The organism is uncultured Caulobacter sp. (assembly GCF_947036865.1).
Lineage (GTDB): Bacteria > Pseudomonadota > Alphaproteobacteria > Caulobacterales > Caulobacteraceae > Caulobacter.
Genome location: NZ_CAMQSF010000004.1, coordinates 57,672 through 169,251 on the forward strand (window position 1 = coordinate 57,672; position 111,580 = coordinate 169,251).

Annotated in this window: 99 protein-coding genes, 2 tRNA genes and 4 pseudogenes (2 of these 105 only partly in view); 63 read left to right on the top strand and 42 right to left on the bottom strand. The window is 69.1% G+C overall.

The genetic code is table 11. From position 1 onward, the window contains the following. Positions 1-94: the start of a glycerol-3-phosphate dehydrogenase gene (locus tag Q0V34_RS04725; RefSeq protein ID WP_297508518.1), read on the bottom strand. 1,424 nt of this gene lie to the left of the window's left edge; the window shows 94 of its 1,518 coding nt (coding positions 1-94); it begins with the start codon at positions 92-94; the stop codon falls past the left edge of the window. A 175-nt stretch (positions 95-269) separates the two neighbouring features. Here Q0V34_RS04725 and Q0V34_RS04730 point away from each other — a divergent pair, with 175 nt between their 5' ends. Further along, positions 270-1,046, top strand: a complete 777-nt coding sequence (locus Q0V34_RS04730; protein WP_297508521.1) for a DeoR/GlpR family DNA-binding transcription regulator — start codon at positions 270-272, stop codon at positions 1,044-1,046. 10 nt (positions 1,047-1,056) lie between these two features. Here the strand turns inward: Q0V34_RS04730 and Q0V34_RS04735 are convergent, their stop codons facing one another. Further along, positions 1,057-1,947, bottom strand: a complete 891-nt coding sequence (locus Q0V34_RS04735; protein ID WP_297508524.1) for a LysR substrate-binding domain-containing protein — start codon at positions 1,945-1,947, stop codon at positions 1,057-1,059. Between the two features lie 184 nt (positions 1,948-2,131). Between Q0V34_RS04735 and Q0V34_RS04740 the strand changes: the two genes are divergently transcribed. From Q0V34_RS04740 to Q0V34_RS04765, 6 genes are all read left to right on the top strand, one after another. Further along, the gene (locus Q0V34_RS04740) at positions 2,132-3,268 is read left to right on the top strand and encodes a TIGR03364 family FAD-dependent oxidoreductase (protein ID WP_297508526.1); all 1,137 of its coding nucleotides are present in this window, start codon (positions 2,132-2,134) and stop codon (positions 3,266-3,268) included. Then, on the top strand, positions 3,265-4,074 hold the full coding sequence (gene phnX, locus Q0V34_RS04745; RefSeq protein WP_297508528.1) for a phosphonoacetaldehyde hydrolase: 810 nt from the start codon (positions 3,265-3,267) through the stop codon (positions 4,072-4,074). The genes Q0V34_RS04740 and phnX overlap by 4 nt, the downstream gene beginning before the upstream one ends. 98 nt (positions 4,075-4,172) lie before the next feature. Continuing rightward, positions 4,173-4,865, top strand: coding sequence for a TetR/AcrR family transcriptional regulator (locus tag Q0V34_RS04750; RefSeq protein WP_297508531.1), 693 nt, complete (start codon positions 4,173-4,175; stop codon positions 4,863-4,865). A 69-nt stretch (positions 4,866-4,934) separates the two neighbouring features. Next, positions 4,935-5,414, top strand: a complete 480-nt coding sequence (locus Q0V34_RS04755) for a DUF3429 domain-containing protein (RefSeq protein ID WP_297508534.1) — start codon at positions 4,935-4,937, stop codon at positions 5,412-5,414. Beyond that, a complete protein-coding gene (locus Q0V34_RS04760; RefSeq protein ID WP_297508536.1) occupies positions 5,411-6,133 on the top strand; it encodes an SDR family NAD(P)-dependent oxidoreductase in 723 nt (240 codons plus the stop codon). The genes Q0V34_RS04755 and Q0V34_RS04760 overlap by 4 nt, the downstream gene beginning before the upstream one ends. Before the next feature lie 45 nt (positions 6,134-6,178). After that, on the top strand, positions 6,179-6,682 hold the full coding sequence (locus Q0V34_RS04765; RefSeq protein ID WP_297508539.1) for an Lrp/AsnC family transcriptional regulator: 504 nt from the start codon (positions 6,179-6,181) through the stop codon (positions 6,680-6,682). 7 nt (positions 6,683-6,689) lie between these two features. Here the strand turns inward: Q0V34_RS04765 and Q0V34_RS04770 are convergent, their stop codons facing one another. From Q0V34_RS04770 to Q0V34_RS04810, 9 genes are all read right to left on the bottom strand, one after another. Continuing rightward, entirely contained in the window at positions 6,690-8,372 is a 1,683-nt protein-coding gene (locus Q0V34_RS04770; protein WP_297508542.1) for a hypothetical protein, read from the bottom strand. Beyond that, complete coding sequence (locus Q0V34_RS04775) at positions 8,369-10,318, bottom strand: sialate O-acetylesterase (protein ID WP_297508545.1); 1,950 nt, start codon at positions 10,316-10,318, stop codon at positions 8,369-8,371. The genes Q0V34_RS04770 and Q0V34_RS04775 overlap by 4 nt, the downstream gene beginning before the upstream one ends. Beyond that, the gene (gene lldD, locus Q0V34_RS04780) at positions 10,315-11,490 is read right to left on the bottom strand and encodes an FMN-dependent L-lactate dehydrogenase LldD (RefSeq protein WP_297508548.1); all 1,176 of its coding nucleotides are present in this window, start codon (positions 11,488-11,490) and stop codon (positions 10,315-10,317) included. Before lldD ends, Q0V34_RS04775 begins: the two co-directional genes overlap by 4 nt. Next, positions 11,487-13,208 carry a hypothetical protein gene (locus Q0V34_RS04785; RefSeq protein WP_297508551.1) on the bottom strand — a complete coding sequence of 574 codons (1,722 nt, stop codon included), beginning with the start codon at positions 13,206-13,208 and terminating at the stop codon, positions 11,487-11,489. The genes lldD and Q0V34_RS04785 overlap by 4 nt, the downstream gene beginning before the upstream one ends. A 2-nt stretch (positions 13,209-13,210) precedes the next feature. Beyond that, entirely contained in the window at positions 13,211-14,176 is a 966-nt protein-coding gene (locus Q0V34_RS04790) for an alpha/beta hydrolase (RefSeq protein ID WP_297508554.1), read from the bottom strand. Continuing rightward, on the bottom strand, positions 14,173-15,642 hold the full coding sequence (locus tag Q0V34_RS04795) for an MFS transporter (protein WP_297508557.1): 1,470 nt from the start codon (positions 15,640-15,642) through the stop codon (positions 14,173-14,175). Before Q0V34_RS04795 ends, Q0V34_RS04790 begins: the two co-directional genes overlap by 4 nt. A 45-nt stretch (positions 15,643-15,687) precedes the next feature. Further along, entirely contained in the window at positions 15,688-16,818 is a 1,131-nt protein-coding gene (locus Q0V34_RS04800; protein WP_297508560.1) for a glycoside hydrolase family 88 protein, read from the bottom strand. Positions 16,819-16,946: 128 nt separating this feature from the next. Continuing rightward, entirely contained in the window at positions 16,947-17,696 is a 750-nt protein-coding gene (locus tag Q0V34_RS04805) for a FadR/GntR family transcriptional regulator (RefSeq protein ID WP_367272033.1), read from the bottom strand. Beyond that, positions 17,693-18,490 (bottom strand): FadR/GntR family transcriptional regulator, encoded by a 798-nt coding sequence (locus tag Q0V34_RS04810; protein WP_297508563.1) that lies wholly within the window; start codon positions 18,488-18,490, stop codon positions 17,693-17,695. The genes Q0V34_RS04805 and Q0V34_RS04810 overlap by 4 nt, the downstream gene beginning before the upstream one ends. A gap of 185 nt (positions 18,491-18,675) precedes the next feature. Between Q0V34_RS04810 and Q0V34_RS04815 the strand changes: the two genes are divergently transcribed. From Q0V34_RS04815 to Q0V34_RS04865, 11 genes are read left to right on the top strand one after another with little or no spacing between them, the layout of a single operon-like run. Further along, positions 18,676-22,254 carry a TonB-dependent receptor gene (locus tag Q0V34_RS04815; protein WP_297508566.1) on the top strand — a complete coding sequence of 1,193 codons (3,579 nt, stop codon included), beginning with the start codon at positions 18,676-18,678 and terminating at the stop codon, positions 22,252-22,254. A 60-nt stretch (positions 22,255-22,314) separates the two neighbouring features. Beyond that, complete coding sequence (locus Q0V34_RS04820) at positions 22,315-24,825, top strand: hypothetical protein (RefSeq protein ID WP_297508569.1); 2,511 nt, start codon at positions 22,315-22,317, stop codon at positions 24,823-24,825. Positions 24,826-24,827: 2 nt separating this feature from the next. Then, the gene (locus Q0V34_RS04825; protein WP_297508573.1) at positions 24,828-26,552 is read left to right on the top strand and encodes a glycoside hydrolase 43 family protein; all 1,725 of its coding nucleotides are present in this window, start codon (positions 24,828-24,830) and stop codon (positions 26,550-26,552) included. Further along, positions 26,549-28,930, top strand: a complete 2,382-nt coding sequence (locus tag Q0V34_RS04830; protein ID WP_297508576.1) for a hypothetical protein — start codon at positions 26,549-26,551, stop codon at positions 28,928-28,930. Before Q0V34_RS04825 ends, Q0V34_RS04830 begins: the two co-directional genes overlap by 4 nt. Next, on the top strand, positions 28,923-30,245 hold the full coding sequence (locus tag Q0V34_RS04835; RefSeq protein ID WP_297508579.1) for an enolase C-terminal domain-like protein: 1,323 nt from the start codon (positions 28,923-28,925) through the stop codon (positions 30,243-30,245). The genes Q0V34_RS04830 and Q0V34_RS04835 overlap by 8 nt, the downstream gene beginning before the upstream one ends. Before the next feature lie 8 nt (positions 30,246-30,253). Beyond that, the gene (locus Q0V34_RS04840) at positions 30,254-31,261 is read left to right on the top strand and encodes an aldo/keto reductase (protein WP_297508582.1); all 1,008 of its coding nucleotides are present in this window, start codon (positions 30,254-30,256) and stop codon (positions 31,259-31,261) included. Next, positions 31,258-32,103 carry an amidohydrolase gene (locus Q0V34_RS04845; protein ID WP_297508585.1) on the top strand — a complete coding sequence of 282 codons (846 nt, stop codon included), beginning with the start codon at positions 31,258-31,260 and terminating at the stop codon, positions 32,101-32,103. Before Q0V34_RS04840 ends, Q0V34_RS04845 begins: the two co-directional genes overlap by 4 nt. A gap of 12 nt (positions 32,104-32,115) precedes the next feature. Next, positions 32,116-32,856, top strand: coding sequence for an SDR family oxidoreductase (locus Q0V34_RS04850; protein ID WP_297508588.1), 741 nt, complete (start codon positions 32,116-32,118; stop codon positions 32,854-32,856). Between the two features lie 8 nt (positions 32,857-32,864). Further along, positions 32,865-33,716, top strand: coding sequence for a fumarylacetoacetate hydrolase family protein (locus Q0V34_RS04855; RefSeq protein ID WP_297508591.1), 852 nt, complete (start codon positions 32,865-32,867; stop codon positions 33,714-33,716). Continuing rightward, a complete protein-coding gene (locus Q0V34_RS04860; protein WP_297508594.1) occupies positions 33,713-34,060 on the top strand; it encodes an L-rhamnose mutarotase in 348 nt (115 codons plus the stop codon). The genes Q0V34_RS04855 and Q0V34_RS04860 overlap by 4 nt, the downstream gene beginning before the upstream one ends. A 21-nt stretch (positions 34,061-34,081) precedes the next feature. Then, on the top strand, positions 34,082-35,683 hold the full coding sequence (locus tag Q0V34_RS04865) for a glycoside hydrolase family 43 protein (protein ID WP_297508596.1): 1,602 nt from the start codon (positions 34,082-34,084) through the stop codon (positions 35,681-35,683). A 7-nt stretch (positions 35,684-35,690) separates the two neighbouring features. Here the strand turns inward: Q0V34_RS04865 and Q0V34_RS04870 are convergent, their stop codons facing one another. Next, positions 35,691-38,171 (bottom strand): hypothetical protein, encoded by a 2,481-nt coding sequence (locus Q0V34_RS04870; protein WP_297508599.1) that lies wholly within the window; start codon positions 38,169-38,171, stop codon positions 35,691-35,693. A gap of 223 nt (positions 38,172-38,394) precedes the next feature. On the opposite strand from Q0V34_RS04870, the gene Q0V34_RS04875 reads away from it, so the two are divergent. Then, positions 38,395-40,224, top strand: coding sequence for an alpha-L-fucosidase (locus tag Q0V34_RS04875; protein ID WP_297508601.1), 1,830 nt, complete (start codon positions 38,395-38,397; stop codon positions 40,222-40,224). Between the two features lie 76 nt (positions 40,225-40,300). Here Q0V34_RS04875 and Q0V34_RS04880 read toward each other — a convergent pair whose 3' ends face one another. Further along, a complete protein-coding gene (locus Q0V34_RS04880; protein WP_297508604.1) occupies positions 40,301-43,087 on the bottom strand; it encodes a TonB-dependent receptor in 2,787 nt (928 codons plus the stop codon). A gap of 367 nt (positions 43,088-43,454) precedes the next feature. Between Q0V34_RS04880 and Q0V34_RS04885 the strand changes: the two genes are divergently transcribed. Both Q0V34_RS04885 and Q0V34_RS04890 read left to right on the top strand, forming a co-directional pair. Continuing rightward, positions 43,455-44,774, top strand: coding sequence for an MFS transporter (locus tag Q0V34_RS04885; protein WP_297508607.1), 1,320 nt, complete (start codon positions 43,455-43,457; stop codon positions 44,772-44,774). Continuing rightward, positions 44,771-46,615 (top strand): hypothetical protein, encoded by a 1,845-nt coding sequence (locus tag Q0V34_RS04890; protein ID WP_297508610.1) that lies wholly within the window; start codon positions 44,771-44,773, stop codon positions 46,613-46,615. Before Q0V34_RS04885 ends, Q0V34_RS04890 begins: the two co-directional genes overlap by 4 nt. Positions 46,616-46,723: 108 nt before the next feature. Here the strand turns inward: Q0V34_RS04890 and Q0V34_RS04895 are convergent, their stop codons facing one another. From Q0V34_RS04895 to kdgD, 3 genes are all read right to left on the bottom strand, one after another. After that, complete coding sequence (locus Q0V34_RS04895) at positions 46,724-48,289, bottom strand: carboxylesterase/lipase family protein (protein ID WP_297508613.1); 1,566 nt, start codon at positions 48,287-48,289, stop codon at positions 46,724-46,726. Between the two features lie 58 nt (positions 48,290-48,347). After that, positions 48,348-49,256: a LysR substrate-binding domain-containing protein gene (locus Q0V34_RS04900; protein ID WP_297508616.1), complete on the bottom strand. Its 909-nt coding sequence runs from the start codon at positions 49,254-49,256 to the stop codon at positions 48,348-48,350. 154 nt (positions 49,257-49,410) lie between these two features. Next, positions 49,411-50,355, bottom strand: coding sequence for a 5-dehydro-4-deoxyglucarate dehydratase (gene kdgD / locus Q0V34_RS04905; protein ID WP_297508618.1), 945 nt, complete (start codon positions 50,353-50,355; stop codon positions 49,411-49,413). Positions 50,356-50,602: 247 nt separating this feature from the next. Here kdgD and Q0V34_RS04910 point away from each other — a divergent pair, with 247 nt between their 5' ends. The 4 genes from Q0V34_RS04910 to Q0V34_RS04925 all read left to right on the top strand — a co-directional run bounded on the left by Q0V34_RS04910 (position 50,603) and on the right by Q0V34_RS04925 (position 54,548). Beyond that, positions 50,603-51,658 carry a tyrosine-protein phosphatase gene (locus Q0V34_RS04910; RefSeq protein ID WP_297508621.1) on the top strand — a complete coding sequence of 352 codons (1,056 nt, stop codon included), beginning with the start codon at positions 50,603-50,605 and terminating at the stop codon, positions 51,656-51,658. Positions 51,659-51,721: 63 nt separating this feature from the next. After that, complete coding sequence (locus tag Q0V34_RS04915) at positions 51,722-53,347, top strand: ABC-F family ATP-binding cassette domain-containing protein (RefSeq protein ID WP_297508624.1); 1,626 nt, start codon at positions 51,722-51,724, stop codon at positions 53,345-53,347. 48 nt (positions 53,348-53,395) lie between these two features. Next, positions 53,396-53,908, top strand: coding sequence for a lipocalin family protein (locus tag Q0V34_RS04920; RefSeq protein WP_297508627.1), 513 nt, complete (start codon positions 53,396-53,398; stop codon positions 53,906-53,908). A gap of 7 nt (positions 53,909-53,915) precedes the next feature. Continuing rightward, positions 53,916-54,548: a YdeI family protein gene (locus Q0V34_RS04925; protein ID WP_297508630.1), complete on the top strand. Its 633-nt coding sequence runs from the start codon at positions 53,916-53,918 to the stop codon at positions 54,546-54,548. Here Q0V34_RS04925 and Q0V34_RS04930 read toward each other — a convergent pair. Next, complete coding sequence (locus Q0V34_RS04930; protein WP_297508632.1) at positions 54,500-55,471, bottom strand: NAD(P)/FAD-dependent oxidoreductase; 972 nt, start codon at positions 55,469-55,471, stop codon at positions 54,500-54,502. The two genes, Q0V34_RS04925 and Q0V34_RS04930, sit on opposite strands and share 49 nt — an antisense overlap. A 280-nt stretch (positions 55,472-55,751) precedes the next feature. On the opposite strand from Q0V34_RS04930, the pseudogene Q0V34_RS04935 reads away from it, so the two are divergent. From Q0V34_RS04935 to Q0V34_RS04955, 5 genes and pseudogenes are all read left to right on the top strand, one after another. Next, positions 55,752-56,057 (top strand): annotated as a pseudogene (locus Q0V34_RS04935) (hypothetical protein); the annotation flags it as partial. A 104-nt stretch (positions 56,058-56,161) separates the two neighbouring features. Next, positions 56,162-56,410: a DUF3297 family protein gene (locus tag Q0V34_RS04940; RefSeq protein WP_004622132.1), complete on the top strand. Its 249-nt coding sequence runs from the start codon at positions 56,162-56,164 to the stop codon at positions 56,408-56,410. 38 nt (positions 56,411-56,448) lie between these two features. After that, entirely contained in the window at positions 56,449-56,691 is a 243-nt protein-coding gene (locus Q0V34_RS04945; RefSeq protein WP_297508840.1) for a hypothetical protein, read from the top strand. A gap of 84 nt (positions 56,692-56,775) precedes the next feature. Continuing rightward, positions 56,776-57,582, top strand: coding sequence for a hypothetical protein (locus Q0V34_RS04950; RefSeq protein WP_297508635.1), 807 nt, complete (start codon positions 56,776-56,778; stop codon positions 57,580-57,582). A gap of 247 nt (positions 57,583-57,829) precedes the next feature. Beyond that, positions 57,830-58,342, top strand: coding sequence for a MarR family winged helix-turn-helix transcriptional regulator (locus Q0V34_RS04955; protein ID WP_297508638.1), 513 nt, complete (start codon positions 57,830-57,832; stop codon positions 58,340-58,342). Between the two features lie 21 nt (positions 58,343-58,363). Here the strand turns inward: Q0V34_RS04955 and Q0V34_RS04960 are convergent, their stop codons facing one another. Further along, positions 58,364-59,362 carry a P1 family peptidase gene (locus Q0V34_RS04960; protein ID WP_297508640.1) on the bottom strand — a complete coding sequence of 333 codons (999 nt, stop codon included), beginning with the start codon at positions 59,360-59,362 and terminating at the stop codon, positions 58,364-58,366. An 81-nt stretch (positions 59,363-59,443) separates the two neighbouring features. Here Q0V34_RS04960 and Q0V34_RS04965 point away from each other — a divergent pair. After that, positions 59,444-59,528 (top strand) — tRNA-Leu (locus Q0V34_RS04965). An 18-nt stretch (positions 59,529-59,546) separates the two neighbouring features. On the opposite strand, the gene Q0V34_RS04970 is transcribed toward Q0V34_RS04965, so the two are convergent. From Q0V34_RS04970 to msrB, 3 genes are all read right to left on the bottom strand, one after another. Next, on the bottom strand, positions 59,547-60,152 hold the full coding sequence (locus tag Q0V34_RS04970; RefSeq protein WP_297508644.1) for an alpha/beta hydrolase: 606 nt from the start codon (positions 60,150-60,152) through the stop codon (positions 59,547-59,549). A gap of 101 nt (positions 60,153-60,253) precedes the next feature. Next, positions 60,254-61,294 carry a glutathione S-transferase N-terminal domain-containing protein gene (locus tag Q0V34_RS04975; RefSeq protein WP_297508647.1) on the bottom strand — a complete coding sequence of 347 codons (1,041 nt, stop codon included), beginning with the start codon at positions 61,292-61,294 and terminating at the stop codon, positions 60,254-60,256. Positions 61,295-61,387: 93 nt separating this feature from the next. After that, positions 61,388-61,867, bottom strand: a complete 480-nt coding sequence (msrB, locus tag Q0V34_RS04980; RefSeq protein WP_297508649.1) for a peptide-methionine (R)-S-oxide reductase MsrB — start codon at positions 61,865-61,867, stop codon at positions 61,388-61,390. 56 nt (positions 61,868-61,923) lie between these two features. On the opposite strand from msrB, the gene Q0V34_RS04985 reads away from it, so the two are divergent. Further along, on the top strand, positions 61,924-62,502 hold the full coding sequence (locus Q0V34_RS04985; RefSeq protein WP_297508652.1) for a type 1 glutamine amidotransferase family protein: 579 nt from the start codon (positions 61,924-61,926) through the stop codon (positions 62,500-62,502). Positions 62,503-62,651: 149 nt separating this feature from the next. On the opposite strand, the gene Q0V34_RS04990 is transcribed toward Q0V34_RS04985, so the two are convergent. After that, on the bottom strand, positions 62,652-63,152 hold the full coding sequence (locus Q0V34_RS04990) for a heme-binding protein (RefSeq protein ID WP_297508655.1): 501 nt from the start codon (positions 63,150-63,152) through the stop codon (positions 62,652-62,654). Further along, positions 63,149-67,065 (bottom strand): annotated as a pseudogene (locus Q0V34_RS04995) (LamG-like jellyroll fold domain-containing protein). The gene Q0V34_RS04990 and the pseudogene Q0V34_RS04995 overlap by 4 nt, the downstream one beginning before the upstream one ends. 22 nt (positions 67,066-67,087) lie before the next feature. Here Q0V34_RS04995 and Q0V34_RS05000 point away from each other — a divergent pair. The 3 genes from Q0V34_RS05000 to Q0V34_RS05010 are packed head-to-tail and all read left to right on the top strand — an operon-like array spanning position 67,088 to position 70,093. Further along, positions 67,088-69,082 carry an acetyl/propionyl/methylcrotonyl-CoA carboxylase subunit alpha gene (locus tag Q0V34_RS05000; protein ID WP_297508658.1) on the top strand — a complete coding sequence of 665 codons (1,995 nt, stop codon included), beginning with the start codon at positions 67,088-67,090 and terminating at the stop codon, positions 69,080-69,082. 46 nt (positions 69,083-69,128) lie between these two features. Next, complete coding sequence (locus Q0V34_RS05005; RefSeq protein WP_297508661.1) at positions 69,129-69,647, top strand: DUF805 domain-containing protein; 519 nt, start codon at positions 69,129-69,131, stop codon at positions 69,645-69,647. Between the two features lie 41 nt (positions 69,648-69,688). After that, entirely contained in the window at positions 69,689-70,093 is a 405-nt protein-coding gene (locus Q0V34_RS05010) for a DUF805 domain-containing protein (protein ID WP_297508664.1), read from the top strand. A gap of 27 nt (positions 70,094-70,120) precedes the next feature. Here the strand turns inward: Q0V34_RS05010 and lipB are convergent, their stop codons facing one another. Then, on the bottom strand, positions 70,121-70,846 hold the full coding sequence (gene lipB / locus Q0V34_RS05015) for a lipoyl(octanoyl) transferase LipB (RefSeq protein WP_297508667.1): 726 nt from the start codon (positions 70,844-70,846) through the stop codon (positions 70,121-70,123). 17 nt (positions 70,847-70,863) lie between these two features. Between lipB and Q0V34_RS05020 the strand changes: the two genes are divergently transcribed. The 5 genes from Q0V34_RS05020 to Q0V34_RS05040 all read left to right on the top strand — a co-directional run bounded on the left by Q0V34_RS05020 (position 70,864) and on the right by Q0V34_RS05040 (position 75,614). Then, positions 70,864-71,169, top strand: a complete 306-nt coding sequence (locus Q0V34_RS05020; RefSeq protein WP_297508843.1) for a FliM/FliN family flagellar motor switch protein — start codon at positions 70,864-70,866, stop codon at positions 71,167-71,169. An 87-nt stretch (positions 71,170-71,256) separates the two neighbouring features. Beyond that, positions 71,257-71,341, top strand: a tRNA-Leu gene (locus tag Q0V34_RS05025). 145 nt (positions 71,342-71,486) lie between these two features. Beyond that, positions 71,487-72,929 (top strand): magnesium transporter, encoded by a 1,443-nt coding sequence (gene mgtE / locus Q0V34_RS05030; protein ID WP_297508670.1) that lies wholly within the window; start codon positions 71,487-71,489, stop codon positions 72,927-72,929. Between the two features lie 141 nt (positions 72,930-73,070). Then, a complete protein-coding gene (spmX, locus tag Q0V34_RS05035; protein ID WP_297508673.1) occupies positions 73,071-74,369 on the top strand; it encodes a lysozyme-family localization factor SpmX in 1,299 nt (432 codons plus the stop codon). Positions 74,370-74,453: 84 nt separating this feature from the next. Then, positions 74,454-75,614: an isovaleryl-CoA dehydrogenase gene (locus tag Q0V34_RS05040; RefSeq protein WP_297508676.1), complete on the top strand. Its 1,161-nt coding sequence runs from the start codon at positions 74,454-74,456 to the stop codon at positions 75,612-75,614. Between the two features lie 148 nt (positions 75,615-75,762). Here Q0V34_RS05040 and Q0V34_RS05045 read toward each other — a convergent pair whose 3' ends face one another. Then, the gene (locus Q0V34_RS05045; protein WP_143324168.1) at positions 75,763-75,849 is read right to left on the bottom strand and encodes a hypothetical protein; all 87 of its coding nucleotides are present in this window, start codon (positions 75,847-75,849) and stop codon (positions 75,763-75,765) included. Positions 75,850-75,934: 85 nt separating this feature from the next. Beyond that, the gene (locus Q0V34_RS05050; protein WP_297508679.1) at positions 75,935-76,087 is read right to left on the bottom strand and encodes a hypothetical protein; all 153 of its coding nucleotides are present in this window, start codon (positions 76,085-76,087) and stop codon (positions 75,935-75,937) included. A 125-nt stretch (positions 76,088-76,212) separates the two neighbouring features. Between Q0V34_RS05050 and Q0V34_RS05055 the strand changes: the two genes are divergently transcribed. Further along, positions 76,213-76,986 carry a methyltransferase domain-containing protein gene (locus Q0V34_RS05055; protein WP_297508682.1) on the top strand — a complete coding sequence of 258 codons (774 nt, stop codon included), beginning with the start codon at positions 76,213-76,215 and terminating at the stop codon, positions 76,984-76,986. Here the strand turns inward: Q0V34_RS05055 and Q0V34_RS05060 are convergent. Continuing rightward, complete coding sequence (locus Q0V34_RS05060) at positions 76,964-78,739, bottom strand: patatin-like phospholipase family protein (RefSeq protein ID WP_297508685.1); 1,776 nt, start codon at positions 78,737-78,739, stop codon at positions 76,964-76,966. The genes Q0V34_RS05055 and Q0V34_RS05060 overlap by 23 nt on opposite strands. A gap of 170 nt (positions 78,740-78,909) precedes the next feature. Between Q0V34_RS05060 and Q0V34_RS05065 the strand changes: the two genes are divergently transcribed. The 4 genes from Q0V34_RS05065 to Q0V34_RS05080 are packed head-to-tail and all read left to right on the top strand — an operon-like array spanning position 78,910 to position 84,699. Beyond that, entirely contained in the window at positions 78,910-80,502 is a 1,593-nt protein-coding gene (locus tag Q0V34_RS05065) for a carboxyl transferase domain-containing protein (protein ID WP_297508688.1), read from the top strand. Between the two features lie 21 nt (positions 80,503-80,523). After that, complete coding sequence (locus tag Q0V34_RS05070; protein WP_297508691.1) at positions 80,524-81,369, top strand: enoyl-CoA hydratase-related protein; 846 nt, start codon at positions 80,524-80,526, stop codon at positions 81,367-81,369. 24 nt (positions 81,370-81,393) lie between these two features. Beyond that, on the top strand, positions 81,394-82,725 hold the full coding sequence (locus Q0V34_RS05075) for a DUF3667 domain-containing protein (RefSeq protein WP_297508693.1): 1,332 nt from the start codon (positions 81,394-81,396) through the stop codon (positions 82,723-82,725). 9 nt (positions 82,726-82,734) lie between these two features. Continuing rightward, positions 82,735-84,699 (top strand): acetyl/propionyl/methylcrotonyl-CoA carboxylase subunit alpha, encoded by a 1,965-nt coding sequence (locus Q0V34_RS05080; protein ID WP_297508696.1) that lies wholly within the window; start codon positions 82,735-82,737, stop codon positions 84,697-84,699. 79 nt (positions 84,700-84,778) lie between these two features. Here Q0V34_RS05080 and Q0V34_RS05085 read toward each other — a convergent pair whose 3' ends face one another. Then, positions 84,779-85,240, bottom strand: a complete 462-nt coding sequence (locus Q0V34_RS05085; RefSeq protein ID WP_297508699.1) for a BLUF domain-containing protein — start codon at positions 85,238-85,240, stop codon at positions 84,779-84,781. Between the two features lie 308 nt (positions 85,241-85,548). On the opposite strand from Q0V34_RS05085, the gene Q0V34_RS05090 reads away from it, so the two are divergent. Next, positions 85,549-85,950: a DUF1489 family protein gene (locus Q0V34_RS05090; RefSeq protein WP_297508848.1), complete on the top strand. Its 402-nt coding sequence runs from the start codon at positions 85,549-85,551 to the stop codon at positions 85,948-85,950. A 209-nt stretch (positions 85,951-86,159) separates the two neighbouring features. Here the strand turns inward: Q0V34_RS05090 and panC are convergent, their stop codons facing one another. Next, positions 86,160-87,017 (bottom strand): pantoate--beta-alanine ligase, encoded by an 858-nt coding sequence (gene panC, locus Q0V34_RS05095; protein WP_297508702.1) that lies wholly within the window; start codon positions 87,015-87,017, stop codon positions 86,160-86,162. A gap of 201 nt (positions 87,018-87,218) precedes the next feature. On the opposite strand from panC, the gene mipZ reads away from it, so the two are divergent. The 4 genes from mipZ (at position 87,219) to Q0V34_RS05115 (ending at position 89,938) form a co-directional block, all read left to right on the top strand. Beyond that, positions 87,219-88,055 (top strand): division plane-positioning ATPase MipZ, encoded by an 837-nt coding sequence (mipZ, locus tag Q0V34_RS05100; RefSeq protein WP_297508706.1) that lies wholly within the window; start codon positions 87,219-87,221, stop codon positions 88,053-88,055. Between the two features lie 73 nt (positions 88,056-88,128). Continuing rightward, the gene (locus Q0V34_RS05105; protein WP_297508709.1) at positions 88,129-88,560 is read left to right on the top strand and encodes a molecular chaperone DnaJ; all 432 of its coding nucleotides are present in this window, start codon (positions 88,129-88,131) and stop codon (positions 88,558-88,560) included. A 14-nt stretch (positions 88,561-88,574) separates the two neighbouring features. Then, entirely contained in the window at positions 88,575-88,634 is a 60-nt protein-coding gene (locus Q0V34_RS05110) for a hypothetical protein (protein ID WP_297508851.1), read from the top strand. A 74-nt stretch (positions 88,635-88,708) separates the two neighbouring features. After that, positions 88,709-89,938 (top strand): PLP-dependent aminotransferase family protein, encoded by a 1,230-nt coding sequence (locus Q0V34_RS05115; protein WP_297508712.1) that lies wholly within the window; start codon positions 88,709-88,711, stop codon positions 89,936-89,938. A 47-nt stretch (positions 89,939-89,985) separates the two neighbouring features. On the opposite strand, the gene Q0V34_RS05120 is transcribed toward Q0V34_RS05115, so the two are convergent. Then, positions 89,986-91,299: a D-alanyl-D-alanine carboxypeptidase gene (locus Q0V34_RS05120; RefSeq protein ID WP_297508715.1), complete on the bottom strand. Its 1,314-nt coding sequence runs from the start codon at positions 91,297-91,299 to the stop codon at positions 89,986-89,988. Between the two features lie 324 nt (positions 91,300-91,623). Here Q0V34_RS05120 and Q0V34_RS05125 point away from each other — a divergent pair, with 324 nt between their 5' ends. The 4 genes from Q0V34_RS05125 (at position 91,624) to Q0V34_RS05140 (ending at position 94,601) form a co-directional block, all read left to right on the top strand. After that, positions 91,624-92,058, top strand: a complete 435-nt coding sequence (locus Q0V34_RS05125; RefSeq protein WP_297508718.1) for a phasin family protein — start codon at positions 91,624-91,626, stop codon at positions 92,056-92,058. Positions 92,059-92,167: 109 nt separating this feature from the next. Beyond that, entirely contained in the window at positions 92,168-92,629 is a 462-nt protein-coding gene (locus Q0V34_RS05130) for a RidA family protein (protein ID WP_297508721.1), read from the top strand. Beyond that, positions 92,629-93,402, top strand: coding sequence for a glycerophosphodiester phosphodiesterase (locus Q0V34_RS05135; protein ID WP_297508724.1), 774 nt, complete (start codon positions 92,629-92,631; stop codon positions 93,400-93,402). The genes Q0V34_RS05130 and Q0V34_RS05135 overlap by 1 nt, the downstream gene beginning before the upstream one ends. Continuing rightward, complete coding sequence (locus tag Q0V34_RS05140; RefSeq protein ID WP_297508727.1) at positions 93,399-94,601, top strand: GNAT family N-acetyltransferase; 1,203 nt, start codon at positions 93,399-93,401, stop codon at positions 94,599-94,601. Before Q0V34_RS05135 ends, Q0V34_RS05140 begins: the two co-directional genes overlap by 4 nt. Positions 94,602-94,613: 12 nt before the next feature. Here Q0V34_RS05140 and Q0V34_RS05145 read toward each other — a convergent pair whose 3' ends face one another. Next, the gene (locus tag Q0V34_RS05145) at positions 94,614-95,195 is read right to left on the bottom strand and encodes a DUF4287 domain-containing protein (RefSeq protein WP_297508729.1); all 582 of its coding nucleotides are present in this window, start codon (positions 95,193-95,195) and stop codon (positions 94,614-94,616) included. 52 nt (positions 95,196-95,247) lie between these two features. Between Q0V34_RS05145 and Q0V34_RS05150 the strand changes: the two genes are divergently transcribed. From Q0V34_RS05150 to Q0V34_RS20800, 4 genes and pseudogenes are all read left to right on the top strand, one after another. Beyond that, positions 95,248-95,682: an HIT family protein gene (locus Q0V34_RS05150; RefSeq protein WP_297508733.1), complete on the top strand. Its 435-nt coding sequence runs from the start codon at positions 95,248-95,250 to the stop codon at positions 95,680-95,682. Between the two features lie 63 nt (positions 95,683-95,745). Next, positions 95,746-96,024, top strand: a complete 279-nt coding sequence (locus tag Q0V34_RS05155; protein ID WP_297508735.1) for a hypothetical protein — start codon at positions 95,746-95,748, stop codon at positions 96,022-96,024. A gap of 3 nt (positions 96,025-96,027) precedes the next feature. Next, positions 96,028-96,357 (top strand): hypothetical protein, encoded by a 330-nt coding sequence (locus tag Q0V34_RS05160; RefSeq protein WP_297508738.1) that lies wholly within the window; start codon positions 96,028-96,030, stop codon positions 96,355-96,357. A gap of 181 nt (positions 96,358-96,538) precedes the next feature. Beyond that, positions 96,539-96,691 (top strand): annotated as a pseudogene (locus tag Q0V34_RS20800) (hypothetical protein); the annotation flags it as partial. 53 nt (positions 96,692-96,744) lie between these two features. Here Q0V34_RS20800 and clpA read toward each other — a convergent pair. From clpA to Q0V34_RS05175, 3 genes and pseudogenes are all read right to left on the bottom strand, one after another. Then, positions 96,745-99,075, bottom strand: coding sequence for an ATP-dependent Clp protease ATP-binding subunit ClpA (gene clpA / locus Q0V34_RS05165; RefSeq protein ID WP_297508741.1), 2,331 nt, complete (start codon positions 99,073-99,075; stop codon positions 96,745-96,747). A 13-nt stretch (positions 99,076-99,088) separates the two neighbouring features. Continuing rightward, positions 99,089-99,418 (bottom strand): ATP-dependent Clp protease adapter ClpS, encoded by a 330-nt coding sequence (clpS, locus tag Q0V34_RS05170; RefSeq protein WP_099576690.1) that lies wholly within the window; start codon positions 99,416-99,418, stop codon positions 99,089-99,091. A 30-nt stretch (positions 99,419-99,448) separates the two neighbouring features. After that, positions 99,449-99,640, bottom strand: a pseudogene (locus Q0V34_RS05175) (hypothetical protein); the annotation flags it as partial. A 118-nt stretch (positions 99,641-99,758) separates the two neighbouring features. Here Q0V34_RS05175 and Q0V34_RS05180 point away from each other — a divergent pair. Continuing rightward, a complete protein-coding gene (locus Q0V34_RS05180; RefSeq protein ID WP_297508743.1) occupies positions 99,759-100,145 on the top strand; it encodes a VOC family protein in 387 nt (128 codons plus the stop codon). Positions 100,146-100,171: 26 nt separating this feature from the next. Here Q0V34_RS05180 and Q0V34_RS05185 read toward each other — a convergent pair whose 3' ends face one another. From Q0V34_RS05185 to Q0V34_RS05200, 4 genes are read right to left on the bottom strand one after another with little or no spacing between them, the layout of a single operon-like run. After that, the gene (locus Q0V34_RS05185; RefSeq protein ID WP_297508746.1) at positions 100,172-100,642 is read right to left on the bottom strand and encodes a DUF3224 domain-containing protein; all 471 of its coding nucleotides are present in this window, start codon (positions 100,640-100,642) and stop codon (positions 100,172-100,174) included. Positions 100,643-100,689: 47 nt separating this feature from the next. Beyond that, positions 100,690-101,946 carry a DNA polymerase IV gene (locus Q0V34_RS05190; RefSeq protein WP_297508749.1) on the bottom strand — a complete coding sequence of 419 codons (1,257 nt, stop codon included), beginning with the start codon at positions 101,944-101,946 and terminating at the stop codon, positions 100,690-100,692. A gap of 10 nt (positions 101,947-101,956) precedes the next feature. Continuing rightward, positions 101,957-102,847 carry an ROK family protein gene (locus Q0V34_RS05195; protein ID WP_297508752.1) on the bottom strand — a complete coding sequence of 297 codons (891 nt, stop codon included), beginning with the start codon at positions 102,845-102,847 and terminating at the stop codon, positions 101,957-101,959. Further along, positions 102,844-103,491: a hypothetical protein gene (locus Q0V34_RS05200; RefSeq protein ID WP_297508755.1), complete on the bottom strand. Its 648-nt coding sequence runs from the start codon at positions 103,489-103,491 to the stop codon at positions 102,844-102,846. Before Q0V34_RS05200 ends, Q0V34_RS05195 begins: the two co-directional genes overlap by 4 nt. A gap of 115 nt (positions 103,492-103,606) precedes the next feature. Between Q0V34_RS05200 and divK the strand changes: the two genes are divergently transcribed. The 4 genes from divK to Q0V34_RS05220 all read left to right on the top strand — a co-directional run bounded on the left by divK (position 103,607) and on the right by Q0V34_RS05220 (position 107,658). Then, positions 103,607-103,984 (top strand): cell-cycle response regulator DivK, encoded by a 378-nt coding sequence (gene divK, locus Q0V34_RS05205; protein WP_096051803.1) that lies wholly within the window; start codon positions 103,607-103,609, stop codon positions 103,982-103,984. Then, complete coding sequence (locus Q0V34_RS05210) at positions 103,981-105,345, top strand: PleD family two-component system response regulator (protein WP_297508760.1); 1,365 nt, start codon at positions 103,981-103,983, stop codon at positions 105,343-105,345. Before divK ends, Q0V34_RS05210 begins: the two co-directional genes overlap by 4 nt. Before the next feature lie 100 nt (positions 105,346-105,445). Further along, positions 105,446-107,122, top strand: a complete 1,677-nt coding sequence (locus Q0V34_RS05215; RefSeq protein ID WP_297508854.1) for an alkaline phosphatase family protein — start codon at positions 105,446-105,448, stop codon at positions 107,120-107,122. Between the two features lie 347 nt (positions 107,123-107,469). Then, on the top strand, positions 107,470-107,658 hold the full coding sequence (locus tag Q0V34_RS05220; RefSeq protein ID WP_297508763.1) for a hypothetical protein: 189 nt from the start codon (positions 107,470-107,472) through the stop codon (positions 107,656-107,658). Between the two features lie 90 nt (positions 107,659-107,748). Here the strand turns inward: Q0V34_RS05220 and rpmG are convergent, their stop codons facing one another. The 4 genes from rpmG to rnr all read right to left on the bottom strand — a co-directional run. After that, positions 107,749-107,916, bottom strand: a complete 168-nt coding sequence (gene rpmG, locus Q0V34_RS05225; protein ID WP_010920317.1) for a 50S ribosomal protein L33 — start codon at positions 107,914-107,916, stop codon at positions 107,749-107,751. A gap of 119 nt (positions 107,917-108,035) precedes the next feature. Then, positions 108,036-108,764, bottom strand: a complete 729-nt coding sequence (locus tag Q0V34_RS05230; RefSeq protein ID WP_297508770.1) for an NUDIX hydrolase — start codon at positions 108,762-108,764, stop codon at positions 108,036-108,038. Between the two features lie 9 nt (positions 108,765-108,773). Then, complete coding sequence (locus Q0V34_RS05235) at positions 108,774-109,931, bottom strand: aminotransferase class I/II-fold pyridoxal phosphate-dependent enzyme (protein ID WP_297508773.1); 1,158 nt, start codon at positions 109,929-109,931, stop codon at positions 108,774-108,776. A 168-nt stretch (positions 109,932-110,099) separates the two neighbouring features. Beyond that, on the bottom strand, positions 110,100-111,580 hold the 3' portion of the coding sequence (gene rnr / locus Q0V34_RS05240) for a ribonuclease R (protein WP_297508776.1). It continues 802 nt past the right edge of the window; the window shows 1,481 of its 2,283 coding nt (coding positions 803-2,283); its start codon lies beyond the right edge, outside the window; it ends in the stop codon at positions 110,100-110,102.

Below are 111,580 nucleotides of genomic sequence, written 5' to 3' on the forward strand. Positions count from 1 at the left end.
CGACCAGCAGCACCGACAGCCCGCGACCCGCCGCGTCACGGGCCACGCCCGCGCCGTTGACGCCGCCGCCGACCACCAGAAGGTCGAACTCCATCCTCACGCTCCTCCCTTATTTTGCGATCTCGTTAGCGCATTGGGCTTCAATTCGCAAATTCGAAATCAAAAAGCGAAACCAAACGTGAAAAGGCGCGCGCGAATGCGAAAGCAACGCGCGAGCGCGCTGGTCAAAGACTCCGCCGACGCGCTAAGCGGAGGGGGGAGGTGCGTTGATGGCCGTCGAGCAGCGTCACGAGGCGATTCTGGGGCTCGCCCGCAAGAGCGGTCGGGTGACGGTCGAGGCCTTGGCCGACCAGCTCCAGGTGTCGCGCCAGACGATCCGCAAGGATCTCAACGACCTCTGCGATCAGGGCCTGCTCAATCGCGTCCACGGCGGCGCGGTGATCGCGGCCGGCGGGGTCGACAATCTGGAGTACGAGGCGCGGCGCGTGCTGGCGCGAGAGGCCAAGGAGGCCATCGGCGCCGCCGCCGCGGCGCTGATCCCCGAAAAGGCCTCGCTGTTCATCAATATCGGCACGACGACCGAGGAGGTGGCCAAGGCCCTGCAAGGGCGCACGGGCCTGCTGGTCATCACCAACAACCTCAATGTCGTCGACATCCTGGCCGCCTCGCCCGGCATCGAGGTGATCGTCGTGGGCGGCCGGGTCCGCAGCGCCGACCGCGCCTCGGTCGGGGCCTTCGCCGTCGACTTCATTCGCAACTTCAAGGTCGATTTCGCCGTCATCGGAGCCTCGGCCATGGACGAGGACGGCTCGCTGCTCGATTTCGACATCAACGAGGTGCAGGTCTCGCAGACGATCATCCACAGCTCGCGGCGGGTGATCCTGGTCGCCGACAGCCAGAAGCTGGGCCGGCCCGCGCCGGTCCGGATCGGACATATCGGCGACGTCCACGTCTTCGTGACGGATCGCCTGGACAGTCCCACCCTGGCGGCGCGCTGCGAGGCCCAGGGCGTGCGGGTGATCGAGACGGGCGCGGCCAGCGCCTGAGGACCGCGCTCTAGCCGGGGTCCGACGCGGCGAGCTCGACGGCGATCGCCCTCAAGGCTCGGACCACGGCGCTGCGTCGGCGGTCCCGCTGGCAGACGAGATAACCGCGCAGGGGCTGCTCTCGCACCAGGCCCGACAGCGGGCGATAGACGATGCGCGGATCCGGGGGGCACTCCGACGAGAAGAACACGGCGACCCCCAGGCCCAAGGCGACGGCCTCGCGGATCGTCTCGCGGCTTTGCAGCTCCAGGGTCTCGCGCGGCTCGACGCCGGCCGCGCCCAGGGCCTGTTCGGTGAAGGCGCGGGTCTTGGAGGTGGCCTCGCGGACCAGCAGCGTCTCCTCGGCCAGCCGGTCGATCGGCGCCGTCTCAAGGGCCGCCAGCGGATGGCCGTTCGGCAGGACGACGACCAGGCGGTCCGTATAAAGGGGATCGTAGGTGAACTGGCCGTCGGCCGGGGGATCGCTGGCCACCGCCGCGTCGATCTCGGCGTCCGCCAGCCAGCGCATGGTCTCGCGCGAATTGCCCATCCTGGCCTGGACGAGGGTCTTGGGGCTGATCGCCTTGAAGCGGGCGATGACCCGGGCGACCTGCGGCGGACAGTCGCCGCCGATCCGCAAGGTCCCGCCGTCCAGGCTGACGGCCTCGCCCAGCATGTCGTCGACATCCGCAGCGGCCGAGAACAGCCGCTCGGTCAGGGTGAACAGGTCCTGGCCGGCCGCGGTCAGCTTCAGCGGCGACCGCCGGTTCTCGAACAGATTGACGCCGTGCCGCGCCTCCAGCGCCTTCAGCTGCTGGGACAGGGTCGGCTGGGCGAGGTTGAGGCGGCGCGCGGCGCGGGTGACGCTGCCTTCGAGCGCGATCGCGTGGAAGGCGCGCAGATGCTGATAGTTGGCGGCCATGGTGGAGCTTTCCCATAGGCGCGCGGTATGACGCCGCCGTGAACCTCGATGATCGCCGCCGCGCCCATAGGTCCGGCCTATGCCCCCCATCCATCCAAACACTTTGCCTCGGCCCTGCCCGGCGCTGCATCGTGGCGAATGTGGACGCCGATGGCGGCGCCGATCCCGGTCAAGGACGACGAGGGTGGAACAGCAATTCGATCTGGCCGTGGTCGGGGCGGGTATCGTGGGCCTGGCCCACGCCCTGGCCGCCGCGCGCCTTGGCAAGCGGGTGGTGGTCATCGACCGCGACGCCCAGGCCAACGGCGCGTCCGTCCGCAATTTCGGTTTCGTAACGGTCACCGGGCAGGCGCGGGGCGAGGTGTGGCGGCGCGCGCGGCGCTCCGCCCAGGTCTGGGACGAGATCGCCGGTCCGGCCGGGATCGCGGTGTTGCAGCGCGGCCTGACCATGGTCGCCCGCCGGCCCGAGGCCCGCGACGTGCTGCGGGCCTTTCTCGACACCGAGATGGCGCAGGGCTGCGCTTGGCGCGAGGCCGACGACCTGGCCGACCGGATGCCCCGGCGCGGCGCGGTCTTGGGCGCCCTGACCAGTTCCGTCGATCTGCGCGTGGAGTCTCGCACCGCGATCCCGCGCCTCGCGACGTGGCTGGAGGCGGCCCACGGCGTCACGTTCCGGCGCGGCGTGGCCGTTACCGATGTCGAGACCGGCCGGGTGGAGACCTCGGCGGGCGCGGCGCGGGCCGACGCGATCATCGTCTGCCCCGGCGACGACCTGACGACCCTGTTCCCCGACAGCTTCGCCCGCGCCGAGGTGACGCGCTGCAAGCTCCAGATGCTGCGCCTGGCCGATCCGGGCTGGCGGCTGCCTTCGCCGGTGATGTCCGATCTGGGGCTCGTGCGCTATCTCGGCTATGCCGAGCTGCCGCAGGCCGGCGCGCTGCGGGCGCGGCTCGAGGCCGAGCAGGGCGAGCATCTGGCGCACGGCGTCCATCTGATCGTCACCCAGAGCGCCGACGGCTCGCTGGTGGTCGGCGACAGCCACCACTACGCCGCCACGCCCGATCCGTTCGCGCGCGAGGATGTCGACGCCCTGATCCTCGACGAATTCGCCCGGGTCTTCGGCCAGGCGCCGCCGCCGGTGGTGGAGCGCTGGACCGGCACCTACGCCTCGGCGGCCAGCCACAGCCTGGTCGAGGCCCCGCTGCCGCGCGTGCGCCTGGTGACCGTGACCAGCGGCACCGGCGCCTCGACCGCCTTCGGCCTCGCCGAGGAGGTGATCGCCGGCCTCTATGACCTGCCCCGCCAAGGAGCCGCCGCATGACCCGTAGTTCCATTGAGGCCGTCGTCTTCGACTGGGCCGGCACGATGATCGACTTCGGCTGTCGCGCGCCCGTCGTGGCCCTGCGCGACGTCTTCGCGGACGCCGGGGTCGAGATCTCGGAAGCCGAGGCCCGCGCCGATATGGGCAAGGCCAAGAAGGACCATATCCGGTCCCTGCTGGCCATGCCGCGCGTCGCCGACCTCTGGCGCGCCCGCCACGGCGCGGCCTCGACCGAGGCCGATGTCGACCGGCTTCACGACGCCGTCGAGCCGATGATGCGGGCCGCCGCCCGCGAGTGCGCGCGCCTGATCCCCGGCGCCGCCGAGCTCGCCGCCGACCTGCGGGCGCGCGGCGTCGGCATCGGGTCCTCGACGGGCTATACGCGCGCCATGATGGCCGACATCCTGCCGCTGGCGGCCGAGCAGGGCTACGCGCCCGACGTGGTGGTCTGCGCGGGCGAGACGGCCGCCGGGCGGCCCTCGCCTCTGATGATGTGGAAGGCCCTGGTCGAGCTCGGCGCCTGGCCGGCGCGGGCGTGCGTCAAGGTCGACGACGCGGTGGTCGGGATCGCCGAGGGGCTGGAGGTCGGCGCCTGGACCGTGGGCCTCTCGGCCTCGGGCAATGGCGTCGGCCTGGACGCCGAGAGCCTGGCGGCCTTGCCCGTCGAGGAGCGGGCGGCGCGGGTCGAGGCCTCCGCCAAAGCCCTGCGCGAGGCCGGCGCGCACTACGTCGTGGAGAGCGTGGCGGACCTGGGTCCAGTGCTCGCCGACATCGAGGCGCGCATCGCGCGCGGCGAGCGCCCCTGACGCGGCGTTCGACCTTTCGCGCGCCCCATTCCGGCGGGGCCATGATTTGCGCGCCCAGGACGCTGACGTTACGATAGGTGTGAAGGAGCAAGCCCGTCTTGTCCAGGACCAAGGGCGCCAAGGACCTCGATCATGAGGTCAAGCGCAAGGAGCTGTTGGAGAAGATGACCCTGCGCCTGGTGGCGCGGGCGGGCGAGCGCGTGAGCTTTCGCGACCTGGCGGCGGCTGCCGGCGCCTCGCCCCCGACCTTGCGGCATTATTTCGGCGACCGGCGCGCCGTGCTCGACGCGGTGCTGGCCGAATGCCTGCGCCGGGGGCGGCTGGGACTGGACGCCCAGCGCGAGACCGACCTGCCCTTCGCCGAGTCCATCCGGGCCTATGCGCGCGGCCTGGTGAATGCATTGCGGGCCGAGAAGTCGGTGCGCCTGGGCGATGTCTTCGCGCTCAGCCTGGCGGAAGGGCTGATCGATCCCGCCTACGGCCGTCCGGCTCTGGAGCACATCGTCGAGCCGACCTTGCAGGCGCTGGAGGCGCGGCTCGCCCTGCACATCGCGCGGGGCGAGATGCGCGCCGACGCCGATCCGCGGATGGCCGCGCTGCAACTGGTGTCGCCGCTGCTGCTGGCCTGTCTGCACCAGGACCAGCTGGCGGGCGCCGACCTGCGCGTCCTTGATGTCGAGACGCTGATCAACACGGCCTGCGACGTCTTCGTGCGGGCCTTCGCCATCGCGCCCGCCGCGAGCCCCCGCCCCGCCGGGGCCGCGAGAGCCTTGGCTGCGGCAAATACGTAGCCTCCTTTCTTTATACCAATTGGTACATTAAATTCCCGGCGATCGGTTCGATCGAAGGGAAGGCTTCGCATGGCTGTGGTCGAGGGCGAGAACCAAGGCGCCGCGCTGGCGAGCACCATGAGCGTGCTGGGCGCGTTGGGTCTGGCGCCTTTCGTCGCGCCGCCGCTGGCGGTGTTCGCCGGACTGATCGCCCCGCCGGTGGCCTGGGTGGCCCAGGCCGCTTACGCCTCGGCGATCCTGGCCTTTCTCGCCGGCACCCGCGCCGCCCACGCCGCCTTGGGACCTCATGCGGACAGGACGTCGCTGCTGATTTCGATGCTCCCGCCGCTGGTCGGCTTCGCGGCGGCCGCCGTGGTCGCTCGCGACAGCGCGGGCCTTGGCGCTGTCCTGGGCTTGCTCGCCCTGGCCTTGGCGCTGGCCCTGCACGGCGTCTGGGACGTCACGGCGGCCGCGCTTCCGGACTGGTATCGGAGGCTGCGCGCGCCGCTGACGGTCGTGGCCTGCGGGGCGCTGCTGCTCGGCGCCTGGGGCGCGGGGCTGGTCGCGTGACGTCGCGCGTCGCCGTCGTCGTCGGGGCTAGCGGAGGCCTTGGCCGAGCGCTGTTGACTCGCCTGGCCGCCGAACCCGGACGCGCGTTCGTCGTCGGCGTCGGCCGCCGGCGCCCCGCCGATTGGCCCAGCGCGCCGCGCACGCCCTTCATCGAGGCCGACCTGTTGGACGAGACGGCGCTGGCGGCCCTGGCCGAAACCCTCTCGGGGATGGGCGTGGTCGATCTGATCCTGATCGCCACGGGCCTGCTGCACGAGGACGGCGTCACGCCGGAAAAGACCATGCGGGCGATCGGCGCCGAGACCCTGTGCCGGCTGTTCGAGGTCAATGCGATCCTGCCCAGCCTGGTGGCCAAGCATCTGGCCCCGCTGCTGCCTCGCGACGAGGCCAGCGTCCTGGCCGCGCTTTCGGCGCGGGTCGGCAGCATCGGCGACAACCGTCTGGGCGGCTGGCACGCCTACCGCGCCAGCAAGGCGGCGCTGAACATGATTTTCCGCTGCCAGGCGCTGGAGCTTCGCCGCGAGCGCCCCCGCGCGGTGTGCGTCGTGCTGCACCCGGGCACCGTGGCCACGGCGCTCAGCGCCCCGTTCGCCAAGTCCTCCCGCGCGATGATCAGCGCCGACGACGCCGCGGAGCGGCTGCTGAAGGTCCTGGCCCGTCTGGAGCCCGCCGATAGCGGCGAGTTCTTCGCCTATGACGGCGAGCGCATCCCTTGGTGACCCGCCCGTGTTCTCCCCCTCCGCCAACCGCATGAGACGCCCAGAATGCTGATCCCCGGCGATGTCGCCCGCGCCGTGCGCCGGACGACCACGACCTTCGTGCTGAACTGGATCGACGCGCGCCAGCGCGCGCTCGACCTGGACCCGCTGGAGTTCCTGATCTTCCACACCATCGCCGCCGCCAACCTGCAGCATCTGCCGCTGAGCCGGCGCGCGGCGCTCGACGATCCGGAAGTCGACGCCGAGCGTCGTCCGGTGTCGATCGAGGGCGTGGCCGCCGCGCTGAACGTGCCGGGCGAGACCGTTCGTCGCCGCCTGCGAGCCCTCGCCGAGCGGCGGCTGATCGACCGGATGGGTCAGATCGAGGACGAGGACGGCGAACGCAGCGGCGTCAGCGCCGGCCTGGCCGTCGACCTTCCGGCGCTCGAAACGCCGCCGCTGCGACGGGCGCTGGATCTTGAGCTGTCGCAGCTGTGGCGGCTGTTGTTGTCGCTGGAGGCGCTGGGCGTGATCCGCATCAACCGCGACCACATCGCCCGGGCCGCTTGAAGCGCGCCTACAGCGAGAGCCGCGTGGTCCGCGCCACGGGCGTGGCGGTCTGGACCGGGTTCTCGCCATCCCGGCCCCACTGATAGGCGACGACGGTGATCACGAGCGGGCCGGCGGTCAGGGCGGGAGGCTCGGTCAGAACCAGGCGATCCCGCGGGTCCACATAGGCCGGTCCCTCCTTGACATAGTAGCGCACCGGCAGGCCGCTGGAGGCCGTGGCCTTCAAAGGCGTGGGCGCCGCCCCGCGCCGCAGCTCGGGCAGGGGCGGGAAGCTGATCGTCTGGGCCAGACCCGAGGCCCGTCGCGTGGGAATGCGGATCAGCACCGGCTGGACGACGGGCCTGTAGCGGTCGTCGCCGGGATGCTCGGCGAGAATGATGACCTTGTCGATATTGTCCTCGGCCCGGCTGAAGCGGATCCGAAAGCGATCGGGACCGACCTGCGCGCAGCTCCAGCCCCAGCCGGCGACCCGCAGGCGCACGGCGGACGAGTCGGGGATGCGCGGCGGTTCCGCCTGACCGGCGGCCGGCGGCTCGACCAGTCGCTCAACCCGCAGCGAAAAGCTTTCCCCGTCCGCGTCCGGCTCGAAGGCCAGCTCGGGCAGTTTCCCATCTAGGGCGGGAACCAGCCGGCCATGCTGGCGAAAGCCAAGCCATTGCGGCGCGCGTTCGCGACCCTCGGCGAACCGCGCGAGCCCTCGCGCCAACCGGGCGTCGAAGACTCGCATCGCCTCGTCGGGCGGGCCTTGGTAGAGGGGCGCGGGCGCGGGCTCGAACCGTTGAGGCGCGCGCGTGTCGACCAGCCAGAACCTGTCCGGCGGAACCGAGCGAAACGCCGAACCCACGCCCGAGCGAGCCGGCAGGCGGGCTCGCGCCGCCGCGGCGATGAAGTCGGCGGCGTAGCGCGAGAGATCTTGCGACCACTCGAAATGACCGCTGCCGGTCTTGGTCAGGCCGATCGCCGCCGCGCCGGGATGGGCCGCGCCGTAGGCCGCCATCTGGCGAGCCGTGGCGTCGAGGTCGCCGAGCTTGTAGGCCGCGCCCAACTCGAAGATCTCGGCCCCGACCTGGAGGATCGGCGTGTCCTTCAGCGATGCTTCCGGATCCCAGGCGGGCGGCCGTCCCAGGCCGGCCTTGGCGCTGATGATCGCCAGGACGCGCTCGGGCCGCCAGTAGGCGGGATTGAAGGCGAAGCCCTGGGAGGCGGAATGGCCGATCGTCACGAGCGGCGCCGTCGCGACCTCGTCATAGCCCGACACCCGCGCCAGGGCGGCCAGCGAGGCTTCCAGAACCTCGTGATCGCGGGTGACCGCGTCATAGACGAAGCGGTTGCCCCAGTTGCGGTTGAACCAGACCAGCGCCATCGACTCGCGCGCGGCCAGTTCGCGGATCACTGGGTCCTCGAGGAACATCTTCTCGATGACGATGGTCTGGCCGATGATCACCGCGCGGACGCGCCGCGCTCGCGGAGGGATCCACAGATAGGCGTTGGCCTTTCGGCCGGGGACGTCGACGCGAAACGGCCAGACCGACTGGCCGTCGAAGCCCGGCAGTTCGGGCGCGGCCCCGGGCGCGTCGCCGATGGGGAAGGGAGCGGCGCGCGCGGGGAAGCTCTCGCCCGGCGTCACGGCCAGCGAGGCCGCGCCGGCCCCGATCAGCCATCGGCGTCGGTCGAGGCGCGGCCCGCTCATGGCTTGGCCGGGGCGATGGGCTCCTCGAACGGCGTCGCGGGCAGGTTCCGCCGATTATAGAGATTGATGATCGGCGAGTCGGCCCAGGCGTAGCGGACGAAGCTCGGCGAGAAGCCTTGCGGGACCGCCAGCAGCACCTCCGACTTGTCGACGCGGGCGTCGGCGAACCGGCAGCGACGGGCGGCGTCGCACAGCTCGAAGCTGGCGGGCGTGTTGGCGCTGTAGACGACGAGGCCGTCCTCGGCGGCGTCGAACGTGACCGCCACCGTGTCGCCGCGCCGCTCGACCTTGATCGGGGCGGGGCTGGCGGCGGCGACGGGGCGTCCATAGGCGAGCCGTAGGGTCTGGTCCGCCACGCGGGTCGCCACGTCGCGCTTGTTGACGGGGTGGACGTCGTTGATCTCGCCCAGATCGATGGTGACGGCCAGGGCGGCGTTTCCGTCGTTCAGCACCGTCTTGCGCTGCGCCTCGCGCAGTTCGGCCCAGGCCGAGTTCATCGGCTTGTCCGAGCGCGCGTGCCAGTTGGGCAGTTGCACGACGACGAAGGGCAGGGGGCGCTGGAAGCCGGCGCGCCAGCTCTCCAGCAGAGCCGGCAGGGTCCCCGCGTAGTCGGCCGCCTTCGAGGCGTTCTGCTCGCCCTGGTACCAGAGCACCGCCTTCAGGCCGTAGGGCTGCAGCGGGGCGATCATGCCGTTGAAGAGATTGGTCACGCCCCGGCCCGGCTCCCAGGGCGCGCGGGGCGGCGCGCCGGTGTCGGCCAGCGGCGCGGCGATCTTGTAGCGCCACGGACCGGCGATGGAGACGTCGCCCGCGGCCGTGGTCAGCTTGGCGTCCTTGCCGCCTTTCCAGCCGCCGGCGCCGTAGCTGCCCGTGACGCGCAGGGCGATCAGATTGTCGCCGGCCTTCAGGACGCCGCGCGGGACGCGGTAGCGCCGCTCGCGGTCGCCCTCGTCGCTGCCGACCCAGACGCCGTTGACGAAGGTGGCGTCCATGTCGGTCAGCCGCCCCAGCAGGAGCGTCGCCTCGCCCTGGGCCTGTTCCGCCGTCAGGGTGATCCGCCGGCGCAGCCAGATCGTGCCGTCGAAGTCGCGCAGCGCGGCGTCGCCGGCGCCCTGCCAGCGGCCGTCCAGCGTGATCTGTCCCCAGTCGGCGTCGTCGAAGGCCGGTTGACGCCAAGCGGCCGTCTCCAGGGTCTTGCGGGTCTTCCACCACGGCTCGATCATGTCGCGCAGCGCGGCCTGGCCCAGGGCGGGATCCTTGGCGTAGGCGGCGTACATCGCCAGGTCCTTGGCCTTTTGACCGGTGGCGCCCAGGGCCTCGGCGCTCAGCCAGTCCTCGATCGGCGAGCCGCCGACCGAGGCGTTGATCAGGCCGATCGGGGTCTTCAGCGTCTCGCGCAGTTGCCGGCCGGCCAGCAGGCAGACCGCCGAGAATTCCGGGACCGTCGAAGGATCGGCGATCGTCCAGCGGGCGGAGGCCGGTAGGGCGCTGGCCGGCTTCAGCGCGCCGGTCTTCTCGACCGAGAGCAGGCGGACGCCCGGATCGGCCGCACGAGACAAGTCCTTGCCGGGGCTGAGCATCGACCTCAGCGGGAAGGCCATGTTCGATTGACCCGAGCACAACAGCACGTCGCCGACCAGGACGTCCCGCACGGTTTGGGTCTCGGCGCCGGCGGTGACCTGCAGCTCGTACGGTCCCCCCGCCGGGATCGCCGGAAGGTTCGCGCGCCACCGCCCGTCGGCGCCGGCGACGGCTTGGGCCTCGACGCCGTTCAGGCGGATGCCGACCTTGGCGCCGGGCGCGGCCTTGCCCCAGACGGGGATGGGGCCGTCGCGCTGCACCACGGCGTGATCTTGGAACACGGGGGCCAGCAAGGGCTCGGCGCGAGCTTGGGCCGATAGCGCGATCGCGAGGCCCGCGCCCAGCATCAACGACAGCTTCCTCATCGCCGGCTTCCTTTCGTCGCGGTGTGGGTCAGGTCTTCCAGGCTGTCGGCGGTGAGGTCCGCCAGCCGATTGGCGCCGGTCAGCGCCATGGCCACGCGCATCTCGGCGGCCAGCAGTCTCAGGACGTCGGCGACGCCGGCCTGGCCGCGCGCCGCCAGGGCGTAGACCCAGGCTCGGCCGATCAGGACGCTATCGGCGCCGCGGGCCAGCATGCGGACCACGTCGAGGCCCGAGCGCACGCCGCCGTCCGCCAGAACGGTGGCGTCGCCGGCCACGGCCTCCGCGACCCTGGGCAGGGCCGCGACCGAGGACAGGACGCCGTCCAGCTGCCGGCCGCCGTGGTTGGACACCACCACGCCGTCCGCGCCGCAGCGGATCGCCTCGCGCGCGTCGTCGGGATCGAGGATGCCCTTGACGATCAAGGGGCCGCGCCATTGGCTCCGGACCCATTCCAGATCCCGCCAGGTGACGCTGGGGTCGAAATTGTCGCGCATCCAGGCGAAGAAGTCCTCGATGCCGGTCTTGCCCTTCAGCACCGGGGCGACATTGCCCAGGCTGTGCGGGCCGCCGCGCAGGCCGACGTCATAGGCCCAGCCGGGACGGACCATCGCCTGGGCGAACCGCCGCGCCGCGCCGCCGAGGCCGGGCGCGCCGGCCAGGCCCGAGCGGTAGTCGCGATAGCGCGTGCCGGGCACCGGCATGTCGACGGTGAAGACCAGAGCGCCGCACTCGGCCTCGGCGGCCTTGCGCAACAGGTCCGCCATGAAGGCGCGGTCGCGGATCATGTAGAGCTGGAACCAGAACGGCGCCCCGCTGGCGCGGCGAACTTCCTCGATCGAGCAGGCCGACACGGTCGAGAGCGTGAACGGCACGCCCGCCTCCAGGGCCGCGCGCTGGGCCTGGACCTCGCCGCGACGCGCGTAGAGGCCTGACAAGCCGACCGGGGCCAGCGCCACCGGCAGCTTCACGGATTGTCCGAACAGGTCGCCGCTGAGATCGATGCCCGAGACGTCGCGCATGACCCGCTGCCGCAGGGCGATGGCCTGCAAGTCCTCGCGGTTTCGCCGCAGGGTGAGTTCGTCGTAAGAGCCGCCGTCCAGATATTCGAACAGGAAATGCGGCAGGCGCGCCTGGGCCAGGGCGCGGTAGTCGCTGATCGAGGCCGCTTTCATGGGAGCCACCTTTTGGCGATGTCGCGCACCGTCGCCTCAAGTCCGTCCGCGCGCGCGAAGTCGGGCGGGGTGAAGTCGAAGGCGCGCGGCTGGTAAAAACTGGAGGCGCCGGGACGCTCGGCCAGCGCCTCATAGTCGCGCCAGGCCGTTTCGTAGGCCGCCACGGCGGCCGTCAAGCCGATTTTATCGTCGAGGCGGCCAATGCGCCCGGCCCGCTGGCCGATCAGCATCACGCGCCAGCCCGCGGCGATCGCCTGGTGCAGTCGCAGCCCGTGCTCGCACGAGTCGCGCAGGAAGCCTTGATCCGCCGGATCGGGGAGGGCGACCTGATCGGCCAGGGCGACGATCTCGCGCCATTGGTCCACGGCCAGGTCCTTTTCCGCCAGCACGCCGTCGGTCAGGTCCTGACGGTCGATGCGGTCGAGATCGGCGTTCAGCGCGCACCACTTTTCTTCGTTGAGCGCGGCCCAGACGTCGGCGGGCGCGACGCCGCCCAGGAACTCGTCCCGCGTCCACCAGGGATTGACGGCGGTCAGCAGGCTCGACCGGCCGCGTAGCACCGCCGAGGCCGACAGCAGGCACAGACGCCGCAGCGCCGTGGTCGAGCGATCGTCCAGGCCCCACTGGTCGCGGCAGACCCGATCGAAGGCGGCGGCCTCGCCGGCCTCGGGCGCCTTGGACCAGGCCAGCAGAACGGCGGCGTTCAAGGCGCACCAGAACTCCCGCGCCGGACGCGGCCCGGCCCAGCCGCCGCCTCGGCTCCAGATCACCAGCCCGGCCAGCGGCGCCGTGCCGTCGAGCGCACCCAGGCCTCTGGGCGCGGGATCGCCGGCCCGCTCCTCGAAGCCGTCGATGACGCCTTGGGCGATATAGTTCGGGAAGACGCCCTTGCCCTCGTATTCACGTTGGCACTGGACCTCCACCCAGTGGGGGTGCCGTCCCAGGCCCAGGGTCGGGTTGAACCGGAAGCCGCGATGAAAGTCGCCGGCGGTGTGCTTGATGGCCAGGGACAGCCGCGGGTGCGGCGCGACCTGATCGGACATCCGCAGAAAGAGGTCCGGATCGGTGTGCACCCCGCCGAAGGCCCAGGTGCGGTAGATCACCTCCAGCCCGCGTTCGCAGAGACCCTCGCGCAGCAGGTTCAGCAACAGGGCGTGACGATCGGCGGCCGCCCAGGGCGCGGCGTCCGCCGCGCCGCCGTCGGCGGGATTGTTGCCCACGAAGTCCGGCGTGTTGTGCAGATAGGTCTCGCCGGTGCGGATCACGACGCCGCTCAGACCCGGAAAGCGGGCGACGATCTCGTCGGCCATGGCCCGGTGGACCGCCTGGGTGGCCGGACGCGACAGGTCGAAGCGCCCTCGCGCGTCGGTCATCGCCTCGCCGTGACGCTCCAGCACCGTCCGGGGCAACACGATCATGTCGGCCCAGACATAGGCCTTCAGGCCTTGGGCCCGGCGCGTGTCGATGAAGGCGCGGATGACCTCGGCGCGGGCGTCGGCGCGGGCGCGGGCCGCCGAGCCGGGGGGCGCGAGCGCCGGATCGAAGCCCTCGAAGGTCAGCGCCGTCTGCAAGAACCCGAAGTCATTGAGAACATCGCCCGCGAAGCCGAGCTCGGCCAGATGGGCCGGATCGCTGAACCGGGTCTCGATCGGCGGCTCGCCTGGCGTCTGGTGCACCAGGTTGAGCGCGGCCAGGGGCGGTCGATGGGCCGCCGACATGGTCAGGCCTGGCTCCGCAGCCAGGTCAGATAGAGCTCGAGCCAGACCCCGACCGGCTTGCTCAGCGCCCGGCGGTAGCCGAAGCCGTGGCCGCCGCGCGGGAAGACGTGCAGTTCCAGCGGGCGCTTGGCCTTCTGCAAGGCGGCGGCGAACATCAGGCTGTTCTCGACGGGCACGGCCGCATCGTCCTGGCAGGCGACGATGAAGGTCGGCGGCGTCGCGGCGCCGACCGCGTTCTGCAACGAGTAGCGGGCGGCGAGCTCGGGCGTCGGGGACGGGCCCAGGAGGTTGTCGCGCGAGCCGGCGTTGGCGAACGGCGGCTCCATCGCGATCACGGGGTAGACGAGGGCCAGTCCGGCCGGAGCCGCCGAGATCCGATCCGTCGCGTCCACCGGGGCGTAGGTCGATTGATCCGGCCACACGGCGAGGCTGGCGGCCAGGTGCCCGCCCGCCGACAGGCCCAGGACGCTGATCGCGTCGGCGACGCCCAGGCTCGCCGCACGGGCCTTGAACAGGCGCATGGCCCGCTGGGCGTCGGCGAGCGGAACCTCCGCGCGCTTGGTCCAGCCCTCGCCCGGCAGCCGGTACAGCAGGACGCCGACGGTGTAGCCGCGTTCGCGCAGCCAGTGGGCGATTTCCCAGCCCTCGCGGTCGACGCCGACGACCTTGTACGAGCCGCCCGGGATCAGCAGGATCGCCGCGCCGTTCGGGCGGAGCGGCTTGAACAGCGACAGGCGCGGACGGCTGATCCCCGAGGCCACGCGATCGTGGAAGGCCGCGTCGCCCATGTCCTTGATCGTCTCGGTCAAGGGCGTCGCGGGCGAGGGCAGGGCGCCGGCGGGCCACAGGTCGATGATCTCGTCCGGCTTCGGCCAGCCGCCGACCGTGTTGGTCTGGGCGCGCGCGGCGTCGGCGACCGAGGCGCTGGCCGTCGCGACCATGGCCGCCAGAACGCCTCGGCGGTTCATCGGCCCGGCTCCACGACCGTCGGCGGCGCGTAGGGGCGGCCGATCAGGGCGGAGATCGCGCGCAGCGCCTCCGGATCGGGCGGGGTCTGGGGCGCCGTGCGGCGCCGCTCGATCTCGGCCTGCAAAAGCGCGTAGCTGCGGCGCGTCAACGACATGCGCGAGGCGGTCCAGACGCCGCCGACCAGCAGCACGCCGATCATGCCGAACAGCGTCCAGACGATCGCCGCCTGGGTGTGGGGCGACTGGATCTTGGCGGAGGCGATGAAGCCCTGCGACTGCAGGACGAGGCCGACGGTCATCACGGCCAACGCCTGGGCGGCCTTGCGCACGAAGGTCATCACGCCGGCCAGGGCGCCGTCGCGCCGCTGGCCCGAGGCCGCCTCGTCGACGTCGCCCATGTAGGTGTAGAGGTTCCACGGGATGTAGGCGAGAGCGCCGCGGGCCAGGCCGGCGACGACCATGAGGCCGCCCAGCCAGAGCCACTTGTGCGGCGGCGCGACATAGAAGATCGCCAGCAGCGCCACCAGCGACACGCTCCACAGCGCCACCGACCAGCGATAGGTCGGGCTGGGCTGAAGGCGGCCGATCAGCGCCATGGCGGCCAGCACGCCCAGGAACTGCGCCGCCGATTGCAGGCCGACCAGGTTCGAGGTCGAGACCAGCGCGCCGCCCAGGCAGAACACCACGAAATACGGGAAGACGATGTTGAAGACGTCCAGCGACATGTAGGCCGCCAGGTACATGCCCAGATGCTGGCGGAAGGCGCGGATCCGCAGGGTGGACAGGATGTTCTTGTACAGCGCCACGATCGGATTGCCGGCCGGCGCGGCCTGGGCGTCCTCGGTCAGGGCCTCGCTCTCCCAGGTGCCGACCCAGGTGACGAACACGGCCAGCATGAAGACGCCGCTGAAGATCGCCCCCTGGATCAGGAAGGTCTGCGCGTTCTCCTTGCCCAGCAGCGCGACCAGCTGGCCCGGCAGCATGCCGGCCAGGAGGGTGGCGATCTGGCCGAACAGCAGGCGCACGCCCGACAGCCGCGACTTCTGGGTGAAGTCCCGCGTCATGGCCGGCGCCAGCGACTCGTAGGGGATGACGATGAAGGCGTAGACCAGATCGAACGCGATATAGGTGGCCAGGTAGTAGGCGTAGTGCTGGCCGGCGACCCACATCAGGGTAAAGATCGGCAGCAGCGGGATCGAGAACAGCAGGAAGAACCGGCGGCGGCCGAACCGTCGTCCCAGAGCCGTCTGGCCCCAGCGGTCCGAGATATGCCCGACGATCGGGCTGCTGAGGGCGTCGATCAGTCGCGAGATGGCGAAGATCGAGGCGGCCTCGGCCGCCGACAGGCCGCAGAACGTCGTGTAGAAGTAGAGCAGCCAGCCGGAAATCACGCCGATGGCCCCGGCGCCGATCATGTCGGTCGCGCCATAGGCCAGCACGTTGCCGAAGCGGATTTGCCGCACCATCGTGTTCCCTTCCCCGATTGTCTTTATCGCTAGGCCGCGGGCGGCCTAGAAGGTCTGGCGCAGGGCCTCGACCAGACAGAGGATGGCCAGGGACTGGCCGTACGGCATCGCGGTCAGCGGGATGTCGCGGTAGAACTGCAGCGTGTCGCCCATGCCGGTGCCGAACGAGGTCTGCAGCAGCTCGCCCTCGGGGCTGATGTTGCGGATCGTGGCCATCAGCGCGCGCCGGCCGACCTCGGCGTACTGGTCCGGCAGATAGCCCTTGCGCACACCCTTCAGAATGCCGGCGCCGAAGCCGGCCGTGGCCGAGGCCTCCAGATAGGACGAGGGGTCGTCCATCAGGGTGTGCCACATGCCGCTGCTATGCTGAAGGCGCGCCAGGGCCTCGACTTGTTTGACCAGCGTTTCTTGCAGGAACATCCGGATCGGATCCCCGGCGGGCAGGTCCAGCATCTCGATGATTTCCGGGATGGCGATGGTCACCCAGGCGTTGCCGCGCGCCCAGAGGGCCTCGGCGAAATGGTGGTAGCCGTCGAAGGTCCAGCCATGGAACCAGAGACCCGTCTTGCGGTCGGCCAGATACTTGATGTGCAACAGGAACTGCCGCAGCGCCTCGTTGACGTAGTCCTCGCGCCCGAACAGCAGGCCGATCTTGGCCAGCGGCAGCACGCTCATGAACAGCGTGTCGTCCCAGAGCTGCTGATAGTTGATGTTGCGGAAGACGATGTGCTGGAAGCCGTTTTCCTCGGTCCGAGGCAGGCCCTTCATCAGGTATTCGGCCCAGGACTCCAGGTGCGGATCAAGGTTGGACGCGCCGGACTTCTCGCGCACGAACGCCAGGGTCAGCATCGGCGCCATGCTGTTGATGTTCTTGCTGGGGGTGCCCCGCTCGAAGTGGTAGGCGAACCAGTCGTTGATCTTGGTCAGAGCGTCTTCCGAGCCGGTCAGCTCGTGATGCTTCCAAAGGCCATAGAGCGCGACGCCGTGCGTCCAATCCCAGCCGTGCCAGCTCTTGGTGTCGATCACCCGACCGTCGCCCAGCGGCTGCAGGAACTCGCCGCTGTTGTCCACGATGCTGACCAGCCGGTTCTCCAGGCGCACGATCAGGGATTCAAGCTCCGCCGGATTCACGGCCGCCCGCATCACGTCCCCAATGCTATCGCCGCCGTCAGCCATGCCTATTCCCTCCCGGATCAGCGGCTCGTTCGCGGCGCTTGGTTCGGCGCGGCGCGAGACGCTTGGTCAAGGAGGGGGTAAGCCCTCGCCCGGCGGGAGTCAATATCTGGTAAGGACTCTTTTTGGGGTCAATCTTCCGCGGCGATCCGGCGGATCAGCGCGTCACGGCGATTCCGGAAGTCCTTCAAGGTCCTGCGGACCAACGCCGCCTCGGCCTGCTCGAGAAGTCGTTCGACCAGAAGCGCGACGAGCGATTGCATCGCTCGGCGCGCCGCTGGCGGATCGCGCTGTTCCAGCGCGGCCAGCACCTCGGCATAGGCCGTCGACGGCGCGTAAGCCGGCAGCGCGTGCGGGTCCTGATCGTACTGGGCGGCGAGGGCCGCGTCCTGGTGGTCGAGCAAGCGACGCACCACCGTCTGAACCGCGACGTTGTGCGCGGCGCGCGCGACGATGAGGTGGAAGTCCCGTTCCGCGCCGCTGGCGTCGGCGCCGCCGCGCTCCAATGTCGAAACCAGGACCCGCAGATCGTCGAGATCCTGTTCCTCGGGCGCCACGGCGGCGAGGCCGGCGGCCTCGACCTCGAACACCAGGCGCGCCTCGGCGATGTCCGGAAGCTCGAATCGCGGGCGGTGTTCGACGATCGGCGGCTCGCGTTGGGTGACATAGACGCCCGAACCGTGTCGCGACTCGACCAGGCCCAGCACCTCCAGCGCGATCATCGCCTCGCGTATCGTCGGCCGACCCACGCCATACAGCTTGGCCAGTTCCTTCTCCGGCGGCAGTCGATCGTCGACCTTGTAGACGCGGGAAGAGATCTTGTTCGAGATATCGCGATAGACTTTCTGATAAGTCTTCTCGGCTTCAAGCTCTTCCATCATGGCGCGAGGCTGACCGTCTTCGAGATCTTGGTCTTCTTGCGGGAGATCGAGGGATGGCGGTCCGCGATGCCCCTGAATTTCTCGCTGATTTCCTCGCGCGCCTTGGTGATCAGCTCGGTTTCGGTGGCGTCCATGATTTCCGAGATCACGCGCGACAGGTGATCGCGCATCGCCTTGCGCGCCTGGGCCGGGTCGCGGGCGGCCAGGGCCGCCAGGATGCCGCCGTGCTCGCGCTCCTGCGGACGCCAGTCCGCGTTTCGCTTGCGCTCGTGCATGTGACGGCAGAGCGCGGACTGTTCGCCCATCGTCCAGAGGGTCTCGATCGCGTCGACCATCGAGGCGTTGCGCGAGCAGTTGGCGATCCCGACGTGAAAGGCGCGGTCCAGGGCGGGGGAGTGGTCGTTGCGACCGTTGAGGACCCCCAGCTGGTCGAGGATGGCGCTCAGCGACTCGATCTCCTCGTCGGTGATGTTGCGCGCGGCCAGGGCGGCGACCTCGCCCTCGAACAGGATTCGCGCTTCCAGCAGCTCGAACGGGCCGATGTCCAGATCTGTCGTCCGGACCTGGGCGGGCGGGGCGTCGGCGACATAGACGCCCGAGCGGGTCACAGTCTTGACCAGTCCAAGCACTTCAAGGGCGATGATCGCCTCGCGCACGGTCGGACGGCTGACCCCGAAGGTCTCGGCGAGTTCGCGTTCAGACGGAAGTTTCTCGCCAGCCGAATAGGCCTTCGTCTGAATTTGCTCGGAAATTTCCCGAGCCACATCCGAGTAGAGCTTTCGGGAGCTGATCACGTATCGACCGTTGGCTGACGCATGGAGAGGTAACTTACCAGTCCCCCCATACCGGAGCAACCAAGGCGGCCTGGTCAGGAGAAAGCGGTCTGGTAAGGCCTATGGGTGGACTTCTGAAAACTGGTAAGATATGTCTGCCGCCAACCCGAGAAGAGGTTCGGCGAAAAGCCGCAGGGGAGGGATGGATGAAGTCGAGGAAATTGGGGCTCTTGCTGGCTGGCGCGGCGCAGATCGCGCTTTGGGGCGCGGCTCAAGCCCACGCGCAGACCCCTGCCAAGGCGAATACCGACAAGGGCGCCGCGGTGGTCGACGAGGTCGTGGTCACCGGTACGCGCGCCAGCCTGCGGAAGGCCCAGGCGATGAAGCGGGACGCGCCCAACGTGATCGAGGCCGTGACCCCCACGGACCTCGGTCAATTCGACGACGTCAATCTCGCCGACGTTCTGCAGCGCGTGCCCGCCGTTCAGGTCGAGCGTGACGACGCCGGCACCGACGGCGACCGCGTCTCGATCCGGGGCATCGGCTCCAACTTCGTGGTCACCACCTTCGCCGGCCGCACCCCGATGTCGTCGGGCAGCGAGGGCCAGCGCAACATCCGCTCGTTCAATTTCAACACGGTTCCGTCGGAACTGGTCAACGGCCTGATCGTGGCCAAGACGCCGACCGCCGACGCCGTCGAGCAGGGGCTGGCCGGTTCGATCGACATCCAGATCCTGACGCCTCTGGCGGCCCGATACGCCAAGGGCAAGAACAGCTTCGCCACCGTCGAGGGCCGGGTCACCTATTCGGACCTGGCGGGCGACGCGCGGCCGCGTTTCAGCGCCGTGTTCGGCGGGCGCAACAAGGCCAAGGACATGGCCTACTACGTCAACGTCCTGCACAGCGAGCAGAGCACGCCCACCTACCAGGTGCAGAACCGAGACGGCTACACGCCGGGCGGCACGGCGGGCCGGGCCACCTTCACGGTCGACGCCAACAACAACGGCATCTACGACAACGGCGACATCCGCTACACGAACGGCGTCAATCCCTGCACGACCGCGCCGGCGATCACGGGCGTGCCCGTCATCACCAGCGGCCCGGGCGCCAACAACGCCGTCGCCTGCGACAACACCAAGTTCGACATCTTCAACGGCATCCTGGCCAATGTGAAGCTGGACAAGATCGAGAAGCGCGACGCCTTCGCCATCGGCGGCGAGTGGGCGTTCAACGATCATTGGAACTTCACCGCCGACTATCAGCATACGGAAGTTCGAAACGAGGCCACGCGCTATAGCATCGCCACCGCCCTGAACAGCGGCGGCGGCACGAGCGGCGCGGTTCCGGTCAACAATGTCACCGCCTTCTTCAAGCCCAACGCGGTGTTCATCCAGGACACCGGCGGCCCGACCACCCTGCCGTTCATCCGCGGCTGGGACGGAACCGGCCTGATCGGCTATCTGGGCTCGGAAGGCGCGGGCACCGTCGACTCCAACGCCGCGACGAACACCAACTACCGCGACGTGCTGTCGCTCACCTCTTCGGCCGGCAACTTCTCGAACACGACCAAGACCGACATGATCGGCGCCACGGTGCGCTACACCGCCGGCCGGCTGACCAACCGGACCGACCTCTCGGCGTCGCGTAACCAGTACTGGCAGTCGTTCACCCAAGTCGATATCCGCCAGCGGTACCGCAACGCCTTCACCCTGGGCGACGTGGGCTTCGACATCGTCAACGGCTATCCGGTCGTCACCAACATCGCCAATCTGAACGTCGCGGCCCTGCCGACCTATACCGACGTCTTCAATTCGGCGTCCTGCGCCACGCGCATCTGCGCCGAGTACTGGAACACCGGGTCGCTGCAACTGGGTACGACCCCGGCCGCGCAGTTCACCAACGCCTACAACCAGCTGATCGGTCTCGGCGGCCAGTCGGCTCGCCGCCGCGAGACCCGCTTCGACGGCACCAACTACGCGCTGCGCAGCGATTTCCACTACGACGTGGGCGACGGGTTCCTCCGCGGCCTGATCTTCGGCGGGCGATACAGCGTTTCGGACGTCGACTCCGTCACCTCGGTGGTGCGCCGCTACGCCGGCAACCCGCGCAGCACCATCTTCGGGGCGAACTGCACCGCCAACGACGGCGTCGCCTGTATCGCCGCGGGGCAGATCGCCTTCGTGAACGCGACCACGACGGTGAACGGCGCGCCCTCGACCATGGTGGTCGGCGCGGGCACCCCGGCCGAGCAGACCATTCTGAAGATCAACCAGTATGGCGCCTGCGACCAGATGCCGGGCTACTGCACCGACACTCTGGCCAATGGCGGGCTGATCAAGCGCCCGAACGCGTCGTTCTACTATCGCGAGGCGATCAGCGCCGGCTATCTGGGGACGGAGTTCGAAGCCGACAACTTCTGGATCCCGTTCACCGGCAATCTCGGGGTGCGGCTGGCCTATACCGACTGGAAGGCCAAGGCCGGCAACGTCTCCAACTACAACATCGTGATCCCGACCACCGGCGGCGGGCCGGTCGTGGTTCAGTGCAAGAACACCGCCCAAGCCTCGCTCGTCCCGGGCGCCTGCAACACGCTTCCCGTGGGCGCCGGCGCGAAGACGATCAACACCCTGACCGGCACGATGGCCGCGAACGGCGCCTTCTCCGCCGGTTCGACCTCGCCCCTGACCAAGGGTCTCACCTCGGAAGGCGACGTCTTCCTGGACGAGATCTATTTCAACCTGGCGCCGGGCTCGCTGCGCAATCCGTACGGGGTGGCCGCGGCGGGGCACTATCTCGACGTGCTGCCGAGCATAAACCTGAACTTCCGCGTCCTGCGGGACCTGCGCGCGCGCCTGGGCGTCAGCCGCGTGGTGGCGCGCCCCGATCCGTTCCAGATCTCGCCGGTCGCCTCGGTCAGCCTCAGCGACACCGACGCCTATGAGCAGGGCATCGCCAGCGCCATCGTCGCCGAGATGAACAAGGGTCTGAGCTATGACGCGGCCGTCAAGGTCGACTCGGTCAAGACCGCGCTGGCCCAGACGAGCGCCAACATCATCACGGCCGGCAATCCGGACATCAAACCCTATCGCGCGACGAACTACGACGTCACGCTTGAATACTACACGCCAAACGACGGCTCGTTCGTCGTCTCGGCCTTCTACAAGGACGTGAAGGGCTTCATCCTGCAAAGACTGCAGGACGATATCGTCTACGTTCCGGGCTACACCTTCGACTCGACGGCCGACGCCAACACCTTGGCCCTGAACGGCAAGCCCATTCCGTTCCGTGTGCAGAAGTACATCAACTACTCCGACGCCAAGGTCTACGGCTTCGAAGTGGGCGGCAACCAGCCGCTGACCTTCCTGCCGGGCGTCTTCCGTCACCTCGGCGTCACCGGCAACTACACCTATGTCGACAGCTCGTTCGCGCTGGACGTGGGCAACTACGGCTACGGCTTCCCCGGGTCGTCGAAGCACAATGTCAACGCGATCGTCTACTACGAGACCAGCAAGCTCGACGTTCGCCTGGCCTACAACTACCGCTCGGCCTATGTGCGGGCGCTGGCGGGCTCGGGCAGCCAGTCGAACCTGACGCGCTTCACCAACGGTCAGGAGCGCCTGGACGCGACGGTGACGCTGAAGGCCACGAAGAACCTGCAGCTGCGTCTGAACGCGACCAACCTGACCGGCTCGGACCGCTGGGACTATTCGGCCACCCCGCTGGCGGTCATGGACCGGTTCGCCGGCGAGCGGACCTACACGCTCAGCGCTCGCTATCGTTACTGACCTCAAGACCAAACCCGGTTCCGGCCCGATGGCCGGAGCCGGGCTCAACTCGGTGCGGACATGCGTAAAGACACTCTCCTGGCCGCGTCGGCGGTTGTTCTGCTCCTCCAGGCGACGTCGGCGGGAGCTCAGGCCGTCAAGGCGACCGAGGCCATGCCCGCCGAGCTGGCCCATTGGCCCAGCCCTCGGCCGACCGCCGACCAGGTGCTGTCCGGGAACATTCCGGGCCGCCCGACCAGCGACCCGGCCTGGGTCAAGCCCGAGGTGGAGGCCAGCGGTTTCGATCCGGCCGCGCTCTATTCGACCCCGCCGGTGGGGCAGCACCCCCGGGTGCTGTTCTCGGCCAAGGACCTGCCGCGCATCCGCGCCCAGATCCAGGCCAGCCAGCGCGGCAAGCGGCTGTGGGGCGAATGGAAGACCCTCGCGGCCGCGCCCGAGCGCGAGCCGACCACTTGGCTGAGCCAGGCCTACGCCGCCCTGGCCTCGGGCGACGTCGCCGCGTTCCAGAAGGTTTGGGACGATCCGCGCAATCCGCGCCAGTCCGGCCCGCCGGGCGGCACGACCAACCAGATCCAACGCCTTCTGTTCATGCGCAGCGTGGTCGCGCAGTTCGACGGCGACGCCAAGCTCGGTCGCGAGACGGCGACCGCGTCGTCAACCTACATCGCCTGGCTGCGTCCGCAGGTCGAGCGGGCGATCAGCGGAGAAAAGACCCAAAACTACTGGAACGCCGTCCGCCCGGTCATGGGCGACTCGGCGACGGTGGCCATGCTCTACGACCTGAACCAGCCGTTCATGACGACGGGTCAGGCCGACGCGGCGCGGGGGCTGCTGGCCCTGGCCATGAAGGACCACTACGGCCTGGGCATGGATCTGCCGCCCCACTGGCGGAACTGGAACTTCATCGGCATGGGGCTGATGTACCCGCTGATGGCGCTCTCGATCGAGGGCGAGCCCGGCTATGATCCGCGCATCGTCGCGCGCGGCCAGGAGGTGGCGCGGGACTACACCCTCTATTCCGTGTCGAAGAACGGCGTCGGTCGCGAAGGCATGGGCTACCAGACCGCAGGGTGGCAGCACGCGGCGATTCTCGACCTGGCGCTGGCCAATCGCGGGAAGAACCTCTTCACCCTCAGCCGCTGGCGGCGCCTGTTCGACACCTGGGCCCCCTGGGCCATGCAGCCGACGGGCGGCTACTGGTCTTCCCAGGGCGACCTTGGCACCTTCCCGCCGATCGCGGGTCTGGTCTCGATCGCGCGGAGCCTCTATCCGAAGGACAGCGTCATAGAGCAGGTCGCCCGCCAGACGCCGGAGGAAAGCCGGATCGAAGGCTTCACCGAGGACATGCTGCTGGCGCTGCTCTATCCGAACGATCTTGGCCAGGATCGCGCGGCGGGCAAGGCGCCGAGCTTCCCGTCCAGCCTGGGCCTGAGCCTGTTCGACGAGGAGCGCGGTCACCTCTTCACGCGCACCGGCTGGGATCCGAACGCGCTTAGCCTGCAACTGACCGCGCGGACCGACACGATCAACGCCTCGCATGACCACGCCGCGCGCGGCGACTTCTACCTGACCGCCCTGGGTCAGGTCTGGTCGATGCCGTCGATGCGGGAGACCGAGAGCAAGTACCACAGCGTGGTGATGGTGGACGGGCTGGGCCAGGGCTATTTCCCGACGCCCGCCAAATGGGTCGACCGCCAGGAGAGCGCCGCCGGCAGCACGGCGACCCTCGACCTGTCCTACGCCTACAGCTGGCGCTGGATGAAGTCGTCGTTCCTGGCCACCGACAAGCAACTGGCCGACGAGCCGTGGCTGGAGGTGTTCCGCGAGGCGCGCGACCGCCTGTTGGCGCGCGCGCCGCGCGACAAGTGGGAACGCGATCCATCGCCTTCTGTGCGCGCCTACTATGCCCCGAACACCGCCGGCGACCCGCGCATGTGGGGCGACGAGGACGCCTGGGTGGTCCGCACGCCCTACAATCCGGTGCGCCGGGCCTTCCGCAGCGTCGCCATGGTGCGCGGCGCCAGCCCGTTCGTGATGATCGCCGACGACATCCAGAAGGACGACCGCGAGCGGCTCTACGAATGGCGCATGGCCGTGCCGAACGACGTCGAGATCCACTCGATCAAGGGCGGCGACGTGATCCTGGGTCCCGTCAGCGACAAGCGCGACCGCACGCGGCGTGGGGACGGCGGCTACAAGGACGTCGGCGCGCCGACCGCGGCGAAGGGAACGCCGATGCTGCTGGTCCGCGTCATCGACATGGCCAAGCCCGCGGTCCCCGAGGAGTCGCCGAACATCAACCTGCAGACCCTCGAGTATCTTAAGACCGACGACACCCACCAGTTCGCCGGCCGCAGTTTCGGGGTGGGCAAGATGCTGGTCATTCCCAATCGCGGCGCCGCGCCGGGCTACCGCGTGCTGCTTTATCCGTTCCGCCAGGGCGAGCCGCTGCCGAAGACCACCTGGGACGGTCATGCCCTGGTCGTCGAGCGCGCGGGCAAGACGGCGCGGGTCGAGGCCGAGAGCGCCAGCGACGGCTCGACGCGCCTGCGGATCGCGAGGGCGGACTAGGCATGACGCCTAGGCCAGGCTTGTTGGGCGTTCTGTGCGCGGCCGGACTTCTGCTATCCGGCCCGACCGCGCTCGCGCGCCCACAGCCGACCGACGGACGCTGGTTCGCCGACCGGGGGGAGACCTTCGTCAATCCCGTGCTGATCGGCGACTATTCGGACCCCGACGTGATCCGCGTCGGGCGCGACTACTATCTGACCGCGTCGTCGTTCAACAGCGCGCCAGGTCTGCCGATCCTGCGCTCCGGCGACCTGGTCAATTGGACCCTGATCGGCCACGCCCTGCCGTGGCTGTCGCCGCGCGACCACTTCCGCGCGCCCCGCCGCGGCGCCGGCGTCTGGGCGCCCAGCCTGCGCCACCACGCGGGCCTCTACATGATCTACTATCCGGACCCGGACCACGGCCTCTTCCGGGTCACCGCCAAGGACCCGCGCGGCCCCTGGACCGCGCCGACCCTGGTCGATTCCGATCCGGGCGCGATCGATCCGGCGCCCTTCTGGGACGACGACGGCCACGCCTGGCTGGTCCACGCCTACGCCAAGAGCCGGTCGGGCAAGGCCAACATCATCATGCTGAAGCCGCTGTCGCCCGACGGCGCGCGGGTGACGGGCAAGGGCCGCGTGATCATCGACGGCGACCGCCTGCCGCCGATCCAGACCAGCGTCGGGCCGCGACCCTGGCTCTTCACAGAGGGGCCCAAGCTCTACAAGCGTAACGGCTGGTACTACCTCTTCGCGCCCAGCGGCGGGGTGAAGGCCGGCTGGCAGGCGGTGTTCCGGAGCCGGTCGCTGACCGGACCGTTCGAGCCGCGCAACGTGATGGATCAGGGCGACAGCCAGACCAACGGGCCGCATCAGGGCGCCTGGGTCGTGACCGACGCGGGCGAGGACTGGTTCCTGCACTTCGAGGATCGCGACGTCTATGGCCGCGTCGTGCACCTGGAGCCGATGGCCTGGAAGGATGACTGGCCGGTGATCGGCGCCGATCCGGACGGCGACGGCCGAGGCGCGCCCGTGGCGGGCGGGCGAAAGCCGCGCACGCTCGCGCCCGTCGCGACGCGTGTCGCCGCGCCGGTCGCCGACGACCCCCTGACCGGCGCGCCGAACCTCGCCTGGCAGTGGGCGGCCAATCCCGCCGACGACTGGATGCGCCCGTCGCCCGAGGGGCTGTGGCTGAAATCGATCAGCGGCTCGGCCAATCTGTTCGAGACCGGCGCGGTGCTGAGCCAGAAGCTGCCCGCCGAGGCGTTCACCGCCACCGTGCGCCTGGACTTCGCGCCGAAGGCGATCGGCGAGCGCGCGGGCCTGGGGATCTTCGGACGCGGCTATGGCTGGATCGGCCTGGAGAAGACCGCCGAGGGGCCGCGCCTGGTGGTCGAAACCCGTCCCGACGCGGATCGAAATGGCGAGGCCCAGACCGAGGCGCGGGCCATCGCGCAGAGCCGCCTCTGGCTTCGCGTCACGGCGACGCCGCGCACCCTGACCATCCCGCCCACCGAAACGACCGGCTGGCCGTCCCTGACCCGCTGGCGGACCTTCGAGGCGCGCTACAGCTATAGCCTCGACGGGCAGACCTTCACGCCGTTCGGCCCCAGCTTCACGGCGCGCCCGGGGGTCTGGGTCGGCGCCCAGATCGGCCTCTTCGCCCAGGCGCGGCAGGGCGCGCCGGCCGCCGTGGCCGCCCAGGTCGGCGGCGGGCGGTTCGCGGATTTCCGGGTGACGCCATGATCGCGCGGGGCCTTGTCCCTGGTCTGATCGCGAGCGCGACGCTGGCCGTCGCGACGCCGGTCTTCGCGGCAGGCTGCGCGCTGGACGATCTTGGCATGCGCGCGCGGCTGCTGGCGCGGGTCAACCGGTACGACACCGCGCGGTTCAACACCTCCGTGCTCGAGCTGCGGACCCCGCTGGCGTCGGGGGAGGGAGCGCTGCGCGGCGACGGCTTCGCCTGGCGGGTCACCTGCGAGGGCAAGCCGGTTCCCGGACGCCCCAGCGCGCGCGAGGTCGCCGTCTCGTTCAAGCTGGTCGAGGGCGCGATGCCGGCCGGTTCGGTCTCGCTGGATCTCGACGTCGAGGGCTGGTCGGCCGCGAACTACGTGCTGGGCCCCGCGGCGCTGTACAACGGCAACCGCTTCCCGTGGCGACGCCTGCGCTATTCGCCCAAGCTGGCCGAGGTTCAGGACTTCGGCCCCGACAGCCCGACCGTCATCACCGACGTCCCGCGTCTCAGCCTGGAAGGCCCTTCGCGCGTTCAGCTGCGCAGCGGGGCCTTGGCGACGCCTGCGCTGGGCTATTTCGCGCCGGGGGCGGGGCAGGCGGTCCTGTTGTCCACGGGGCAGAAAAACGCGCTGGGCGACCAGGGCGTCTCGATCGAGGAGACCGCGAACCGAGACGTCGCGCGCTTCTCCTTGACCGCGCCGGTGGTCCGCGAGCGGGTGCTCTACAGGTTCATGGACAGCGAGCGGTTCATGAACAGCCAGACCGGCAGCTGGGATCGACCGCACGACTTCAAGGCCGGCGAGACCATCGTCCTGAAGCTGACCCTCGACGCCTGGTCCGCCACGTCGCCCCAGGCGCTTTACGACCGTCTGCTGGACCAGCGCGACGACCGCGACGACGGCGCTGTCGCCGTCGGCGGCATCGCGCTGTCCGAGGCCAACCGGATCCTGATCGACAAGCAGAACCGCGAGAACTGGGTCGAGCGATCCGGCTACTATTCGGTCGGCCTGCGCGAGAACTTCCTGCAGGACTGGCAGATCGGCTGGACCGGCGGGATGATCGCCACCTATCCGCTGCTGGCCGCCGGCGACGCGGCGACGCGCGCGCGGGTCGCGCGAAATTTCGACTGGCTGTTCGCCTCCGGCATCAGCCCCAGCGGGTTCTTCTACGACGCGGGCAAGGACGGGACCGTCTGGTATGGCGGCGACGTGCGAAAGCCCCAGTCCCGCAACTGGCACCTGATCCGCAAGAGCGGCGACGCCCTGTGGATGATCCTGCGGCAGTTCGAGTTGATGCGGCGGCTGGGCGTGCCGGTGAAGCCGGCTTGGCGCGACGGAACGCGCGGCGTCGCCGACGCCTTCGTTCGGCTCTGGGAGCGCGAAGGGCAACTGGGCCAGTTCGTCGATTCCGAGACGGGCAAGGTCGCCGTCGGCGGCTCGGCCAGCGGCGCGCCGGCCGTGTCGGGCCTGGTGCTGGCGGCGCGCTACTATCACGAGCCGCGCTATCTGGCCGTCGCCGAACAGATCGCCGACCGCTACGCTCGCGACTTCACGGACAAGGGCCTCAGCACCGGCGGTCCGGGCGACGCGCTGCAGAACCCCGACTCGGAGTCGAGTTGGGCGCTGCTGGAGGGCTATGTCTCGCTCTACCAGGCGACCGGCGCGGCCAAGTGGCTGGAGCTGGCGCGCCGCCAGGCCGCGCAATACGCCAGCTGGGTGGTCAGCTACGACTTCGCCTTCCCCGAGGGCTCGGCCTTCGCCAAGGCGGGCATTCGCAGCAAGGGCGCGGTCTACGCCAACACCCAGAACACCCACGCAGCGCCGGGCATCTGCACGCGCTCGGGCCTGGCCCTGCTGGAGCTCTATCGCGTCACCGGCGACCGCCGCTACCTCGACCTGCTGGGCGCCACGACGCGGAACATCACCCAGTACGTGCCGCACCCGCTTCGGCCGCTGGGCGACATGCCCGTGGGCCATGTGAGCGAGCGGGTAAACCTGACCGACTGGGAAGGCCCCGACACCATCGGCTACATCCTGCCGCTCACCACCTGGGCCGAGATCTCGGTGATGCTGACGGCGGTGGAGCTGCCCAGCGTCTATGTCGACCTCGCGCGCGACCGGTTGTTCGTGCTCGACAACGTCAAGGCCGAGCTGGTGCCGACGGGGCGCGGGCGCCAGGCGGTGCGGCTGACCAACCTGACCAAGACCGCCGCCGACTACGTGATCTACGCCGAACGGCCCGGAGAGGGCCACGCGCCGCTGGCCGAGGGCTATCTGCGCGGCGCGCCCCACGTGACCCTCCGTCCGGGCGAGACCCGGACGATACCGATCCCCGCCGCGCCCGCCGGGCGCGCGACGAGTTCATCTGCCAAAGGAAAGTTGGATGCTTGAGCTGACGATCACCGGCGTCGAGGCCTTCGATGTCAGGTTTCCAACCTCCCTGCGTCTGGACGGCTCGGACGCGATGAACCCCGACCCGGACTATTCGGCCGCCTACTGCCTGCTGCGCACCGACCATCCGGACCTGGCTGGCCATGGCCTGACCTTCACGATCGGGCGCGGCAACGAGCTCTGCGTCGCGGCGATCAAGGCGTTCGCGCCGATGGTCGTGGGACGCCGCCTTGGCGACATCGTCGACGACTTCGGCGGCTTCTGGCGCAAGCTGGTCGGCGACAGCCAGCTGCGCTGGGTCGGACCGGACAAGGGCGTGATCCATCTGGGCGCCGCGGCGGTGATCAACGCCATCTGGGACCTGTGGGCCAAGGCCGAGGGCAAGCCCGTCTGGCGTCTGGTCGCCGACCTCGAGCCCGAGAAGATCGTGTCGCTGATCGACTTCACCGGCATCCGCGACGCGCTCGACGAGGACGAGGCGCTGGCGATGCTGCGCAAGCTGAAGGCCACCGAGCCGGAGCGCCGCGCGGCGCTGCTCCAGCGGGGCTATCCCGCCTACACCACCTCGGCCGGGTGGCTGGGCTATCCGGATGACAAGATCGAGCGGCTTTGCCGGGAAGCGATCGCGGCCGGCTGGTCGGCGATCAAGATCAAGGTCGGCCGCGATCTCGAGGACGACCGCCGGCGCTGCGCGCTGGTGCGCCGCCTGATCGGTCCGGAACGCCGCCTGATGGTCGACGCCAACCAGGTCTGGGAAGTCGGGCAGGCGGGCGCGTGGATGGCGGCGCTGGCCCCCTACGATCCCTACTGGATCGAGGAGCCGGTGCACCCCGACGACGTGCTGGGGCACGCGGCGGTGGCCAAGGCGGTCCGGCCGATTCGCGTGGCGACCGGCGAGCATTGCGCCAACCGCATCCTGTTCAAGCAGATGCTGCAGGCCGACGCGATCGACGTCGTGCAGATCGACGCCTGCCGGCTGGGCGGCCTGAACGAGAACCTGGCGGTGCTGCTGATGGCGGCCAAGTTCGGCAAGCCGGTCTGCCCGCACGCCGGCGGCGTGGGCCTCTGCGAATACGTGCAGCACATCTCGATGATCGACTATCTCTGCATCAGCGGCGACTTGGACGGCCGCATGACCGAACACGCCGGGATCCTGCACGACATCTTCCCCGAGCCGATCCGGATCGAGGGCGGGCGCTACATGCCGCCCGCGCGGCCCGGTTATACGGTGGAGTTTCCGTCGACGATCCTCAATCATGCCGGCCCCGAAGGCCGCGCCGACGTTTCCGCGGTCTTCCGTCTCGACACGCACTAGGAACCATCATGGGCCGCACCCGTCTCATGGCCGTCGATCTGCCGCCCTTCGGCTTCGGAGGGGCGTCGGTGGGCAATCTCTATCGCGCGTCCAGCGACGAGGAGGCTCATGACGCCTTGGCTGCGTCGCTGGAGGTCGGCTTCACCTACTGGGACACCGCGCCGCGCTACGGTCACGGTCTGAGCGAGCAGCGGATCGGGGCGTTTCTGCGCGACTATTCCGGGCCGAGGCCGACGCTCTCCACGAAGGTCGGTCGGCTGCTGACGCCGGCGGGGCCGGAGGGGCCGCAGTACCACGGCTTCGCCGATCCGCTGCCGTTCGATCAGGTGTTCGACTACAGCTACGACGGCATTCTGCGGTCCTTCGACGAGAGCTGCGCGCGGCTGGGCGTCGAGGCGGTGGACGTGCTCTACATGCACGACATCGGCCGGGTCACGCATCTGGAGGACCATGACGCCCAGTTCCGGATCGCCATGGACGGCGGCTATCGCGCCATGGAACGGCTGAAGGCCGAAGGGCGCGTCAAGGCCATCGGCCTCGGCGTCAACGAGTGGGAGGTCTGTGTCGAGACCTTCCCGCACGCCCGCTTCGACGTCTTCATGATCGCCGGTCGCTACACCCTGCTGGAGCAGGGCGCGCTGGATGTGCTGATGCCGGCGTGCGAGGCGCGCGGCGTCGCCATCGTCTCGGCGGGGCCGCTGAATTCGGGGCTGCTGGCCAGCCGGCCGGACGCCAGTTCGCACTACGACTATCACGAGGTTCCGCCCGACATCCTGCTGCGGGCCCAGACCCTGCACGACTTCTGCGCCGACCATCACGTGCCGCTTCAGGCGGCGGCCCTGCGGTTCCCGCTGCTGCATCCGTCGGTCGTCAGCGTGGTGGGCGGCATGGCGAGCCGGGCGCGCGTGCTGCAGGCGGCCGAGTGGCTGGCGGTCGACATTCCGGCCTCGTTCTGGCGGGAGCTGAAGGACGCCGGCCTGCTGCGCGAGGACGCGCCCACCGGGGCGGCCTCGTGAGCCGGGCTCCGCGCATCGACGCCCACCAGCACTTCTGGTCGCTGGCCAAGCCCTGGTGCGCCTGGCCAACCGCGGCCACGCCGGACATCCACCGCGATTTCGGACCCGAGGACCTGCGGGATTTGCTACGCGCCGGCGCGATCGACGCGACGGTGCTGGTGCAGGCCGCGCCCGACTTTGCCGAGACGCTTTGGATGCTGGACCTGGCGGCCGGTCAAGACGTCATCGCGGGCGTTGTCGGCTGGGTGGATTTCACCGAGCCGGCGGACGCGATCGACAACCTCGACGAAGCCCTGGACAGAGGTCCGTTGGTCGGCGTGCGGCCCATGCTCCAGTCGATCGAGGATCCGGCCTGGATCCTGGATCCCGCGTTCGAGCCCGTGTTCGCGGCCTTGATCGCGCGCGGCGTGGCGTTCGACGCCTTGATCCGGCCTGTTCATCTGCCGGCGATCGCGACCCTCGCCGATCGTTATCCGGACCTCGCCATCGTCGTCGACCACGCCGCCAAGCCGGAGGTCCGCGCCCGTCGCCTGGATCCCTGGCGCGCCGATCTGGCGGCGCTGGCCCGGCGGTCCAACGTGCGCTGCAAGCTCTCCGGCCTGCCGACCGAGGCCGAGCCCGGCGCGGGGCCCGATGTCTTCCGCCCCTATGTCGAGCACCTGCTCGCCTGTTTCGGCCCCGAGCGGCTGATGTGGGGCAGCGACTGGCCGGTGGTCAGGCTGGGCGGCGACTACGCGACTTGGCTCCAGGCGTGCGAGGCGCTCCTGGCCGAACTTCCCGACAGCGCGCGCGCGGCCGTGTTCGGCGGCGTGGCGCGCGCAACCTACGGTTTGAGACTTTAAGGACGAGACGGCATGGCCGAGAGATTGAAAGACAAGCGGGTGCTGGTGACGGCGGCGGCCCAGGGCATCGGCCGCGCCACGGCGTTGGCCGCCGCCGCCGAGGGCGCGCGGGTGACGGCCACGGACATCAACGCCGAGGCCCTCGCGGCGCTGCGCGAGGCCTGTCCGGGACTGGAGACGCGGGTGCTGGACGTGCTGGACGCCGAGGCCGTGCGCGCCATCGCCGAGACGCCGTTCGAGAGCGTCGTCCACTGCGCCGGCGTGGTGCACGGCGGCACCCTGATCACCTGCGCCGAGGACGACTGGCGCTTTGCCTGGCGTCTGAACGTCGACGCGGCGTTCCAGCTGGCCCGCGCGGTGGCGCCGGGCATGGTCGAGCGGGGCGGGGGCTCGATCGTGCTGATCGGCTCGGTGGCCTCCAGCCTGATCGGGGTCGCCAACCGCTTCGCCTACGGCGTCACCAAGGCCGCGCTGATCGGCATGGCCAAGTCCATCGCCGTTGATTTCGCGCGCGACCAGCTGCGTTGCAACGTGATCTGCCCGGGCACGGTCGAGACGCCGTCGCTGCAGCAGCGGATCAACGCCTTCCCCGATCCCGAGCAGGCGCGGGCCGACTTCATCGCCCGGCAGCCGATGGGCCGCCTGGGCCGGGCCGAGGAAATCGCCGCCGCCGCCGTCCACCTGGCCTCCGACGAGGCCGCCTACACCACCGGCCAGTGCTCCGTCGTCGACGGCGGCTGGACCGCAGCCTAGGAGCCGTCATGAAGATCGTTCGATTTGGCCAGAGCCGCCTGGAGCGCCCCGGCGTGATCGACGCCCAGGGGCGTCTGCGCAGCGCCGAGCGCTTCGTCACCGATTGGACCGGCGATACGCTGTCCGATGACAGTCTGGCGGCCATCGGCACGCGGATCGACGACCTGCCGATCGTCGAGAACGGCGACGCCCAGCGCCTGGGTCCGCCGCTGGTCGGCGTCGGCAAGCTGATCTGCGCGGGGCTGAACTTCGCCGACCACGCCGCCGAGTCCGGCATGGAGGTGCCGCCCGAGCCGGTGCTGTTCATGAAGGCGACCTCGTCGATCACCGGTCCCAATGATCCGATCGTCATTCCGCACGGCTCGGAAAAGACCGACTGGGAGGTCGAGCTCGGCGTCGTGATCGGCAAGCGCGCGCGCCTCGTCGGCGAAGCCGACGCGCTGTCCCACGTCGCCGGCTACTGCGTGATCAACGACGTCTCCGAACGCGCCTACCAGCTCGAGCGGGGGGGGCAGTGGATGAAGGGCAAGGGCTGCGACACCTTCGCCCCGATCGGCCCCTGGATCGCCACCCGCGACGAGATCGCCGACCCGCAGAACCTGGCCATGTGGCTGGACGTCAATGGTCAGCGGATGCAGACCGGCTCGACCCGGACGATGGTCTACGGAGTGGCGTTCCTGGTCAGCTATATCAGCCAGTTCATGACGCTCTATCCGGGCGACGTGATCTCGACGGGCACGCCGCCGGGTGTCGGCCTTGGCATGAAGCCGCCGCGCTATCTGGTCGCGGGCGATGTCGTCACCCTGGCGATCGAGGGCCTGGGCGAGCAGCGCCAGGTCTGCGAGGCGGAGGTTCCATGACCGCCGCCGGCAAGCCGATCCGCTTCGGGCAGATGATCCGCCTGAAGCCCGAGATGCGCGACGAGTACATCCAGCTGCACGCCGAGACCTGGCCGCCGGTGCTGCGGGCGATCGAGCGGGCCGGCATTCGCCGTTACAGCATCTTCCTGCGCGAGCCGGAGATGCTGTTGTTCGCGACCTTCGAATACTGGGGCGACGACTTCGCCGGCGACATGAAGGCGATGGGCGAGGACCCAGAGGTCCAGCGCTGGTGGGCGCGCACCGCGCCCTGCCAGGCGCCACTCGACAGCGCCAGCGCCGGCGAATGGTGGGCCAGCGCCCGCGAGGTCTTCTTCCATCCCTGACCCAGCCGAGCGGAGGCGCCCGTGGCCTTGAACCTATCCCGTCGCGCGATGCTGGCCGCGCCCGCCCTGGCGCTGGCGGGACCGGTGCTGGGGCAGGGGCGGACCTACCGCAATCCGATCGTGCCCGGCTTCTATCCCGATCCGAGCATCGCCCGGCGGGGCGAGGACTACTTCCTGGTCAATTCGTCGTTCGAGTACTTCCCCGGCGTGCCGCTCTGGCATAGCCGCGACCTGACCAACTGGCGGCAGATCGGCCACTGCCTGACGCGGGTCTCGCAGCTGGATCTGCGCGACACCCGGGCCTCGGACGGCATCTACGCGCCGACGCTCAGGGTCTCCGGCGGGCGGATGTACATGAGCACCACGGTCAATCATCGCGGCGCTCTGCGGAACTTCTTCGTCTGGACCGACGACCCGTTCGGCGATTGGTCCGAGCCGGTCTGGATCGACCAGGGCGGCATCGATCCCTCCCTGCTGTTCGCCGAGAACGGCGAGGCCTATTGGTTGGGCAACGGCACGCGCTGGGCCCCCGTCCGAGGCGCCTACCAGTCGCGCGTCGACATCCGCACCGGCCAGCGCCTGACGACGCCGAAACTGATCTGGGAGGGCAGCGGCGGCGCCTATCCGGAGGGGCCCCGGATGTTCCGGCGCGGCGGGTACTACTACCTGATCCTGGCCGAGGGCGGCACCTACGAGGGCCACATGGTGACGATCGCCCGCTCGCGCTCGCCCGAGGGACCGTTCGAGCCGTGCCCGAGCAATCCGATCCTGACCCATCGCAGCCTGATGAACCCGGTGCGCGCCACGGGGCACGCCGACCTCTTCGAGGATCATCGCGGCGCGTGGTGGGCGGTGTTCCTGGGCATCCGCTACACGCGCGAGATGCACTTTATCGGGCGGGAGACCTTCCTGGCGCCGGTGACCTGGCGCGACGACTGGCCGGTGGTCAATGGCGGCAGGCCGATCGGCGAGACGATGACGGTCGAGCAGGCCTTGCCGGCCCATCCCTGGCCCGAGGACCGGCGCGACCCGTTCGCCTTGTCCCGCCTGCCGCCGGACTGGGTTCATGTCCGAAATCCGATCGCGGCGAACTATCGTCTCGAGCCAGAGACGGCGACGCTGCGGCTCCAGACCAGAGGCGTGACGCTGCGCGACGAGGCCTCGCCGAGCTTCGTCGGCCGTCGCCTGGTTCGTCATCGCAGCGCCATCACGGTGGAGGTCGACCTCGCCCAGGCCAAGCCGGGCGCCATCGGCGGGCTCGCGGCGCGGATGAACGAGCGGCATCACCTGGCGGTCCTGGCCACGATGACGTCGGACGGTCCGCGCGTCTCGGTGGCGCGCCACGTCGGCGACCTGGGCGACGAGACCGCGCCGACCCCGGTTCCGGCGTCCAGCGGCCGCGTGAAGCTCATCCTGGAAATCACGCCGGCCCTGACGCGGGCGGGCTGGATCCGCCCCGACGGATCTCCCGTCTGGCTGGGCCAGCTGGACACGCGCTACCTGTCGACCGAGGTCTCCGAGGGCTATACGGGCCTGGTCTGCGGTCCCTACGCGGTCGAGACCTCGGCGGCGGCGCGATCCTGGATCGGGTTTTCGGGCTACCGCGACCAGGCCCTGGACTGAGCGCCCGTCAGGTCGCTTGCAGGCGCAGCGCCGTCCAGTCGCCCTTGGGGGTCAGGCTGACCGTCTGCTTGCGCGCGCCGGACGCGATGACCAGGGTCCGACCGCCGTCGGTAAGCTCCGTGGTCGGCAGCGGCGCGCCCTTGGCGAGTGGATAGAGCAGCACCCGAAAGCCCGGCTCGACGCTGCGGCTGGCGATCACCAGGCGCTTGTCCAGGCCAAAGCTGCGCGAGCCGGCCAGGGCGTTGGTGGTCGAGCTCGGCTCCAGCGTGTCGCGCCGCTCGAACGTCTCCAGGCGGAACGACGGGCGGGCCTGATAGTCGACGAAGGCGCCCGGCTCGTTCATCGCCAGCACTCGCACCAGCAGGCGTCGCTCCGGATTGCGGCCCGCTCCGGCGTCGGTCAGGACGATGTCGCCGCCGGCGATGCTCAGCACCTCGGTGTCGAGGCCGGTCTGCATCAGCCACTCGTAGAGCCGCTCCTGATCATCCTTGCGGATGTCGTCGGCGACCAGCAGCCAGGGCTGGGGTCCCTTGTGGAACAGGATCGAGCGGCAGGCCTTGCGCACAGGGTTGTGGCTCATCCGCACGGGCCAGGAGTCCTCGTCCCACATGCGCGGGTCGCCGGTCGTGAAGCCGGTCCAGAACGCCTTGACCGACGGCCGGTCGTCGCGTTCCAGACGCACGCCCGGATGGCGCTCGCGGAAGCGCCGCGCCTCGACCGCGTAGTCGGCCCAGCGGTCGTATTTGAAGCGGATGAAGTCTTCCGGCTCGGTGATGATCTGCTTGGGCCAGGCCCAATCGTAGGCGGCCTTCTGATCGGTGGCCGCGAAGATGGCCTGGTCGGTCTCTCCGTACTCCAGCCACGCGCCGGGACCGGGCCAGTAGCCTTGGCCCTTGCCGTCGATCAGCAGGCTGTTGTGGTGCCGCGTCTCGACCGAGCGGAAATTGTCCTTGGCCCAGGCGCGGCCCAGGGCGTGGAAGGTGAACGAGCCGCGATCGGCGTGTTCGTGGCTGGAGCAGACCGAGTCCACGCGGGTCTCGAAGCTCAGCATGGCCGCGCCGTCGTCCCAGCCGGTGCGGGCGATCAGGCTGCCGCGCAGCGGGTCGTGCAGCGTGGTCGGCAGATCGAGGGCGCCGGCGGGCGGGGCGGGGGCGTCGTCCTCGGCCCAGAGCAGCATCTCCAGGATGTGGATGTCGTCCTGGAAGAGCTGTCCATCCTTGCGCGGCGCGCTGTCGCGCAGGGCGCCCCACAGGTGCTGGACGCGCGCGTCGCCGGGGAACAGATGCCGCCACATGGCCAGCGTCCAGGCCGCCGGCGCGGTGTCGCCGCCGTCGCCGCGGCTGGTCCAATAGCGACGACCGGGCGCCAGGCAATGGACGTACCAGTTCAGCATGGCCCGGAAGTGGCCGTGGACCAGCAGGTTGTCGCCGCGCCGGGCGGCCGCGACCATGAACGGATTGCCCCAGACGAAGCCGAACTGGATATAGCCGATGGCCTCGGTCGACACGCCGGCGGGCGAGATCGAATAGGTGAGGTAGTCGCGGGCGATCTCGACGCCCAGGCGATAGACGCGCGGGTCGTAGCCCTCCTCGCCCTCGATGGCCAGGGCCAGCAGCGGCTGCTGCAGCGCGACCGTGATGTGGTTCCAGTTGCGGAAGTGGTGCGGCAGCCGCGCGCCGTCCCAGACGCGCCCCTTGGTGTTCAGGGCGATCAGGTCGCGCACGACGGTGCGCTGAGCCGGGGTCATGAACCCATGGGCGAAGTCGTAGCCATAGCCCATCAGGTGATAGCCCATGGCGGCCCGCATGCCCTGGTCGCTGTTGTTCGCGCCGGTGACCGCGCCGCCGATCTTCACGCGCCAGACGTCGTCGTTCATCGGCGCGGCCAGGGCCGCCTCGATGCTGGGGCCGATCAGCTGGGCATAGGTGGCCAGGGCCGTGGCGGCGGCCCGCCCGGCCGCTTCATCGTCGAAGATCCACGCCAGTTCGGCTTCCAGCACGATCGCGTAGAGCCAGGGCTTGTAGTGGCCGATGTCGGCCGGCAGGCCGCGATGGGCCGTGACCAGGGCCTGGGCCGCCTTCAGGTCGCCGGCGGCGAGGGCGGCGTAGAGCTGCCCGCTCCAGGCGCCGGGCGCGCGCAACGCGGCGGCGGCGCGGGCCCGCGCCGCCTGGACCAGCGCCTTGCCCGTCGAGGTGGTTTCCAGGCGGCGGCGGACGTCCGCCCGCTCGTCGGGCGAGGTGAGGATCCGGGGGTGGACGCCGGCCTTGGGCGGGCGCCGCAGCCGCTCGGGCGCCAGGCCCACGGCGTCGACGCCCGGCGTGAAGCGCGGCGAGGGCGGATAGGGATACTGGCCGTCCAGGATCGCTTCGGCGGGAAGCTCTCCCGGCAGATGCCTCGGGACCTCGGCCGCGCCCGCGTCCCGAGGCGCGAGCAGACCCGCCCAGATCGCCGCCGTGCCGAGCAAGGTGTCGCGCCGCGAAAGAGTCATGACCAAATCCCTGATTTTCGCGGAACATGTATGTCCAGATCGGTCGTCGCAACTGGAAAATCGCAAAATCCCGCCTTTGTGGGCCTATTCGCGTTTCATCAGTAAGGCGCGCGCGGAGCTTGGGGAACCGAACACGTTGAACTGGTCGGGATTCTCGCGCGATAGACTTGACCAGTCTCCAACTTCGCGCTGTGCTCGCCGCAACAACGGGGAGGAGCGCGACATGAGCGGGTCGACGCACCAGTCTGGAACGGTTCAGCGACGCGATTCCGTCGCCACGCGGCGGATCGTTGCGGGTCTGGCCCTGGCGCTGTTGTGTTCGGTCCCGGTCCGCGCGGCGCCAGCCAACGCGCCGGCGGCGGCCGAACGCGTTCCCACCGCGCGCGACGCGGCCCGCGAGGCGCGGATGGCCTGGTGGCGCAAGGCCCGCTTCGGGATGTTCATCCACTGGGGCGTCTACGCCGTGCCCGCCGGCGTCTACAACGGCAAGGCCGTGCCCAGCATCGGCGAGTGGATCATGCTGAACGGCAGGATCCCGGTCGCCGAGTACAAGGGCTTCGCCGCTCGGTTCAACCCGACCGGTTACGACCCCGAGGCCTGGGCCAGCCTGGCCCAGGAGGCGGGCATGAAGTACGTCGTGATCACGCACAAGCATCATGACGGCTTCGCGCTGTTCGACTCCGCCGCCAGCGACTGGAACGTGGTCAAGGCCTCGCCCTACGGCAAGGACCTGATCGGCCCGCTGGCCAAGGCCGTGCGCGCCCGCGGCCTCCGCTTCGGCGCCTACTATTCCCAGGCTCAGGACTGGGTGAATCCGGGCGGGGCCAAGAACCGGGGCGGCGACTGGGATCCGGCCCAGACGGGCGACTTCGACGCCTATCTCGACAAGGTCGCCGTCCCGCAGGTCCGAGAGATCATCGGCAAGTACCATCCGGACATCATCTGGTGGGACACGCCGCGCGACATGACCCCCGAACGGGTCGCCAGGTTCCAGCCGTTCCTCGACCAGAATCCGATGATGATCAGCAATGATCGTTTGGGCTCTGGCGAGCGGGGCGACATGACGACCCCCGAGCAGTACATCCCCGGCACCGGCCTCGACTACGATTTCGAGGTCTGCATGACGATGAACGACACCTGGGGCTTCAAGGCGGCGGACGAGCACTGGAAATCGAGCCGGGACCTGATCCGCAAGCTCTCGGATGTCGCGTCCAAGGGCGGCAACTTCCTGCTCAATGTCGGACCGGACGCCGAGGGGCGCATCCCCGAACCGTCGATCGAGCGCCTGAAGGCCATCGGCCGCTGGATGAAGGTCAATGGCGAGGCGATCTACGACACGCGCGCGTCGCTGTTCCGAAGCCTGCCTTGGGGGCGCTCGACCACGCGGGTGAACGCCGACGGATCGACGAGCGTCTATCTCCACGTCTTCGACTGGCCCGCGGACGGCGTGCTGCGGGTTCCGGGCCTGAAGGATACGCCCCGGAGCGCGCGGATCCTGGGGGCCGGCGACAAGGTCGTCGCCCGGCCCGGCGGCGACGGCGTCGTCCTGACGCTGCCCAAGGCGGCGCCCGACGCGGACGCCTCGGTGATCCGTCTCGACTATCGCGCCAAGCCCCGGGTCGAGCGGGTCCTGCCGCGACCGGACAAGGCCGGGGTCGTTGGCCTGCCGCCCTCCGAGGCGGACCTGACGGCGCCGTCGAAGACCGTGGGCGAGGTACGCGGCGAGGCGGAGTCGGCCTTTGTCCAGCTGTCGAAACCCGGCGCGGTCGTCGCCTATGCGTTCACCCTGCCCGCCGCCGGCCGCTACACCGTCTCGGCCCGCGTGGCGGCGGCGGTCGAGGGCCAGACGCTTGCCCTGAAGCGCGGCGACGCGACGGCCGGCGTCGAGGCCAAGGTCGCGGCGACCGGAGGCCTCGACCGCTTCGTCGATGTTCGCCTTGGCGAGCTTGATCTCGGCGCCGGCGAGAACCGGTTGGAGATCCGCCCCGTCGGCGAAGGTTGGACGCAAATGCGCTTGCGCGGCCTGACGCTGACGCCCCGCACCGCGCCCTGACCATCCCGGACAAGAAAAACGCCGCCCTCGGAAGGAGAGGGCGGCGTCGATCTAGGCGGGAGGAGGTTAAGCGAGCCTAGAAGTTGTAGCGCAGGCCGACGATGAACTGACGGCCGCTGTGGGTGTAGACGTTCAGGCGGTTGCTATCGCCGACATATTGGTCGTTGAACTCGTCGGTCAGGTTCACCCCCTCGACGGTCAGCTTCAGGTTCTCGCGGATGTTCCAGCTGGCCTGCATGTCGACGTTCAGGGTCTCGTTGGTGCCCTGGACGGTGTTGCCGTCGCTGCCCGGAACCTGGGTCAGATAGCCGGCGCGATAGGCCAGCGAGCCGCGCACGCTCCACGTCGGGGTCTCGTAGTACAGCGTGGCGTTGGCGGCGTTCTTGGACAGGCCGATCAGGTCGTTGATCACCACCGGCGCGCCGGCCGCCGACGAGGTCGGATATTCGATCTTGGACGCCACATAGGTGTAGTTGGCGATGACGCCGAAGTGGCTGAGCCAGCCGGGCAGGAAGGTCAGCGGCTGCTGGACGTTCAGCTCGAAGCCCTTGAGGTTTCCGCCCTTGGTGTTCACCGGCTTGGAGACCTGGAACACCATGTCCGGCGTCGCCGAGGTGCCGGCGATCAGCGAGTCCGGCAGGCCCAGGGTGTTGTAGACCCGCTGCTCGCTCTGGGTCGCCACGAAGGTGTCGATCTTCTTGTAGAAGAAGCCGGCGGCGATCATGGCGCCGGTGCGCGGATACCACTCCAGTGACACGTCGATGTTCTTGGAGTGGGTCGGGTTCAGATAGGGGTTGCCGGAGCTGAAGCTGCGGTTGGCGCCCTGGACCGCGACGTCGCCGCCGGGGGACAGCGACCCGATGCCCGGACGGGCGATGGTCTTGGCGGCGCTGAAGCGGGCCACGAAGGTGTCGGTGACGTCTGCCGCCAGGTTGAACGACGGCAGGGTCAGGTCGTAGTCGCGTTTGACCTCGACCCGCTGGACCGAGCCGCCGACCGCGGCGTAGCCGGCGGACTGCTGGCGGGTGTGAACCCGGCGCACGCCCGCGTCGCCCCGGAACGGAACGCCGAACGCCTCGAAGCGATAGTCGGCCTGGACGTAGAGGCCGGTGTCCTGCTCCTCGACCGCGCCGTACTGACCGCGCGCGGAGCTGTTGTTGGTGCCGGTCAGGGCGTAGATGCCGGTGTTGCTGTAGATGTTCAGCAGGGCGTCGTACTTGTCGATGTCCGGGACCAGCCAGGCCGTGGCGTTGCCGGTCGGCAGGTTGAGGTTCTTGCCAAAGCCGCTGAACACCTTCGACACCGAGGCCAGCTGGGCCGGGGTCAGGGTCTGGCTCACCGTCTCGCTGGTGCGGTAGAGGCCGTAGCTGTCGTACTCGAACTTGCGCCAGTCCACGCCGCCCTTGAGCTTGAGGTTGGCGTTGGCCTCCCACTCGCCATAGACCTTGGCGGTCGAGAACTGGTTCTCGACGAAGGTCGGACGGATGCGCACTTCCGACGTGCCGTTGATCGCCGACCAATTGGCCGGATCGGTCGGGTCGAAGCCCAGCAGGATCTGCGGCGCGCGGCCCTTGCGGAAGTCGTAGCTGTAGTTCTGGCTGTTGGCCCGGTCGAAGGTGATGATGGTCGACTTGGGCTGGGTGAAGGTCGAGTCCGCGAAGCCCATCAGAGCGCCGACCTCCAGGCGCGAGCCGAAGTGGCGCTTGGCCGACAGGGTGGTCTGCTTGAATTCGGTGTTCAGCTCGTCATAGGCCGACTGGGTGCGCAGATCGACGTTGTCCATGCGCGCATAGACCAGGTCGTTGCCGACCACGACGCCGTCGCGGATGATCGTCTCGGGCTTGCCGGTGGTGGCGCGCGACAGGCCGATGGCCTGCAGCTGGGCTTCCTTCCGCACGCCCGCCAGATAGGCGTACAGCATGTCGAGATTGATCTCGGTGTCGGAGTCCGGCTTGAACTGGATCGAGCCGGCCAGGCCCGTGCGCCTGTTCTTGATGTCGTAGCTGACATAGGCCGGGATGCGCGGGGCGAAGATGCCGGTCGCGGCGTTGGTGCTGTTGATCTGGGCGATCGTGTAGCCCGGCACCGTCGAGGCGGCGTTGAAGCCGCCGTTGCTGCCGCCCACAGCCCAGCGGGTGATGTTGGCGCCTTCTTCCTTCAGATGGCGCTCTTCGTAGGCCGCCGACAGCAGCATGCCCAGCTTGCCATCGAAGAAGGTGCGGCTGGCCAGGGCCGACAGGCGCGGCGTGGTTTTCTCGGACAGGTCATTGTAGCTGGCGCCGGCCGACAGCACGAGCTGCGGCTTGCGGCTGTCGAAGGCGCGCGAGGTGTTCAGGTCGACCGTCGCGCCCAGCGAGCCTTCCTCGACATCGGCCGAGGCGGTCTTGCGCACGGCGATGCTGTTGAAGAGATCCGAGGCGAAGACGTTGAAGTCGAAGCCGCGCCCGCGATTGGTGCCGCCGCTGTTGGCGGTGCCGCCGGTCGTGGAGATCGCCTCCATGCCGTTGATGCGCACGCGGGTATATTCCGAGCCGAGGCCGCGCACGGTGATCTGGCGGCCCTCGCCATTGATGCGCGAGATCGACACGCCCGGAATGCGCTGCAGGGACTCGGCCAGGTTCAGGTCGGGGAACTGGGCGATGTCCTCGGCCTTGATCGCGTCGACCACGCCGCTCTCGTTGCGCTTGAGGTTCATCGCGCTCTGCAGGCTGGCGCGGAAGCCGGTGACGACGACGGCCTCGACGGTGTCCTCGGCCTTCGGCGCGGCGGTCTGCGCGGCCGCGGCCGTGGCCAGGCCCAGCGCCAGGGTCGAGGCGCTCAGCGCCAGGACGGCGCGCGCGGCGCGTTCGCGGTTGTTGGTCATGTTCCCTCCCATGGCCCGCATTCGTCGGGTCTCGTTCGTGGCGAAGGCGACCGAAGCCCCTTCTTGCTTGGCCTCAAGATAGGAACGGCTTGTTGTCGAGGGCCAATCTCAATCGGGTATGAACCAATGCGCGTTCGGCACGGATCGGCGCGTAAAGCGCGCCGGAACCACAGAATCGGCGGCGAAAGCGCATGACCTCGGCGGGGGGAGGCGAGGAAGAGACGCCTGTCGATACTAAAACAGTCGCCATCAATGCCGCCCATGGATCGGTCCATAGGCGAATTGACTTAGACGGCCGGCGTCGACCCCTCTAGCGTCACGGATGACGAACGCCGACGACAGATCGGCTCCTTGGGAAGGGAAGCGTATGACCGACACCACCAGGCGCACGCGGGTGCGGTGGCTGATCATCGCGGTCCTCTTCGTCGTCACCACGATCAATTACGCCGATCGAGCGACGTTCTCGATCGCGGGGCAGTCGGCCTCCAAGGCGCTGGGCCTGGACCCGGTGGCCATGGGCTACATCCTGTCGGCCTTCGCCTGGGCCTATGTGATCGGCCAGGTGCCCGGCGGCGCGCTGCTGGACCGGTTCGGCTCCAAGACGATCTATCTGATCTCGCTGGTGGTCTGGTCGCTGTTCACCGCGCTGCAGGGCTTCGCCGGTTTCTTCACCGGACTGATGGCGGCCAGCGTGCTGTTCGCGCTGCGCTTCGCCGTGGGCCTGGGCGAGTCGCCGTCTTTCCCCGCCAACGCTCGGATCGTGGCGGCCTGGTTCCCTGGCGCCGAGCGCGGCACGGCCTCGGCGATCTTCAACTCGGCCCAGTATTTCTCGCTGGTCGCCTTCGCGCCGCTGATGGGCTGGCTGGCCCACGTGTTCGGCTGGCGCTCGGTGTTCTGGGTGATGGGCGCGATCGGCCTCGTGGCGGCGGTCGTCTTCGCGCGGCTGGTGCACAGCCCGACCACCCACCCCTGGATCAACAAGGCCGAGTTCGAGCACATCGAGGCCGGTGGCGGCCTGGTGCGGATGGAGGACGCCTCGGCCTCCAACGGCGCGGCCTTCACCTGGCCCAATGTCCGCCGGGTGCTGGCCAGCCGCATGCTGCTGGGGATCTATCTCGGCCAATACTGCATCAATGTGCTGACCTATTTCTTCGTCACCTGGTTTCCGATCTATCTGGTCAAGGCGCGCGGCATGTCGATCATGCAGGCGGGCTTCACCGCCGCCGCCCCCGCGCTGTGCGGCTTCGTCGGCGGGGTGTTCGGCGGAGTGATCTCGGACGTGCTGCTCAAGCGCACCGGCTCGCTCGACATCGCCCGCAAGACCCCGCTGCTGCTGGGCATGCTGCTGGCGACCTGCATCATCGCCTGCGTCTGGATCGAGCAGGAATGGCTGGTGGTGACGGTCATGGCCCTGGCCTTCTTCGGCAAGGGCGTGGCGTCGCTGGGCTGGGCGGTGGTGTCCGACGTCTCGCCCAAGCAGATGGCGGGCGTCACCGGCGGCGTGTTCAACACCTTCGGCAACATCGCCGGCATCGTGACCCCGATCGTCATCGGCTACATCGTCAAGGCCACCGGCTCGTTCGACGGAGCCCTGATCTTCGTGGGGGTCCACTGCCTGATCACCATCCTGGCCTATTTCCTGGTGGTCGGGAAAATCCAGCGCCTGGACCTGGAGGCGGCGGCATGACGACGCGACGCTCGATCCTGGCCGGCGCCTCGGCCCTGGTCTTCGCCGCCGCGGCCCGCCCGGCCGCCGCCGCGCCGGTCGCCGAGATCACGACCCCGATGGCGCCGCCCGACTGGGCGCTGCTGCAACGCGAGCTTCTGAAAGCCAACGAGGAGGCCTGCCTGGCCTTCTTCGCCCGCTATTTCGACGACCGCGGCTGGCTGCGCGCCGTCGAGCGGTGGGGCGCCAACGACGGCCCCGACGACGCCATCGAGAACGTCAACGACTGGCCGACCCTGCACGCCCTGGGCGCCGGCGACCAGATCCTGGCTCTCGCCAAGAAGGCCTTCGACGGCAATGTCGCCCAGTACACGGCCGCGCGCACCCAGGACGTGCCGTTCGCCCGCGAGGGCATGTACTACCGCGAATTCCCGGTGATGACCGACTGGCAGCACCTGTCCGAGGGGCTGTCGGTCTTCAACCTGCTGGCCCTGTCGGCCCCCTACGACGCCAAGTACCGCGATCGGGTCAAGCGGTTCTCGGGCTTCTATACGGGCGAGGACAAGTCGGTCGCCAACTATGATCCCAAGCTGAGGATCATCCGCAGCATGATCACCGGCAGCCGGGGTCCGATGCTGCGCCGGGCGACGCCGCTGGACTGGGCCGGCGACCGGTTCGACCCGACCAACTTCTTCATGGAGCACGGCGAGCGGACCTACGAGGAGACGCTGCATCACTATGACGAATACGGCGATGTCGTCGGCGACGCGCCGCTGAACCTGCAGGCCACCAGCCTAGTCCTCAACGCCTACATGCTGGACCACGAGCCGAAGTATCGCGACTGGATCGTCTCGTATGTCGACGCCTGGATCGCGCGCGCCAAGGCCAATGGCGGCGTGCTGCCCAGCAAGATCGGCCTGGACGGCAAGATCGGCGGCCCCAAGGGCCAGTGGTGGAGCGGAACCTATGGCTGGGGCTTCTCGCCGCTGGTTCCGCAGACCGGCAAGCGCGAGGACCGCAACCGCGTGCCGCGCGCCGTGGTCGGCTTCCTCAACGCCTATCTGCTGACCGGCGACGACAAGTATCTCGACGTCTGGCGGCGCCAGAACGCGGTGATCAACGCCCAGGCCAGGACGGTCGACGGCAAGCTGGCGACCCCGCGCATGTACGGCCCCAAGGGCTGGTACGGCTACGCGCCCGGTCCCTATCGGCTGAACGGCCTGGAGATCTGGTACATGTCGATGAAGGCCTCGGACCGGGCCCTGGCGGCCGAGCATCCATGGCTGACCTATCTGGACGGCAAGGATCCCGGCTTTCCGGCCAAGGCGCTGCGGGCCGATCTGGAGCGGGTTCGCGCCCGCGCTCAGGCCCAACGCGACGACAAGACGACGCCGGACACCCGCCTGGCCGACGCGGCCCTGGACATCAATCCGGCCACGGTCACGACCCTCATCCACCTGATGGAGGGCGGCATCCAGATCGCCCGGCCGCCGTGGTCCTCGACGTCGCCGGCCCAGGGCGGCGCGCCGCATTACGCGCGCCTGCGCTGGTTCGATCCCGCGCGCCGACGGGCCGGCATTCCGCCCGACGTCGCGGCGCTGGTCGAGAAGCTGACGGACGACGAGACCGTGGTGAACCTGGTCAACACCAACCAGGTCTCGGCCCGTCTGGTGACCGTGCAGGGCGGCGCCTATGCCGAGCACCAGATCCTGAGCGCGGCGATCGGCGAGGGGGCCGCGGCGCCGGTCGACGCCTCGGCCTACACCGTGCGCCTGGCGCCGGGGGCGGGGGCGCGGCTGACCCTGAAGATGAAGCGCCACGCCAACGCGCCGACCGTGACCTTCCCGTGGGACAGACCCTGACAGCGCATTGGTCCGTCCTCGCCCTTCGACAGGCGCAGGGTGAGGACGACTTTCGAGGCCGTTCAGTAGGAAACCTCACCCTAAGACTGTCGAAGGGCGAGGTTACCGCTAGGTCCCTTCCTTCAAGAACGGCGCGACCGAGAACAGCTCGCGTTCCTCCTTGCGGGGATCGTCGACCATGCGGGAGGTCTCGTCGATCACCAGGGTCGGGCGGCGCGGCGGAACGTACTTCTCCCAGGCCGGGACGGTCGGGCCGTTGGGATCGCCGGTCCGCGCGAAATTGACGAAGGCGTCGCTCATCAGGCCGCTGACCTTGCGCGCCGCCGCGCTGGTTCCGGTCATCGAGCCCTTGGCGTCCAGCGTGCCGAACACCAGGGCGATGTCGTAGCCGTGATAGGCGCCCATCCTCGGATCGGTCTGGGCCCCGAAGTCCAGCTGATACATCCAGGCCGGCGCGCCGATCGCCGCCCGCCTTTCGGCCTGGATCAGGTGGCCCGGCCAAGACCGGCCCGCCGTGGTGGCGGCGAAGAACACGTCCGACGGGCTGTAGTTCGGATAGAGCTGCCGGTAGCGCGCGATGACGCGCTCGGGCGCGACGTCCAGCACCAGCTCCGGCTCCAGCCTGGCGGGCAACTCGTCCCAGGTCAGGGCGAAGTTCTTGGGATCGCCGCCCAGGAAGGCCTTGGTCTCGTCGTGGGTGTTGCCGATGATCATCGGGATATGGCCGCTCTCGCGCGGCGCGTCGGGATAGAAGGGATGGCGCGCCAGAACGCCGTGGTCGACGACCGACCAGAAGACGATCCCGCCCTTGCGCTCCAGCGGATCGCGCATCTTCAGCGCCTCGACCAGCTGGCCGGCGGGTAGAGTCTTCAGCGCTTCGGTCTGGTCGGGCTTCAGGCCCAGCTTTTCCATGAAGGCGCGGGCGCGGATCGTGGCGTGGATCGGGCCCATGGCGGTGACGTGCTGGCCGCTCATCGTCGCGACCTTGTGGTAGAGCCCCGCCGCGCGCGGCATGGCCATCAGGGTCACGCACTTGGCCCCGCCGCCGGACTGGCCGAAGATCATCACATTGCCGGGGTCGCCGCCGAACGCGGCGATGTTGTCCCGCACCCATCGCAGGGCCAGGATCAGGTCGAGATTGCCGACATTGCCGCTGTCGGCCAGCTCCGGCCCGCCCAGCCGCGCCAGATAGGCATAGCCGAAGGCGTTGAGGCGGTGGTTGACCGTCACCACGACCACGTCCTGGGTCTTGGCCAGCCAGGTCCCGTCATAGAGCGGGCTGGATCCGGAGCCGTTGGCGTGCGCGCCGCCGTGGACGTAGAACATCACCGGCCGTGGCTTGCCGTCCGCCAGTCCCGGCGTCCAGACATTCAGGAACAGGCAGTCCTCGCTGGTCGGCTCGTCGGCCTTCAACTGCGGGCTGGCCGGGCCGTAGGCGAGAGCGTCGACGACGCCCTTCCACGGCTGGGCGGCTTCCGCCGGCTGGAAGCGGCGCGAGGAGGTGTCGGCGCCGTAGCGCACGCCCTTGAACACCTTGATCCCATCGAGCTCGGCGCCGCGCACCCGACCGGCCAGGGTGCTCGCCACCGGCGCGGCGCGCCCGGCGGCGTTGACCCTGGGGCTCGCGGCCAAGGCGGCGGTTCCGGCCAGCACAGCGCGGCGATCGAGGGGCATGGGGTCTCTCCCAGGACTTGTCGTTGGGTCTCGGTCCTCCGGGGAGAGGCGGCGCGCGTCAGCGCTCGCCCGGCTCCGTCGGCGAGGCCTCGGCCAGGCAAAGGTCGATGAAGGTCTGCAGGATCGGGCTCTCGTTGTCCTTGCGCCAGGCCATGTAGAGCTCGACGGGACGGTGGGGCGTGGTCTCGACGGGACGGAACTGCACGTCGTCGAAGTGCAGGCTGGTGGCCGCCTCGGGCACGATCGCCGCGCCCAGGCCGGCGTGCACCAGGGCCAGCATCGAGTGGATTTGGGTGACGTGCTGCACGTAGTTCGGGGCCACGCCGTGGGCGTCGAACAGGGTCGTCAGCATGTTGTAGAAATAGCCCGCGCCCTCGGGCGAATACATGATCAGGGGCTGGCCGTCGAAATCGGCCAGGGTCAGCGACGCCTTGGAGAGGCGCGCGTCGCCGGTCGGCAGGGCCGCGACCAGGGGCTCGGACACGACCCGCGCGGTGGCGAACTCCACGCGCTCCATCGGCGGGCGGACCAGGCCGATGTCGATCCGGCCGGTCAGCAGCGCCTCCACCTGCTCGCGCGTCACCATCTCGCGCAAGGTCAGGTCGGCGTTGGGCAGGCGGGCCTTGGACAGGATCACCAGCCGGGGCAGGAAGTTGTAGCCGGACGCGGCGGTGAAGCCGATGGCGATCTGGCCGGCCTCGCCGCTGGCGATGCGGCGGGTGGCCAGGGCCGCGCTCTCGGCCAGGCGCAGGATCCGGCGCGCCTCCAGCAGGAAGGCGCGGCCGGCCGGGGTCAGGCGCACCGAGCGGCTGGTGCGGTCCAGCAGGGTCACGCCCAGGATCCGTTCCAGCAGTTGCACCTGCCGGCTCAGCGGGGGCTGGGTCATGTTCAGTCGCTGCGCCGCGCGGCCGAAATGCAGTTCCTCGGCCGTGGCCACGAAACAGCGGAGCTGGCTGAGTTCGAACATCGGAAAGCGCCCATCGACAACATGCCGGAGGCGTGAAGCTAGACGCTCCTTCGCGCCGCTCGCCAGCGTCTTGTCGGCGGACAGGGGCGTGAAGGCGTTCATGCGAAGCTCAGCGCGCCCGTCGATGCGTGGAACGCATAGCCGCCGCCGTCGCTCAGCCGTTGGCGGCGCGGGGCGTGTCGACCGCGCTGACGCGGGCGATCAGTCGCCGCAGCTCGTCGAACTCGTCGGGCGTCAGCTCGGTCAGCGGCGCGCGGACCGGGCCGGCGTCGCGGCCGACGGCGCGCATGCCCGCCTTGACGATCGAGACGGCATAGCCCCGGCCGCGATTGCGCAGGGCGATATAGGGCAGCACGAACTCGCGCAGCCCGGCCATGACCGTGTCGCGGTCGCGGGCGCGGACGGCCTTGTAGAAGTCCAGCGCCCATTCCGGCAGGAAGTTGAAGATCGCCGAGGAATAGGTCGTCACGCCCATTTCCAGATAGGGCAGGGCGAAGGTCTCGGCCGTCGGAAGGCCGCCGATATAGGTCAGGCGATCGCCCATGCGGGCATAGACCCGCATCATCAGCTCCAGATCGCCGACCCCGTCCTTGAAGCCGACGAGGTTCGGATTGCGCTCGCAGAGCCGCGCCAGCGTGTCCTCGTTCAGGATGGCGTTGTCGCGGTTGTAGACGATGACGCCCAGCCTGGTGGCCTTGCAGACCGCCTCGATGTGGGCGGCCAGGCCCTCCTGGGTGGCGTTGGTCAGATAGGGCGGCAGCAGCAGCACGCCGTCGGCCCCCGCCGCCTCGGCGTCGGCGGCCAGGTCCGTGGCGATGGCCGTGCCATAGCCGCAGCCGGCGATGACCGGGATCTTGCCGGCGGTCTCGGCGACGGCGGCGCGGACCACCTGGCCGACTTCCTCGGGGCGCAGGGAGAAGAACTCGCCGGTGCCCCCGGCGGCGAACAGGCCCGCCAGGTCGCGTTGCAGCATCCAGCCGCAGTGCTCGCGATACGGACCTTCCTGGAACCGATGGTCGGCGTCGAAATGGGTGACGGGAAACGACAGCAGGCCGCCGCCGAGCTGGTGGGCCATTTCCGTCGGCGACATGCGGCTCATGAAATCCTCTCCGAGCGGCGACCGCCGTCGGGTCGTTCCCGAGGGGCCGCTTCTTGATCGTCACGGTAGAGACGGCCTGAAGCGCGGTCTAAGCCAAAGGCGCTATGGACCGATGCGGGAATTGTTTCGATGGAACCTTGGGCGGGCGCGTCGCGGCGGCGGCGCCGACACGCGCCTGTCGCTTTGGTCCCGCAAACTGACAAGTCTGGGACATCAGAGTGAAGCTCCGAGCAGGGGGATCGTGAACATGGATCGTCGTCTCTTCCTCGCGGCCGCCGGCGCCTTGGCGCTGGCGCCCGCCGCCCGCGCCGCGACGGCGCTGGACGCCAAGGCCGCCCGCGCCGCGCCGGGCAAGGTTCGCCTGGACTGGACCGGCGCCGACGCCGTCTCGGTGCGGGTCTCGGCCGATCCGGCCATGCGCGCGCTGGCCAAGGCGACGGGGACCTCGACCGAGGTCGCCGCGCCGGTCACGCCGCGTCCGTACTTCCTGGTCAAGGCGGTCGACGGTCGGGAGACCCGCGTGGCCGAACGGCTGCTGCCGCTGGAAGGCGGCCGCAATTTCCGCGACCTGGGCGGCTGGCGCGTCGCCGATGGCCGTCAGGTCAAGTGGGGCAAGATCTATCGCTCCGGCGTGATGTCGGGCCTGACCCTGGCGGACCTCGAATATCTGAAGACGCTGGGCATTGTGGCGATCTGCGACTTCCGCGATCCGCGCGAGCGGGCCAGCGAGCCCAGCCCGTTCCTGAAGACGCCCGGCCCCAAGGTCGTGGCCACCGACTACGACATGGGCGCCTCCATGGCCGGCCTGATGGCCATGAAGACCCGTGAGGAGGCGATCCAGGGCTTCGCCGACGCCTATGTCGGGTTCCTGGACGTGCTGACCCCGCACTACACCGACATGTTCGCGCGCCTGGTGGCCAACCAGGGTCCGCTGGCCTTCAACTGCAGCGCCGGCAAGGACCGCACGGGCATGGCCGCGGCGCTGATCCTCTCGGTGCTGGGCGTGCCGCGCGCGACGGTGCTGGAGGACTACGGCCTGACCGAGCTCTACACGCCGCCGTCCTACTACGCCAAGCTGGCCCAGAGCGGCGCGTCCAACAGCGTCACGACACAGCAGATGCAGGCGATGTCCCGTCTGCCGCCCGAAGTGCTGCGGGTGATCATGGGCGCCGATCCCGAGGTCATGCGCCGGGCGCTGGCGGCGGTCGACAAGAAGTTCGGCGGTCCCGAGGCCCTGGTGAAGGCCCGCTACGGCATGACCGACGCCAAGATCGCCCTGCTGCGGAAGGCGTATCTGGCGTGAACAAGGTCGGGCGCTGGCTGCGAGGCTGGCGCTCCGCCTTCGGGCGCGCTAGCTAGCCGCCCCATGATCCGCCTCGACAACATCTCCAAGCAGAACGGCCACCAACTGCTGTTCATCGAAGCCTCGATGGGCGTGCAGAAGGGGGAGAAGGTCGGCTTGGTCGGCCCGAACGGCGCCGGCAAGACGACCCTGTTCCGCATGATCACGGGGCAGGAGCCGCCGGACGACGGGATCGTCGCGATCGATCCCGGCACGCGGATCGGCTATTTCAGCCAGGACGTCGGCGAGATGTCGGGCCAGAGCGCCGTCGCCGCGGTGATGGACGGCGTCGGCCCGGTCAGCGCCTTGGCCGCCGAGATGGCCCAGCTGGAAGCCGCCATGGTCGATCCCGACCAGGCCGACCAGCTGGACGCCGTCATGGAGCGCTATGGCGAGGTGCTGGAGCGCTTCCAGGAGCTGGACGGCTACGCCCTGGAGGCCCGCGCCCGCGAGGTGCTGGCGGGCCTGAGCTTCAGCCAGGAGCGGATGGACGGCGACGTCGGCCTGCTGTCCGGCGGCTGGAAGATGCGCGTGGCCCTAGCCCGCATCCTCCTGATGCGCCCCGACGCCATGTTGCTGGACGAACCCAGCAACCACCTGGACCTGGAAAGCCTGATCTGGCTGGAAGCCTTCCTGAAGAACTACGACGGCGCGCTGCTGATGACCTCGCACGACCGCGCCTTCATGAACCGGATCATCGGCAAGGTGGTCGAGATCGACGCCGGCCAGCTGATCACCTATTCCGGCGACCTTGACTTCTACGACCAGCAGCGGGCGCTCAGCGAGGCCCAGCGCCAGGCGCAGTACGAGCGCCAGCAGGCGATGCTGGCCAAGGAGATCAAGTTCATCGAGAAGTTCAAGGCGCGCGCCTCGCACGCCGCCCAGGTGCAGAGCCGGGTGAAAAAGCTCGACAAGATCGAGCGCGTCGAGCCGCCGCGGCGGCGCCAGACGGTGCAGTTCGAATTCCAGAGTCCGCCCCGCTCGGGCGAGGACGTGATCAGCCTGCGCGGGGTGCACAAGGGCTATGGCGCGCGGCCGATCTATCAGGACTTCGACTTTCTGGTGCGGCGCAAGGAGCGCTGGTGCGTGCTGGGGGCCAACGGCGCGGGCAAGTCGACCCTGCTGAAGCTGGTGGCCGGCGACGCCAAGCCCGACCAGGGCGCGGTCAATATCGGGGCCAGCGTGAAGATGGGCTATTTCGCCCAGCACTCGATGGACCTCTTGGACGGCGAGGAGACCATCTTCGAGTCGATGGAGCGCTCGTTCCCCCAGGCGGGCCAAGGCGCGCTGCGGACCCTGGCCGGCTGCTTCGGCTTCTCGGGCGACGACGTCGAAAAGCCCTGCCGCGTGCTGTCGGGCGGCGAGAAGGCGCGGCTGGTCATGGCCAAGATGCTGTTCGATCCGCCCAATCTGCTGGTGCTGGACGAGCCGACCAACCACCTCGACATGGCGACCAAGGAGATGCTGGTGGCGTCCCTGGCCGACTTCGAGGGCACCATGCTGTTCGTCTCGCACGACCGCCACTTCCTGGCGGCGCTGTCGAACCGGGTGCTGGAGATCACGCCCGAGGGCGTCCACCAGTACGGCGGCGGCTATACCGAATATGTCGCCCGCACAGGGCAAGAAGCGCCTGGCCTGCATCCAGGCTAGCGCGTCCGATCGCCGCCGGGGGCCGTATCCCGGGCGGAGGATCACATCATGCGCGCTCACCTGCTGATCGGACTTTCGGCCCTGACGTTGGCCACCGGCGCCCAGGCGCGGCAGGCCCAGCCGATCGACGCGGCGGCTCACTATTCGGGCGTCTGGCTCGAGGTCGGGCGCACGCCGATGGGCATCACCAAGGGCTGCGTGGCCGGGACCACCCGCTATGACCTGAAGGACGCGACCCACGTGGCGGTGGTCGACGACTGCCGCCAGGGCGGGGTCGACGGCAAGCGCCGGGCGATCTCGGGGCGCGGGACGATCGAGGACCCCGGCGTCAATCGCCGGCTGCGGGTCAACTACGCGCCCTTCATCACCTGGCGCTACGACGTGCTGGAGCGCGATCCGGACGGTCAGTGGTTCATCGCCGCCGACCCCAAGCTCAAGAAGATCTTCCTCTACACCCGGACCGCGCCGTCCAAGGCGCGCCTGGACGATCTGGAGGCGCGGGCCCGGCGTCTGGGCTATGCCGGCGCGCTGGAGTTCCCGGCGGTGGGCGAGAGCCGGTAGGCTTCCGATGACCGCGAGCGGCGAGGCGTTCGAGCGGGTCGAGATCACCAGCCGCCAAGGGCTGCGCGACTGGCTGGAAGCCAATCACGCCCGCGCCGACAGCGTCTGGCTGGTCACCTGGAAGATCGCCGACCGCGAGCGTTACGTGCCGTACGACGCCATCGTCGAGGAGGCCCTGTGCTTCGGCTGGATCGACAGCCAGCCTCGGCGGCTCGACGCGGAGCGCAGCATGCGTCTGCTCTCGCCGCGCAAGGCCGGAAGCGGCTGGTCCAAGCTCAATCGCGAGCGGGTGGAGCGCCTGCTGGCCGAGGGGCGCATGGCGCCGCCCGGCCTGGCCAAGATCGAAGCGGCCAAGGCCGACGGCAGTTGGCAGCGGCTGGACGCGGTCGAGACCCTGGTCGCGCCCGCCGACTTGGTCGAAGCCCTGCGCGCCGACGCCCAGGCGAAGGCCGCCTTCGAGGGCTTTCCGCCGTCGGCGCGGCGCGCCATCCTGGAATGGATCGCGGCCGCCCGCGCGCCCGAGACGCGCGCGCGGCGTATCGCCGAGACCGTCAGCCAGGCCGCGCTGGGCCTGCGCGCCAACCAGCCCCGTCAGCCGAAACGGGTCATGGCCAAGCCGGGCGAAGGCGCGGAGGTTTGAGCGCGCGGCTTCTCCGCGTCGTCCAGCGCGCGCAGCCGATTGTGGATGTCCGTGGCGGCGATGGCCGCCTCGGCCGCCGCGACGGCGATCTGGTTGAGACCGCGCACGACGTCCCCGGCCGCGTAGAGCCCGTCGATCGAGGTCCGCTGGTGCGCGTCGACGATCAGATTGCCGGCGGGGTCATGCTCGGCGCCCCAGCGCACCGCCAGACGGCTGCGCATCTCGCAGCCCAGGGCCAGGTAGAGGCAGTCGAACGCGCGCGTCTCGCCGTCGGCCAGGGCGACGGAGACGCCGTCGACGTCGACGGCGAGCTGGCCGATCGACACGGGCAGGACCTCGATCCCGCGCTCCGCCAGCGCCGCCGGATCGCGAAGCGCCGAGGGCTGGCCCAGATGCAGCAGGGTCACGTCCTTGGAGTAGGTGGTCAGGAACGCCGCCTCGCGCGCGCCAAGATCATCGTCGCCCAGCACCGCGATCTTCTGGTCGATGGCCTCATAGGCGTCGCAGATCGGGCACATGCGCACCCGCGCCGCCGCGATGGCGGCCTCGAGGTTCTGGAGGGCTGGCAGCCTGTCGATCACGCCGGTCGCCAGCAGCACGAAGGGCGCGGAGAGCTCGGCGGCCCGGCCGCCGGCGTCGACCACGCGCAGCGCGAAGCCGTCCTCCGTTCGGCTCAGGGTCTCGGCGAGCCCCGCGCGACGCTCGGCGCCATAACGACAGGCCTGCTCGCCCATGTTACGCAGCAGTTCGGGGCCGCCGACACCGCTGGCGAAGCCCGGCGTGTTGTGGCTGCGCGGGATCCAGGCGGCGCGGGACCGGCCGCCGTCCAGGATCAGCACCCGCCGTCGGAAGCGACCCAGATAGGTGGCGGCGGTCAGGCCGGCCGGTCCGGCCCCGACGATGATCGCCTCGTAGCGCTCCATGACGGCTCCCTGGCTTCGACCGCGCTCGACAAGGCGTGGCGCCGTCAGCAAACTCCGCGCGGTCGTCACGGTTGCCGAGGCCAGGTTTTCACCGCCGCCGGTCTCGCCGAACGCAGCCCCCGATCTCCTGACGCGTTAGCGGCGGGTCGGCGCGGCCGCTCACCCAAGGAAGGTACAGGATCATGAAGTTCGCCCCGGTCACCGTGTTGGCCGCCTCGGCCGCGACGATGGCGCACGCCCAGACCAATCTCGGCGCCCAGGCGCCCGAGGCGCCGCCGAATTCGCCCGGATGGACGCCAACAAGGATGGCGTCCTTTCGCACGACGAATATGTCGGCGACTTCAAGGCCCGTCTCGAAGCCCGTCTGGCCGCCTCCAAGGATCCCGCGTCCGACAAGGCCGAGGAGCGCGTGCGCCAGATGCGCCAGGCGGAGGTCCGCTTCGGCGTGCTCGACAGCGACAAGAGCGGCGCGATCACCAAGGCCGAGTTCGACTATTCCGGCTGGCGGATGTTCATGCATCACGACACCAACAAGGACGGGACAGTCTCGGCGGCCGACCCGGTCAAGGACGACGATCAGGACTGAGCGGCGCGGAAGGGCGGCGCGCCGGATTTGGACTTTCGGCGTTTCGTGGCTATCACCCCCGGCCAGGACACCGGGCGCGCAGCCCAGACGAAAGCCGAAAGACCATGAGCGACACGCCTCCCGACCGCCTCTCCGTCAACCCCGACAGCCCCTATTACGACGCGGCCCTGCTGGAGCGCGGCATCGGCATCCGCTTCAAGGGCGTCGAGAAGACCAATGTCGAGGAGTACTGCGTCAGCGAGAAATGGGTGCGGGTCGCGGCCGGCAAGACCCTGGACCGCAAGGGCAATCCGATGACCATCAAGCTGCAGGGCGAGGTCGAGCCCTATTTCCGCGACGACGCCGAAGCCTGACGGTGTCGGCGTCGGCCAGCGATCCTGACCTCGAAGCCATGGCGCGGGACGAGCTCGCCCGCGCCATGACCCTGACCTGGCGCGACCTGAAGGGAATCGTCCCCTGGGGCGACACGTTCGAGGGGATCTCGCCCGCCGGCCGCTATGTCGAGGTCGAGCGAAGCTATATCTGGGCCGCCGAGCGCGACGGAGACATCCTCTGCGAGGTCGCCGTCTATGGCGGCCCGTCGCGGTATGACCAGGGCGCCCGCGCCTCCAGCATCATTTCTCGCCCGGTGTGACCACCTTGGCCGTGCATCCATAACGCTGTTGCGTTAACCATAGGGCGCGTCATCGGCGGCGCGCCGCGTGGGGGAGAGCTTCGGGTGTACCAGTCTGAATTTCCGGTGGAGCAGCCGGTTCCGGTCTTCGACCCGACGCTGATCTTCCTGCTGATCCTGGCCGGCCTGGCGATCGCGGGCTTGGCCTTTTTCGCCGGCCGCCTGACGGGGCGCACCGACAAGGGCGAGAAGGCCAGCGATACGCCCAAGATCATCCACGACGCCATCAAGGCCAAGTGCGTGGCCGCCAGCAGCGCCCACTCGGGCGAACTGGTGGTCAAGGCTCAGGAGCTTATCGACGAGGTGCGCCTGCGCATCGGTCCGGTGATGGCGTTCGGCGGACCCTGCCTCAAGGCGTTCGAGCAACTGAACAAGGCCCTCAAGGGCGAGCCGCCCGAGGAAAAGAAGGACGACCACGCCAAGACCGGCAAGCACGGCCATGACAAGGATCACGGCAAGGCCAAGGACAAGGGCCACGGCGACCATGACAAGGGTCACGGTGGCCACGACGGACATGGCGATTCGAAGGGCCAGGGCCCCGACATCGGCCTGCTGACCCGGAACGTCACCATCGTGGGCCCGCAGACGGTGGTCTTCGCCAACGCCCCGACTTCGGACAAGAAGCCGGACGACCACCACCACGATCACGACGACCACGACGCCCACAAGGAAGAGGCGCCGAAGGTGCTGGACCACAAGGAGTTCATGCAGCTGCTGCGCCTGGCTGTCGCCGATTTCTCGGACTTCTGGAACCGTCCCAACTGCCTGCGCGAGATCCAGGACTGCCACCGTGTCCTGACCGAGACCAAGCCGCTTCCCAAGCTGAAGATCAGCGTCTCGGAACGCGATTGATCCGAGGATTCCGGGCCTCGGGGCATGAGAACGCCGTTCAGGAAGGCGGGACGGCTATTCTCTGCCCAAGCGGCGTGCGAAAGTCCGTCTTCGGCGGCGTGATCTCCGGCCGGCGTTGAGCGACGCGCGGCGGCGGGCCACACCAGGAACGCGCATCGGGCCAACGCCAAGCCCGACGCGCGAAGCGGATTGGCGAAAGGCCGCTCCTCCGAATGGCGGCCGCGCCTGGGAGGACGAAAGGAAGGGCATGACCGCGACGGTCTCTCCGATCACGTCTGGCGCCGCCGACGCGCCCGAGCCGGGCGTCAGCCTCGTCGACTACGTCCCTTATCGCCTGGCCACGGCCTCGGCGGCGGTCAGCCGGCTGATCGCCCGCGCCTACGAGGACCGCTTCGGCCTGACCATACCGCAATGGCGGCTGATGTCGGTGCTGGCGGAGGGGGCTCTGACGCCGCACGCCGCGGTGACGCGCACCGCCATGGATAAGGTCCGGGTCAGCCGGGCGGCCCAGGAGCTGGTCGTGCGCCGGCTGGTGGCGCGCACCACGGTCCGCTCAGACCGCCGGTCGCATACGCTTGAGCTGACCGCCGCCGGTCGCCGGCTGTTCGCCGAGATCGCGCCGCTGGCCCTGGCCTACGAGGCGACCCTGCTGGCGGGCCTGGCCCCCAGCGAAGTGGCTATGTTCAAGCGCCTGCTCAGCCACCTCGAGACCGCCGCCATCCAGCTTACCGGCGGCGAGACGATCAGTCCGCCGGTCTGATGAACGGGGTTGGGCAGGCCTTTACGCCTCATGCGTCCTAGCCGCTTCGTAAACCGCCCGCGCGATCGCCCGCGCCAGGCAGTCGGCCGCCGCCGCGCCGATCTTCGTCCGCAGCACAGCCCGCATCGGATCGGGGCCCAGCGGCGCCGCGCCCGAGGCCAGGGCGAAGACCACATCGCCGTCGAACGGCGTGTGGGCTGGCCGCACCGCCCGCGCCATGCCGTCGTGGGCCATCATCGCCATGCGCCGCGCCTCGGCCGTGCTGAGGTCCGCGGTGGTCGCCACGAGAGCGAGGGTCGTATTGGCCCCCGCCTTCAGCCGCGCGCCTAATTTCGAGTCGTCGGGCAAGGGCTCGACCGCCGGCGGAAGATCGCCTGGCCTCCGCCCGCCGAACTCGCCGTCGATCTCGTAGGGCCAAGCCCAGAAGGTCTCGCCGTCGACCATGTAGGGCGTTCCGACCGGATTGGCCGCCACCAGCGCGCCGACGATCAGGCCGCCGCCCAGGTCGATCGAGGCCGAGCCCAGACCGCCCTTGTGAACGCCGGCCATCGCCCCGCGTCCGGCGCCGACCGCGCCCAGGCGGAAATCCTCGCTGGCCGCCGCGACGGACTTCATGCCCAGCGCGCGGTAGGGCGGTTCGAGACCCCAGGCCTTGTCGCCGCCATTGGCCAGGTCGTGGAGGGCGGCGGCGGGGACGATCGGAATCGCCGGCGTCCCCGCCGTGATGCGCAGGCCGTGGTCGCGGGCCGACAGCGCGATCGCCGCGCCGTCGGCGGCCCCCAGGCCGAACACCGAGCCGCCCGAGAAGCAGATCGCGTGCGCCTTGGAGAAGCTGTTCTCAGGCCTCAGGGTGTCGGTTTCCCGCACGGCCGGCCCGCCGCCGCGCACGTCGACGGCCGCGGTCCAGGCCTCGGGACAGACGACGACGGTCACGCCGGTGCGGACGGCCTCGTCCTCGACACAGCCCACCCGCAGGCCCGGTACGTCGGTGATCAGGTTGCGGGGACCAGGTCTGAGCATCGGGAATCTCCGTTCGCGCCGATGCTAGACCGACCCGCTCACGCCTGCTACGAAGGCGGCCCTTCGCGAGACGCGAAGCACGCGGGCGTGGTGAAACTGGTAGACGCGCCGGACTCAAAATCCGGTTCCGAAAGGAGTGTCGGTTCGACCCCGACCGCCCGCACCAAACTCTTATCGATGGCGGTCAGGCGCGCGCCTCGGCGCCCGCGACCTTGCGGATCAGCCGCGTCAGCAGGACGCGCCCGCCCGGCCACGGGCCATGCCCCGAGGCCACATTGATATGGCCCGCGCGGCCCAGATCCACGAAGTCGGAGCCCCAGCCGCGCGCGAAGGCTTCGGCGCGCTCGATCTCGACATAGGGATCGTCGCGGCTGGCCACGACCAGGCTGGGGAAGGGCAGGCGCTCGCGGGGGATCGGCGAGAAGCCGACCAGCAAGCGGCCCGCCGGCCCTTCGCGATTGACGTCGGCCGGGGCGACCAGCATGGCTCCGCCGACGCCGCGTCCGCCGGTCACCCGGGCGAAGTGGGCGACCAGGGCGCAGCCGAGACTATGCGCCACCAGGATCGCGCCGGGCCGCCGGCGCACCGCTTCGGCCAGGCTGATCGTCCAGTCGCCGAGCAGCGGCCGCTCCCAGTCCTGCTGGTCGACGCGCTCGGCGCCGGGCAGCGAGCGCTCCCAATGGCTCTGCCAGTGATCCGGCCCGGAATTGTAGAGCCCGGGAATGATCAGGATGGGCGGGCTCGCCGGAGCGCCACGCCACGTTTCGGGATCGCGAATATGGAGGGTCATCTTACGCGCCAGGGTCATCGCCAGTCGCGGCAGTTAGCGCCTCCAGCGGCGCGCGCTCAATTCATATCGGCTGAGTAGGATTTCAGGAAAGCTGGGGGCGGTCACAGCGGATCGAACAGGATCTCGCAGCCCGTGTCCGCCAGAAGCGCGTCGAGAGCGCCCTGGTCGGCGGAAGACAGGGCCTCGCGGGTCTGTCGCAGCGCCGCCAGGCACTTGGCCTGGTAGGGGAAGGTCGGCTGGGTCCAGGGGCGCCCGTCGATCTCGGCCTCCACCGTCGGAGCCTGCGCCATGGCGGCCTTGGCGTTGGCGCGCAGGAACGGCGCATAGACCCGGCCGATCTCGGCCAGCAGCGGCCGCAGCGTTTCGGCCAGATCGGCGCGCGAGGCCCATCCGGCCGCGTCGGGCTCCAGGCCGGAGAGGTCCTCGACCCGGTCCAGCCAGGCCCGCACCCGCCGCGAGCGCTGGACCGTGATCGCCGCCGAGGTCGGCTCGATGATCGCCAGCTGCGACAGCTGGCCCTGGATGGCGAAGTCGGCGGCCGACGGCCGCGCGCCGAGCACGAAGCCTTGCCGCGCGATCACCGCGTCGAGAATGTCGACGAAGCGGGCGTAGCTGGCCTCGATCGTCGGCGCGGTGACCGGATTGGAGCCCACGACATAAAGACGGTCGATCTGCCGCTTGGAGATCTCGCGCGCGGCGAGCTCGGCGAAGTCCGAGGGCGTGGTCGGATCGTGCCAGAAGATCAGCATCGGTCCGGCGTTCTCGATGTCCGCCGCGTGGGCCCAGCGGAAGTGGAACATGGCCTTGGTCAGCCACTCGTCGGCATAGTCCTCGACGAGGTCGTTGAGGAACGAAACGACCGGATCGTCGGGGATCACCGAGCGCCCGGCGTGCTCGCGCTCCAGGCGGCGGATGATCGGCGTCGAGTCGGTGACGGCCTCTAACCCGCCGCCCGTGGGGAAGTAGAAGGTCGGCAGCAGCTTGACCTTCGGCTCGGGCAGGCCCGGCGGCGGGTTGCGGTGACTGCCCCAGTGGATGGCGTGTGGAATTCGCCGAAACCGCAGCAAAGACAGCATCTTGCGGGTGTAAGGCGAACCGGCGGCGCCCAGCAGGGCCAGCGGTTGCGAAGCCTCTTCCGACATGTTCCCTCCGCCATGGCGTCCGCGCGCTTTTGGCAGAGGGAATGCCGGAATGTGGGGCGCGTCAATCGTGCCCCTTGGGTCAATCCACCGGCGTCAGCCGATCCGATCGCCGCGATGCAGCGGGTCGGGGAGGGGATCGCTCGCCTTCACGAATTGCAGCGACACCGAATTGATGCAGTAGCGCAGCCGCGTCGGCGCCGGCCCGTCGGGGAAGACATGGCCCTGATGGCTGTCGCAGCGGGCGCAGCGGGTCTCGATCCGCACCATGCCGTATGAGGTGTCGCGCACGCCGACCACGTGGTCCTCGGCGAACGGCGCGTAGAAGCTGGGCCAGCCGGTGCCGCTCTCGAACTTGGTTTCGTGCTTGAACAGCGGCAGGCCGCACAGGCGGCAGCAATAGACGCCGGGGTTCTTCTCGCCCAGCAAGCCGCCGCAGAACGGCGCCTCGGTCCCGTGGTGCAGCAGGACGCGAGCCTCTTCGGCCGTCAGATCGGCCTCCAGGCGTTCGCGCTCGGCCTCGGTCGGCGGGGTCAGGTCGAATCCGGCGGTTGAAAGGGCGGCTGTGTCTGTCATGAGAGTCAATGTAAGCGCTCGAGCGTTCGTCTGGTAGAGCGCAGCGGGAGAGAGCCATGACAGTCGCCGTCGTCCTTTTGCAGCCGGGCTGGGCCGATTGGGAGGCCGGCGGCGTGCTGGCCCTGCTGCGCGAGCACCTGAAGGTTCAGATCGAGATCGCCACGCCGACCGGCGATCCGGAAACCTCGATGGGCGGCGTCCTGGCCGCGGCCGACTACCGCTTCGACGACCCGGTGCTGAGCGACGCGGACCTCTTCCTGCTGATCGGCAGCGATGCCTGGGCTCAGGCCGAGAACCCGGCGGTCAGCGCTCTGCTCCGCCAGGCCTTCGCCGATGGCAAGCCGGTGGCGGGAATCTGCGGCGGCACGGCGGCGCTGGCTCAAGCGGGCCTGTTCGAGGGGCGCCGCCACACGTCCAACGGCAAGGATTGGCTGGCGGGCGTCGTCCCCGGCTATGCGGGCGCCGAGCACTATGTCGACACGCCCCGCGCGGTGACCGACGGCAAGCTGGTCAGCGCCTCGGGCCTGGCCCCGGTGACCTTCGCGGCCGCCGTGGCGCGGCTGGCGGCGCCGGAAGCCGAGGACCTGATCGCCGGCTACGAGGCGATGTTCGCGCGGGAGTTCGCGGCGGGGTGAGCGCTCTCCTCATCCGATCTTCCCGGCGAATGCCGGGACCCAGATCCTAAGGCTGTGAGGCGAACGCAAAGCCTCCCGCGATCCTGTCCGGAACACGGGCGGTTTCGCATCTGGGCCCCGGCATTCGCCGGGGAAATCGGGTGGGGGATCTACTTCAGCGCCGCCGCGCCCGCGCGCGCCGCGACCCCGTCCTGCGGGGCCGAGCCGCCGGAGACGCCGATGGCGCCGACGATCTTGCCGTCGACCAGCAGCAGTTCGCCGCCCTCCAGCGCCATGGCCCCGGTGAAGATCGCGTTCAGCGTGCCGGACTTGACCGCCTCCTGGAAATAGGAGGTCGGGCGGCGGAAGTTGGCGGCGGTCTCGGCCTTCTTCAGAGCCACCTGACCCGAGCCGTACTGGGCGCCGTCCATCTTCTCGGTGAGCACGACCGCGCCGTTGGACTCCACGACGGTGATGACCATCGCCCAGCCGTTCTTGCGCGCCTCGGCCTCGGCGGCGGCGACGACCGTCTTGGCCTCGGCCAGGCTGATGACCCGCGCGGCATAGGCCGGATTGGGCGTCGGCGCCGGGGTGGCGGGCGGCGTCTGGGCCAGGGCCGGGCTGGCCGCCAGCAGCAGGCCGGCGGCGATCAGGGCGGCGGTCTTCGTCATGGCAGCACGACCTCGTCGTTCAGGGTGGTGTTCTGCGGCTGGGCGGCGGCGATGCGGACCCGCAGGCCCTGGGCCTTGACCCCGGCCGGGATCGACAGCTTCACCGAGGTGGTCTTCGGCAGCAAGTCGGTCGGCGCCTTCAGCGGCGGGATCGCGCCGCTGCTCAGCACCTTGCCGCCCGCGTCGACCAGTTCGAGCTTGGCCGCCGCCGCGTCCCGCGCGCCCAGGCTGTGGACCGTGGCGGTGATCGTCGAGCCCTTCACCGTCACGTCGTCCCGGCCAATGCCAAGATCGGCGCGCTTGGCCGGATCATCGCCCGCCTTGGTCAGGGTCATGTCGATGATCGTGGTCTGGCGCGGGGCCAGGGTGACCCTGGTTCCCAGGCTGCGCTCGAAGGCGACCGAGCGGGTCTCGCCCGCGCCGTCGATCTTGTCGTCGCCATTGGCGTCCAGGCCCTGGACCAGGCTCCACTGGCCGGGGGCGACGTTCCAGCCGGTCATGGTCGCCGTCACCGGCTTGTCGGTGGTGTTGTAGGCGATGACCTTGAAGCTGGTCTTGGTGGCGTCCTTGACCAGCAGCGCCACGTCGGTTCCGTCGGCGTTGTCGAAGCGCCACGAGACGATGTGGCCCGGGGTCATCTGGCCCCGCTTGTTGGCGATGCCGCCCAGGCGGGTGCGTTGCAGCAGGTCCGACGGCAGCTCCACGCGATCGGACCACCAATGCCCCTCCGTGTGCATATAGAGGTGCTGGGCGTTCCACTGGATCTCGTCGGCGTAGAGATCGTCCAGATAGGCCTTGTCGCCGGTCAGCGACCAGGCGGCGTAGCGCTCGAACGCGCCGCCCTTGGCCGCGGCCTTGACCAGGGCGTCCTTGTTGGCGGCGCCCAGGTTCATCGCCGTCAGGGCGTTCTCATTGACGGCCTGGAGCGACTTGAGGCCGTTCTTGCCGATCCGCCACTGGATCGGGGCCAGGTACTTGGCGTCGCCCGTCAGGCGCCAGGCCTCCCAGAACAGCTGGAACGGACCGTCGGCGCCCGAGCCCTGCAGCACCGTGCCGCCGCGCTCGGCGTCGCTGCGCCAGTTGATCTCGTTGGGCAGCGACCCGTCCTTCTTGGCGTGGGCCAGGTAGCCGTCGGCCAGGCCGACGACCAGCGCTCGCGAGGTCGGATCGTTGTTGTAGTCGCCGATCAGGATCGGCGGGTGGGTGACGCCGAAGGAGTAGGGCTTCTGCCACTCCCACGGACCCTCGCGATACGAGATCTTGCCGTTGTACCAGTTGGTGTTGAAGTGGACGTGGCCGGCCGGGTTCTTGTCGATGATCCGGGGCAGGGCCTTGACGGTCGTGAACAGCCGCTCGACGGCCTTGGGCTCGCCGTAGTGGATGTACATCGCCTCGGAGTTCGAGTTGATGCCCTCTTCGTAGGCGTGCAGTTCGTCGGTGACGATGGTCGACAGGCCATCGGTGAACATGCCGTTCTTGTAGGCGGCGTCGGCCAGGCGGTCGTGCGAGGTGGTCAGCTTGTCGGGCTGCACGCCCATCAGGATCAGGCCCGGCCACTGCTGGACGAGGTCGGTGTCATCCGAGATGCCGCCGCCGAAATCGCCATAGTCCGACTGGCGCTCGTCGACCCACCAGTCGACGAACTTCGTCACCAGCTTCAGGTCCTCCAGCTGGCGGAAGGCCCAAAGCGGCTCGCCGTTCGCCGGCTTGGGCTGCTCGAACGCCGGCCAGCCTTGGCTGCCATAGGTGATGTCGCCCCAGTATTCGCGGCCGATCTTGTTGTCGGGATCCACCCGCAGCAGGTCGGTGATGTCGGCGTAAAGGCGGCGGTAGAGGCCCTGGCGCTTGGAGGTCGTGTGCTCCTCGACCAGGAAGCCCCAGTTGTCCTTCACCTGGTTCAGCCGGTCGGCGATATGCTCGACCTTGGCCTTGTCGCGGTCCTTCAAGACGAGGCGGATCTTGGCGCCGTCCAGCGCCTTGGGGCCGAAGTCGGTGCTGTCGGCGGCAATGGTCAGGTACAGGCTGTCGGGCGTCAGGATGCGGTCGCGCATGTCCAGCCAGACGGTGCGGGCCTCGCCAGCCTTCACCGAGACGCTGACGTCGATCATGTTGCGGCCCGGCCAGATCGGGTCCTTGATCTGGATATTGAGCGGGATCACCGTTCCGGCCGCGCCCGGCAGGGCGGGCAGGTCGATCGCCACGCCGTCCAGGCCGTCGCGCGCGTTCTCCCAGCCATAGGCCCAGTTGCGGGCCAGGGCCTGGGCCGGCGGCGCGTCGCCGAAGCCCGACGGGATCAGCACGTGGACGATCGGCAGGCCCTTGGCCGTGAGATCGGCTTCGGGCCGCTTGCGGCTGGGCGCGCCTTCGGGCAGGGCCACCACGGTGGCGCGCTCGCCCGCCGGATAGCGGCCGGCGATATAGCCGTTGAGGTCGGCGAGGTTCAGATAGTCCGGCGCCACGTCGGCGCGGACCGTGTAGCTCATCTTGAACGCGTCCTTGGGCTCGGCCCCGGCGGTCACGTTATAGGCCCAGATCTCCTGGATCGGGGTTTCCTGGGCGACATTGGTGAAGGTCAGGACGCCGCCGGTCAGCGGCTTGGCGAGCGTCGCGACCGTGCGCTCCTGGTCCTTGGCGCGGCTCGCCACGCTCGCGCCCTTGTCACCGGACTTGGCCGCCCACGAGAGGTCGCCATGGGCGGGGCCCTGGATCTCGATCCGGTTCACCGGCTCGTCGGGCAGGGTCAGGTTCAGGGCCTTGCCGCCGTCGACATAGACGTTCCAGTCCGGCAACTGGAAATAGTCGTTCCGGCCGGGCAGGCGCGACCGGTTGTAGACGCCGGGCCAGGTGGTTTCGGCGATCCCGTCGGTCGCCTTCCACATCCACTCCTTGATGTCCTTGGCGTCCTTGAACTCGACCTTGCGGATCGTGGTCTTGTCGTCGGTCAGAAGCGGCGGCAGGTCCTTGTTCCAGCCGTAGCGCTGCTTCCAGGCGGCATGGATGGCCGGATCGTCCAGCGTGGCGACCGGGGCGGCGATGGCCGGGGCCTCGTTGCGGGCCAGGGCGGCGATGGCCGTCGCGTCCAGCGGGCGGTCGTAGACGCGCAGCTCGTCGAGATCGCCGCCGCGCGTGAAGTTGTAGCGGCTCTGCACCTGGTGCGGCGCGATCACGCGGCCGGCGACGCCGAACTGGTCGAGGCCGGCGTCATAGACCGCCTTGGCCTCCTTCTTGGCCGCCAGCTTGCCGTCGACATAGAGCTGGACGCCGCTCGTCTCGTCCCAGGTGAAGGCCAGGTGGGTCCAGGCGTCCGGGGCGGGGCTCTTGTCGAGCTTGAACGACACGCGGGTGCGGGCCAGGCCGTTGTCGGTGACGAAGGCGTCGAAGCCGTGGCCGTTCCAGTCGATCCGCAGGAACGCCATGTCCCAGCTGGAGTGATCGGCGTAGCCGACGCGGAAGATCACGAACGGCGCGACGCCCACGGGGTAGCCCGACCGCCAGAAGAACGAGAGCGTGCCGCGCTGGGCCTGGATATTCCCCGGCGCGTTCCAAGCGACGACCCCGTCGTCCTCGGCGTGGAAGCCCTTGCCGACCTTGCCATTGGCGATCGGCGTGACCTTGTCGGCGAAGTTGGGAACCGGATCCCCGCCCGCGACATCGGCTGTCAGGCCCTTGTCGCCGGAGACCTTGAACAGCAGCGCCGGCTCGGCGCTGGTCGGCGCGGCGGCGGCCGCTTGGGCCAGGATCAGCGCGCAGGCCGAACCCAGGAACATCGCCTTCATCATCGTCTCCTCCCGGTGGCGTCCATCACGATCTCCGCACTCTTGGAAACCGGTGTCATGCCTGATCGCTGGTGTAGCGCCCTAAGGGCAAGCTTGCAAACCCGACGAGGCCTGATAGGCCATGCTGCAAAGCACAAAATCCTTGGGCGGAAGTTGCCGATGTTCTCGAAGATCCTGATCGCCAACCGAGGCGAGATCGCTGTTCGCGTGATCAAGACGTGCCGCCGGCTGGGGATCAAGACGGTGGTCGTCTATTCCGACGCGGACGCGGGCTCGCTGGCGGTCGAGATGGCCGACGAAACCGTGCACATCGGCCCGTCGCCCGCCGCCCAATCCTATCTCGTCGCCGACAAGATCATTGCCGCCTGCAAGCAAACGGGCGCGGAGGCCGTCCATCCCGGCTTCGGCTTCCTGTCCGAGAACGCCGGCTTCGCCCAGCGCTGCGCCGACGAGGGGATCGTGTTCATCGGTCCCAACCCCGGCGCCATCCAGGCCATGGGCGACAAGATCGAGAGCAAGAAGTTCGCCCAGGCCGCCGGCGTCTCCTGCGTGCCGGGCCACATCGGCGAGATCGCCGACACCGCCGAGGCGGTGAAGATCGCAGAGCAGATCGGCTATCCGGTGATGATCAAGGCGTCGGCGGGCGGCGGCGGCAAGGGCATCCGCGTCGCCTGGAGCCGCCAGGACGTCGAGGAGGGCTTCCCGGCCGTCCGCGCCGAGGCCAAGGCCAGCTTCGGCGACGACCGCATCTTCATCGAGAAGTTCATCGAAAGCCCGCGCCACATCGAGATCCAGGTGCTGGGCGACAAGCATGGCAACGTCGTCCACCTGTTCGAGCGCGAATGCTCGATCCAGCGCCGGAATCAGAAGGTTATCGAGGAGGCTCCGTCGCCCCTGCTGGACGAAGCCACGCGCGCGGCCATGGGCGCTCAGGCCGTCGCTCTGGCCAAGGCGGTGAACTACGACAGCGCCGGTACGGTCGAGTTCGTCGCGGGCCAGGACAAGAGCTTCTTCTTCCTGGAGATGAACACCCGCCTGCAGGTCGAGCATCCGGTCACCGAGCTGATCACGGGCCTGGATCTGGTCGAGCAGATGATCCGCTCGGCCTGGGGCGAGAAGCTCGCGTTCGAGCAGAAGGACCTGAAGATCAACGGCTGGGCCATCGAGAGCCGCATCTACGCCGAGGATCCCTATCGCAAGTTCCTGCCCAGCATCGGCCGCCTGGTCCGCTATGACCCGCCGAAGGAGGGCGATCACGGCGCCTACACCGTGCGCAACGACGCCGGGGTGCGCGAGGGCGACGAGATCTCGATGTACTACGACCCGATGATCTCCAAGCTCTGCAGCTGGGCCCCGACCCGACTTGCGGCGATCGACGGCATGGGCCGGGCGCTGGAGGACTTCCACATCGAGGGCCTGGGCCAGAACATCCCGTTCCTGGCGGCCGTGATGGACGAGGAGCGCTTCCGCTCGGGCAAGCTGGCGACCAGCTACATCAAGGACCAGTTCCCGGACGGCTTCCAGGGGACCGAGCCGACCCCCGCTCAGCTCGACATCCTGACCGCCGTCGGCGCGGCCATGCAGGGCGTCTATGTCGCCCGCGCCCGCTCGCTGGAGTCGGAACTTCTCGGCCCGCCGCGCGACGAATGGGTGGTGGCGATCGGCGCCCACCGCCGTCGCGTCCGGGTCGGGGGAGAGGGCGAGGTCACGATCGCCCTGCTCGACGAGGGCCGTACGCTGACCCTGACCGACATCGACTGGCGTCCGGGCAAGCCGGTGTTCAAGGCCGCGCTGGACGGCAAGGCCTTCACGGTCCAGGCCGCGCCCGCCGCCGAGGGCTTCACGATCCGCCACCGCGCCGCCAAGGCCCGGGTGTTGGTCCTGACGCCGCGCTCGGCCGAGCTGCACGACAAGCTGCCCGAGAAGCAGGCCGCCGACACCTCCAAGCTGGTACTGTCGCCGATGCCGGGCCTGGTGGTCTCGATGGACGTCACCGCCGGCCAGCAGGTCCGCGAGGGCGAGGTGGTCTGCGTGCTCGAGGCGATGAAGATGCAGAACATCATCCGCGCCGAGCGCGACGGGGTGGTCAAGGCCGTCAACGCCAAGGGCGGCGATCCGGTCGCGGCCGACGAGGTGCTGGTGGAGTTCGCCTGAAATAGCTCTCCGCTTAAGGTTGCATTGGGCCGCGCCCTGGCCGTAGATGGCCGGCATGGCCCTCTACCCGCGTGCCTTCGTCCGGACTCTGTTCAGCTTCCAGGGGCGCGTATCGCGGCCCGCCTATTGGCTGATGATCGGCGTGATGGAGGTCGTCCGCTACGGCGCGGCGCTATCGGTCAATGGCTGGAGCGGGGATATTTCCGGCGGTTATCAGGCCCGGACCCTCGCCACCCTGCTGCTGCTCTGGCCGCAGATGGCCCTGACGGTAAAGCGCGGTCACGATCGTGGGCGGTCGATCGGCTACAGCCTTGGATTCTTCATGGGCTCGTTCGCCGGACTGGCGCTCGCCGCGATAGGGCGGCGCCATCAGCGCTTCGACCTCGTGCTCGCTGGCGTCGCGGTCTGGGCCGCCGCCGGCTTCTACCAGTTCGTGGAATACGCCTTCCTGACCGGCGATCCGAGATCGAACCGCTACGGTCCTCGCCCGCGAGATTCCTATGCGGCCAAGCCCGCGCCCGCGCCGCATGACGATGCTCTTCCGGGCGAACGGCCCAGCGCCTAGATTACCGCCGTCGGCGTCGGGCCGACTCGAAAGAGGCGGGCATGAACGATCGTAGCGAATGGGCGGAGCTGTTCCTGTCGTCGAACGGCCGCTTGGCGCGCACGCCGTTCCTGATCGCCTCGGCCGTGCTGCTGGGCGTGGCGGTGCTCTACGAGGCCATCGCCGGCGACACCCTGCACTGGCTGACGGGCTGGCTGGTCTATCCAGCCCTGCTGTTCTCCGGCGCCTGCGTCCTGTCCAAGCGGCTGCATGACCGAGGGCGGTCCGGCTGGTGGTCGCTGCTGATCCTGATGGCGGTCATCGCCGTCTGGCCCCGGCCCGACCACTTTCTGGATTTCCTGTTCAGCCTGGTGCTGATCTGGGCGGTGGTCGAGCTCGGCGTCATGGGGGGCGAGCAGGGCGCGAACCGGTATGGACCCAATCCGCTGAAGGCGGTGGCGATCTAGGGTTCCTCTCTCCGCGGGAGAGGGTTCTTACGCCGGCGCCGTGGCGTCCTCCACCGGGCCGAACACCTTGGCGAAGCTGGCCCGCAGCGCGGCGTCGGCCTCGTCCATCGTCACCGGCAAGCCGAGGTCCACCAGGCTGGTCACCCCATGCTCTGTCTGGCCGCACGGCACGATGCCCGAGAAGTGCGAGAGGTCAGGCTCCACGTTGAGGCTGATCCCGTGGAAGCTGACCCACCTGCGCAGCTTCACCCCGATCGCGGCGATCTTGTCCTCGCGGCTCCAGCCGGCGCCCTTGCGCTCGACCCAGACGCCGACGCGGCCGTCCCGGAGCTCGCCGGTGACGTTGAAGGCGGCCAGGGCGTCGATGATCCAGGCCTCCAGCGCCGCGACGAAGGCGCGCACGTCGCGGCCGCGCCTGGTCAGGTCCAGCATCACATAGGCCACCCGCTGGCCGGGGCCGTGATAGGTGAACTGGCCGCCGCGCCCGCTCTCGAACACCGGAAAGCGCTCGGGCTCGATCAGGTCCGAGGCCTTGGCCGACACCCCGGCGGTATAGAGCGGCGGATGCTCCAGCAGCCAGACGAGCTCGCCCGTCGTCCCTTCGGCGATGGCGGCGGCGCGGGCCTCCATGGCGGCAACGGCTGCCGGGTAATCGACGTAGCCGGTCGAAACCGCCCACCCGACCGGCGCGCCGTCCTCGCGTCGCATCGTCGGAACGCCAACGTTTTCGGGGTTTAACGGGAGAGCAAGCATGTGGCCCTAATCTTGCGATCGTCACGCCGCGCCCCCGCCGGGCGCGCGTGTCAGTCCAAGGGTCTTACTTCGTGAGCCAGGTCAACGCCGTCAATGTCGAGATCTCGGTCCTCTTGGGCCGCTCGATCCTGCCGATGCAACAGCTGCTGCGCATGGGCCGGGGCGCGGTGATCCCGCTCGACGCCAAGACCAATGACGAGGTCTGGATCCTGGCCAACAACCACCCGATCGCTCGGGGCGAAATCCAGATCAGCGACGACCGCATCGCCATCCAGGTCACCCGCGCGGCCGACGTCTACGACTACATGGCCGGCGGCGCCTGACCGGCCGCGGCGAGGAAGTTCGGCGGGCTCGAACTTCCGACTTCCCAAAGCCGATTCAGTTTGCTACCAGCCGCCCCTCACCACGATGCGGTCGTGGCGGAATTGGTAGACGCGCAGCGTTGAGGTCGCTGTATCGCAAGATGTGGAAGTTCGAGTCTTCTCGACCGCACCAGTGTTGAACACAGACTAGAGCGCTCCCGGGGTTTTCGACTCGTCTGGGGCGCTCTAATCGTTTCTGGCCTTGGATTCGCCCCAAGATCGTTTCAACCGGACGCACGCGCCACGAACCCAGCAGCTCTTGAGCTCAGGAGGCCCCCATGACCCGGGACACCGCCGAACTGACCAACGACGTGCTGGATGATATCCCGGTGGCCAAGTCCGAGACCCCCGAAGAGCTCGAGGACCTCGCGCTCGGCGACGACTACGCGCTCAATCCCGAATATGTCGAGATGGTGATCGACGCGGTCGACAGCGGCGACCTGAAGCGCCTGCGCGAGCTGGTCACCGCGCTGGAGCCGGCCGACGTCGCCGACCTGATGGGCTTCCTGACCGCCGACTATCGCGAGGACGTCATCCCGCTGCTCGACCCGGAGGCGCTGGGCGAGATCATCTCGGAGATGGACGAGAACCTCCGCGAGGAGGTGCTGGAGGCCACGCCATCGGTGACCCTGGCCCGCGCGCTGGAGGAACTGGACACCGACGACGCCGCCGACGTCATCGACGACCTGGACGACACCAAGCGCTTCCAGGTGCTGGCGGCGATGGGCGAGACCGACCGCGCGGCCATCGAGACGACCCTGTCCTACGAGGACGAGACGGCCGGCCGCCTGATGCAGCGGGAATTCCTGGCCGCGCCGGAATTCTGGACCGTCGGCCAGACGATCGACCACGTCCGCGAGTCCGGCGACCAGCTGCCCGAGCTCTTCTTCGACGTCTACGTCGTCGACCCGACCTTCAAGCCGGTCGGGGCGATCCCGATCAGCATCCTGCTGCGCAGCCGCCGCGAGACGCCGCTGGCCGAGCTGATGGAGGCCGTCACCGAAATCCCGGTCGAGATGGATCAGGAAGAGGTCGCCTACATCTTCGACAAGTACCACCTGATCAGCGCGCCGGTCATCGAAGCCGGCGGACGCCTGGTGGGCCAGATCACCGTGGACGACATCGTCGAGGTCATCCGCGACGAGGCGCAGGAAGACATCCTGGCCCTGGCCGGCGTGTCCGACGCGGGCCGCGACGCGGCGGTGATCGACATCGTCCGCTCGCGCCTGCCGTGGCTGTTGCTGAACCTGGTCACCGAGACCATCGCGGTGTCGGCCATCGCCATCTTCCAGGACCAGATCGCCAAGCTGGTGGCCCTGGCGGTGCTGATGCCGATCGTCTCGTCGCTGGGCGGCAACGCCGGCACCCAGACCCTGGCCGTCGCGGTCCGGGCCTTGGCCAGCAAGGAGCTGACCGCCGCCAACGCCCGCCGGATCATCACCCGCGAGGTGCTGGTCGGCCTGATGAACGGGGTCAGCCTGGCCGTCGTCATGGGCCTGGCCACGTTCCTGTTCTACCACAACGGTCGCCTGGCGATCACGGTGGGCGTGGCGCTGATCGTCAACATCTTCATCGCGGCCCTGGGCGGCATCCTCGCCCCGCTGGCCCTGGAGAAGATGGGGCGCGACCCGGCCGTGTCGTCCTCGATCTTCGTGACCTTCCTGACCGACTTCATGGGCTTCCTGGCGGTGCTGCTGATCGCCATGCTGCTGATGGGTTAGCCTCGTCGTCCCGCTGTCACCGGCGCGGCGGATAACAGGCATATCGGGCGGAATATCTCCTGGTCCGCGAAAACTGGCGCCGACCTTGCGCCGGAGGAGGCGAACGCATCCGCGTCTGTCTCAAACTGGGTCAACTAGGCGATGAAACCGCGTCATCAGGTCTCCCGCGCCGCCGTCGAGCTCATCAAGCGGTTCGAGGGCTACCGCCAGAAGGCCGCGCAGCTCCCCGACGGACGCTGGACGGTCGGCTACGGCCATACGCTGACCGCTCGCGAGGGCGCGACCGTCTCGGAAAAGGACGCCGAGGCGCTGCTGCTCTACGACCTCATCTCGGTGGCCCATTCGGTCAACGAGCACACCTACGCGCCGCTGAACCAGAACCAGTTCGACGCCCTGGTCTGCTTCGCCTTCAATATCGGTCTCGACAACTTCCTCCGCTCGGGCGTGCTGCGCCGGATCAACGAGGGCTCGCTGCTGCAAGCCGCGTGCGCGATGGAAATGTGGCGCAAGGCCGATTTCGAGGGCGAGCGGATCGTCATCGACGCGCTGGTCCGCCGCCGCGCGGCCGAGAAGACCCTGTTCCTGACCCCGGCGAACGGCGAGTGGGTGCCCGCGCCCAGCCCGGTGCTGCGTCCCAAGGTCGACTACGACGCCAGCTGCGCCGTGCCCAAGCAGACGCCGATCGCGGTCAATACCCGCACCGAGGGCGATCGCGTCGTGGCGGCCCGCGAGGAGGGCCTGCCGCTGACCATCGTCGTCCCGGAAGAGGACGGTCCGACGGCGACGGAGCAATCGGCGGCCGCGGTCAGCGCGCGCCTCGAGGCCATTCTGCCGGACGCGGCGACCACGACGCCGAAGCCCGCCGCCCGACAGGACGACCTTGGTCTGCCCGAGCCGCCGGTCCCCGCCGAGCCCGCGCCGGTCCAACCCGCGGCCAGCGAGCCCGCGCCCGTCCTGTTCCGGGACGAGGCCCCCGAAACCGCGCCGCCGGGACCGGTGGAGTTCACGCCGTTCCGCCTGACCCCGCAGCCCGTCGAAGAGGTCGAGAAGCCCGCCCCCGTCGAGGCTTTCGCGCCAACGCCGCCGTCCGCGCCCAGCGAGCCGACCTTGTTCGCGGCCCCCGCCGGTCCGTCGGTGTTCAACCTCGACGGCTTCTCGACCAGCGAGGACGAGGTCTCGCTGCACGCCATGGACGTGCCCCTGGTCGAGCCCGAGCAGCCGCGCTTCGGCAACACCAGCCTGCTGCTCAGCCTGGGCGTCCTGGGCCTGGCGCTGTTCGCCGGCGGCGTGGTCTGGATCTTGACGGTCGGGGCGGGCTCGGACGGCAACGTCAAGCTGTTCGGCTATGGCGCCAGCATGGTCGGTGCGATCTGCTTCGTGGTCTCGGCCTATCTTCTGCTGCGCCGACTGGCGGGGCCCGAGACCAACGACGACGAATAGTTTTCTTTGCTTCCCTCGCGTAAGGTGAGCAAGAACGCCCGCGGGTCCTGAAGATCCGCGGGCGTTCGTGCTATGGGAGCAGCTATGACGACGAATTTCGCACCCTCGATGGATTTCGCGCTGGGCGAGACGGCCGACGCGATCCGCGAAACCACCGCCCGCTTCGCCGCCGACAAGATCGCGCCGCTGGCCGCCCAGATCGACGAGACCAACACCTTCCCGCGCGGGCTATGGGCCCCGATGGGCGAGCTTGGCCTGCATGGGATCACGGTCGAGGAGGAGTTCGGCGGGCTCGGCCTCGGCTATCTCGAGCACGTGGTGGCGATGGAGGAGATCTCCCGCGCCTCGGCCTCGGTGGGCCTCAGCTACGGCGCGCACTCGAACCTCTGCGTCAACCAGATCCGCCGCTGGGCCACGCCCGAGCAGAAGCAGCGCTACCTGCCCAAGCTGATCAGCGGCGAGCATGTCGGCTCGCTGGCGATGAGCGAGGCCGGCTCGGGCTCCGACGTCGTCTCGATGAAGCTGCGCGCCGAGCCGCAAGGCGACCGCTACGTCCTGAACGGCACGAAGTTCTGGATCACCAACGCTCCGCACGCCGACACCCTGGTGGTCTACGCCAAGACGGGCGAGGGCAGCCGCGGCATCACCGCCTTCATCGTCGAGAAGGGCATGAAGGGCTTCAGCGTCTCCAAGAAGCTGGACAAGATGGGCATGCGCGGCAGCGACACCGCCGAGCTCGTGTTCGAGGACTGCGAGATTCCCGAAGAGAATGTGATGGGTCCGGTCGGCGGCGGCGTCGGGGTGCTGATGAGCGGCCTCGATTACGAGCGCGCCGTGCTGTCGGCCGGGCCGCTCGGCATCATGCAGGCCTGTCTCGACATCGTCCTGCCCTATGTCCGCGACCGCAAGCAGTTCGGCCAGCCGATCGGCTCGTTCCAGCTGATGCAGGGCAAGATCGCCGACATGTACGTGGCCCTGAACTCGGCCCGGGCCTATGTCTACGCGGTCGCCAAGGCCTGCGACGCGGGCAAGACGACGCGCTTCGACGCGGCCGGAGCGATCCTGATGGCGTCGGAAAACGCCGTGAAGGTGGCGCTGGAGGCCATCCAGGCCCTGGGCGGCGCCGGCTACACCAAGGAGTGGCCCGTCGAGCGCCTGCTGCGCGACGCCAAGCTCTACGACATCGGCGCCGGCACCAACGAGATCCGCCGTTTCCTGATCGGCCGCGAGCTGATCGGGGCCTGATCCTCGGCGCGAGGGCGGTTCCCGCCGCGATCGACGCGCAACGCCGAAACGTCCATGAAAAAGGGCCGCCCCGATCGCTCGGGACGGCCCTCCATCGTCGTAGCCGCTTTCGCAGCACGTGACTTAGAAACCCTTGGCGTTCAACGCCTCAGGCGGAGACCTCGTTCTTCAGGCTCCAGGTCACGACTTGCGACCGCGGTTGGAGACAATGAGACACTGGATCACCTCCTTTCAGTGGTTGAACAACACGGGGAGTATATGGACCTGATTTCTCGAAAGAAAAGGGGCGGGGGCGCGACAGGACGCCGCGATACCGGCGCCTAGGGGACGAACAGGCGCAGACCGACCAGGATCGCCATCCAAAGAAGGAGCGCGGCGCCGATGCTCAGGGCGCGGTTCAGGCTGACGCGGCGCGGGAAAGGTCCAGGCGCCGAGCCGTCGCCGCCGGGAACAAGATCAATGCGCGTGGGCATGCCGCGTAAACCTTCCCTGGGCGATCCCTCTGTCGGGAATCTGACGCCCACCGTATGATGAATTTTCGCCGCTGAGAAGAATTCTTCACAAAAGGGTTGGTTGCGCGGCGAGGTGGAGGAACGACATGGCCAGCTGGGATCCGGACGTCTACGCCCTGTATCGTCGCTACCGCGAGCGGCCGGCGCTGGACCTTCTGACCGCCCTGCCGAGCGATCTCGCTCCGCGCGAAATCTGGGATCTCGGTTGCGGCCTCGGCGAACAGGCCGCCCTGCTGGCGGCGCGGCATCCGGACGCGCGGGTCAGGGGTCTCGACTCGAGCCCGGAGATGCTCGAGCGCGCCGGGCGCTTGCCGGCCAAGGTCGAGTGGGTGCTGGGCGACATCGCCGCCTTCGCCCCGGACGCGCCGGTCGACCTGATCTTCACCAACGCCGCTTTGCATTGGGTCGACGACCACGCCGCATTGATCCGACGCCTCGCCCGTGATCTGGCCCCGCGCGGCGTTCTGGCCGTGCAGATGCCGGTGGTCGACGGCCTGGGCTGGCGCGCGAGCCTGCTGGAGATCGCCGCCGAGGGGCGCTGGGCCGCCCGTCTCGCGGAGGTCGAGGGCGTCCGCGCGGCCAACGACCCCGCCGACTACTACGCCTGGCTGGCGCCCCTTTGTCCCGAGATCGACATCTGGACGACCACCTATCTCCATGCGCTGCACGGCCAGGATCCCATCGTCGACTGGACCATGGGCACGACCTTGCGGCCCTATCTCGACGCCTTGCCGGACGGGGAAAAGCCAGTGTTCCTCGACGCTTGGCGAGGCCGCCTGGCGCGGGACTATCCGCGTCGCGAGGACGGCGTGACCCTGTTTCCGTTCAAGCGGATGTTCATCGTCGCGCGGCGGGCGTAAGTCCGCCGCCTCGATCGGCCAGGCTTGGCCGGCGGCGCAGTTCCGTGACCGGCGCATGCAAGCCGTCGAGCGCGACGCTCGCCGCCAGGTGACCGGCCTTCACCGCGGGCTCGAAGGCGCGCCAGTCGCGAATGTCGACCCCTTCCAGCTTCGGGGTGATCAGCACGTCGGTCGCCTCCCGCGCCGCCGCCAGGTCGCGGCCGGTGGTCACGGTCGCCGCGCGCATCAGCAAGGCGACGATCGGCGGGCCCTCGCGCCACTCGCCGGAGAAGATCCACTTCCACAGCGACGGCGGGCGCACGACGTCCTCGGGCGTGATGCTGCGGCCGCGCGTGACGTCGACCCCGACGATGGGGCCCAGCTGGAACGACCGCATGACGTCGGCCGGGAAGTTCTTCATCACCGCGCCGTCGACCAGCACGGCCCCTTGGTCCGTCGCCGGCGGCAACACCCCCGGCAGCGAGATCGACGCGCGCAGAGCCGCCTGCAACGGGCCGGTGCGATGCAGCTGATAGGCGCCGGACGTCAGGTTCGACGAGACGCAGAAGAAGGGCAGCCACAGGTCGCTGATCGCCACGTCGCCGAAATGCTCGTCGAGCCGCGTGCGGACCTTTTCGCCGCGGGTCATGGCGATCAGCGGGAAGGCGATGTCGTCGAGCGGGCTGGTGTCGACGAAGGCCTTGCGGATGCGGGTCTCCATCTCGCCGTCGTCCCAGCCCATCGCCAGGCCTCCGGCGACGATCGCCCCCATCGATGCGCCGCCGACGAAATCGATCGGAACCCCGCGTTCGCGCAGGGCCTGGATCGCGCCGATATGGGCGTAGGCCCGCGCGCCGCCGCCCGAGAGGACCAGACCCACCGACTGGCCGGTCAGCACCCGGGCCAGGCGCTGCATGTCGGCCACGCCGTTCTCGCGCAGATGAAAGAGCCGCGCGGCCTGGGTCGCGTCCATCCAGGCGTCCGAGCCCTCCGGACGCGTTCGACTGGCGGGCTGCAGCAGGATCAGATCGACCAGCCGCTGGCTCTGCAGCGGCCCCGAGGCGTAGCTGGGGATCGTGGCCGGCGGCGGGCGATCGCCGCGTCCGACGCGGAACAGCCGATCGACCTGGCGGCCGACGACGTGCTTCCAGGCGTTCTCGTCGGCCTCGGCGACATAGAGGACGAAGTCGTGCTCGCGCTCGACATTGCTGAACCATTCGGTCGGCGCGAGCTGCGACTCGCTCCCCTCGACGGTAACCGCGTAGCCCAGGGCCTCGATGCAGCGGGCTAGGCGCTCGACGATCGGGCGGATCGCCGCCCCGGGCTCGACCGCGATGAAGCCGAACACCGACGGATCGCCGATCGCCGCGTGGGTCTGGGCCTGGCGCGTCCGGCGGATCATCAGGCGCGACAGCTCCAGCATCACCGCCGGATCGTCCTCGGCCGCCGCGAAGAAGTCGTCGCGCGGCAGGCGCAGCACCTCGCTGTCGCGCAACGCCACCATATTGGCCGAGTGCGCGGCGCCGGCGATCAGCGCCATCTCGCCCGCCGGCTCGCCCGGCCGGATCACGCCCAGGAACTGCGGCTCCTGGCCTTCCTCCTTGCGGAAGGCGCCAAGTCGGCCGGTCTTGAGGAAAAACAGCTGGTCGGCGGGCTCGCCCGGCGCGAAAAGGGGCGCTCCGCCGGGCAGCGAGAACCACGCGGCCGCGCCGCCTCTCCACGCGCGGTCGAAGAGGCGCGCCAGGGCCGAGTCGTCGGGCAGGGGCGTTTCCACGGCCCGGACGCTAACCCACGGCGGCAGGCTTGACCACAAGGGCGCGTTCGGGCGCAACTGTTGCTCGCGCAAGCGAAATGGTCGAGAACGGTTTTGTCCCGGAACCTTTCTGTTCAGGGTCCAAAAAACTACGACTTCCGGGATAGGGTGGAAGAGGCTAAGCGTCGGTCATGCCGAAGTTGAACTCCGTTATCGACGCGTCCAGCGACGCCTTCGCCCGCAACGCCGCGCACAACCGCGCGCTGGTCGACGAACTGCGGGCCAGGGTCGCCGAGGCCGCCCTGGGCGGTCCCGAGAGCGCCCGCGAGCGCCACGCCGCGCGGGGCAAGCTGCTGCCCCGGCAGCGCGTCGAGCGCCTGCTGGATCCCGGCTCGCCGTTCCTGGAGATCGGCCAGCTGGCCGCCTGCGACCTCTATGACGGCGAGGCCCCCGGCGCGGGCATGATCTGCGGCGTCGGCCGGGTCTCGGGCCGCGAGGTGATGATCGTGGCCAACGACGCCACGGTGAAGGGCGGCGCCTATTTCCCGATGACGGTGAAGAAGCACCTGCGCGCCCAGGAGATCGCCGCCCAGAACCGCCTGCCGTGCGTCTATCTGGTCGACAGCGGCGGCGCGAACCTGCCGCACCAGGCCGAGGTCTTCCCCGACCGCGACCACTTCGGCCGCATCTTCTTCAACCAGGCGCGGATGAGCGCGGCGGGCATTCCGCAGATCGCCTGCGTGATGGGCTCGTGCACCGCCGGCGGCGCCTATGTCCCGGCCATGAGCGACGAGACGGTGATCGTCCGTAATCAAGGCACCATCTTCCTGGCCGGCCCCCCGCTGGTGAAGGCCGCCACCGGCGAGATCATCTCGGCCGAGGAACTGGGCGGGGCCGAGACCCACGGCCGCCGCTCGGGCGTCGTCGATCACGTGGCCGAGAACGACGAGCACGCGCTGGAGATCGTCCGCGCGATCGTGGCCAATCTGAACACCACCAAGCCGCGCGAGCTGGTCCTCGCCGATCCCGAGCCGCCGCTCTACGATCCCGAAGAGCTCTACGGCATCGTCCCGACCGACGTGCGGGCCCCCTATGACGTGCGCGAGGTCATCGCCCGCATCGTCGACGGCAGCCAGTTCGACGAGTTCAAGGCGCTGTACGGCACGACCCTGGTCTGCGGCTTCGCCCGCATCTGGGGACAGCCGGTGGCGATCCTGGCCAACAATGGCGTGCTGTTTAGCGAGAGCGCCCTGAAGGGCGCGCACTTCATCGAGCTGGCCTGCAAGCGGAAGATCCCGCTGGTGTTCCTGCAGAACATCTCGGGCTTCATGGTTGGCGGCAAGTACGAGGCCGGCGGCATCGCCAAGGACGGCGCCAAGCTGGTCACGGCCGTCGCCTCGGCCGAGGTCCCGAAGTTCACGGTGCTGATCGGCGGCAGCTTCGGGGCGGGCAATTACGGCATGTGCGGCCGCGCCTATTCGCCCCGGTTCCTGTTCACCTGGCCCAACAGCCGCATCTCGGTGATGGGCGGCGAGCAGGCCGCCAGCGTGCTGGCCACCGTCCACCGCGACGCCGCCAAGTGGACGCCCGAGGAGGCCGAGGCCTTCAAGGCGCCGATCCGCCAGCGCTACGAGGACGAGGGCAACCCCTACCACGCCACCGCGCGGCTGTGGGACGACGGGATCATTGATCCGGCTCAAACCCGAGACATCCTGGGTCTGGCCATCTCGGCCAGCCTCAACGCGCCGATCCCGGAAACGACCTTCGGCGTTTTCCGGATGTAGCGCCAAGCCAGGAGACGGCCCATGACCAACCCGATCGCCGACCCTATCGTCGAGGTTCCCGACACCGAGACGATGACCCCGCTGGTCCATATCGACAGCACGCCCGAGGGCGCGGTGACGGTCTGGATCAATCGGCCGACCAAGAAGAACGCCTTCGACGCCGAAACCATCGCCGGCCTGCGCCAGGCGTTCGAGACCCTGCACGGCGCCGAGGGCGTGCGGGTGGTGTTCCTGCGCGGGGTCGGCGGCGTGTTCAGCGCCGGCGCGGACCTCTCCTGGATGGCCGACGCCGTCGAATGGGACGAGGACGACAATCGCCAGGACGCCCTGGGCCTGGCCAACATGCTCAAGGCGCTGCACGACATTCCCGCCCTGACGGTGGCTCTGGTCGAGGGGCCGGCCTTCGGCGGCGGCGCGGGCCTGGTTGCCGCCTGCGACCATGCCCTGGCCACGGCCGACGCCCGCTTTTCGTTCTCGGAGGTCAAGCTGGGCCTGACCCCGGCCACCATCAGTCCTTACGTCATCCAGGCCCTGGGCCCGCGCACGGCCAAGCTGCTGTTCGCCACCGGCCGGGTGTTCGACGCCGACGCCGCCTGGAGCTATGGCCTCGTCGACGAGGTGTTCGACGACGTCGCCGGCCTGGAGACCGCCCGCGATGCGCTGATCGAGGACATGGTCGCCTGCGCCCCCGGCGCGATCGGCGACGCCAAGGCCTTGGTCAACGACTTCGCTGGTCAGAAACTCGACAAGGGCCTGATCGAGGAGAGCGCGCGCCGCATCGCGCGCCGCCGTGTGTCGGAAGAGGGCCAAGAAGGCGTGCGCGCCTTTCTCGCCCGTCGTAAACCGGCCTGGGCCGAGCAGGCTTAAGGTTCAGGATCGTTTGGGGGCGCGATGACGACGGCGGATCTGGAAACGGCGGTGGCGGACTCGGCGGCGAGCTTCATCTCGCCGAAGAAGAAACCGTTCACGCACAAGGGCGAGCCCTGCAAGAACTGCGGGACCGCGCTCGAGGGCTGGTACTGCTACAACTGCGGCCAGAACGCCGACACGCACCACCGGTCGATCCTGCACCTGCTGTGGGAGGCCATCGAGGGGATGTTCCACCTCGACGGCCGTCTGGCCCAGACCCTGCCGCTGCTGTTCTTCAGGCCTGGCAAGCTGGCCAAGGACTACATGGAAGGTCGGATCGTGCGGCACGTGCCGCCGTTCCGCACCTTCCTGGTGGCGCTGCTGCTGTTCATCTTCGCGGCCGAGCACGCCATCCACGGCATGCGCCATCAGCAGGAGCTGAAGGAAGAGAAGGCCGCCGAGCAGCTGGCGACGCCGGCGGGCCGCAAGGCCAAGGCCGATGCGATGCGCAAGGAGGCCGCGGACGATCGCGCCGAGAGACTGAAAGACGCTGCCGAGTCCCGCGACGAAGATCTCAAGGACCCCGACTCCGACAAGGCCAAGGTCGCCAAGGACTATGCCGACGCCGTCAAGGAAGCCGAGGACAGCTATGCCGCTACCCTCGCCGAAGCGGCGGCGCTGGAGAACAATCCGAACGCCGGCGCCGAGGCGCTCGCCAAGCTCCATAATCGCAACGCCAGCGCGGCCGAGCAGATCCGGGGCCTGGATTTCAGCGACTCCGAAAAGCTGGCGCAGGGCAGTCGGAAGATCGCCGACGCCAATGTCGCGGGCCAGCAGTTCAACGTCGTGATCCCCGACAAGGATCAGCCGCCGGTCAAGGTCTCGGGTAAGATCGACGAGGCCAAGAGCGAGCGCGCCGGCCATGCCGAAGGCAAGGCGGAAGCCAAGAACTGGTTCAAGGACGGGCTGGCCAAGGCGGTCGCCAATCCGGACTACTTCCTGCTGGTGATGTTCGGCTGGGCCCACCGGCTGGCGGTGCTCTTGCTGCCGATCATCGGTCTGTCCCTGGCCGTGATCTACCTGAACAAGCGCCGCTACTTCATCTACGACCACCTGCTGGTCGCCACCAACCTGCTCTCGTTCTCGTTCCTGACCTGGGCGTTGGTCTTCGTCTTGCCCGCCGCCCTTGTCCCGCCCGCCCTCACGATCGTGTTGCTTTGGGGGCCGATCAACCTCTTCCAGACCCTCCGAGGCGGCTACGGCTCGAGCATCCTTGGCGCTCTGCTCAAGACGTTCGTCGTTTGGACGGCGAGCGTGACCTCGTTCGGCATCCTGGTCGCGGGCCTGATGCTTTTCACCCTTTCCCAGATGTAGGTCCTCGCCTTGCTTTCCTCCGTCCTGATCGCCAATCGCGGCGAGATCGCCCGCCGCATCATCCGCACCGCCCGCGAGTTGGGCGTGCGGACGATCGCCGTCTATTCGGAGGCCGACGCCGACGCGCCGTTCGTGATGGAGGCCGACGCGGCGATCCTGATCGGGCCGGCGCCGGCCAAGGAGAGCTATCTCGACCCGAAGAAGATCCTGGCGGCGGCCAAGCAGATGGGCGCCGAGGCGATCCATCCGGGCTATGGCTTCCTGTCGGAGAACGCCGACTTCGCCCAGAGCGTGATCGACGCCGGTCTCGTCTGGATCGGACCGCCGCCCTCGGCGATCCGCGCGATGGGCCTGAAGGACGCCGCCAAGGCGGTGATGATCGCGGCGGGCGTGCCCACCACGCCGGGCTATCTGGGTGAGGACCAGTCGGTCGAGCGGCTCTCCGCCGAGGCGGGCAAGATCGGTTACCCCGTTCTGATCAAGGCCGTGGCCGGCGGCGGCGGCAAGGGCATGCGCAAGGTCGAGCGCGCGGAGGATTTCGAGGCCGCCCTGGGCGCGTGCCGCCGCGAGGCCGCCGCCAGCTTCGGCGACGACCGGGTGCTGCTGGAAAAGTACGTCACCCGCCCACGCCACATCGAGGTGCAGGTGTTCGGCGACAGCCACGGCAATGTCGTTCACCTGTTCGAGCGCGACTGCTCGCTGCAGCGCCGCCACCAGAAGGTCATCGAGGAGGCCCCCGCGCCGGGCATGGACGATGCCACCCGCGCCGCCGTCTGCGCCGCCGCCGTCAAGGCCGCGAAGGCCGTCGACTATGTCGGGGCCAGCACGGTCGAGTTCATCGCCGACGCCAGCGAGGGCCTGCGCGCCGACCGCATCTGGTTCATGGAGATGAACACCCGTCTGCAGGTCGAGCACCCGGTCACCGAGATGGTCACCGGCCAGGATCTGGTCGAGTGGCAGCTGCGCGTCGCGTCGGGCGAGCCCCTGCCGCTGGCGCAAGACGAGATCACGCTGGAAGGCTGGGCCATGGAAGCCCGCCTCTATGCCGAGAACCCGGCCACGGGCTTCCTGCCGTCGACGGGCAAGCTGAAACACTTCCGCCTGCCCGAGGGCGATGTGCGGGTCGACAGCGCGGTGGAGGAAGGCGGCGAGGTCACCGCCTTCTATGACCCGATGATCGCCAAGCTGATCGCCCAGGGCGCCGATCGCGAGGACGCCGCCCAGCGCCTGGCCGAGGCCTGCGCCCTGGTCGAGGTCTGGCCCGTCAAGACCAACGCCGCTTTCCTGGCCAAGTGCGCCAGCCATCCGGACTTCGTCGACGGCGCGGTCGACACCGGCTTCATCGAGGCGCGGCTCGAGGAGCTGACCGAACGGACCTTCAGCGACGAGCCGGCCATGGCCGCGATCGGCTGGCGGCTGGACAGCTTCCTGGAAGCCGAGGCGCGTCCCGATCCGTGGGAGAGCGCGCCGTCGAAGCTGCTCGGCTTCCGCATGAACGGGCCGCGCGCCGAGATGCGGCTGCCGATGTCGGTCGACGGCCGGCCCACGCCGCTGCGGGTGGCCTTGATCGGCGGCGGGACCGAGGACTGGTCCTGGGACATCCGCCACGAGACCGGCGAGGCCTTCGACGAGGTCACCCGCTTGCCCACGACCCACGGCAAGGGCCCAATCCGCGTTTTCGAGGGCGGCGACGTTCAGGAGTTCGACTTCGACGCCAAGGTCGGCGGGGCGGGCGAGGGCGCGGCCTCCGATGGCGCGATCCTGTCGCCGATGCCGGGCAAGATCGTCTCGGTCGCGGTCACGGCGGGCCAGAGCGTCGGCAAGGGCCAGACCCTGCTGACCCTGGAGGCCATGAAGATGGAGCACGCCCTGGCCGCGCCGTTCGACGGCGTGGTGGCCGAGCTGACGGCGGTCGCGGGCGGTCAGGTCAGCGAAGGCGTCGTGCTGGCGCGGCTGGAAGCCGCCGGCGGCTGAGGGGCGTCGGCGTCGAAGCCTTCAAAGGGGCTCTCGAATTCTGAACCTTGAGCCCTTTTCCGGTCTAAACGGGCCCGCCCTAGGCGAGCAGCCGCGCGTGCTGGGCGTTGAGCACGTCGCCGTACCGATGGCCGAGGCCCCGCAGATGCTGCAGCAGCGCCCCGTCCGAGGCCTCGCCGATGTCGAAGTCGATATCGCCCGGCGTCAGCAGAGCGTCGTCCAAGTTCGACAGGTACAGGCCGCACATCGACCAACGCGGAAAGACGCGCTCGGCGACCGCCTCCCGGCGGCGGACCTTAAGGTCGTGGTGACGCGGATCGCGCCGGATACGCTGGAAACAGGCCTCGACGACCTCGTCCGGTCCTTCCAGCAACTGGGCGAATGTCTGACCGTCGCAAAGAAGCAGGCCGCTCACGCCGCGTCGCCCGTTGTGCCGGGTCGAGGCGATGAGAATGTCCTCGAGCGCGCTGGCCAGCCGCGACCCGGCGTCGGGCGAGACCGAGCTGACATACAAGAGGCGTTCTAGGCTGGCGCGCGCCAAAGACGATGCTCCTTGCCGCCCTGGAACCCGCGCCATGAGGCGGGTCGCGGTGTCGCGTGACGGCTTGCGTCCCCAGCTATGCCTTAGCGGTTCGTCCGCCTCCACCCCAAAACGAGAACCGCCGCTGCGGACAGCCCCCCACAAGGCGTCCGAAACGGCGGTAGGGGCCTGGCGGCCCGGTTCGCGCCCCCACATGAACGCGATGTCGACAGACCATAGCGTCACTGAGCGAACGTCGATCGGTTTCACCGGAGGGGCGAACCGTCATGCTGGCTTGCTCCCCCCACGGAGCGCGCTATCTAGCGGCCATGGCGCTGCACATCATCAAGCTGGTCGTCGGCTGCGACACGATCGACGATCTCCTGGCCTGGCACACCGACACCTCTCGGCCTTGGATCATGCAGACCCGCATGACCCCGAAGCGGATCGACGAAATCCTGGACGGCGGCTCGCTGTATCGGGTGTTCAAGGGCCAGATCCTCTGTCGTCAGAAGATCCTGGCCATAGACACGGTCGGCTCGGGTCCGGCCCAGCGCTGCGAGGTGACGGTCGATCCGCCGATCATCCGTGTCGCCCCGCAGCCTCGCCGCGCGTTCCAGGGCTGGCGCTATCTGAAGCCCGAGGACGCGCCGCCGGACCTGACCGAAGGCGAGGCCGCCGATCTGCCCCCCGACCTCGCGCGGCAGCTGCGGGAGCTCGGCGCCTGGTAATCGCCAGAGTGAAGTCTTAGCGATTTAGCAACTGAGGCGGGTGTCATCTTGTCGCGGGCAGCGTGGGGAGAATGACGATGAAGAGAGGCTATCCGGTCTTGGGCGTGGCGATGTTGTTCATAGGGCTGGTCGCCGGATTGCTGCTGGCTCTGAGGCCGATCGGCTAGAGCCCCTTAGCCTTCGATGGGGCCATCCAAACCAGACTGGCTCTATCCGATCGCCATGTTGTCGATCAGCCGCGTCTTGCCCAGCCAGGCGGCGACCAGGATCCGCCCCTCGGCGCCGTCGATCGGCCCCGGGCCTAGCCGCGACAGATCGCCGGCCTCGCGCACCTCGACATAATCCACCTGACGGAAGCCCGCCGCGGTCAGGGCCGCGACCGCCGCGGCCTCGGCGTCGTCGATCCGTCCGCCGGACGCCACGGCGGCCGCCGCCGTCCTCATCGCGGTCGGCAGGGCCGTGGCGGCGGCGCGTTCCTCGGCCGACAGATAGGCGTTGCGCGAGGAGAGGGCCAAGCCGTCCTCCGCGCGGGCGGTGGGGCCGCCGACGATCTCGATCGGGATATCCAGATCCCGCGCCATGCGGCGAACCACCTGCAGCTGCTGATAGTCCTTCTCGCCGAACACGGCGACGTCGGCCTGGGACTGGATGAAGAGCTTGGCCACGACGGTCGCGACGCCGCCGAAGAATTGCGGCCGCGCCGCGCCTTCCAGCGGTTCGGAAACGCCGGACACGCTGATCAGCGTCGAGAAGCCCGGCGCGTACATCTCCGGGCCGGCCGGGGCGAACAGCAGGTCGCAGTCCGCCGAGGCCAGCTTCTCGACATCCGCCGCTTCGCCGCGCGGATAGGCGTCGAAGTCCTCGTGCGGCGCGAACTGCTTGGGATTGACGAAGATGCTGGCGATCACGCGGTCGGCGTGGCTCCGGGCGAGCCGGATCAGCGACAGATGTCCCTCGTGGAGGGCGCCCATGGTCGGGACCAGGGCGACGCGCTCGCCAGAAGCCTTCCACGCGCGCACGTGCTGGCGCATCTCGGCGATGGTGCGGACGATGATCGGACGGGTCATGGCGGTATGCCTCCACGCGGACTGGTCGCGCTTATGGCCTTCGCGGGCTCCCAGGTCCACCGGGCGCGAGGCCTGCCGAAATCATGGGCTGCGACAATTAGGTCTGTGGATCGACGCGGTTGACCCCCTGGGGAGCGGGTAACATCGTGTTAACCTTCAGTCCAAGGTCGCGCGAGTCGCGACGCATCGAGGATCGATCCCATGGCCGAAACGCGCGTCATCGTCGTCGGCAACGAGAAGGGCGGCGCGGGCAAGTCCACCATCGCCGTCCACCTGGTCACCGCGCTGCTGTACGGCGGCGCCAAGGTCGCGGTCATCGACCTGGACCTGCGCCAACGCACCTCGGCGCGGTTCTTCGAAAACCGCCGCGCCTGGTTGGCCAGCAAGAAGCTGGAACTGCCCGAGCCGCTGGCCCTGAATCTCAGCGACAACGACATCGCCCTGGCCGAGCGGTCCGAGGACGAGCAGGTCGCCGGCTTCGAGGCGGCGTTCGCCAAGGCCGCGGCCGAATGCGACTTCATCCTGATCGACACGCCCGGCGGCGACAGCGCCATCACGCGCCTGGCGCACGGTCGCGCCGACCTGGTGGTCACGCCGATGAACGACAGCTTCGTCGACTTCGACATGCTGGGCACCGTCGACCCGGTGACCCTGGACCTCGTCAAGCCCAGCCTCTACTCGCTGACCGTCTGGGAAGGCCGCAAGCAGCGGGCGCTCTCGGGCCAGCGTCAGGCGATGGACTGGGTGGTGCTGCGCAACCGCCTGGCCACCACCGAGGCTCGCAACCGCAAGCGCCTGGAGGACCGTCTGACGGCTCTGGCCAAGCGGGTCGGCTTCCGCATCGGCCCCGGGCTGCGCGACCGCGTGATCTATCGCGAGCTCTTCCCGTTCGGCCTGACCATCGCCGACCTGTCGCCGCAGGTGCGCCCGGTGCCGGTGTCGCTGCAGCATCTGGCGGCGCGCCAGGAGCTGCGGGCGCTGATGCATAGCCTGGGCCTGTCGAGCTTCTCCGGCGAGACGATGCTGGCGGCCCAGTAGTTCAGGCTCTACATCCCTTGATCAGCGGGCGGCCGGGGACGACCCCGCCGCCCGTCGTGCTTTGGGAGCCGCGATGATCTATCTGCTGCTGGGCATGGCCGCCGTGGCCTTCCTGCTCTGGCCGCGCCGTCCCGTGCTGAAGGGCGAGGGCTGGCGGGTCGGCGCCGGCGTCGCCGCGGTGGTCGCCTTCGCCGGCGCGGGCTATGCCGGCGTGCGCCAGGCCTGGGAGGTCGCCGCCGTCCTGGCGGTCCTCGGCCTCTGGAGCGCCACCGAGGCGCGGCGGCGGCCGACGATCAAGCGCGTCGCCACGCCCGCGCCGAAGGCCGAGCTCAGCCTCTCGGAGGCGCGCGCGATCCTGGGCGTGGGGCCCGACGCCACCCTGGCCGACGTCAAGGCCGCCTATAATCGCCTGATCCAGATGGCCCATCCCGACAAGGGCGGCACCGAGGGCCTGGCGGCGCAGCTGAACGCCGCGCGGGATCGTTTGATCAAGCGGCGCGGCTAGGCTACGACGGAGCCATGATCCACCGCGAACGCTTCTGGCGCCGCCGCTCGTCCGGTCCGACCTGTTCGGTATGACGCCCTGACCCCTGTTCAGGCGAGCCTTTGACTTGGCTCAAGACGTCATTCCCGTTCGGACCCTTGATCATCCCATGACCACCCAGACCCTCGACCGCGCCGCCGACTGGGCCGCGCGCTTCAGCCAGCGCATGAACCGCGTCCGCGCCAGCGAGATCCGCGAACTGCTCAAGCTGCTGGACCAGCCCGACATCCTGTCCTTCGCCGGCGGCATCCCCGATCCGGCCCTGTTCCCAGCCGAGGAGATCCAGGCCGGCTACGCCGCCGTGCTGGCCGACCCAGGCCTGTCCCGCCAGGCGCTGCAATATTCGGTCAGCGAGGGCTATCTGCCGCTGCGCCAATGGATCGCCGAGCGCATGACCCGCGACGGCATGCCCTGCGAGCCCGGCAACATCATGCTGACAGCCGGCTCGCAGCAGGCGCTGGACCTGATCGGCAAGCTGTTCGTCGGCCCCGGCGACACGGTCGTGGTGGCGCGGCCGACCTATCTGGGCGCGCTGCAGGCGTTCAACGGTTACGAGCCCCGCTATCGCGACCTGCCGGCGGGCGCGCTGGAGGGGCGCGAGACCGACCTGCCGCGCGGCGCCCTCGGCTATTTCGTCCCCGACTTCGCCAATCCGACCGGCGTCAGCCTGACCCTGAAGGAACGCGAGGCGCTGCTGGATCTGGCGAGCGGGCTGGACATGACCCTGATCGAGGACGCCGCCTATCGCGAGCTGCGCTTCTCGGGCGAGGCGACGCCGACCCTGCTGGCGCTCGACATCGAACGGTCCGGCGGCATCGACCAGGCGCGCACGCTGTTCCTGGGCACCCTGTCCAAGACGCTCTCGCCGGCGTTGCGCATCGGCTGGGTCTGCGGACCCAAGCCGGTCATCGAAAAGCTCGTCCTACTGAAGCAGGGCGCGGACCTGCACGTCTCGACCATCAACCAGATGGTCGCCCATCGGGCCGTCTCGGAGGGCTACGACCAGCACCTGCACCGCCTGCGCGGCGCCTATGGCCACAAGGCCGGCGTTATGCTGAGGGCCCTGGAGCGGACCATGCCCGAGGGCGTGACCTGGTCGCGGCCGGAGGGCGGCATGTTCGTCTGGATCGACCTGCCCGAGGGGATCGACGGCGCGACGCTGCTGGCCCGGGCCATCGAGGAGGAGCGCGTGGCCTTCGTGCCGGGCGCGCCGTTCTTCGCCGAGGTCCAGACGCCCAACGCCATCCGCCTCAGCTACTCGCTGCCGACCGATGCGCAGATCGAGGAAGGGGTGGCGCGGATCGCGCGGCTGATCGGGCGGGTGAGGGCGGAGGGCTGATCCTCATCCGATTTCCCCGGCGTTCGTCGGGGAGATCGGAAGTTAGCTTACGGCGCCAGCACCATGCACGGCACGTGCTTGGCCTTCAGCGCCGAGCAGGCGCCGCGGGCGGCGTCGGAGGTCATGCCCTGGAACTGCGCGCGGAACGTGCCGCCCGCGCCTTCGACGGCGGCCTCGGCGTCGGCGACCGCCTTGGCGAAGCGGCCGCGCACCAGCTTCAGCTGGTCGTTGGCCAGGGCCTTGGACTTGAAGGCGCCGACCTGCACGCCCCATTCGCCCTTCGGCTTCTTGGCGGCCTTGCTCGACTTGGCGGCGTCCTGGGCGCCGCGCAGGGTAGGCGAGACCTTGACCGGGGCCGGCGCGCGCGGGTTCTCGGTCAGCACGATCTTCAGGCCGGCCTGGTCGCCGTCGCCCTGTTCGACCGACGGACGCTCGATCGGGCCGGTCGGCTCGTCTTCATAAATGTTGGCGGCGATGGTGGTGCGCTCGCCGCGCGCCCGGCGCTTCATCACGTCGAAGCCGGTCAGCAGCAGGTCTTCCATGTTGTTGTCGCGCCAGGCCGTGGACGGGCCGCCCAGCACCACGGCGATCAGACGGCGGCCGTCGCGCACGGCCGAACCGGCGAGGTTGAAGCCCGAGGCATTGGTGTAGCCGGTCTTCAGGCCGTCGAACCCTTCCATGCTGTCCAGCAGGCGGTTGTGCCCTTTGATGTAGTTGCCGCGCAGATTGAAGCCCTTCACCGAGAAGTAGCTGTAGTACTGCGGGAAGTCGCGCATGGTGGCGCGCGACAGGATGGCCAGATCGCGGGCGGTCGAGATCTGGCGGCTGTCGGGCAGGCCCGAGGCGTTCACGAACCGGCTGTTGCGCATGCCCAGCTCCTGGCCGCGCAGGGTCATCAGGGCGGCGAATCGCGACTCGCTGCCGGCGAGTCGCTCGGCCATGGCCACGGCCACGTCGTTGGCCGACTTGACCGTCATGGCCTTGATGGCCTCGTCGACCGACAGGCTGTCGCCGGGCGGCAGGCCGATCTTGGTCGGGGCCTGGGCGGCGGCGCGCGGCGAGATGACCACGCGGTCGGTCAGCTTCAGGCGGCCTTCGCTCAGGGCCTCGAAGGTCAGGTACAGCGTCATGATCTTGGTGACGGACGCCGGATAGCGGGGGCTGTCGGCCCTTTTGTCGTAAAGGACTTCGCCCGAATTGGCGTCGATGACGATGGCCGCGTACTTGGGCTCGGAGGCGTTCAGCTGCAGGTACGGTATGGCCGCCGAGGCGGCCGTCGGCGCGGCGGCGCCGAACAGGCAGGCGAGCGCGAGACCGGCGGCGGCGATCAGGGAACGGGCGGAGGTAAGCTTGGCGAACATCGAGCAGCGTCCGTCATTTCTGAACTTTGACAGCGGTTCCGCACCGCCACACGCGTGGACCGTAGCATGATGGATGCCGCCTTTCGCCAAAGTAAACAACTGGTGAGTGATCATGCCGCGGACGCGAAAAAACCGGGCGCGTGCTTCCCATGCTGCAGCTTGATCGGGGCAGGCGTCGCCGTTGACCTTAGGTTATGGTGCGCTGCACAAAATCATTGACTGCTGCACTGCAACATGAGAGAACCGGGTTGTTCCAAGCGCAGAGGGGCGAGTTGCAGCTCGACCTTCCGCCCCGCCCTCCGTTTCCTCCCCAGGAGAATTCCCATGGCCGCCGCCGAAACCATCAAGACCTCCGTCGAGCAGTTCACCACCGCGTCCAACCAAGCCTTCAAGGACGGCGTCGAGAAGTCGCTGGCCGCCCTGGCCGAAGCCAACACCCACTCGAAGAAGAACCTGGAAGCCGTCGTCGCTTCGGTGACCGCCGCCACCAAGGGCGCCGAAGCCCTGGGCGCCCAGACCTTCGCCTACGGCAAGAAGGCCGCCGAGGACCACGTCGCCGCCGCCAAGTCGCTGGCCGCCGCCAAGAGCGTGCAGGAAGCCGTCGAACTGCAGACCGCCTGGGCCAAGTCGGCCCTGGAAGCCTATATCGCCCAGGTCAGCAAGGCCTCGGAAATCGTCTCGGCCTCGATCAAGGACTCGGTCAAGCCGCTGAACGAGCGCATGACCGCCGCCGTCGAGAAGTTCCAAGCCGCTCGCTAAGACCGGACTTCGAACCGAAGATCGAAGGGCTCGGGCCGAAAGGCCCGGGCCCTTTTTTCTTGGCCGCGACCACGTTAAGCATGCGCCCTCGGTGCAAGGGAGCGCGTGGATGTCGAAGGTCGAGGAACGCCTGAAGGCGATGGGCGTGGAGCTGCCGCAGCCCGTGGCGCCGGTGGCCAATTACGTGCCCTTCGTCCGCTCGGGAAATCTCGTCCACATCTCGGGGCAGATCTCGCTGGACGCGTCGGGCGGGATCAAGGGCACGGTCGGCGTCGATGTCGACCTGGAAACGGCCCAGAAGGCCGCGCGCCTGTGCGGGATCAATCTGCTGGCTCAGATGCGGGCCGCGTGCGACGGCGACCTCGACAGGGTGGTCCGGGTCGTCAAGCTGGGGGGCTTCGTCCAGGCCGGCCCGGACTTCATCGACATCCCCAAGGTCGTCAACGGCTGCTCGGACCTGATGGTCGAGGCCCTGGGCGACGCCGGCCGCCACGCCCGCTCGGCGGTGGGGGTCTACAAGTTGCCCCTGGGCTTCGCCGTCGAGGTCGACGCGGTGGTGGAGATCGCCTGATGCGCGCGCGCGAACGCCCCTCGACCGAGGTCTTCGGCGAGGCGTGGGAGCGCCTGTTCTCGCCGGCGGTCGCCCACCGCGGCCTGTGGACGCCCGACGGCGCGCCGGAGAACTCCCTGGCCGCCTTCCAGGCCGCCTGCGCGCATGGCTACGGCATCGAGCTCGACGTTCAACTGACCGCCGACGGCGAGGCGGTGGTGTTCCACGACGAGCGGCTGGAGCGGATGACCGGGCGCGAGGGCCGCCTGCGCGACCACACCGCCGCCGACCTCGGGACCATGACCCTGAAGGGCACGGACGAGACCATCCCGACCCTGGCCGACACCCTGACGATGATCGGCCACCGGGCCATGGTGTTCATCGAGCTGAAGACCCCGTTCGGCGAGGTCGGCCCTCTGGAGAAGCGGGTGACCGAGGTGCTGGTCGACCACAACGGCCCGACGGCGGTGATCGGCTTCAATCCCTATTCCCACGCCTGGTTCGCCGACCATCATCCGCAGATCCTGCGCGGCCTGGACAGCTACGGCTGGAACGACGAGGGCGCGCGCAAGCTGGCGCCCGAGATGCGCAAGTCGCTGGCGGCGCTGGAGCAGGTGGAGCTGGCGCGGCCCGATTTCCTGGCCTTGGGGCTCGACATGTTGCCCAGCCCGCGCGCCGACCTATATCGCTCGAACGGCATGCCCGTCGTCGCGTGGACGGTGCGGGCGCCCGACCAGTGGGAGCGGGTGCGCGACCACTGCGACAACCTGATCTTCGAGGGCTATCACGCGTGACTTCAGGCCTCCTTGGCGTTCGTTCGGCGGTTCGCGTGCATCGCGCGGTCGCCGAGATCGGCAAGGAGGCCTGGGACGCCTGCGCCGGCCACACCGGTGATCCGTTCATCTCCTACGACTTCCTGTCGATCCTGGAGGAGAGCGGGTGCGTCGGGCCGCGCACCGGCTGGGCGCCGCAGCACCTGTCGGTCGAGGACGAGGCCGGGGCGATCGCCGGCGTCATGCCGCTTTACCTGAAGTCCCACAGCCAGGGCGAATACGTCTTCGACCATGCCTGGGCCGACGCCTATGAGCGCGCCGGCGGGCGGTATTATCCGAAGCTCCAGTGCTCCTCGCCGTTTTCGCCGGTCACGGGCTCGCGGCTGATCACGCGGCCGGACGTCGACGTGGACGAGGGGCGATCGGCGCTGCTAGGCGGCGCCCTCACCCTGTGCGAGCGGATCGGCGCTTCGTCGCTGCACGTGACCTTCCCGGTCGAGGACGAGTGGCGCTGGATGGGCGAGCGGGGGATGCTCCCGCGCCAGGACCAGCAGTACCACTGGGAAAACAACGGCTACGCGACGTTCGACGACTTCCTGGCGGCTTTGTCGGCGAACCGGCGAAAGACCATCCGCCGCGAGCGCCGCGACGCCCAGGACGGGCTGGAGATCGTCGCCCTGACCGGCGACCAACTGCTCGACGAGCACTGGGACGCCTTCTTCGCCTTCTACATGGACACGGGCAGCCGCAAGTGGGGGCGGCCCTATCTGAACCGCAGGTTCTTCGCCCTGCTGCACGAGCGCATGGCCGATAAGGTGCTGCTGATCCTGGCGCGGCGGCCGGGCGGGCCCTGGATCGCCGGGGCGCTGAACCTGCTGGGCCGCGACTGCCTCTATGGCCGCCACTGGGGCTGCCTTGAGGACGTGCCGTTCCTGCACTTCGAGCTCTGCTACTACCAGGCCATCGAGCACGCGATCCGGCTGGGCCTGCCGCGCGTCGAGGCCGGGGCGCAGGGCCAGCACAAGATCGCCAGGGGCTATCTGCCGAGCGCGGTCTATTCCGCCCACTGGATCGCCGACCCGGCGCTGCGCGAGCCGGTGGCCCGCTATCTGGAGCGCGAACGCGAGGCGGTGGCCCACGACATGGAGCTGCTGACCGAGGAGTTCTCGCCGTTCCGCCACGCGCCCGATCGCCTGGCCGGCGGCGGCGACCGGGACTAACGGGCTACCGGACTAGGACCGCTCCCAGGCCGCCTTCAGCAGCGCGACCACCTCGGCGTCGACCTCGGCGGGGGCGGCGAGGACGAGCTTGGCCTTCAGGCGCTCGGACCAGCCCTCGTTCCTCGGCTCCGCGAGGCGCGGGGAGGCGTCCGGCGTCACCGCCAGGCCCAGCGCGACACCGCCCGACTTCAGGGGCTTGGCGGCGGCGAACTGGCTCTTGCGGGACCAGGCGGTGAAGGTCTTGCGTTGACCGGTGACCAGATCGGGCAGGTCCGCGACCGCCGCCTCGATCGCCGTCAGGATCGCCGTGGCGGCCGGATCGGTCCACAGGGCCGCGCGCAGCCCGTCGGCGTCGTCCCAGCCCATCTCGGCCGGAAACGCGACCGAGAAGATGGTGGCGGCGCGGTTCTGACCGATCCCATAGGTCGCCTTCAGCCAGTCGGCGCGCGCCTTGGGCTTGGTTTCCCGGCATTCGCGACGGACGATCTCGGACCACTCGTCCAAGGTCTTACCTGTCTCGCGCTCCAGATTGGCCCGAACGGAGGCGAACCACTTCTGTTGCTGTTCGGTCAGGCCCTGAGGCTTGGTCTGCATGCTTGCGTGTCCCCCCGGGTTTGCTACGACCGGTCCCAGCAGGGAGACGGTCATGAGCCTCGACGGACGCTACGACAGCCACAACATCTTCGCCAAGATCATCCGCGGCGAGATCCCGAGCGTGAAGCTGTTCGAGGACGACCGGGTGCTGGCCTTCATGGACGTGTTCCCGCAGTCGCGCGGCCATGCCCTGGTGATCTCCAAGGTCAGCCAGGCGCGGAACCTGCTCGAGGTCGAGCCCGAGGTGCTGAGCGAATTGGCCGCCGCGACCCAGAAGGTCGCCCGCGCGGTCGTGACGGCCTTGAAGCCGGACGGCGTGGTCGTCACCCAGTTCAATGGGGCGCCCGCCGGCCAGACGATCTTCCACCTGCATTTCCACGTCATCCCTCGCTACGAGGGAGAGGCCCTGGGGCGCCACGGCGAGGGCGGGATGGCGGACGTCGAGGCGCTGAAGGCTCTGGCGAGCCAGATATCGGAGGCGCTCTAAGCCGAGTTTCCTTGCCTTCCCCCGCGCGGCGACGTTAGGTTGTGGCGATCGAGGGGAAGTTGCTTGCGCCTGCATCCCGTTACTCAGTTGATGCTGCTGGCCGTGATCCTGATGTTCGGCGGGCTGTTGGCCTATGCCATCGTGTTCGCCAAGACTCTTTTCGCGCTGCGGACCGATGCGCCGGTGTCGATCATCGTGTGGGTCGAGCTTGAGAGCGCTGCGCGGTACATGCCCATGTTCGCCTACGCGCTCGCCACCTTTGCCTCGGCGCTCTGGGTCGAGGCGCTGGCGCGGATCCTGGACGAACTGAAGCGGCGCAACGCCACGCTGATGGAGCCATAGCCGATGTCCGATCTCGCCGACCCGTCCGCGTCCGAGCGGCTCGCCGCCGAGTCCCGGCGCGCGATCAGCGGCTTCGGCGGTCTGCACCTGGCGACCAAGATCGTGGTGATCGCCGCCTCGATCCACCTGCTGAGCGACGTGATCAAGGCCGCCTCGACGCTGCTGGACCCGTCCCGCGCCAGCGTCGTGTCCGCCGTGCCCCTGGAGACGGTGGCGAACGTGTTGAGCTCGGTCGGCTATTCGCTGAGCTATTTTAGCGGCGCGGCCACGGTCGAGTTTCTGTTCCGCATCTGGGGCGAGGTGCGGCGCCTGCGCGAGACCGAAGCCCGCTGAAGGCGTAGCGCGGCCGTCAAAGAGGTGCGGAGCCTCGGCCGTTGTGGTTCACCAGGGACCTAGGCGAGAACGCCCGAACAGGAACCGCATGCCCGAATCCGAAGATGGCCGCCGAGGGTCGCGCCGTTTGATCTAGGCCAGTCGCTACGCGGGCGATCAGGATTTCGGCGAGGCGCTCGGGTCCATCATCAACGCCTCAATCGGGAACAATCGGCTGGTCGACGTAACGAGCTTCATGATGGCAGGCGAGGGCTGGTTCCTGCGGTGGCTCGAAGGGCCGGCCGCCAGCGTTGGCGATGCGAAGGCGCTTGGACGCCGTCATCGCGAGCGGTGAACAAAAAAGGGCCCGGATCGCTCCGGGCCCCTTTGGCTCATCTCTTACAGGCTCTACTCGGCCAGGGCCGGCTCGGCCTCATCGGTCTTGCCGGCCTTGGGATCGGCGGCCGAGTCGATCTCGAAGTCGATCTTGCTGTCCTTGAGGACGACCTTGACGTGGCCGCCGCGGACCAGGCGTCCGAACAGGATGTCGTCGGCCAGCGGCTTCTTGATGTGCTCCTGGATGACCCGGGCCAGGGGCCGCGCGCCATAGAGCTCGTCGAAGCCGTTCTTGGCCAGCCAATCGGCCGCGTCGTCGCTGAGCTCGATCGTGATGTTCCGGTCGGCCAGTTGGGCCTCCAGCTGCATCACGAACTTCTGCACGACCTGGCGGATGATCTCCGGCGTCAGCGGCTTGAAGGCCACGACGGCGTCCAGGCGGTTGCGGAACTCCGGCGTGAACAGCCGCTTCAGCGCGGCCTCTTCCTCGCCCTCGACCTTGCTGCGGCCGAAGCCGATCGAGTTGCGCTGGGCGTCCGAGGCCCCCGCGTTGGTGGTCATGATCAGGACCACGTTGCGGAAGTCGACCTTCTTGCCGTTGCTGTCGGTGAGCGTCCCGTTGTCCATCACCTGCAGCAGGATGTTGTAGACATCCCCGTGCGCCTTCTCGATCTCGTCGAGCAGGACGACCGCGTGCGGGTGCTGGTCGACCGCGTCGGTCAGCTGACCGCCCTGGTCGAAGCCGACATAGCCGGGAGGGGCGCCGATCAGGCGGCTCACGGTATGGCGCTCCATATACTCCGACATGTCGAAGCGCAGCATCTCGATGCCCAGGGTCTGGGCCAGCTGCTTGGCGGCTTCGGTCTTGCCGACGCCGGTCGGGCCGCTAAACAGGTACGAGCCGATCGGCTTGTTCGGTTCGCGCAGGCCGGCGCGGGCCAGCTTCATGGCCGCGGCCAGCTGGGTCAGGGCCTCGTCCTGGCCGAACACGGCGCGCTTCAGATCGGTCTCAAGTTCCTTCAGGGCCTCGGTGTCCGACTTGCTGACCGACTTGGGCGGAATGCGGGCGATCTTGGCGACGACGCTCTCGATCTCCTTGACCCCGATGGTCTTCTTCCGGCGGCTTTCCGGCAGCAGCATCTGGCTGGCGCCGGCCTCGTCGATCACGTCGATCGCCTTGTCCGGCAGCTTGCGGTCGGTGATGTACTTGGCCGACAGCTCGACGGCGACCTTGAGGGCGTCGTTCGTGTACTTCAGCTTGTGGAAGTCCTCGTAATAGGTCTTCAGGCCCTTGAGGATCTTGATGGTGTCTTCCACCGTCGGTTCGTTCACGTCGATCTTCTGGAAGCGACGGACCAGCGCCCGATCCTTCTCGAAGTGTTGGCGGAACTCCTTGTAGGTGGTCGAGCCCATGCAGCGCAGGCTGCCCGAGGCCAGGGCCGGCTTCAGCAGGTTCGACGCGTCCATCGCCCCGCCGCTGGTCGCGCCGGCGCCGATCACGGTGTGGATCTCGTCGATGAACAGCACCGCGTTCGGGTGGTTCTCCAGTTCCTTGACGACCTGCTTCACACGCTCTTCGAAGTCGCCGCGGTAGCGGGTGCCGGCCAGCAGCGCGCCCATGTCGAGCGAGTAGATGGTGGCGCCTTCCAGCACCTCGGGGACCTGGTGGGTGACGATCTTGCGGGCCAGGCCCTCGGCGATGGCGGTCTTGCCGACGCCGGGGTCGCCGACCAGCAGCGGGTTGTTCTTGGTGCGACGGCACAGGATCTGGATCGCGCGCTCGACTTCGTTCGCGCGGCCGATCAGCGGGTCGACCTTGCCCTGGCGGGCCTTTTCGTTGAGGTCGACGCAATAGGCTTCCAGAGCCTCGCCGCCCGTCTTGGTGTTGGGCTTTTCGCCGTCGTCCTCAGTCTGGTTCGAGCCGGCGCTGGCGCCCTTGACGCTCTTGGCCTCCGAGGCGCCGGCCTTCTTGGCGATGCCGTGGGCGATGAAGTTGACCGCGTCGTACCGCGTCATGTCCTGCTCCTGCAGGAAATAGGCGGCGTGGCTCTCGCGTTCCGAGAAGATGGCGACCAGCACATTGGCGCCGGTCACTTCCTCGCGGCCCGAGGACTGGACGTGGATCACCGCGCGCTGGATCACGCGCTGGAAGCCGGCGGTCGGCTTGGCGTCCTCATCGTCGTCGACCACCAGCGATTGGAGTTCGACGTCGAGATAGTTCGAGAGGCTCTTCTTCAGCGCGGTGAGATCGACGTCGCACGCACGCATCACTCCGGCGGCGTCCTCGTCGTCGGTCAGGGAAAGCAGAAGATGCTCCAGCGTCGCGTATTCGTGCTTACGCTGATTGGCGTAGGCGACGGCGCGATGCAGGGACTCTTCCAGGGGGCGCGAAAAAGAGGGCAATGGGGGAGGCTCCTCAGTCCTTTTCCATGGTGCACTGCAGAGGGTGCTGATGGCGTCGCGCCGAGTCGATGACCTGGGCGACCTTGGTTTCTGCGACTTCGTAAGTGTAGACACCGCAGACACCGACGCCGTTCTGGTGAACGTGCAACATGATGCGAGTAGCGTCTTCACGCGACTTGTTGAAGAACCGTTCGAGCACGTAAACGACGAACTCCATCGGAGTGTAGTCGTCGTTGAGAATCAGAACTCGATAAAGCGAGGGCTTCTGGGTCTTCGGCTTCACTTCCGTGACGACCGACGATCCAGCGCCGTTGCCTTGTCCGCCTTGCTTCCGCTCGGCCATCGACTTGTTCTCTCCCGGCGAGCGAAATGGCCCGCCTGTCTGAATTAGATATGGAAACGCGACGGCTTTGGAAGAGCCCGAGACGCCGCTGCGCCGCTTTAGCACAGGGGCGCCTCGGAAAACGGCTTCACGTTTGGGAGAGCGAAGACCGCGCGCGAACGGTTCCGTGGGCGAGAGGCCCAGATGGGGCGGGCGCGGGCGGCCCGCAAGGGGAGGGGCCAGCGGCGCCAGAGCCGAATCGTCGAGAGCGCTCGGAGGCGCGTTTTCACCCTTTCGGATGATATCGCGGTCGCGCTTCGGGGGTAGGCTCGGCGTTGGCGGAACACCTGGGAGGAGACCGATGTCAGCCAATACCCTGCAGATCACGCCGTTCATGCACGTCGCCGAGATGGAGCCGGCGCTGGCCTTCCTGACCGAAATCCTGGGCTTTACCGTGTTCGTCAATGGCGGCGGCTACGCCTATCTGGAACGGGAAGGAGCCGGGTTGCGGGTTCTGGCCAACAGCGATCCCGCCGAGCGGGGGCGGCCGCACGGCGGCTTCGCCTACTATATCGACGTACGCAGCCTCGACACCGTTCTCGAGCAGTTGGGATCCAAGCTCGAGCAGCTGCCAGCTGGCGCCGTTCATGGCCCGGTCGATCAGCCCTACGGCCAGCGGGAGCTGATGATCCGCGCCCCTGACGGCAACCTGATCGTCTTTGGCCAGGCCATCGCGTCGCCGACCTGAGGCGGCGGCCGGCTCGGCGTCAAACACTACTGGGGCAGCGCGTATTCCAGGTCGTACTGGTGCTTGCCGTCGGCGACAGTGATCACCAGGCGGCCGGTGAGGCCCTTCAGCTCGCCCGAGCCGGAGTCCGGGACGATGTCGATGACTAAGCTGATGTCCTTGCCGCGCATCGCGCCGCGATGAACCAGGGCGAAAGCGCCCTTTCGCCCGTCCAGCGTCCCGACCACGCGCTCGGTGGCCACATAGACGGCCGAGCCCGGGACCTCGGTGCCCACGGTCAGCATCTCGCCCTTGCCGGTCGCCTCCAGAGCGCCGTGATAGACCTTGTCCAGCGAGAACCGGCCCAGGGTGGAGCCTTCGCCCTTGTCCTGCTCGATAGGCTTGGTGGCGACGTCGAACAGGCCGTGGGCGTGGTGCATGGCGGTCTCCGCGAAACAGGGAGAGACGGCGGCCAAGGCGACCGCGATGGCCGGCACGATGATGCGCGGGACTGGCATGAACGTTCCTCTCGTTTCGCTTACGAGAACATAACAAGAACTATACGTCAACGCCCCTTGAGCGCCCGCCCGCTGACCACCGCCCCGGCGCCGAACTTGCCGCGCAGGGCGTCGATCGCGGTCTCGCTGTTCAGGGCGCGGCGCTCGTAGTCGGCGAACATATCCGCGCCGGCTGTCTCGGCGTCGACGAACTCGGTCAGGCCCGCGCCGATCAGGCGGTAGGAGAGGCCCCTGGGCTCGGCGGCCAGCAGTTCGCGCGCCACCTGGAACAGGGTGCGGGCGGTCTGGGTCGGCACGGCCAGGGTGCGGCGGCGGGTGTGGATCTTGAAGTCGGGCGTGCGGAGTTTCAGCGTCGCCACGCGGCCGGCGATGCCCTCGCGCCGCGCCTGCTTGGCCACCTTCTCGCAGAGCGGCCAGAGCTCGTCCTCCAGGTCCTCGCGCCGGTGCAGGTCGTCGTTGAAGGTGGTTTCGGCGCTGATCGTCTTGCGGGCCTGATCGGGATCAACCATCCGGCTGTCCTGGCCGTGCGCCAGGCGGTGCAGGCGAAGGCCGCCCGCGCCGAGCCGGCTGGCCAGCAGCTTCAGATCGGCGCTGGCGATGTCGCCGACGGTCTTCAGCCCGATCTCGGCGAGGCTGGCCACGGTGGCGGGGCCGACGCCGGGCAGAATGCCGACCGGCTTGTCGGCCAGGAAGGTCTTGGCCTCCGCCGCGCCGATGGCCGAGAAGCCGCGCGGCTTGTCCAGCTCGGACGCGATCTTGGCCAGGAACTTGTTGGGCGCCAGACCGATGGAGACGGTGAGGCCGATGTCGCGCTCGATCTCGGCCTGCAGCCGCGCCAGCATCTGGGCCGGCGTCGCGCCATGCAGACGCTCGGTGCCGGTCAGGTCGATCCAGGCTTCATCCAGCGACAGCGGCTGGATCAGGGGCGTTAGCCGGTCCAGCTTCTCGTGGATGCGGCGGCTCTCTTCCTTGTACTTGGCGAAGTTGGGCTTGATGACCACGGCGTCGGGGCAGAGCTTCAGCGCCTTGAACATCGGCATGGCCGAGCGCGCGCCGCTCATGCGGGCGATGTAGCAGGCGGTGGTGACCACGCCGCGCTTGCCGCCGCCAACGATGACCGGCCGATCGCGCAGGGTCGGATCGTCGCGCTTTTCGACCGAGGCGTAGAAGGCGTCGCAGTCCAGGTGGGCGATCGAGAGGGTTCCCAACTCGTCGTGGAAGACGACGCGCGGCGAGGCGCAGGAGGGGCAGCGCGCGACCTTGGCCCCGCCCGTCCATCCGCAGTCGCGGCACAGGCACTTCATCGGGGCGCCCTCACGCCTCCGCCGGCCACAGCCAGGCCGCGCCGCGCACGCCGGAGCTGTCGCCGTGCGCGGCCCGCTTCACCGGGACGGCGTAGGCGTCGGAGAAGACGTGGGGCGCGATGGCCGCGGGCAGGCGTTCGTAAAGGGCCTCGACATTGGACATGCCGCCGCCCAGGACGAAGACGTCGGGGTCGACCAGGTCGGCGATGACGGCCAGGCCGCGACCGAGCCGGTCCACATAGCGGTCGAAGGCGGTCGTCGCGCCTGGATCGCCGGCCTTGACGGCTTCCATGGTCGCCTGGGCCGTCGGGAAGCCGGAGTCCCGGGCGAAGGCGGGGCCCGACACCCAGGTCTCCAGACAGCCCTCGCGGCCGCACCAGCATTGCGGGCCGGGATATTCTTCCGGTCGAGGCCAGGGCAGGGGCGTGTGGCCGCACTCGGCGGCGACGCCGTTCAGCCCCTCGACCAGCCGCCCGTCGACCACGAGCCCGCCGCCGCAGCCGGTCCCCAGGATCACCGCGAAGACAACGCGCGCGCCGGCGCCGGCCCCGTCGGCGGCTTCCGAGAGCGCCAGGCAGTTGGCGTCGTTGGCCAGGCGGACGGGGCGCGCCAGGCGCTTCTCCAGGTCCTCGCCAAAGCGGCGGCCGTTCAGATAGACGCTGTTGGCGTTGCGGATCAGTCCCGTGCGCGGCGAGATCGAGCCGGGAATGCCCAGGCCCACGCGCGGGCAACTCGCCCCCGCCATCGCCTCGGCGTCGGTCAGGAGCTCGGCGACGGTCTCCAGAGCCGCCTCGTACGTCCCCGGATTGGGCTTGCGGACCCGCGCGACGAACCCGCCGGCCTCGTCCAGCGCGGCGGCCTCGATCTTGGTGCCGCCGAAGTCGACGCCGAAGCGGATCATGGAAAGAGCCGCGCCTCGATCGCGGTCTTCAGGTGGGGCCATTCGTCGATGCGCGCGTGGCGGTCGGGCGCCGACGGGGCGAACGGGCGCAGGCGCTCGTCGCTGACCATCTGGAACCGCCCGACGCGCGGCGCCTTATCCGCCACGGAGTCGAGCTGCGGCAAAAGGTCGTCGATGAAGACGGCCGGGCCGGAGGTGCGGCCGGCCAGATCCGCCGCCGCCGGTCCCTTGGGGCCGCTGTTGATGACGAGCGGATAATCGAAGCCGTGCGTTTTCAACCACTTGGCTCGCGCCAGCCGACCGTGCTCGGGCGCGTTGGTCAGGATGACGACCTCGGCGCGGGTCGACAGATCGGCCAGGGCGTCGGCCGCGCCCAGCGCCGGCGGGAGGTCGTCGGCGCCGTCGCGAAAGAAATCGTCGAACAGGGCCTTGCCCGCGATCATGTCGAGGTGTTCCGTCTCGCCTGGGCGGTAGATGTTCTGGAACAGGGCGAAGCGATCGATCCTCAGCTCGAAGCCGTGGCGTTCGATGAAGGCGCCGAAGCCGCGCATGAACTGCGCCAGCACCTCGTCGACATCGACGATGACCAGCGGCGCGGCGGGCGACACGGCGCAGGCTTGCAGATCGGAGCAGGGCGGTTCCATCGGGGGCGGTCTCTTAACGCGATTAGCGCGGGCTTAAGGATATCCGTGCGATCAGGAACTGGAAGACGGCGCGAATCCCTAGGCGTCGCCACGTGACCTTTTGGTCGGGGTAAGGATGACGAAGAAGGTCCTCATCGTGGAGGATAACGAGCTGAACATGAAGCTCTTTCATGATCTGCTCGAAGCCCAGGGTTACGAGACCCTGCAGACCCGCGAGGGCCTGTCGGCGTTGTCCATTGCTCGTGAAAACAAGCCCGACCTGATTCTGATGGATATCCAGCTGCCCGAGATCTCGGGCCTGGAAGTCACCAAGTGGCTCAAGGAAGACGACGACCTGGCTCACATCCCGGTGGTCGCCGTCACGGCCTTCGCCATGAAGGGCGACGAGGAGCGAATCCGCGAGGGCGGCTGCGAGGCCTACATCTCCAAGCCGATCTCGGTGGTCCACTTCCTCGACACGATCAAGCGTCTGCTGGAAAGGCAGCCCGCATGAGCGCGCGGATCCTCGTCGTCGATGACATCGAGGCCAATGTCCGCCTGCTCGAGGCCAAGCTGACGGCCGAATATTACGAAGTCACCAGCGCCACCGACGGCCCGACGGCCCTCGCCATGGCCGCTCGCGACCTGCCCGACATCATCCTGCTGGACGTGATGATGCCCGGCATGGACGGCTTCACCGTCTGCCGCAAGCTGAAGGAAGACCCCAGCACGCGCCATATCCCGGTGGTGCTGATCACCGCTCTCGACGGACGCGGCGACCGGATCCAGGGGCTGGAGGCGGGCGCCTCGGACTTTCTGACCAAGCCGATCGACGACGTCATGCTGTTCGCGCGGGTGCGCAGCCTGACGCGCTTCAAGCTGGTGATCGACGAGTTGCGCCAGCGCGAGGCCTCGGGCCGCCGCATGGGCGTGATCGCCGGCGCCGCCGCCCGCCTGGACGGCCTGGGCGGCCGGGTGCTGGTCGTCGACGACAACGAGCGCCAGGCCGCGCGCGTCGCCGCCGAGCTGGGCGTCGAGCATCGTCCGTTCCTGGAAAGCGATCCGGAAAAGGCCAAGATCAGCGCCGGCGGTCCGGTGGATCTGGTGATCGTCAACGCCGCGGCTCGAGGCTTCGACGGCCTGAGGTTCACCGCCTCGCTCCGCTCCGAGGAGCGCACCCGCCAGCTGCCGGTGCTGGCGATGGTCGATCCGGACGACCGCGCCCGGATGGTCAAGGCGCTGGAGATCGGCGTCAACGACATCCTGCCGCGTCCGGTCGATCCGCAGGAGCTGGCCGCCCGGGTCAAGACCCAGATCCAGCGCAAGCGCTACACCGACTATCTGCGCAACAATCTCGACAACTCGCTGGAGCTGGCGGTCACCGACCAGCTGACCGGCCTGCACAATCGTCGCTACATGTCTGGCCAGCTGGACGCGCTGGTCAAGCGCGCGGCCCTGGGCGGCGAGCCCGTGTCGGCCCTGCTGATCGACATCGACTTCTTCAAGAAGATCAACGACACCTTCGGCCACGACATCGGCGACGAGGTGCTGCGCGAGTTCGCCCTGCGCCTGGCGTCGAACGTCCGGGCGATCGACCTGCCGTGCCGCTTCGGGGGCGAGGAATTCGTCGTCGTGATGCCCGACACCACCCTGGCCGACGCCCTGCGCATCGCCGAGCGGATCCGGATGCACGTCGCGGGCTCGCCGTTCAAGGTGGCGCACGGCCAGGAACTGCTGAACGTGACCATCTCGGTCGGGGTCTCGGCCACGCTCGGCGCCGACGATACGCCGGAGGCCCTGCTCAAGCGGGCCGACCAGGGCGTGTACCAGGCCAAGGCCTCGGGCCGCAACGCGGTGGTCGGCAAGGCAGCCTGAGATCCGCGCGCCGAGGGACATCCGGCGCTCATTTCACCGCTGAAACCCTTCTAAGCTTGCGCTCGGCGGCGGTTTCAGCCAAGTCGCGCGCATGAACAAGATGCTCGTCCGCGGCCTTGTCGCCGCCGCCCTCTCGATCGGCTGCGCGGCCCAGGCGTCGGCGTCGACTCCGTCTTCCAAGCCGGAGCCGAAGCTGGTCGTGGTCATCTCGGTCGACCAGTTCAGCGCCAATCTCTACGCGCAGCACCGGGCCGAATTCACGGGCGGCATGAAGACGCTCAGTGAAGGGATCGTCTATCCCAACGGCTACCAGTCGCACGCCTTCACCGAGACCTGTCCCGGCCACTCGACCCTGCTGACGGGCAAGCATCCCAACAAGACCGGCATCAGCGCCAACGACTGGTACGACAAGGCCACCGGCAAGACGGTCTACTGCCTGGCCGATCCCAGCGTCGTGCTGGCCGACGATCCCAAGGGACGGTCGGTGTCGCCGGCCAATCTGATGGCCACCACCTATGGCGACTGGCTCAAGGACGTCTCGCCCCAGAGCCGGGTGTTCGGCGTGTCGGGCAAGGACCGGGGCGCGATCACCATGTCGGGCCACAAGGCCGACGGCCAGTTCTGGTTCCAGCCGGGCTTTGGCTTCACCACCTATGTCCGCCAGGGGCAGACCGCCGAAGAGCGGCTCAAGCCCGTGGCGGCGTTCAACGCCCAGATGGCGGCGGATCTCTCCAAGCACCCGTTCGTCTGGGACTACGACGCCAAGCTGGGCCCCGCGGCCAAGCGCTGCCGCGCGCTGGAGGCCGATTACGAGACCGGCGGCCGCAAGTGGCGCGCCGCGCTGCCGATCCCGGCCGCGACCAGCCCGGCCGACAAGCTGCGCGATCTCTATGCGAGTCCGTATACGGACCAAGTGACCCTGGAGCTGGCGCGGCGGCTGCGCGAGACCTATGACCTGGGCGACGGTCCGCAGGTGGACCTGTTGGCCATCAGCCTGTCGGCGACCGACTTCGTGGGACATCGCTACGGCACGCGCGGTCCGGAGATGTGCGACCAACTCGCCCGCCTCGACGATCGCCTGGGCGTGTTCCTGAAGAGCCTGGACAAGGTCAAGGGCGGGGTGCTGGTGGTGCTGGCCGCCGACCACGGCGGCGCCGACTTCGCCGAGCGCCTGGCCGGCGAGGGCTATGACTACGGCCGCGTGGAGCGCAAGAGCTGGCTGGCCAAGCTGAACGCCGCGGTCCGGGGCGATCTTGGCCTGTCCTGGGATCCGTTGCTGGCCGACAGCGGCATCGACGAGCTCTATGTGCTGGGCGCCGACAAGAAGCCGCTGCCCGCCGCCGACCAGGCCCGCATCACGGCGGCCGCGCTGGCGCGCCTGAACCGCGATCCGCTGGTGGCGGGGGCCTTCGACTCCAACGCACTGCTGACCATGGAGCCGGCGCCCGCCAACGCCTCTCCCGAGGAGCTGTCGCTAGCCGAGCGCCTGCGTCGCAGCGTCTATCCGGGCCGGGTGGGCGACATCGTCGTGGCCTTCCGCCCCGATCGCGTGCCCTCGTCGCCCGGTCCGACCTATGTCTCGACCCACGGCAGCGCCTGGGACTACGACCGGCGGGTGCCGATCCTGTTCTGGTGGAAGGGCGCGACGCCGCACGAGCGCATCCTGCCGCTCGACACGGTGGACATCGCCCCGACCATCGCGGCGGTGACCGGGGTCAAGCCGCCGGCGGACATCGACGGCGTCTGCCGCCCGCTTGTCTACGGGCAGGGCTGCTAGAGCCCGTCTGTTTCGAATTGGGTCATTCGAAACAGACAGACAGGCTCGCTCTCCAACATTTAGAGCGCGCTAGCCGCTGAAACCGCTCTAGGCGCGAATCTCCCGCGAAGGGCGGGTTGGCGGTGGGTGAGCGGCGCGGTCCGCCCATTTCCTGAGCGCTCGCGCCCGCCGACCGAGCGTTCGAGCGAATTCGGCACGCGGCGAGCCAATACGTAATTCTGTTTAGTTAATCATACACGTTTGTCGCACAGGCTCGTCATACTTCTCAGTCGGGAGGGGTGACGATGAAGGCGAGAGCGCGTTCGAGGAAGAGTTCGTTTCCGATCGGATGGCTTTTACTGGGTCTCTTGACCTGCGGCGTTCTGTTCCGGCTTGGCGCGGAGGCCAATAGCCACCTGTCGGGCGGTCTGTCCGTGGCGGCCATGATCGTCGCCTTCGTGGCCCTGTGGGTGGGTCCGGTGCTGCTGGTCGTAACGGCGCTGTGGGGCGCCTTCGCCTTTTGTCGGTGGCTTCTGCTGGGCGAGGCGCGCCGGTAGATATCGACCGCCTCGCGGACGAGCGCCAGAATCAAGAACGCCCGGCTATCGCTAGCCGGGCGTTCGTGTCTTCAGCGCTGAGCGTCGATCTTACTTGATCTTGCCTTCGCGGAATTCGACGTGCTTGCGGATGACCGGATCGTACTTCTTCAGCACCATCTTCTCGGTCTTGGTGCGGGCGTTCTTCTTGGTGACGTAGAAGAAGCCGGTGTCCGCCGTCGAGTTCAGGCGGATCTTGATGGAAGCCGGTTTGGCCATGGTCGAATCCCTGCGGTGGTCGCGCAGGTTCCCGCGCGCTGGAAATAAGAGGCGCGGAACATACTCATCGGGGACTCAAAGTCAATCGGCGGAGTCGGTTTCGCGCGCGGCGGGGCGCGTCAAAGATGGGTCAAGCGCCGCTTGCCGTTCAAGAACCGCATGAACGGGGCCGGCCGGCCGGCCTCGGCGAGGCGCTGGCCAACCTCGTGCAGCACGAAGCGCGTGATGTTGGGCAGGTCCAGCGCCATGGCTTCCTGGAAATCGACCCAGGCGATCTCGTCCAGCTCGCCGCAGTCGGGGCGGCGGTCCAGCGAAAGCAGCGCCTCGGCCGGGGCCATGAAGAAGCGGGCGTCGAACCGGCGCGGGCGGTAGGGCGGGGTGATCGCCCGGGCCACGAAGTCCAGAGGCGCGAGATCGGGCAGCGCGCCTTGCGCCAGGAACGGCCGCCAAGGCCCGGCGCCGGGGCGCTCAGGCGCGGCCTTGGCCAGAAGCAGCCCCGTCTCCTCGAACGTCTCGCGCACCGCCGCCAGGGCCAGGGCGCGCGCCAGGCGAGCGGGGCGGCCGTGGCGTGGCTCCAGCGAAAGACGCGCGGCGACCTCGGGCGCGAGCTCGCTGGCGCTGGGGGCGTCGTAGTCGGCGCGATCGACGCGCCCGCCCGGGAATACCCACTTGTCGGGCATGAAGGCGTGCCCGCTGTTACGCCGTCCCATCAGCAGGCGCGGGGAAGGGCCATCGGAGCGGACGATGATCAGGGTGGCCGCGTGCCGAGGCTTCAGCGCCGCGCCGGTCTCGCGCACGGCGCCGTCATTGATCGTGTCGAATTTCGCGTCGATGGGCGGCAGGCTCATGGCGCGAGGTTAGCCGCATTCCGCCGTCTGGATAGAGGGACGCGCCGCGAACCACGGCGTCATCCGCCGCAGCGCCTCCTCGACCTCCGCCGTCGACACCGCGAAGCTGAAGCGGATGAAGCGGTGGCCCTCGACCGGGTCGAAGTCGATGCCGGGAGCCGTGGCCACGCCGGTGTCCTTCAAAAGCTGCTGGCAGAAGCTGAGCGAGTCGTCGGTCAGGTGGCCGATGTCGGCCCAGATGTAGAAGGCGCCGTCCGGGGGGGCGATCTTGCGCAGGCCCAGGGCCGGCAGGGCGTCCAGCATCCGCTGGCGGTTGGCCCGGTAAACGTCGATATGGCCTTCCAGCTCGTCGAGGCAGTCCATCGCCGCCAGACCCGCGTGCTGCGACAGCGACGGGGCCGTCAGGAACAGGTTGCCGACATAGGCCCGCGCGCGGTCCAGATCCTCGCCCTTGGGCGTCAGCAGCCAGCCCAGCCGCCAGCCGGCCATGCTGAAGTACTTGGAGAAGCTGTTGACGATCAGGGCGTCGGGGGCGAATTCCAGCATCGAGGGCGTGCGGCCGGCGTAAGAGAGGCCGTGATAGATCTCGTCGCTGATGATCCGAATGCCGCGGTCACGGCAGACCTCGGCGATGGCCTTCAGCTCGTCGGGCGCGATGATCGTGCCGGTCGGGTTGGCGGGGCTGGCGACGATGACGCCGGCCGGCGCGGGATCGAGCTCGGCCAGATGCTGGGCGGTCAGCTGGAAGCGGTCTTCCGGCCCGCAGGCGATCTCGACGGGCGTCAGGTGCAGCGCCTTGATCGTGTTGCGATAGGCGACATAGCCGGGCCGGGCGATGGCGATACGGTCGCCGGGCGTGAACACGCTGGACAGCGCCAGGACCAGGGCCGGCGAGGCGCCGCAGGTCAGGACGATCCGCTCGGGCTCGACCGTCACCCCGTAGAGGGTCTTGTAGCGCTCGGCGATGCGCTGGCGCAGCAGCGGGCTTTCCCAATAGCCCATGGCCTCGGCGTCGAGGATCTGGTGGGCCTTGGCGATCGCCTTGCTGGGCGCGCCGGTCGAGGGCTGGCCGAACTCCATGTGGATGATCGAGCGGCCCTCCATCTTCAGCTGGTGGGCCAGGCGACTGATGGCGATGGCGTGGAAGGGTTCGATCTCGGCGCGCATGGACGCGGTTTAGCGGGGGGATATCGCCTCCCGCAACTCAGGAGGAGCCGAACCTCGTCTTTCGACAAGCTCAAGATGAGGTTCTACCGAGCGCGCTCCGCGATCCTCACCCTGAGCGTGATCCTCACCCTGAGCTTGTCGAAGGGCGAGGACCACGGCCACGGCGGCCTATCGACGCTTCCCCCGCCGTACGCCCTTGGGCAGACCCCCGCGCGGCTTCACCGCCGCCTGCCGACGCGCGCCTAGGCGCGGGCGCGGCATCTTCGGGTCGGGCGGCAGCGGGTCGCTGAGCATCTCGAACAGCAGGCCGCCGGTCACGGGCGTGGCCTCCACCAGCCGCACCTCGACCTCCAGGCCCAGCGGCCAGCGCTTGCCGGTCCGCTCGCCGACCAGGGCGTGCATCTTGTCGTCGTGGATGAAGAACTCCGCGCCCAGCGACGACACCGGCACGAGGCCGTCGGCGCCGGTGTCGGTCAGCTTGATGAACAGGCCAAAGCGGGTGACCCCGGTGATGCGGCCCTCGAAGGTCGCGCCCACCCGGTCCGCCAGGAAGGCGGCGATGTAGCGGTCGGTGGCGTCGCGCTCGGCGGCCATGGCCCGGCGCTCGGCGTGGGTGATGACCTCGGCCGTGTCCTTGATCTGAGCGATGTCCTGGTCCGTTAGGCCGTCGTCGCCGAGGCCCAGCGCCCGGATCAGGCCCCGGTGCACGATCAGGTCGGCGTAGCGGCGGATCGGGCTGGTGAAGTGGGCGTACTTGGCCAGGTTCAGCCCGAAGTGCCCGATGTTCTCGCTGCTGTAGTGCGCCTGCATCTGGGTGCGCAGGACCACCTCGTTGATGATCGCCGCGTTCGGGCTCTCGCGGGTCTGGTCCAGCAGCTGGTTGAAGCGCGCCGTGCGCGGCGCCTCGCCCTTGTTCCAGGGGATCTCCAGCGTCTGCAGGAAGTCGGCCAGGTTCTGCACCTTCTCCAGGCTCGGCGTGTCGTGCACCCGGTAGATCAGGGGCGAGCGCTTGGCCTCCAGGCTCTCGGCGGCGCAGACATTGGCCTGCACCATCATCTCCTCGATCAGCTTGTGGGCCTCGAGGCTGGCGCGCTTGGTGATCGAGGCGATCTCGCCATCGCGGATGATGATCCGGCGCTCGTCGCTCTCGATGCCCAGCGGCGAGCGGGCGTCGCGGCCGATCTTCATCGTCCGATAGGCGTCCCACAGGGGCTTCAGGATCGGCTCCAGCAGCGGACCCGTCTTGTCGTCGGGTTGGCCGTCAATCGCGGCTTGAGCCTGCTCGTAGGACAGCTTGGCGGCCGAGCGCATCAGGCCGCGCGTAAACTTGTGCCCCTTCTTGCGGCCGGACTTGTCGAACACCATGCGCACGGCGAGCGTCGCGCGGTTCTCGCCCTCGCGCAGAGAGCACAGGCCGTTCGACAGGGTCTCGGGCAGCATCGGCTCGACCCGGTCGGGGAAATAGACGCTGTTGCCCTTCTCGCGGGCGTCGCGGTCCAGGGCCGAGCCGGGCCGCACATAGGCCGCGACGTCGGCGATGGCCACCCAGACGACGAAGCCGCCCTTGTTGGTCTCGTCGTCGTCGGGATGGGCGTAGACGGCGTCGTCGTGGTCGCGGGCGTCCACCGGGTCGATGGTCACGAACGGCA

What these genes read in the sequence shown, in the direction of transcription:
- mgtE (WP_297508670.1), top strand. Translation starts at nt 71,487, where the DNA reads ATGACCCGGGACACCGCCGAACTGACCAACGACGTGCTGGATGATATC.
- Q0V34_RS04955 (WP_297508638.1), top strand. Translation starts at nt 57,830, where the DNA reads ATGACCGCGACGGTCTCTCCGATCACGTCTGGCGCCGCCGACGCGCCC.
- Q0V34_RS05105 (WP_297508709.1), top strand. Translation starts at nt 88,129, where the DNA reads ATGATCTATCTGCTGCTGGGCATGGCCGCCGTGGCCTTCCTGCTCTGG.
- Q0V34_RS05235 (WP_297508773.1), bottom strand. Translation starts at nt 109,931, where the DNA reads ATGCGCGCCGAGATCGAACCCTTCCACGCCATCGCCATCAGTCGCCTG.
- Q0V34_RS04970 (WP_297508644.1), bottom strand. Translation starts at nt 60,152, where the DNA reads ATGACCCTCCATATTCGCGATCCCGAAACGTGGCGTGGCGCTCCGGCG.
- Q0V34_RS04890 (WP_297508610.1), top strand. Translation starts at nt 44,771, where the DNA reads ATGACGACGCGACGCTCGATCCTGGCCGGCGCCTCGGCCCTGGTCTTC.
- spmX (WP_297508673.1), top strand. Translation starts at nt 73,071, where the DNA reads ATGAAACCGCGTCATCAGGTCTCCCGCGCCGCCGTCGAGCTCATCAAG.
- Q0V34_RS05180 (WP_297508743.1), top strand. Translation starts at nt 99,759, where the DNA reads ATGTCAGCCAATACCCTGCAGATCACGCCGTTCATGCACGTCGCCGAG.
- Q0V34_RS05230 (WP_297508770.1), bottom strand. Translation starts at nt 108,764, where the DNA reads ATGAGCCTGCCGCCCATCGACGCGAAATTCGACACGATCAATGACGGC.
- Q0V34_RS05010 (WP_297508664.1), top strand. Translation starts at nt 69,689, where the DNA reads ATGAACGATCGTAGCGAATGGGCGGAGCTGTTCCTGTCGTCGAACGGC.
- msrB (WP_297508649.1), bottom strand. Translation starts at nt 61,867, where the DNA reads ATGACAGACACAGCCGCCCTTTCAACCGCCGGATTCGACCTGACCCCG.
- lipB (WP_297508667.1), bottom strand. Translation starts at nt 70,846, where the DNA reads ATGCTTGCTCTCCCGTTAAACCCCGAAAACGTTGGCGTTCCGACGATG.
- rpmG (WP_010920317.1), bottom strand. Translation starts at nt 107,916, where the DNA reads ATGGCCAAACCGGCTTCCATCAAGATCCGCCTGAACTCGACGGCGGAC.
- Q0V34_RS04800 (WP_297508560.1), bottom strand. Translation starts at nt 16,818, where the DNA reads ATGGCTGACGGCGGCGATAGCATTGGGGACGTGATGCGGGCGGCCGTG.
- Q0V34_RS04920 (WP_297508627.1), top strand. Translation starts at nt 53,396, where the DNA reads ATGCGCGCTCACCTGCTGATCGGACTTTCGGCCCTGACGTTGGCCACC.
- Q0V34_RS04985 (WP_297508652.1), top strand. Translation starts at nt 61,924, where the DNA reads ATGACAGTCGCCGTCGTCCTTTTGCAGCCGGGCTGGGCCGATTGGGAG.
- Q0V34_RS04785 (WP_297508551.1), bottom strand. Translation starts at nt 13,208, where the DNA reads ATGTCGGCGGCCCATCGACCGCCCCTGGCCGCGCTCAACCTGGTGCAC.
- Q0V34_RS05070 (WP_297508691.1), top strand. Translation starts at nt 80,524, where the DNA reads ATGACCAACCCGATCGCCGACCCTATCGTCGAGGTTCCCGACACCGAG.
- Q0V34_RS04835 (WP_297508579.1), top strand. Translation starts at nt 28,923, where the DNA reads ATGCTTGAGCTGACGATCACCGGCGTCGAGGCCTTCGATGTCAGGTTT.
- Q0V34_RS04770 (WP_297508542.1), bottom strand. Translation starts at nt 8,372, where the DNA reads ATGAGCGGGCCGCGCCTCGACCGACGCCGATGGCTGATCGGGGCCGGC.
- Q0V34_RS05150 (WP_297508733.1), top strand. Translation starts at nt 95,248, where the DNA reads ATGAGCCTCGACGGACGCTACGACAGCCACAACATCTTCGCCAAGATC.
- Q0V34_RS05130 (WP_297508721.1), top strand. Translation starts at nt 92,168, where the DNA reads ATGTCGAAGGTCGAGGAACGCCTGAAGGCGATGGGCGTGGAGCTGCCG.
- Q0V34_RS05195 (WP_297508752.1), bottom strand. Translation starts at nt 102,847, where the DNA reads ATGATCCGCTTCGGCGTCGACTTCGGCGGCACCAAGATCGAGGCCGCC.
- Q0V34_RS04990 (WP_297508655.1), bottom strand. Translation starts at nt 63,152, where the DNA reads ATGACGAAGACCGCCGCCCTGATCGCCGCCGGCCTGCTGCTGGCGGCC.
- Q0V34_RS04820 (WP_297508569.1), top strand. Translation starts at nt 22,315, where the DNA reads ATGCGTAAAGACACTCTCCTGGCCGCGTCGGCGGTTGTTCTGCTCCTC.
- clpS (WP_099576690.1), bottom strand. Translation starts at nt 99,418, where the DNA reads ATGGCCGAGCGGAAGCAAGGCGGACAAGGCAACGGCGCTGGATCGTCG.
- Q0V34_RS04945 (WP_297508840.1), top strand. Translation starts at nt 56,449, where the DNA reads ATGGCGCGGGACGAGCTCGCCCGCGCCATGACCCTGACCTGGCGCGAC.
- Q0V34_RS04790 (WP_297508554.1), bottom strand. Translation starts at nt 14,176, where the DNA reads ATGAACCGCCGAGGCGTTCTGGCGGCCATGGTCGCGACGGCCAGCGCC.
- Q0V34_RS04850 (WP_297508588.1), top strand. Translation starts at nt 32,116, where the DNA reads ATGGCCGAGAGATTGAAAGACAAGCGGGTGCTGGTGACGGCGGCGGCC.
- Q0V34_RS05160 (WP_297508738.1), top strand. Translation starts at nt 96,028, where the DNA reads ATGTCCGATCTCGCCGACCCGTCCGCGTCCGAGCGGCTCGCCGCCGAG.
- Q0V34_RS05185 (WP_297508746.1), bottom strand. Translation starts at nt 100,642, where the DNA reads ATGCCAGTCCCGCGCATCATCGTGCCGGCCATCGCGGTCGCCTTGGCC.
- Q0V34_RS05065 (WP_297508688.1), top strand. Translation starts at nt 78,910, where the DNA reads ATGCCGAAGTTGAACTCCGTTATCGACGCGTCCAGCGACGCCTTCGCC.
- divK (WP_096051803.1), top strand. Translation starts at nt 103,607, where the DNA reads ATGACGAAGAAGGTCCTCATCGTGGAGGATAACGAGCTGAACATGAAG.
- lldD (WP_297508548.1), bottom strand. Translation starts at nt 11,490, where the DNA reads ATGAAAGCGGCCTCGATCAGCGACTACCGCGCCCTGGCCCAGGCGCGC.
- kdgD (WP_297508618.1), bottom strand. Translation starts at nt 50,355, where the DNA reads ATGAGCCGCATGTCGCCGACGGAAATGGCCCACCAGCTCGGCGGCGGC.
- Q0V34_RS04755 (WP_297508534.1), top strand. Translation starts at nt 4,935, where the DNA reads ATGGCTGTGGTCGAGGGCGAGAACCAAGGCGCCGCGCTGGCGAGCACC.
- Q0V34_RS04765 (WP_297508539.1), top strand. Translation starts at nt 6,179, where the DNA reads ATGCTGATCCCCGGCGATGTCGCCCGCGCCGTGCGCCGGACGACCACG.
- Q0V34_RS04975 (WP_297508647.1), bottom strand. Translation starts at nt 61,294, where the DNA reads ATGTCGGAAGAGGCTTCGCAACCGCTGGCCCTGCTGGGCGCCGCCGGT.
- Q0V34_RS05005 (WP_297508661.1), top strand. Translation starts at nt 69,129, where the DNA reads ATGGCCGGCATGGCCCTCTACCCGCGTGCCTTCGTCCGGACTCTGTTC.
- Q0V34_RS04940 (WP_004622132.1), top strand. Translation starts at nt 56,162, where the DNA reads ATGAGCGACACGCCTCCCGACCGCCTCTCCGTCAACCCCGACAGCCCC.
- Q0V34_RS05135 (WP_297508724.1), top strand. Translation starts at nt 92,629, where the DNA reads ATGCGCGCGCGCGAACGCCCCTCGACCGAGGTCTTCGGCGAGGCGTGG.
- Q0V34_RS04960 (WP_297508640.1), bottom strand. Translation starts at nt 59,362, where the DNA reads ATGCTCAGACCTGGTCCCCGCAACCTGATCACCGACGTACCGGGCCTG.
- Q0V34_RS05145 (WP_297508729.1), bottom strand. Translation starts at nt 95,195, where the DNA reads ATGCAGACCAAGCCTCAGGGCCTGACCGAACAGCAACAGAAGTGGTTC.
- Q0V34_RS04860 (WP_297508594.1), top strand. Translation starts at nt 33,713, where the DNA reads ATGACCGCCGCCGGCAAGCCGATCCGCTTCGGGCAGATGATCCGCCTG.
- Q0V34_RS04870 (WP_297508599.1), bottom strand. Translation starts at nt 38,171, where the DNA reads ATGACTCTTTCGCGGCGCGACACCTTGCTCGGCACGGCGGCGATCTGG.
- Q0V34_RS05210 (WP_297508760.1), top strand. Translation starts at nt 103,981, where the DNA reads ATGAGCGCGCGGATCCTCGTCGTCGATGACATCGAGGCCAATGTCCGC.
- Q0V34_RS04875 (WP_297508601.1), top strand. Translation starts at nt 38,395, where the DNA reads ATGAGCGGGTCGACGCACCAGTCTGGAACGGTTCAGCGACGCGATTCC.
- Q0V34_RS04815 (WP_297508566.1), top strand. Translation starts at nt 18,676, where the DNA reads ATGAAGTCGAGGAAATTGGGGCTCTTGCTGGCTGGCGCGGCGCAGATC.
- mipZ (WP_297508706.1), top strand. Translation starts at nt 87,219, where the DNA reads ATGGCCGAAACGCGCGTCATCGTCGTCGGCAACGAGAAGGGCGGCGCG.
- Q0V34_RS04795 (WP_297508557.1), bottom strand. Translation starts at nt 15,642, where the DNA reads ATGGTGCGGCAAATCCGCTTCGGCAACGTGCTGGCCTATGGCGCGACC.
- panC (WP_297508702.1), bottom strand. Translation starts at nt 87,017, where the DNA reads ATGACCCGTCCGATCATCGTCCGCACCATCGCCGAGATGCGCCAGCAC.
- Q0V34_RS04840 (WP_297508582.1), top strand. Translation starts at nt 30,254, where the DNA reads ATGGGCCGCACCCGTCTCATGGCCGTCGATCTGCCGCCCTTCGGCTTC.
- Q0V34_RS05115 (WP_297508712.1), top strand. Translation starts at nt 88,709, where the DNA reads ATGACCACCCAGACCCTCGACCGCGCCGCCGACTGGGCCGCGCGCTTC.
- Q0V34_RS05050 (WP_297508679.1), bottom strand. Translation starts at nt 76,087, where the DNA reads ATGCCCACGCGCATTGATCTTGTTCCCGGCGGCGACGGCTCGGCGCCT.
- Q0V34_RS04830 (WP_297508576.1), top strand. Translation starts at nt 26,549, where the DNA reads ATGATCGCGCGGGGCCTTGTCCCTGGTCTGATCGCGAGCGCGACGCTG.
- phnX (WP_297508528.1), top strand. Translation starts at nt 3,265, where the DNA reads ATGACCCGTAGTTCCATTGAGGCCGTCGTCTTCGACTGGGCCGGCACG.
- Q0V34_RS04805 (WP_367272033.1), bottom strand. Translation starts at nt 17,696, where the DNA reads ATGATGGAAGAGCTTGAAGCCGAGAAGACTTATCAGAAAGTCTATCGC.
- Q0V34_RS04930 (WP_297508632.1), bottom strand. Translation starts at nt 55,471, where the DNA reads ATGGAGCGCTACGAGGCGATCATCGTCGGGGCCGGACCGGCCGGCCTG.
- Q0V34_RS05200 (WP_297508755.1), bottom strand. Translation starts at nt 103,491, where the DNA reads ATGGAACCGCCCTGCTCCGATCTGCAAGCCTGCGCCGTGTCGCCCGCC.
- Q0V34_RS04885 (WP_297508607.1), top strand. Translation starts at nt 43,455, where the DNA reads ATGACCGACACCACCAGGCGCACGCGGGTGCGGTGGCTGATCATCGCG.
- Q0V34_RS04855 (WP_297508591.1), top strand. Translation starts at nt 32,865, where the DNA reads ATGAAGATCGTTCGATTTGGCCAGAGCCGCCTGGAGCGCCCCGGCGTG.
- Q0V34_RS05055 (WP_297508682.1), top strand. Translation starts at nt 76,213, where the DNA reads ATGGCCAGCTGGGATCCGGACGTCTACGCCCTGTATCGTCGCTACCGC.
- Q0V34_RS04825 (WP_297508573.1), top strand. Translation starts at nt 24,828, where the DNA reads ATGACGCCTAGGCCAGGCTTGTTGGGCGTTCTGTGCGCGGCCGGACTT.
- Q0V34_RS04735 (WP_297508524.1), bottom strand. Translation starts at nt 1,947, where the DNA reads ATGGCCGCCAACTATCAGCATCTGCGCGCCTTCCACGCGATCGCGCTC.
- Q0V34_RS05075 (WP_297508693.1), top strand. Translation starts at nt 81,394, where the DNA reads ATGACGACGGCGGATCTGGAAACGGCGGTGGCGGACTCGGCGGCGAGC.
- Q0V34_RS04775 (WP_297508545.1), bottom strand. Translation starts at nt 10,318, where the DNA reads ATGAGGAAGCTGTCGTTGATGCTGGGCGCGGGCCTCGCGATCGCGCTA.
- Q0V34_RS04910 (WP_297508621.1), top strand. Translation starts at nt 50,603, where the DNA reads ATGGATCGTCGTCTCTTCCTCGCGGCCGCCGGCGCCTTGGCGCTGGCG.
- Q0V34_RS04880 (WP_297508604.1), bottom strand. Translation starts at nt 43,087, where the DNA reads ATGACCAACAACCGCGAACGCGCCGCGCGCGCCGTCCTGGCGCTGAGC.
- Q0V34_RS05120 (WP_297508715.1), bottom strand. Translation starts at nt 91,299, where the DNA reads ATGTTCGCCAAGCTTACCTCCGCCCGTTCCCTGATCGCCGCCGCCGGT.
- Q0V34_RS05125 (WP_297508718.1), top strand. Translation starts at nt 91,624, where the DNA reads ATGGCCGCCGCCGAAACCATCAAGACCTCCGTCGAGCAGTTCACCACC.
- Q0V34_RS04915 (WP_297508624.1), top strand. Translation starts at nt 51,722, where the DNA reads ATGATCCGCCTCGACAACATCTCCAAGCAGAACGGCCACCAACTGCTG.
- Q0V34_RS05000 (WP_297508658.1), top strand. Translation starts at nt 67,088, where the DNA reads ATGTTCTCGAAGATCCTGATCGCCAACCGAGGCGAGATCGCTGTTCGC.
- Q0V34_RS04895 (WP_297508613.1), bottom strand. Translation starts at nt 48,289, where the DNA reads ATGCCCCTCGATCGCCGCGCTGTGCTGGCCGGAACCGCCGCCTTGGCC.
- Q0V34_RS04900 (WP_297508616.1), bottom strand. Translation starts at nt 49,256, where the DNA reads ATGTTCGAACTCAGCCAGCTCCGCTGTTTCGTGGCCACGGCCGAGGAA.
- Q0V34_RS04730 (WP_297508521.1), top strand. Translation starts at nt 270, where the DNA reads ATGGCCGTCGAGCAGCGTCACGAGGCGATTCTGGGGCTCGCCCGCAAG.
- Q0V34_RS05190 (WP_297508749.1), bottom strand. Translation starts at nt 101,946, where the DNA reads ATGAAGTGCCTGTGCCGCGACTGCGGATGGACGGGCGGGGCCAAGGTC.
- Q0V34_RS05090 (WP_297508848.1), top strand. Translation starts at nt 85,549, where the DNA reads ATGGCGCTGCACATCATCAAGCTGGTCGTCGGCTGCGACACGATCGAC.
- Q0V34_RS05040 (WP_297508676.1), top strand. Translation starts at nt 74,454, where the DNA reads ATGACGACGAATTTCGCACCCTCGATGGATTTCGCGCTGGGCGAGACG.
- Q0V34_RS04925 (WP_297508630.1), top strand. Translation starts at nt 53,916, where the DNA reads ATGACCGCGAGCGGCGAGGCGTTCGAGCGGGTCGAGATCACCAGCCGC.
- Q0V34_RS05215 (WP_297508854.1), top strand. Translation starts at nt 105,446, where the DNA reads ATGCTCGTCCGCGGCCTTGTCGCCGCCGCCCTCTCGATCGGCTGCGCG.